Consider the following 114,863-nt stretch of genomic DNA (forward strand, 5'->3'; position numbering starts at 1 on the left):
GGATCAGGCAAAGCTTCAAAACAAGCGGCAAATCTACTCATCGCAACCTCCCGGGACGGAGAACTCATGAATCGATTTGCCTCAGTAAAACAACCCCTTATTCGACATACGCGATTCCCCTGCCCCTCGTGGGGAGGGGAGCGGAGAGGCCCTGCCACAGATCAGGCGCATCGCCGCGGGCAGTGTCCGAACCTGATCTGAATCCGATAGCCCATTGAGGCGGCAGACGAGGTATCTGACTATCCGTTTATGAGAGAGATGGTACTGTGCTGAGACGCTGCTCTCCCCCTCTGTCTGCTGACGCAGACATCTCCCTCTCAAATGGGGAGAGGGACGCAGCGGCAAAACAAAAGCCCGATCCTCTTCCTTTCGACTGATGTAAACACATCCCCCGGTGAAAGGACCGCCGCATGGAACTTGCCCTCTTCACCGCGCTGTTCGTCACGTGTTTTGCGATGTTCTTCGGCGTATTCTACCTCATGATCAAAAGCCGTCTCGACCGGGCCAAGGCTGCAAGGATCACGCAGGAGAACGGCAGTTATATCATTCCACTGGTGGCCGGGTTCTCGGGGCGCAAATATGTGCCGTGGCTGGCGCGTTCGACCAATTCGATCAATCCCAGGCTGGTGTTTCATCCTGACCACGTGGAATGCAAGGTCATCCGTACCCGCACCGAGCCCTACGGCAATATCTCCCGGGTGGACTACCGGCACAGCATCGGCACGCAGAACATCTGCATCGAGTTTGCCAACTCCTCCACCACCTTCACCGGCAACACCGCCAACAAGGCGCTGACGCGGGAGGCCATCGCCCTGCTGAAAGATCGCGGCTGCCCGCTTTCCCCGCGCGCCGAGGCGCTCTTAAGTGAGCCTCTAAATCGTCATCCCGGACGCAGCGAAGCGGAGATCCGGGACCGGTGAGCCAAGGCCTATCTATTCCAGCACCTGCGGGCAGTCAACTTGCACCTCGGCTCACCGGTCCCGGATCGCGCAGAGCGCGTCCGGGATGACGATCGAGAGACCCTGCAGTTTGCGAGAACTGAAGTTTTCTCACTTGGCCGCCCCTGCCAAAGCTGCAATATGACGGCCTGCCCTTCCGGCTTGCGGAGACAGCCATGGACCCGGTTTCAGCCATCATCGCCTTTTCGATTGCAGCCGCCCTCGTCACCCTGACACCGGGACTGGACACGGCGCTGGTGCTGCGCACGGCGACCGTGGAAGGCCCGAAACAGGCCTTTGCTGCGGGGCTTGGCATTTCCGCTGGCGTCATCACCTGGGGTTTTGCCGCCTCCGTGGGACTGGGGGCACTGCTGGCTGTTTCCGAGGCGGCCTACCGGGTGATGCAGTTTGCCGGGGCGGCCTATCTCATCTGGCTGGGCTTCAAGATGCTCCGCGCCGCCCTGCGCCCTGCCGATCCGGCGCAGCTGGAAAAGGCCGCCGCTGAAGTTGCCGCAGGCCAGAGCGCCAGCCGGGGCTGGTTCTGGCGCGGGCTGATGACCAATCTGCTGAACCCCAAGGTCGGCGTCTTCTATGTCAGCTTCCTGCCGCAGTTCATTCCGGCGGATGTGCCCGTCACCGCCTTCAGCACCGGGCTTGCCGCCATCCATGGGCTGATGGGCACGCTCTGGTTTGCCGTGATCATTCTGGCGACCCGGCCCATTGCCGGACTGCTGCGCCGCCCGTCCTTCACGCGCGGCATCGACGGGCTCACCGGCTCCGTCCTGGTCGCCTTCGGCCTCAAGCTGGCTCTTGAACGGCGCAGTTGAACGCCAAAGACGAGGAACGGGATCAGGAACACGCGGGATAGGCCGCTGGAGTTGATGCGCATCAACTACAGCGCCGGTTGCGCTGCCTATGGTGCCGGGCAACGCGACAGACGGAGCCCCTGCATGATGTCCTCAGGCCCCAATACCAGCCCAGGTACCAGCCCTGACACCCCCTCTGGCGCTGGCCAGCCCCCGTCCATTCCCGAAATGCCGCCGTTTCTGGCTCTCGGCCTGCGCCTTGCCCCCGCTGCGCCTGCGGCATTCGTGCTGACGGGCGCGGCGCGGCAGATCGTGGCGCGCCATCCCGGCCTGATGACCCGGCTCGGCGCCTACCGCCACAGCCGCTTCGCGCTGACGGCCAGCGACGTGCCGCTGACCTTCCTGATGGACCTGTCGCAGGAGCCGCTGACCATCACCCTGCATGCCACCCCGCCCGCCGCCGATGCGCGCATCACCGGAAAGCTGGCGGCGCTTGTCGGACTGGTGCATGGGGTCTGGGACGGGGATGCGCTGTTCTTCTCCCGCGATCTCACCATTGAGGGCGACACTTCGGCAGCCCTTGCCCTGCGCAATGCCATTGATGATGCGGAGCTGGATCTGGGCGCGGAAATCGCCCGCCTCACCGGCCCGCTCGCAGGAGCCGCCAACCGGGTGATTGCCCTGCTACAGTCGATGACCGGCGTGCCGCTGAGCCGCCCGGCATCCATGGAGGCTTTCCGGTGATGGAACTCGTCTGCCCTGCCGGAACGCCTGCGGCCCTGAGAGCTGCCACCGACGCCGGTGCCCATGCCATCTATTGCGGATTTGCCGATGACACCAACGCCCGCAACTTCCCCGGCCTCAACTTCTCCCGCGAGGAACTGGCGGCGGGCGTCGCCTATGCCCATGCACGCGGGGCAAAGGTGCTGGTGGCGATCAACACCTTCCCACGCGCCGGAAACGAGGACCTGTGGCACCGCGCCGTCGCCGATGCGGAACAGGCGGGAGCCGATGCTGTGATCCTGGCCGATCTCGGCCTCATCGCCTATGCGGCGGAGCGGCATCCCAGCCTGCGGCGGCATCTGTCCGTGCAGGCGGCAGCGGCAAACCCCGATGTCATCAACTTCTATGCAGAGACCTTCGATGTGAAGCGGGTGGTGCTGCCGCGCGTGCTGAGCGTCGAGGAGATCGCCGCCATCAACCGCGAGATCAGCGTCGAGACGGAGGTGTTCATCTTCGGCGGGCTCTGCGTCATGGCGGAAGGACGCTGCTCCCTGTCGTCCTACATCACCGGCCGTTCGCCCAACATGAACGGCGTCTGCTCGCCCGCAAGCCATGTGGAATATGCTGAAGAGGGCCAGGATCTGGCTGCACGGCTGGGCGGCTACACCATTCACCGCTCGGCCAAGGGGGAAGCGGCCCCCTACCCCACCCTGTGCAAAGGCTGTTTCAAGGTGGGTGCCCGCACGGGTTACGTCTTCGAAGACCCGGCAAGCCTTGATGCCTCCGAACTGCTGCCCGCGCTGGCGCGGGCCGGGGTGTCGGCGCTGAAGATCGAGGGCCGCCAGCGGTCGCGGGCCTATGTGTCGCAGGTGGTGCGCAACTTCCGCGCCGCCGTGGAGGCGCTGGAAGCAGGCCGCCCCGTGCCCGCTGGCATGCTGGCGCAGCTGACCGAGGGTCAAAGCTCCACCGCCGGGGCCTATAACAAGATCTGGAGATGACAGGATGGAGCTGACGGTTGGCCCAGTGATGGGCTTCTGGGACGCCGGAGCGTGGAGTGATTTCTATGCAAGGCTGGCCGAAACACCGGGCGTGAAGCGCGTCGTCATCGGCGAACTGGTCTGTTCCAAGCGCCTGCCCTTCTATCAGATGCGCCTACCGGAAGCAGTCGAGCGGCTGCAGGCGGGCGGCAAGGAGGTGGCGGTGACAAGCCTTGCGCTGGTCACCCTGAAGCGCGAACGCAAGCAGACCGCCGAACTGGCGGACATGGGCCTTGAAGTGGAGGTAAATGACATCACCGCCCTCGCGCATCTGCCGAAAGGCGCCGCCTTTTCGGCGGGTCCCCTGATCAACGTCTACAACGAGGGAACCGTGTCCTTCCTGAAGGCACGCGGTGCCGTGCGTTTCTGCCTGCCGCCGGAACTGCCCATGGCATCGGTGGAGCAGCTGGCTGCGGCCGCAGGCCCTGTGCCGGTGGAGGTCTGGGGCTGGGGCCGCCTGCCGCTGGCGATTTCCGGCCGCTGCTATCACGCCCGCTATCACGACCGGGCCAAGGACCAGTGCCAGTTCGTCTGCGCCGATGATCCGGACGGGCTGGCGGTGGATACGCTGGACGGGCAGGAGTTTCTGGCCATCAACGGCGTGCAGACGCTCTCGGCCCAATGCGCCAACATGGCCCACACCCTGCCGCGCCTGAAGAACGCTGGTGTGCGTGGTCTCAGGCTCTCGCCGCAGACGCAAGGCTTCTTCGAGGTGGTCAGCCTGTTCGATGATCTGGTGCAAGGGCGCATCGGCGCAGAGGAGATGAGCGCCAAAGCCCTCCCCCATGCGCCGGGCGGCGCTTTCTGCGACGGCTTTCTGGAAGGGGCCGCCGGTGTTTCATGGTCCGGCAATCCCCTGCATGCGCAGGTCTGATACCAACTCTCGATAAGCTGGACTCATCGAGAGTTGGTCAAGCCCGGCGGAGCAATTGCAGCAGGCTGAACATGACGGCGACACAGACTGTCAGCATATAGCCTTCGATCATCACCGGCAGCTCAGCAAACACATTGAGGAGCTTGGAACCGGCGAAAATGAAGACCTGCACCGCGAGCACCGGAACGGCAAGCATGGCAGGGTGGAGCGCCGGCTTGCCGTCTGCACCGGTGCCCTTGCCGTAAATGCGGCAATAGCCAAAGACGAAGGCTGCCATGAGCGGCACCAGAAGGACCACCTCAATGAGCGTCCACGCCGCAGGGTCATACTGGTGCGTCTCAGGCAGGAACACCATCACCAACGGCCCCAGATACACCAGAAGACCATTGGCGAGAACCGGCGGCCAGAGCAGCATCCTGAGGGCATCGGGCCGCCTCGAACCGGCAGACAGCAGCAAGCAGGCACCGGCCGCGAGCACGATTACCGACAGAACAAAGGCCGAGAGCAACAGATAATCCGTAAGGGGAATGCCATAGCGGAGCATTTCGAACGCCTGAGGCAGCCAGCTGAACAGGGTGGCGAAAGCAGGAATAGCTAGAAGAACCCAGATGCCGCTGTCCAGCCCTGGCAGCCTGATCATCCCTTCAAACCAGAGCAGGAGCAGCGAGACACCGGCAAAACTGGCAAGGCCTACGAACAGAGCCAAAGGCCTGTCCTGCGTGTAACCCATGGCCATGAAGGCCTGAAGAATGCCACTCCCCTGCAGCACCGTGACGGCAATCACCAGGAGGCCAATGACGGCGCCATAAAACCGCGTCGTCTCGCATCGGGCCATCAAGGACGGAGCAAGGACCCGGAGGATCTCTGCAAAGCCCAGCACAGTCACCAGCGAGATGGCGCCAAGCGCCATCAGTGACAAGTGCTCTGAGCCGTCACGGCCCGACAAAACCCCTTCGGCCATCATCTCCGGAAGGCCGGGAACGGGCGCTCGTGAGAAAAGAAGGTAAAAGACACAGGCGAGCAGCACAGGAAACAGCATCCGCCACCGCCGGGCGGAAGCCGTTCCGGAAATCAGTTCATTCATTCAACACTTTCCGGGACTTCGGCAAAACTGACATACAGGCGCACTACAATCGCTGGAAAGTGGCGAAAGTTCCACCGCTGATGGAATGATGCTGGATAACCGGCAAACCGGCCTCCTCTTCTCCTGCCTTCGCCGCCGCAAAGACCTGTCCTATGCCGATCAGCACCGGGGCGTCGCCGAAGGCTGCCATGGCGGTGCTGGTGAGGTCTGCAAGGCGGCCGGTCCAGATCTTCTCCTCCGGGCGGCTGACGGAGCCATGGGCCACCACGGGCAAGTCGGGGGAGACGCCCTCCGACAGAAGGCGCTGGCGCAGGCTGTCGGCCATGCGGCGGCCCATGTAGAACACCGTGGTGGCATCCGACGTAGCCCGGCCTGACAGGTCCAGCGTATCCGGCAGGCCGCCGTGGCGGGAATGGGCGGTCATCAGGCGCAGGCTCTGGGCATGGTCACGGTGGGTGAGCGACACTTTGAGACGCGCCGCCATGGCCGAGGCCGCCGTGATGCCCGGCACCACGGAAACGGGGATGCCTTCAGCTTCGAGGCGGGCGATTTCCTCCCCTGCCCGGCCGAAGACCATCGGATCGCCGGATTTCAGCCGCACCACCTTGCGCCCCTGCCGGGCGAGTGAAACCATCATGTCGTTGATGTCCTCCTGCGCGCAGCTCTCCCGCCCGCCGCGCTTGCCGACGAGCATGCGTTTCGCCTCGCGGCGGGCAAGCTCCAGCACTTCGGCGCTGACGAGATCGTCAAACAGGATCACATCCGCCGACTGCAGCGCCCGCATGGCGCCAAGCGTCAGATGGGCGGCATCGCCGGGGCCTGCCCCCACCAGAACCACCTCGCCGGTGGCAGGGACCTCTTCCGCCAAGTGATCGATAAGGGCGCCGAAATCCTCCTCGACTTTCGGCGCCCCGCGCGCAAAGGCGGCCTCGCTGAACTGCCGCCAGAAGCGCCGCCGCAAGGCCACGCTTTCCAGCCGTTCACTCACCGCCGCGCGAATACGGGCAGCAAGCTGCGCCCAGCGGGAGAGGCCGGGCGGCAGCAGGGTTTCGATCTTCTGGCGCACCGTCTGGCCCAGAACGGGGGCCGCGCCATCGGTGGAGATGCCGACGACCAGCGGCGAGCGGTTGACGATGCCGCCGAACTGGAACTGGCAGAAGGCCGGCCGGTCGATGACATTCACCGGCACACCCGCCGCACGGGCCGCCGCGAAGAAGGCTGCAGCATCCTCGTCATCTTCGGCATCAGCAATGGCAAGGGCAGCGCCGGTGAGATCTTCCGGCTGCCAGATCCGGCAAGCATGATGGATGCGCGGGCTCAGCGCCGGATCCGCCAGCAGCGCCGCCAGATCCTCGCAAGGGTTGTCCGTGAAGAGGTACAATTCCACCCCTGCGGCCAGCAGCAGCTCGGCTTTCCAGGCGGCAGGCTCCCCGCCCCCGGCCAGCACCGCCTTGCGGCCCGTAAGCGGCAGGAACACCGGCAGCACGGCCAGAGGCTCCATCCGGGCAGGACGCTGCGGGCGGGCGCAACGAGGCGAAAGGCCAGAGGTTTCAGGCTGAACGTGCAGCATGGTCATGCGCCTCCTCATGAGGTTTGCACTCCGCCAGCAGGCGGGCGATTTCCGGGCGGCAGGAGCCGCAGTTGCTGCCAGCGCCCAGGCAGGCACCAATGGCAGCCACCGTGCCAGAGCCCTCAGCGGCGGCGCGGCGGATTTCATTAGCCCCAATTTGGAAGCAGGTGCAGACCACCGGCCCCTTGTCCGGCACATCCGCTGCCGGGCGCCCGGCGAGCAGGCGCCAGCGGGTGGCGGGGCCATCGTCGCGCGTGCCGGGCAGGCTGCTGGCCCAGCTGCGGGAAACGGCAACCGGCGTGCGGGCGAGGAATACGGCACCCGCCAGCACCCCGTCCTGCCAGACCATGCAGCGGTAAAGCCCGTCAGAGGCCGCATGGAAGGACATCTGCTCCGGCTTGCCTACCCCGCCGATGGTGCAGCGGCGCAGGAGATCTGCCGCGATCTCTTCCGGCACGTCCTCTTCCAGCGTGGCAAACTCGATCTTCACCGCTTCGCTGGCGCCGGTATCAGCCAGCGGGGCAAGGGCCCAATAGGCGAAGGGCAGATGCTCCGGCGCGCGGGAGAGCACCGCAAAGCCGTGCCAGCAGGCCGCGACGGACGAGATGCGCACCGCATTGCGCTTGAGACCCGGCTGGCCGGAATGCGGATCGCGCTGGCGCCCGGCCAGAACATCGATGCGGGCGCGGGCGGCGAATTGCCCGGTCCAGTGCATCGGCACGAAAACCTCGCCCCGGCGCACCCGGTCCGTCACCACGGTACGGACGAGAACGCTGCCTTGAGCATTCGAAATCTCCACCAGATCCGCCGCCGCGATACCGTGCACAGCGGCATCATCGGGATGAATTTCGGCGAAGGGCTCGGCGATATGGGTCAGCAGCCGCGCTGCCCGGCCAGTTCTCGTCATGGTGTGCCACTGGTCGCGGATGCGGCCGGTGTTGAGCGTCAGCAGGCCCTCCTCTTCCGGCCCGGTTGCAGCGGGCACCACCGGCACCATCCGCGCCTTGCGGTCGGGCGTGAAGAACCCGCCTTGCGCAAAGAAGCGGCCATCTTCCGGGCCTTTCCCGTCAGCGGGCGCAGGCCAGAGGAAGGGCTCCAGCGCGTCATAATCCGGCTGGCTGATCCCCGCATGGGCGCTGATATCGAAATCACGGCTGCCGTTGTTGGCAATGCCGGACAGGGCGGCATGTTCGGCGAAGATGTCCGCCGGGCTGGTGTAGCCGAAAGCCTCACCATGCCCCATGCGCCGCGCCACGGCGGAGATGATGGCCCAGTCGGGCAGAACTTCGCCCGGCAGCGGCAGGAAGGCGCGCTGGCGGGAAATGCGCCGCTCGGAATTGGTCACCGTGCCGTCCTTCTCGCCCCAGGCGGCGGCGGGCAGCAGCACATGGGCGTGGCGGATGGTGTCCGTATCACGCAGCACATCGGAGACCACGACGAAGGGGCAGCGGCCCAAGGCCTCGCGCACCCGGTCCGCATCCGGCAGGCTGTCCACCGGGTTGGTGGCCATGATCCAGACCGCCTTGATGCGGCCCTCGTGCATGGCATCGAACAGTTCCACCGCCTTCAGGCCGGGTTTGGCCGCCAGCTTCGGTGCATTCCAGAAGCCCTGCACGATGTCCCGGTGCGCCGGATTGTCGAGATCCATATGGGCGGCGAGCATGTTGGCAAGGCCGCCCACCTCGCGCCCACCCATGGCATTGGGCTGGCCGGTGACGGAAAACGGCCCCATGCCGGGCTCGCCGATGCGGCCCGTGGCAAGATGCACGTTGAGAATAGCGTTGACCTTGTCCGTGCCGGAGACGGACTGGTTGACGCCCTGGCTGTAGACCGTCACCACCTTCTGCGTGCGGGCGAAAAGCTCGAAGAAGGCACCGGTTTCAGCCGGAGAAAGCCCCGTTGCCGCAGCCACGGCGCTCACCGGCCACTGGCGGGCAATGGCCAGCGCTTCCTCAAGCCCGTTCACATGCTGGCGCACATAAGCCCGGTCGATGCGCCCGCCCTCGTCAAGATAGGCCAGCAGCCCTGCAAACAGCGCCGTGTCCCCATCCGGGCGGATGGAGAGATGCAGATCCGCCAGTTCGCTGGTGGCCGTGCGGCGCGGATCGATGGTGACAACCCGCAGGGACGGTCGCGCCGCCTTGGCTGCCTCCAGCCGCTGAAACAGCACCGGATGGCACCAGGCAAGATTGGAGCCCACCAGCACCACAAGGTCTGCCTCTTCCAGATCCTCATAGCTGCCCGGCACCGTATCAGACCCGAAGGCCCGCCGGTGGCCAGCCACGGAAGAGGCCATGCACAGGCGGGAGTTGGTGTCGATGTTGGCCGAACCGATGAAGCCCTTCATCAGCTTGTTGGCGGCGTAATAGTCCTCTGTCAGCAGCTGGCCGGAGCCGTAGATGGCCACGCTGTCCGGCCCATGCTCGCGGATGGCCTCGTTGAACCGGCGGGCGACGAGATCGAGCGCCATGTCCCAGGAGGCCCGGCGGCCGCCGATTTCCGGATGGAGCAGGCGGCCCTCCAGCGCCAGCGTGTCCGCCAGCGCCGAGCCCTTGGAACAGAGCCGTCCGAAGTTGGAGGGATGCTCCGGATCGCCCTTCACGGTGACGGAGCCATCGTCATGCCGGGTGGCCAGCACGCCGCAGCCGACACCGCAATAGGGGCAGGCGGTGCGGGTGGTTTCAGCCATCCAGCTTCTCCCCTTGCGCGGTCCGGCCATGCAGGGTCAGCGCGGCGCGGGTGAGGAACACTCTCCCGCCTTCGACACGGGCAGGCGTCGTCGCCACAGCCCCCTCATCCGCCCCTTGAGCCAGACCCGTTGCAAGGTCAAACACCCAGTTGTGCAGCGGACAGGTGACATGCCGCCCATGGACGATGCCCTCGCTCAATGGGCCGCCCTTGTGGGGGCAGCGGTCGTCCAGCGCATAGACTTCATCCGCCTCGGTGCGGAACAGGGCGATACAGCCCGCGGGTGTCTTGACGACACGGGCGCCCGAGCGGGGAATGTCGGACAGGCTGCCGATCTCGATCCAGTCTGGTGTCATCGCGTTCATTCCGCCGCCTCCAGTCCCAGCACGGCCATGGGCCGGAATTCATGCTTGTCCTTGCCCGAGACACGCTCGGACCAGGGGTCGGTCTGCGCGAATTTCTGCGAATAGACGAAGCGCTCGAAATAGGCGCGGCGGCGGTCGCCATCTTCCATGATCTGGCGGCGCACCTCGTCGTGGCCGATGCGCTTGGCCCACTTGTAGATGCGCTCCAGATAATGGCCCTGCTCGCGGTACATCTGGATCAGCGCCGTGATGTGCTCCAGCGCCTCATCCTCGGTATGGACAAGGCCCAGAACATCCGTGCCCTTGATGTCGAGCCCGGCAGCCCCTGCGAAATGGATCTCGTAGCCGCTGTCGACGCAGATGACGCCCACGTCCTTGCAGGTGGCCTCGGCGCAGTTGCGCGGGCAGCCGGAGACGGCCAGCTTCACCTTGGCCGGCGTCCAGGAGCCCCAGAGGAACTTCTCCAGCCGCACACCCAGACCGGTGGAATCCTGCGTGCCGAAGCGGCACCAGTCCGAGCCGACACAGGTCTTCACCGTGCGCAGCCCCTTGGCATAGGCGTGGCCGGAGACGAAGCCGGCCTTGCCGAGATCCTCCCAGACGGCGGGCAAGTCTTCCTTCTTCACCCCCAGCATGTCGATGCGCTGGCCGCCGGTGACCTTGACGGCGGGAATGGCGAATTTGTCCACCACATCGGCGATGGCTCTCAGTTCCGAGGCCGAGGTCATGCCGCCCCACATGCGTGGCACCACGGAATAGGTACCGTCCTTCTGGATGTTGGCGTGGACGCGCTCGTTGATGAAGCGCGACTGGCTGTCATCCTCATATTCGCCCGGCCAATCGGCCATCAGATAGTAATTGAGCGCAGGCCGGCACTTGGCGCAGCCGCCGGAGGTGGACCAGTTCAGCTCCTGCATCACCGCCGGAATGGATTTCAGCTTCTTCGCCTTGATCAGGCGGCGCACCTCGTCGTGGCTATGCGTGGTGCAGCCGCACATGGGCTTCACCGCCTGCGCCTGGAACTTGTCGCCAAGCGTCAACTGCATCACCTTTTCCACCAGCCCCGTGCAATTGCCGCAGGAGGCGGATGCCTTGGTGTGGGCGCGGACCTCCTCAAGGCTGGTCAGGCCCTTGGCCGTGATGGCCGAGACGATGGTTCCCTTGCATACGCCGTTGCAGCCGCAGATTTCCGCATCATCCGCCAACGCCGCAACGGCCGCCGTAGGGTCCAGTGCGCCCCCTCCCTGGAAGGCCTGCCCGAAGATCAGCGTCTCGCGCAGATCCGAAATATCCGTGCCCTTCTTCTTCAGATCCGCAAACCATGCGGCATCGCCGGTCTCGCCGAAGAGAACCGAACCGATGATGCGGTTGTCCTTGAGGATCAGCCGCTTGTAGACGCCCGCGCTGGCATCGCGCAGGACGATTTCCTCGCGGTCCTCGCTTTCGGCAAAGTCGCCCAGCGAGAACAGGTCAATGCCCGTCACCTTCAGCTTGGTGGGCGTGTCCTGATGGACGAAGCCTTTGACATCAGCGCCCGTTACCGGCTTTGCCAGCTCGCCCGCCAGCACCCGCGCCATCTCATAAAGCGGCGCGACGAGGCCATAGACCTGCCCGCCCACTTCGGCGCATTCGCCGAGGGAGAAGATATCCGGATCGCTGGTGCGCATGTGGTCATCGACGAGGATGCCCCGGTTCACCTCAAGACCTGCCTCGCGGGCAAGGCCTGCGTTGGGGCGGATGCCCGCCGCCATGACGACGAGCGTCGCGGGAACCTCCGTGCCATCCTGAAGCGCCACCGCACGGACCTTGCCGGTGTCATCGGCCAGCAGCGCCTGCGTGTTGGCGCGGGTCATCACCTTGATGCCGCGCCCTTCCAGCGAGCACTGCAGCAGATAGCCTGCCGCCGGATCAAGCTGACGCTCCATCAGCGTCGGCATCACGTGCAGCACGGTGACATCCATGCCGCGCGCCTTCAGCCCGGCAGCCGCTTCCAGCCCCAGCAGACCGCCGCCGATGACCACCGCCGTCTCGCGGGCCTGCGCGGCCAGCAGCATGGCGTCCACGTCATCCAGATCGCGGTAGGTGATGACGCCTCTCAGGTCCTTGCCCGGCACGGGCAAGATGAAGGGCACCGAGCCGGTGGCGATCACCAGCTTGTCGTAGGCTGCAATCTCGCCCTGATCGGAGGTGACCGTCTTTGCCTCACGGTCGATGGTGGTGATGCGATGGCCTTTGTAGAGGGTGATGCCGTTGCGGATATACCAGCCATCGCCGTGGATGATGATGTCCTCGAAGGCCTTTTCGCCCGAAAGAACCGGCGACAGCATGATGCGGTCGTAGTTCACGCGCGGTTCGGCATTGAAGATGGTGATGTCGTAAAGGTCCGGCGCCTGCTCCAGCAGATGCTCCAGCATCCGCCCCGGAGCCATGCCATTGCCGGCGATAACGAGTTTCTGGCGCATGGGTGTCACTCCGCCGCTTCCACGAAGCGGTGACGCTCGTAGAGGAATTTCAGGACAGCCTCGCGGCACTTCAGATAGGTGCGGTCGGAGGCCAGTTCGATGCGGTTGCGCGGGCGCGCGATCGGCACCTCCAGCACCTCGCCGATGCAGGCGGCCGGGCCGTTGGTCATCATCACGATGCGGTCCGACAGGAGCACGGCCTCGTCCACGTCATGGGTGATCATGATCATGGTGTTGCCGAGCCTTGCGTGGATCTCCATCACCGCATCCTGCAGATGGGCGCGGGTCAGCGCATCCAGCGCGCCGAAGGGCTCGTCCAGCAGCAGCACCTTGGGCTCCATGGACAGCGCCCGGGCGATGCCGACGCGCTGCTTCATGCCGCCGGAAATTTCCGCCGGGCGCTTGCTGCCGGCATGGGCCATCTGCACCAGATCGAGATTGTGCATCACCCAGTCGTGCCGCTCGGCCTTGCTCTTGCGGCCGCGGAACACCTTGGAGACAGCCAGATCGACATTCTCGTAGACGGTCAGCCAGGGCAGCAGGCTGTGGTTCTGGAAGACAACCGCCCGCTCCGGGCCAGGGGCATCCACCACCTGCCCTTCCAGAAACACGACGCCCGTCGTCGCCGGGGTCAGCCCCGCGATGATGTTGAGCACCGTGGACTTGCCGCAGCCGGAGTGTCCGATGATGGAGATGAACTCGCCCTTGTCCGCATTGAGGGAAACCTCACGCAGCACTTCAGATTTGAGGCCCGCCCGCTCGTAGGTCTTGGAGACGAGCTGCAGGGAAAGATAGGACTGTGCCATGCCGGTTCTCCTGTTCAGGCGTTCGCAGTGCCGCGGGTGACGAGGCGGCCAGCAAAGGCGATGAGACGGTCAAGGAAGAAGCCGACGACCCCGACATAGACGAGGGCGACGATGATGTCGCTGATCAGCGACGAGTTCCACGCATCCCAGATGAAGAAGCCGATGCCAACGCCGCCGATGAGCATCTCAGCCGCCACGATGGCGAGCCAGGACAGGCCGATGCCGATGCGCAGGCCCGTGAAAATGTAGGGCGCGGCAGCCGGCAGCATGATCTTGGCGAAATACTCGAAGCCGTTCAGCCGCAGCACCCTGGCAACATTCTGATAGTCCTGCGGAATGTTGCGGATGCCGACCGCCGTGTTGATGATGATCGGCCAGACGGCAGTGATGAAGATGACGAAGATGGCCGACGGGCTGCCATCCTGAAAGGCGGCCAGCGACAGGGGCAGCCAGGCCAGCGGCGGCACGGTGCGCAGCACCTGGAAGATCGGATCGAGCCCGCGCATCGCCCACTGGCTGGAGCCGACGAGCACCCCAAGGCCGATACCCACCACCACGGAGAGGGCATAACCGACAGCCACTCGCTGCAGGCTGGCAAGGATCTGCCAGAACATGCCCTGATCGATGCCCTGCCCTTCATAGAACGGATGGACGATGATATCCCAGCTCTCCGACAGCACCTTGGAAGGAGCAGGCAGGCTGGAAGTGGGCGAGGAGCACAGCATCTGCCAGATGGCCAGAAGCACGGCGAGAGTGATCACGGGCGGCAGCAGCGTTTCAGACGCACTGCGGGCAAGCGCCTGAGCGCGGGTGAAATGGCTGCTTGTCTTCATGGGGCGGGTAAAGGCGATGACGCTGGCCGTGGCCTTGCGTATCGCGGCGTCCTTCATCTTCAGCTGGGTCTGGGGCATCGGGTTCTCCCTCGGGTCTTCGTCTGTCCCGGAGCGGTGCGTCCCCGCTCCGGAACCTCTCATGCTGCCTTCAGGCGATCCGCGTAATCGCAAGGCTCTTCAGGTAGGCTTCGGGGTTTTCCGGATCGAAGACCTTGCCGTCGAAGAAGGTTTCCACCCCGCGTGAGGTGGATGCCGGAATATCGGAGACGCCCAGCGCCTTGGCCGCCTCGCGCCACAGGTCTTCACGGTTGACCTTTGCGATCATGGCCTTGATGTCAGTGCCATGCTCGAACTTACCCCAGCGGATGTCTTCGGTGAGGAACCAGGCATCGTGGCTCTGGAACGGATAGGAGGCGTGGTCGCGCCAGAACTTCATGAAATGCGGGCTGTCCTCGACAAGCTTGCCGTTGCCGTAGTCATATTCGCCCTTCAGACGGTCAACGATGTCCTTGGCCGGAACGTTGAACCAGGCGCGCTTGCCGACGATTTCGGCCAGTTCTTCCTTGTTGGCCATGTCATCGCACCACTGGGCTGCTTCCATGACGGCCATCAGCAGAGCCTGCGCGGCGCGCGGGTTCTTCTCCACCCAGTCGGCGCGCATGCCCAGCGACTTCTCGGGGTGCTTGTTCCACAGCTCCGCCGTGTTGACGGCGGTGAAGCCGATGCCCTGATTGACCAGCTGCTCGTTCCAGGGCTCACCCACGCAGAAGCAGTCCATGGTGCCAACCTTCATGTTGGCAACCATCTGCGGCGGCGGCACCACGATGGTTTCGACGTCCGTGTCCGGATCAATGCCGCCGGCCGCCAGCCAGTAGCGGATCCACAGGTCATGGGTGCCACCAGGGAAGGTCATCGCTGCCTTGGCCGGATTGCCGGCTGCCTTGCGGGCGGCAAAGACCTCGCGCAGCACGCTGGAATCAAGCCCCACCTGCAGGTCCTTGTAGGCCGAGCCCACAGAAATGCCCTGCGCATCCAGATTGAGGCGGGCGAGGATGACCATCGGCAGCGGCACGTTGTTCTGCGTCACCTTGCCGGCCGAGATCAGATAGGGCATCGGCGTCAGGATATGCGCGCCATCGATGCCGTTGCCTTGCGAGCCCAGCACCAGATTGTCACGCGTGGTACCCCAGGAGGCCTGCTTCACCACTTCCACATCCGGCATGCCGTATTTGGCGAAGAGCCCCTTCTCCTTGGCCACGATCAGCGGCGCGGAATCGGTGAGCGCGATGAAGCCGAGAACGGCGCGGGTTGTCTCTGGCCCAGCCCCTTGTGCAAAGGCGCCGGAGGGAAAGGCCGACTTCACAGCCCCGGCAAGGGCGGCGGCGGCGGTGGACTTCAACAAGGTGCGGCGGCTGAGGCCGGCTGTGGTGATGCTCATCGTGTCTGTCCCCTTCTTTGCCCGGGCCCTTCTGTTTTTCCTGGAGCCCAAAACAAAAAACGCCGCCCGGTGACTGCGCGCGGGAAGGGAGGTTCCCGGCTGCAAACCAAGCGACGTCGATGTCTCTCGTGAACGCTGATATGTGCGTTCGATGGTTCCGGTCGCCGTTGACCGGACTGCAATCTTAAAAGCAAGCGCCGTGCCAGATGCGTGCCACTGCGGTAGAATATTGATTTACAAGGGCTTTTGAAGAAGCCAGGCTTTGAACCTCCGGCAGGCGCTTATCAGAACCGCCACCTTTTTATGCACCATCATGCAGTGCAGCAACTTATCTGCACAAATTGAATCCACTCACACTTCAGACAGCGGCACCGGCTCACCGGGTCTGCGGCGCACCGGGAAGCCCTCCACATGGGCCATGATGTCCTGGGGATCGAAGCGTGCGCCATCCATGAAGGCGGCTGCGGCCAGAGCGGCATCCTCCAGATCCGCATCCGCATCTGCTCCAAGGGCCATGCGGTAGAGATCCGGACGGCAGGAGCCTGCGGCCTTCTCTGCCAGCGCCTGTGAAAACCCGGCCTGCCCCCATCGGATCATCTGGCTGTAGATCCACAGCGCCAGCGTGCGGCTCGGCACATTGGAGCTCTGCCCGTGAAAGCGGAAATAACTGTCGATCCGGCGGGTCCGGCCATGGGCATCGAGGCTGAATTCGCCCGCGAGAACGCGGCGCAGAATGTCCTTCGGTGCCCCCAGATAGCGCGGATCGGCCAGGATCGCGGCCAGGTCATCATGGTTCTCCGGCGCCTGACACCAGCGCGCCGCCCGGTCGAGCGCCACGATCAGCCGCATCACCGTGTCCTGATTGGCATCGGCCCATTCGGGGCGCATGGCCAGCACCTTTTCCGGCGCCAGCGGCCAGATGTCCTGCTTGACCGCAACGATGCGCGCGACACCGCGTTCGCAGGCAATCATGTTCCACGGCGCACCGACGCAGAAACCGTCAATGGCGCCTGCTTCCAGCGCATCGGAGGTCATGGGCGGCGGCACGACCACCAGCCGCACATCCGCATCCGGATCAATGCCGCCAGCCGCCAGCCAGTAGCGGAACTCATAGTTATGCGAGGAAAACGGATAGGTGACGCCCAGCGTAAGCGGTGCCATGCCGCCTTCCCGCCGCGCCCGCACCACCAGCGCCAAAGCCCTGGCGCAGCCCAGCGCATCAGCCCGCTCCACCCCTTCGGCAAGTTCCGCCATTTCCTCGAACAGCCGCAGCGCCAGCGTGATGGCATTGCCGCCCTGCCCCAGAAAGAAGGGCGTGACCGCAGGCGACGGGTTGGAGCCAAGGCCAAGCTGCGCCGCCACCGGCATGGGCGAGAGCATATGGGCAATGTCGAACTGCCGGAAGGCGAGCCGGTCGCGCACATTGGCCCAGGAGACATCGCGCACCAGTTCCAGCCGCAGGCCTTCGCGTTCGGCAAAGCCCGCCTCGGCAGCGGCCAGCAGGATCGAGGAGTCAACGAGCGGAATGAAGCCGGCCCTGAGCACGCGCGGCTCCCGGCCCGGCCCCTTGCCGGGCAGGGGAAGATCGGGGGCATGTGCCGGGTGTGCGTTCATCCTGTCCTGCTCCTTCTGCGCGTCCCCCGCGCGGGCCTGCCGCTCACAGCAGCAGCCCGGCTGCGGTCACCACGCTCTGGGCGATGTCCGCAATCTTCTTCTTCTCGTTCATCGCCGTCTGCCGCAGCAGCGTGAAGGCTTCTTCCTCGCTGAGCCCGCGGGATTTCATCAAAATGCCCTTGGCCCGCTCCACCACCTTGCGCTCTTCCAGCGCGTTGCGTGCTTCGGCCAGTTCCTGCTGCAGCCGGGTGAAGGCGTTGAACCGGGCAATGGCCATGTCGAGGATCGGCTTCACCCGCTCCTGCCGCAGCCCATCGACCACATAGGCCGACACGCCAGCCTCCACCGCCGCCGCGACCATGCCGCTTTCCGAGCGGTCGACGAACATGGCAATCGGCCGCTGGGCCGCGCGCGACACCTGAAACAGATGCTCCAGTTGGTCACGGTTGGGGTTTTCCAGGTCGATGACGATCACATCCGGGTCGATCTCGACGATGCGGCGCACCAGCCCGTCCATGCTGGACAGGAGGATCACCCGCTCATGCCCAGCCTCCCGCAATCCGCGCTCGATGATCGAGGCGCGAATGTCGTTCTCATCGATCACGAGTACGGTCAGGGCTGCGTCCATGGCGCGATTATGCCGGGGCTTTTCCGCAGCGCAATATCACCCCCTGCCCGTTTTATAGGCATGCCGCGCAAGAGGACCCGAAAGGCCCGTTGCCCCGCCCTCCCCCTTGTCCGGATTTCCGGACGGGGGCACTGCTCTCTTGTTCGGAAATCCGGATAGAGGAGCAGAACAAAGCATTATAATCGTTGATAATAAAGAGAAAAATCGACTGGCACGCCTCTTGCCAATACAGGGCAAACAGCAAGAGGGATGCAAGCCGTGAGCTTTGAGTGGAGCATAGTTGCCGCACTGGCGGGCGCATTGATTGCGCGGCCAGCCGCATCATTTCTGGGGCGCAATACCGGTTGGGTGATGTGCCTCATCCCCCTGGCCATCTTTGCCTCACTGCTGATGCAGGCCGGACAGGTGGCATCCGGCGGGGCGCTGACGGCGCAACTGGCCTGGGTGCCGTCGCTGGGCGTGGAGCTGTCGTTCCGCCTGGACGGCTTCTCGCTGCTCTTCGGCCTGCTGATCAGCGGCATCGGCACGCTGGTGGTGATCTATGCCGGCGCCTATTTCGCCGAAAAGCCCAGTTCCGAGATTGGCCGCTTCCTCGGCCTCATCCTGCTGTTCATGGCCGCGATGCTCGGCACGGTGCTCTCCGACAACCTGATCGTCATGTTCGTCTTCTGGGAGCTGACGAGCCTTGCCTCGTTCCTGCTCATCGGCTTTGACGGCCACAAGGAAGCGGCGCGCAAGTCTGCCCTGCAGTCGCTGGTCGTCACCGGCGGCGGCGGCCTGGTGCTGTTTGCGGGCATTCTCGTCATCGGCATGACCATGGGCACCTTCTCCTTCACCGAGGTGCTGGCCCGCTCCGGCGAACTTGTTGCCAGCCCCTGGGCCGGGACGATCGCGGTGCTGATCATGATCGGCGCCTTCACCAAGAGCGCGCAGTTCCCCTTCCACTTCTGGCTGCCGAATGCCATGGCCGCGCCGACGCCGGCCTCCGCCTATCTGCATTCCGCCACCATGGTGAAGCTGGGCGTGTTCCTGCTGGCTCGGTTTGACGGCGTCTTTGCCGGGATGCCCGCCTTCGGCCAGACGCTCGTCATCGTCGGCTCGCTGACCATGATCGTCGCCGCCCTGCAGGCCCTGCGCGCCGAAGGTTTCAAGGCCGTGCTGGCCCAGTCCACCGTCGCCTCGCTCGGCATTCTGGTGATGCTGATCGGCCTGACCGGGGAAGTGGCGGCCGTCGCAACAGCCGGGTTCATCCTCGCCCACGCGCTTTACAAGGCGGCGCTGTTCTTCTGTGCAGGCACCGCCATCCATGCCACGGGCGAAGCCAACCTGAACAGGCTCGGCGGCCTTGCCCGCTTCCTGCCGGTCACTGCGGTTGCAGCCGTGCTGGCCAGCCTGTCGATGGCCGGCCTGCCGCCCTTCGTCGGCTTCATCTCCAAGGAGTACCTGTTCGAGGCACAGCTTGCCAGCGACTGGAACTTCCTGCCCGTCGCCGCTGCCGTTCTCGTCAACGCGGTCATGGTGGGCGTGGCCGGTGTGGTGTCGATCCGCCCGTTCTACTTCAAGGCCGAGCGTGTCAGCGAAGTGCATCATGGCGAGACGCCCGGCCTGCTCGTGGGTCCGCTGCTGCTGGCCGCCGGCGGCATCCTGATCGGCCTCGTGCCGGGTCCGGTGGCCCAGTGGCTCATCGCCCCTGCCGCTTCGGCCCTCTACGGCCAGCCGGTGGATGTGTCCTTCAAGCTCTGGCACGGCCTGACGCCGATGCTGATGCTGTCGGCGCTGGTCATCACCATCGGTGCCGTGATCGTGCTGCAGTGGACCCGCATCCACAACACGCTGCGCCACTATGACCGGTTCTATGCCTGGCTGGGTGACCGCTTCTATCACAAGGCGCTCAACGGCCTTCTGGACACGGCGCGCCTGTCGACCCGCGTGCTGCAGAACGGCGACCAGCACCGCTACACCACCATCGTGCTACTGACGGTGATTGCAGGCCTTGCCTTCGCCTTCTTCGCCGCGCCGTCCTGGGACTTCCTGGCCGGTGAAGGCCGCATCCGCATCTCCGTGGTGCTGGTGCTGCTGCTCACGGCTGCAGGCGCCATTGCAACGGTCTTCGTGCGCTCGCTGATCGCCGGGCTCGTGGCAGCGGGCGTCACCGGCTTCGGTTCTGCCGTGGTGTTCATGCTCAACGGTGCCCCGGACCTCGCCCTGACGCAGACGGCTGTTGAAACGCTGATCGTCATCCTGATGACGGCGGTGCTGCTGCGCCTGCCCTCGCGGCGCCGTCATTCGCGCAGCGTCAACGAGCGCCGCCGCGACGGCCTGATCGCCACCGGCTTTGCCGTGATCATGTTCGTCGCGCTTGCCTCCATCGGCGTCACCCCGGTTGATCTGCGCCTGTCCGAATATTTCGGCGAGACCAGCTACCTGGAGGCCTATGGCCGCAACGTCGTCAACGTGATCCTCGTGGATTACCGCGCCATCGACACGCTGGGTGAGATCGCCGTCGTCGCCCTCGCAACCATCGCCGCCTGGGGCTTGCTGCGCGGTGCCCGCAAACCTGCAGGCAAGCCCGCAAGCACGCCCATAAGCGCACCAGCCACCACGAAGGAGTGACAGCCATGTCCATTATCTTCTCAACCATGTCCCGCCTCGTCTTCGTGCTGCTGCTCGTGGTGTCCGTCTACATGCTGTTTCGCGGTCACAACGAACCGGGCGGCGGCTTCATCGGCGGACTGTTCGCAGCCCTCGGCTTCGCGCTGCTGGCGCTGGCAGGCAGCGTGGAGACGGCCCGCCGGGCACTGATGGTTCACCCCGTCGCACTGATGGGCTGCGGCTTGTTCCTGTCCTTCATCAGCGGCCTGCCGGGGCTCTTCTCGGATGGCTCGTTCCTGACCCACTGGTGGGCGGAACTCGGCTCTGCCCATGTGGGCACCGCCACGATCTTCGATATCGGCGTCTTCATGGTCGTCATTGGCGGCGTGCTGTCGCTGGTCTTCCGGTTTTATGAGGGAGTGGAACAGTGAGCCTCATCTACGCTTTCGCCATTTCGGCCCAGATGGGCGCAGGCATCTATCTGCTGCTGTCGCGGCACGTGGTGCGCATCCTCTTCGGCGTCGTGCTGCTGTCGGCGGCTGTGAACCTCCTGATCTTCGTCGCGGGCGGGCTGCAGTTCACCGCCCCGCCGATCATCGAAAAGGGTGCGCAGGTGCTTGGCGCCGAAGCAGCCAACCCGCTGCCGCAGGCGCTGATCCTGACCGCCATCGTCATCGGCTTTGCGCTGGTGGCCTTTGCTGCCGCTCTCGTGCTCAAGGCCTATTCGGCCCTCGGTTCCGTCTTCACCGACGAGCAGAATGCGGCCGAAGAACTCGGCTCGCCCTTTGACAAGGAGGCCACCCGCAATGGCTGACACGCTTCTCCTCTGGCCCGTCATCCTGCCGCTGGCCGCCGCCGCGCTGGCTGCCGCCTTCCATGTCTGGTCGGCCGTGCAGCGCGCCGTGGCCCTTACCGGCATGACCCTTACGCTGGCCGCCTCCGTGCTGGTGCTGCGCGAGACCATGACCGGCACAATCCTGACCAAGGCCTTCGGAGGCTGGGCCCCGCCCTTCGGCATCGTCTTCGCTGCAGACCGCTTCAGCGCGGCAATGGTGGTGATTTCCAGCCTGCTGGCCCTGTGTGCGCTGGTCTTTGCCCTCGCGGACCTGCGCCAGCGTCAGATCCGTTCGGGCTTCTACCCGCTGTTCCTCGGCCTGATGACCGGCGTCAACGGCGCCTTCCTGACCGGCGACATCTTCAACCTCTATGTCTGGTTTGAAGTGATGCTGATCGCAACGCTCGGCCTCATCACGCTGGACCGCACCCGTGCGCAGATCGACGGGGCGATCAAATATGCGGTGCTGAACCTGTTCTCGACCATCCTGTTCCTGATGGCGATCGGGCTGCTCTATGGCGCCACCGGCACGCTGAACATGGCAGACCTCGCCACCGTTCTGCCGCGCACGGAGTCCTCGGCAGCGCTCAGCCTGGCGGCAATGATGTTCCTACTGGCCTTCGGCATCAAGGCAGGCTTCTTCCCGATGTTCTTCTGGCTGCCGGCCTCCTATCACACGGCCTCGATCATCGTTTCGGCGGTGTTTGCGGGCCTTTTGACGAAGGTGGGCGTCTATGCGCTGTTCCGCGTCTTCACCCTGCTCTTCGAGGTGGACAACGGCGGACTGAAGCCGCTGATGGCCCTGTTCGCGGCCGGGACCATGCTGTTCGGCGTCTTTGGCGCGGCGGTGCAGTGGGACGTGCGGCGCATCCTGTCGTTCCACATCATCAGTCAGATCGGCTACATCATGCTGGGCCTTGCCATCGCAACGCCGCTCGCCCTGGCTGGCGCGGTTTTCTACATCATCCACCACATCGTGGTGAAGGCGAACCTGTTCTTCATCGCAGGCGCCATCCACCGGGCGACCGGGTCCTTCGACCTGCGCAAGTCCGGCGGGTTGATGAAGTCCTCGCCGCTGCTCGCGGTGCTTTTCGCGATTCCCGCCCTGTCGCTGGCCGGTATCCCGCCGATGTCGGGCTTCTGGGCCAAGTTCATGGTGGTGGATGCCTCCTTCCAGAATGATGCCGCCTGGCTTGCCGCCGTCGCGCTCTTTGTCGGCCTCCTGACGATCTTCTCCATGAGCAAGATCTGGATCGAGGCCTTCTGGAAGGAGCCGGTCCGCAAGCTCAAGACCCGCCCGGTGCCGCTCGCCATGGTGGCCCCCATCGTGGTGCTGGGCGTCATCACCGTGGCCATCGGTTTCAATCCAGAGCCGCTGATCGCCTTCTCCAACCTCGCCGGCGAGAGCCTCGGCAATCCGTCGGAGTTCATCAGCGCCTTCGATACCGAACTCAAGACCGCAGGAGTGACGCCATGACCCTCGCCATTCGCATCGGCCAGTCCGCAATTCTCGGGCTCGTGTTCCTGAGAGAACTGGTGGCCTCGTCCATCACGGTGGCCCGGCAGGTTCTGGGCAACCGCACGGCACTGCGCCCGGCCATTGTTGCCGTGCCGGTCAACCTGCGCAGCCGCGCCGGGGTCACAGCCCTTGCCAACTGCGTCAGCCTGACACCGGGCACCACTTCGCTGCATGTGAGCGAGGACCTCAGCACCCTCTATGTGCATGTCCTCAATGCCCCGGACCCGGATGTGGTCGCAGCCAACATCAAGGGCACGTTCGAAAAGCGCATCAAGGAGATTGAAGGATGATCGAGTTTCTGGACAGCTACCTGACCCTCTTCGCCGCCATCCTGATCGCAATCCTGATGGTGCCCCTGACGCTTGCCGCCATCCGCATGGTCACCGGCCCCGGCTATGCCGACCGTTTCGTCGCGCTGGACATGCTGACCGGCATCGCCGTCGCCATTGCCGCGCTGACCATGATCGGCACCGGGCGCCGCGAGTTTCTGGACATCGCCTTCGGTATCGCACTGATCGGCTTCCTGGCCACCTGCTCGCTGTCGGCGCTGCTTGAGAAGAAGAAGGAGGACAAGTGATGCTTCTGCTGCTTTCCGTCCTGTTGAAGCTGGCCGGTGTCGGCTTCCTGTGCATCGCCGCCCTCGGGGTCATGAAGCTGCCCGATCCGTTCCAGCGCATGCATGCCGCCACCAAGGCGGGCACCCTTGGCGCAGGCCTCGTGCTCCTCGGCAGCATCATCGCCCATGGTGACATGGAAGCGGTGGTGCTGGGCCTGCTGACCCTGCTATTCCTGCTGCTGACCGTGCCTGTCGCCGGTCATCTTCTGGGCCGGGCCGCCTATGTTTCCGGTGCCCGTCTGGCGCTCGCCGGAGGGGACGCGCTGGAGGGCGTGCTGCGCCGGGCACCCCAGCCGCTGGACGAGCGCACCCAATGGCCGACCGGCTGGCCGGCCGGGGAGGCTGTGCTTGAGCCGGACGAGCGCCCTGCCGAAGCCCCGTTCCGCCATCTCGTGGAGCCGCGCGGTGCCCTGAAGCCGTTTCTGGCGCTGGAAGCTGTCCGCTTCGCGGTGATCGACGGTGAAGTGCAGCCGCCGGCCGACCGGGCCTGTGCCATCGCCAAAGGCAATGGTGCCAGTCTGACGGCCTATGTGCTGATCGACACCCACGCCATTGCCGCATCCAGTGATCACGCGCAGATGCGCCGGCGGATCCGCGACAAGGCCAGCGCCGCGCTGCGGGCCCTGAAGACCTGCACATCCCGGGCCTCGTCCGAGCCGGTCCTCGTCTATGACGAAGGCGATCCGGAGCAGCTGCTCCTGTGTGCGGACGAGCCGGGCCGGACCCTGCTTGTGCTGCCCTGCAAGGGCTGGTTCCACCATCAGGCCGAAGGCCGGCGGGACCTGACCACCTGGGATCCGGACGGGCTGCTGCGGCTGCCGTCGAGCCACCGCGGCCCGGTCCTGTTCACCTCCGGCAAAACACTGCCGGAAAGCGCCCGCACGCTCGTGGTGCGCGATTGCGGCGAAGAGCACCTGCCCGCCCTGACCGAATGGGCCCTGCTCAGCGGCTTGTGGGACGTGACGAAGCTTGTCCATGTCACCAACCAGCCGGACAGCCCCTCGCATCTTGCTGGCGTTGCCCGCCGCTTCGGCTGTGACTACGTGCAGCTGGCCGCAGAAGGTGACGACAGCTCCATCCCGGCAGGGGCGGAAGGCGTGCGCGCCGTCATACTCGGCCACACACCCCGGCCGCTGCGCACCAGCTGGTACGGCACGCCCTGGCGGGAGCGCATCGCACCGGGACTGGAAAGCGACGTGCTGATCATGGAGCCACAGACCGGCAATCCGGCATAAAGCTCTGGCACGCCGGCTTGTGGTTGGGCTATTGCAATTGGACATGACGACACCTTTGCGATCAAAGCTGCCTCTGTCCGTAACCCTGCCCCTGTTTGTGGCCATCGCCATGTTCGTCGTGGCGGTGGGCACGACCCAGATTGGCGTCATGGTGCTGCGCTCCAGCAATGAAACCGGCCTCAGGGATCAGGCCCTTGTGTTTCTGGATGCGGTGGCCGGACATATCGCCGCTGAAATCAAGGAAAAGGATGCGGAGGAAACTGTCGGCGCCCAGCTGGCGGCGTCCCTCACCTTCCGCACCGCACTGCTTGAACAGGGCATGGCAGCCCGGTGGACCGACAGGACCGGCACCATCCGCACGGCGGTGTTGACGGAAACAGACGCGGATCTCCTGAACCAGGCGCTCAGCGAGGCGCAAACGCTCGGGCCGGAAGGTGTCAGCCTCACCAGCGTGCCGGACCGGCCGGTGCTGCTGATTGCCCGCAGCTACCCTCTCGAGGACCGGCGCCTTTATCTTGCCGCCACCTTTGACACCACGCCCCTTGAAGACGCAGCCAGCATGGTCACAAGCGTGGCGCTGGGGATCGACATCCTTGTCGCCATCATCGCAGCGCTTGCCACCTATGCGGTGACGCACCGGGCCCTCATGCCGCTCGACCGGTTCATCGAACGCCTTGCCGATCAGGAAACCGGCGCTGCCGGGGCTGCCAGATGGCGGCGCGGCGATGAACTGCGCCAGCTGGAAGCAGCTCTTGCCCTGCGGGAACAGTCCGAGGCCCAGCGGGTGAGCATGCTGGAGCAGATGGCCCAGCAGGAGCGGGACGGGCTGCTGGCGCGCATGGCCGCCAGCATCGCCCATGAGGTGCGCAATCCCCTCGCCGGGCTGAAGAACGGCATTTCCACCCTGCGCCGGTTTGGCGAGCGTGAAGAGGTGCGCAAGGAGACCCTCGACTTTCTGGAGAACGGGCTCGACAGCATCGGCCGCGTCGTCGATGTCACCCTGTCCACATACCGCCGGCGTTCGGGCGCAAAGCTCCTGAGCGCCCGCGACATTCAGGATCTTGAACTGCTGATTGCACCGGAGGCCCGGCGCGCCGGAGCCATCCTCGCCTGGGAGCTGGATGAAACGGCCGAGGTGATGACCGATGCGGACGCCCTGCGCCAGATCCTCATCAACCTGATGCTCAACGCCGTGCGCGCCTCCCCGCCCGGCGGCACCGTTACCGTCGGCCTGTCGCAGGATGAAGCCGCGCATACGGTTGTACTGAGGGTCAGCGACGAAGGCCCCGGCATGCCGCCGGAACTGGTGGCAGCCATCATCTCCGGCCAGGTCGATGATGTGCCGGTGGAACGCAGCATCGGCATCTGGGTGGTGTCCAATCTGGTGGCGCGGATCGGCGCGGACCTGTCGATCCGCAGCAAGGAAGGCGCAGGCACCACCGTGCAGCTGACCCTCACCAGTGAACCTGAAAACGGGAGCGCAGCCAAATGACGGCAAGCCGCATCCTCGTGGTCGAGGACGACGCGACCCTCGGCGCCTCTCTGCGCCAGCGGCTGGAGCTGGAAGGCTTCAAGGTCCGCTGGGCCCGCTCGGCCAGCGAGGCCCGCGCCGCGCTGGACGGGGATGCGCCGGACATCATCCTCTCCGACATCCGCCTGCCGGACGGGGATGGCGAAAGCGTCATGCGGCAGCATTTCGCGCGGTCCGGCATGGTGCCCGTGATCTTCATGACCGCCTATGGCGACATCGACCAGGCCGTGCGGCTGGTGCGCGACGGGGCGCTTGACTACGTCAGCAAGCCCTTCGATCTCGATGCCCTTGTCGACACGCTGCAGGTGATCGCCAGCCGCCGCCGCAGTCCGGCAGGCAGCACCGCAGATCCCTTCTCAGACAGCCCTGCCATGGAAAAGACCGGCAGCACCTTGCGCCGCGCGGCGGCCATCGATCTGCCCGTCCTGCTGCTTGGGGAAACCGGCACGGGCAAGGAAGTGGCCGCCCGCTATGTGCATGAGGCAGGACCACGCAAGGGCAGGCCCTTCGTGCCGGTCAACTGCGGCGCGCTGCCGGCGGACCTCGCCGATTCCCTGCTCTTCGGGCACGAGCGCGGGGCTTTCACGGGAGCAGCCGCAGCCCATCGCGGTTTCTTCGAGGAAGCAGAAGACGGCACGCTGTTTCTCGACGAAATCGGCGATCTGCCGCCTGCCTTGCAGGTGAAGCTGCTGCGCGTGCTGGAAACGCGCGAATTCCGGCGCCTCGGCGCCAGCCAGAGCCGGCGTTTCGAGGCGCGGGTCGTCTGCGCCACCAACAAGGATCTGGAGGCCATGGCCACGAGCGGCGCCTTCCGCGAAGACCTGTGGTTCCGCATCAATGTCATCACCTGCAAGCTGCCGCCCCTGCGCGAGCGGCAGGACGAGATCCCGGCCCTGCTGGAACGGCTTGCGGCGGAAGCGTCCGCCCGCATGGGCCTTGGCGCGCCGCCGCTGAGCGAGACCGCGAAAGAGGCGGCAAAGCAGCACCCATGGCCGGGCAACTTCCGTGAGCTGATCAACCGCGTGGAACGGGCCGTCGCGCTTGGCAGCGGCAGCGCATTGACGGAGGCCGATCTCTTTCCCGAAGGCTTCAGCAGGGCGCAAGATGCGGCTGCGCCTCAAGCCTCTGCAGCCGCGCCGGAGACACCCCTTGCCGATGTGCGTGATGCGGCTGAAAAGGCCCATATCACCGCCGCGCTCACCCGGTTTCAGGGCTCCACCAGCGCCGCCGCTACCAGCCTCGGCATCTCCCGCAGCACCTTGTGGGAAAAAATGCGCCGCCTCGGCATCAGCCGGGGAGAGGACGAACATTGAACCTTCCGGCGGACGGCGCATGAGCTCAGCGGAACCAGCCCCGCAGCATGCAAGGCTCAGTCTTCGTCATAAATCTCGTCTTCTTCCTCAAGATGGTCCCTCTCCCCAGCCTTGCCTGTAATCTGGGTCCGGATCCAGGAGAGAAAGTTGAGAAGCGGCTTGGACGGGGTGCGGCCCTTCGGCCAGGTCAGATAATAGCTTTCGCCGGTACGGCACCCATGCTCAAACGGCGCCACCAGCGTTCCGGCGTTCAACTGGCGCTGGACAAAATGCCGGTTCGCGATGGCAATGCCGAGATCCATCAGCGCCCCCTCGCACGCCAGGGAGCTGTTTTCAAAAACCATCTTGTTTTTGGGCTCAAAAGAGGCATTCGCGGACTTGAGCCAGCTTGGCCAGTCATGGGGCCGGGCTGCCGAACACAGCAGTTTCATTTTCTCAAGCTGATCAACCTGCGTCATCGGGTGATCCTGGAAGAACGCCGGCGAACACACTGGGATGAGTTCCATGTCGGCCAGCTTCTCGGCATGCAGGTCAGGCCAGGAGCCATCCCCGCCGCGAATGGCTGCGTCCAGATTGCCGGTCTCGAAATCGGCCGGTTCCGGTGACGACGACAAGCGGACCTCGATCCGGGGATATCTGTGATGGAAATCATGCAGACGCGGCATCAGCCAGCGGTGTGAAAAAGTCACATAGGACTGGATCGCCAGAATATTCCTCTGCCCCCTGCGGGACACGCGCCGGGTGGCAGCTTCGATGTCCTGAAAGCCCCTCTCGATGCCTTCAAACAGCAAGGCGCCTTCACGCGTCAGCTCGATCCCCCTGTTCTGGCGGCGGAACAGGATCACGCCCAGATAGTCCTCCAGAACCCGGACCTGCCGGCTGACGGCGACCTGACTGACATTCAATTCATCAGCTGCAACCGTCAAGCTCTTGTGCCGCGCCGCAGCCTCGAATGCCTTCAGCGGGTTCAACGGAGGAAGCGTGCGGGTTGGCGTGGCAATCATTCATCATTCCTGAGTGCAGGTGCCGGACCGGCATGAAACAGGACATGTCAGCGTCAGCCGGGCAGCGCAATCATGATACACAGACCGGTGCTGGCAGCACATCATTTGTATATGCCGGCACCGGCATGCCCCTGTAGCGCATGTGCCAGGCCTTTCCCCATGGCATCAGGCAGGCCGCACGCCGGATCCACGGGACTTTGTCCAAGGAACGGAATGCCGCCGCACAAAGCCTCGACGAGCGCCACCTGCATCGGCAGAACCGGGCTGTAGGCATTGATGTAGGTGGGGCAATCCGGCATGTGATACAGCAGGAACGGAGAGCCCAGCGAGACATAAAGCGACGGCAGTTCCTGCCACATGCGCTGCATGGTCAGCGGAAACGGGCCATGCAGCCGCTCCCAGTTCGGACCCAGAGACTCTTTTCCGGACAGCCCCTCCTCCGCCGAAAGATAGAGGCCGATATCCTGTCCCCGTGAGTTGAGAGGCTCTCCTGGAACCACTCGTGTGATTTCAAAACCCCTCGCCTCGAGCAACTGCGCAATCTGCAGATCCGGCAGGGCCGACGACGGGCTGCGCCGCTCGCGCACCTCGGCCAGAAGAATGCGGCGATGCCTGTCGGGAGACAAGGGAAGCAGGGACTGGCTGTCCTTGACCAGCGTGACCGCCTGCCGGCAGGTTGCCTCCGCCCAAAGCCTGTGCTCATCCGTTGCCAGCATCTGGCTGCGGCAGCTTTCCGGCACCAGCACGGGGGCAACGTGCAGACCCATCGAAGCCTTGAGGGCCAGAATGCGGAGCACCGCCTCATCCAGCCGCCGCCGGCTGAGAGCGCCACGTGCCAGCCCCCTGCGCAGATGCTCCAGATCCGCCTCAATCCCTTGAGGGAACAGGAGAATGTCGCAGCCGCTTTCGATGCATTGGGGCACGATATCGGCCCGGCTTCCGCAGGATGTGAAACCGGCCATGCCGGTTGCGTCCGAAACAATCACTCCGTTGTAGCCGAGCTCTGTGCGCAGCAATCCCTGCAACAGATCCCGGCTCAGCGAGGCAGGAGCATAGGGAGCGCTCAAGGCCTCCCCGCCCCGCTCCCCGGCATAATGCGGCAAGGAAATGTGGCCAGCCATAATCAGGCGCACGCCCTTGCCGATGGCTGTCTGATAGATCCGGCCGAAGCTTTCCCGCCACACCTCCATGGGCATAGAATTGCAGCTCGTCACAAAATGCTGGTCGCGCTCATCCACCCCATCACCGGGGAAGTGCTTGACGCAACTGACGAGGCCATTGTCATGCATCCCGTCCATGTAGGATGACAAGAGGCGGACCGTTTGCTCCAGCCCGGCAGAAAACGCCCGGGTGTTGACCGCATTGGCCCGGAAATTCAACGCAAGATCAGCCACCGGCGTCCAGCTGACGCCAAAGCCCAGATACCGGGCCTCCCGCGCGGCAATTGCACCCATCCGGTAGGCATTCCGGCTCGATCCGGTCGCCGCGACGGCCATCTGATTGGGATGGCTGGTACCGGACTTCACGCTCGCCTTCTCCGACATTTCAATATCGGCGGTCAGCAGCGGGGGAATGGGGGATGCCGACAGCACACGCTCCGCAGAGCTGCGCAGTTCGGCCTCCGGATAGCTGGGGAAACGGTGAATGCCGCCCACACCTTGTGCCGCAAGGGCGTCCATCGCCTGATCCGAAAGGTCCCGGCTCATGGGAAGAAGCAATTGCGTAAGCTTCTCCTCGTCCGCCATTTTGCGGAACGTTGCCTTCACCCATTCAAGCCCCGCGGCATCAACATTGAACGGGGCCCCACGGATCTGCTCGTCGGTCATTGCCATGCTGGCCGTCATTGGCGGCGCTCCTCACCATCTCAGAAGGCAAATGTGACAGACAGGCTACATAAGCATGGCGGGATGGTCTGCACATAATCACTCAGTTCAGCCCTAACTTCTTGGGGCCGCCCGCCGCGTTGATTGTTTGGATGACCTGACCTGAAATGGAGCGAACCAGGTTGCCCGCAGCTTGCAAGACCCGTCCGGGCCAGGCCAACACTCCACTCGATCAGCGGAACAGGAAATGAAAAAGGCGTTTGAAGGCTACAGGATAATCGACACGACACATGTCCTGGCCGGACCGTTTGCAGCGTTTCAGCTCGCGACCCTCGGCGCAGAAGTCATCAAGGTTGAGGACCCCAACGAGCCCGATCAAGCCCGCGCCCAAGGCCCGGACAGGCAGATGAACAGCCGGGGCATGGGAACCGCCTATCTGGCCCAAGGCTCCAACAAATCCTGCATTGCCCTCGACCTGAAAACACCCGAAGGCCGTGAGGCCATGATGCGCCTTCTGGCCACCGCCGACGTGTTCATCGAAAATTACAGGCCCGGAGCATTTGAGGCACTGGGCCTGGGATATGACGATCTGAAAAAGCACAATCCCGGCCTGATCTACTGCTCCCTCTCCGCCTTTGGCGCAACCGGCCCGCGCCGCGAGCTGCGCGGCTATGACAACATCATTCAGGCGTTTTCGGGCTTCATGGCGATGACGGGTGACGACCCGGCCAAACCCTTCAAATGCGGCGCGCCCATCATGGACTATGCCGCCGGGACAACGACCGCGTATGCAATCGCCGCAGCCCTTCTGGCGCGCGAACGCAACGCAGGAGCCGGTGTCGCCATCGACGTCTCGATGCTCGATGTCGCCATGATGTTCGCGACATCGCATGCGGCAGCCTATTTCTGGAGCGGCAAAGCGCCGGGGATGAAGGGCAACACCTATCCGTTTGCAACGATCGGAATGTATCACGCCAGCGATGCTCCCATGATGGTCTCAGCCTCCAATCTGCGGCAGCAGAAGCGCCTCTGGGCCTTTCTGGGACGGCCGGACATGATCAAGCCTGGCAACAACGAACGGCTTGACGGCTATGACGAGGAGGCGGCGGTGCTGCGCACGGCATTCCTTGGCAAACCGGCCGATTACTGGGAAAAAGCCTTGCAGGATCAAGGCATTCCCTGCGCCCGGATCCGCAGGTTCGATGAGGCTGTCAATGATCCGCATCTGGCGAGCCGGGGCGTCTTCCACCGCTTTGACGGAGAGCCGGGAACCGTCGCCGGCATGGCTACGACACTGGCAGGTTTCACGATGTCACAAGCCGGGCCTTCGCTGCACACGCCGCCGCAGCCGGTTGGTGCCCAGACGGACCAGATCCTGACAAGCCTCGGCTATCAGGCGAGCGAAATCACCGGCCTGCGCGCCAGAGGCATCATCGCCTGAAAGCCGGAAGCGGCAGCCACCCGGTACAAAATGTTAGACGGGACCCAATTTGGGCGCCGTTGACGCAGCGGCGGCCATTCCTGAGGATCAATACGTAAATTCGGTTCTGGCGCTGGGAGGCAAAAGGACTGTGAACAGCGCCGCTCCGGCGCGCAGTCATCCAGAGACGGGGGATCTCCGACATGAAAATGAAGCTTACGGTACTCGGCGCCACACTGGCCGGTCTTTGTCAGCCGGCATATTCCGCAAGCCTGGAAGTAACGCATTGGTGGACCTCCGGTGCCGAAGCCGCAGCCATCAAGGTCATCGCGGATGCGTTCTCGAAGAGCGGCCACACCTGGGTGGACGGCGCCATTGCCGGCGCCGGCGGTGTTGCGCGCCCGCTGATCACCAGCCGTATCACCGGCGGTGATCCCATGGGCGCAACCCAGTTCACGCACAGCGCCGCCATGGGCGAGCTGATCGAGGCCGGCTTCATGCGCGACGTAACGGAGCTTGCAGAGGCCAATGGCTGGAAAGACAAGATCTTTCCCCCGTCCATGCTCAAGAGCTGCACGTTTGACGGCCGCCTCTATTGCGTGCCCTCCAACATCCACTCTCAGCAGTGGCTGTGGCTGAACAATTCGGTCTTCACCAAGAATGGTCTTGCCGTTCCGCGGAACTGGGAGGAATTCGTCGCCGCCGCTCCGGAACTGCGCAAGCACGGCATTACTCCTCTCGTTCAGGGGCGGCAGGCCTGGCAGCTGCAGCTGACCTTCAATGTTCTCATGGTGTCCATCGGCGGCCCGGACCTGTTCCTGCGCGTCTATCAGGACCGGGATGAAGACTTCGCCGCCGGACCGGAAGTCGCCAGGGTTTTCGCAGCCGCTGCCGAAGCACGTGCGATGATGGAAGGGATCAACGTCCAGGAATGGAACATGGCGGCACGGACGGTCATCGACGGCAGCGCCGCAGGCCAGATCATGGGCGATTGGGTACAGGGTGAGTTTACCCAGGCCGGCATGACCGAGCAGGACTACACCTGCCTGCCCGGGCTTGGCGAGCATCAATACATCACCGCCGCCGGTGATGCCTTCTACTTCCCCAAGGTCACGAACCCGGAGATCATCGCCGCCCAGGACGTTCTGGCCAACGTGATTGTGTCACCTGAAGTCCAGGTGGCCTTTACAGCCGCCAAGGGAGCCCTGCCTGTGCGCGGCGACATCGAACTGACCGATGCGACCGCATGCATGAAGAAGGGCATGGAGATCCTGCAAAAGGGACATGTCATCGAAAGCGTCAACACGCTGGTTTCCCCGGACACTGTGGCGCGCGTCACCGATCTGGTGGTGGAGTTCTTTGCAGATCCAAACTTTGACCCGGCCCGTGCCCAGGCTGAGTTTGCCGCGATCATCGCGACCGCCGATTGATGGCCGCATCGGGCGCAGCGCCCGGGCATTTCAAAGACCTGGAACATGCGATCCGGTTGATGCGCGGAGCCTGGAGTTCCGCGCAGACCAGACCTATCAACAACAGAGGGGCCGCAAACATGTCACCGCATGGCAAGCCGGCAGGATTGCTCAAAAACCTCAGCGCCAAGATAGCTGCGATCCCGATGGTCGTGACTGCTCTGGTCGTGTTCATCGGCTTCTCGGCCTGGACCATCACCTATTCGTTCACGAACTCACGGTTGCTGCCAAGGGCCGACTGGGTGGGCCTTGCACAATATGAAAGACTGTGGAGCACCCGCAGGTGGGTCATCTCCATCGAGAACCTGGCCGTCTATGGCAGCCTGATGCTCATTATGTCCCTGGTGCTCGGCTTTCTCCTCGCCGTCCTCATCGATCAGAAGATCCGCTTTGAAGACAGCTTTCGGACCATTTTCCTTTATCCCTACGCGCTCAGCTTCATCGTCACCGGCCTTGTCTGGCAATGGCTGCTGGATGCCGAGTTCGGCATCCAGGCCGCCGTGCGCAGCATGGGCTTCGAGAGCTTCACCTTTGATCCGCTCTACAACGCTGACCTTGTGCTTTACGGCGTACTGATTGCTGGGCTCTGGCATGGCAGCGGGCTTGTCATGTGCCTGATGCTCGCAGGTCTGCGCGGCATCGACGAGGACATCTGGAAAGCCACGAAGATCGACGGCATCCCCACGTGGAAGACCTATCTGTTCGTGGTGATCCCGATGATGCGTCCCGTCTTCATCACCACGCTGGTCCTCGTCACCTCCGGCATCATCAAGCTCTATGACCTGATCATTGCCCAGACGGGCGGCGGCCCCGGCCTGGCATCCGAAGTGCCGGCCAAGTTCGTCTTTGACGCCATGTTCGTCTCACAGAACCTCGCACAAGGATTTGCGGCATCCACCATGATGCTGGTCGCGGTGATTTTCGTGATCATTCCCTGGGCCTATCTCGAATTCGGAGGCAAGAAGCATGGCTGACGCAAAGCTGGCCCAGTTGCCCGCAGGCATTGCCGGCGCCCGTGGCCCGAGGCCCCGCCCGGCGCTCACCCGCCGCAACATCGTCCTGTACGGAACGCTCCTGTTGCTGGCGTTCTACTACCTGCTGCCCATCTACGTCATGGTCATGACCTCGCTGAAGGGCATGCCGGAGGTGCGGCTGGGCAGCATCTTTGCCCCGCCGCTGGAGATCACCTTCGAGCCCTGGGTCAAGGCATGGGCGAGCGTTTGCACCGGCCTGAACTGTGACGGCCTGTCGCGTGGCTTCTTCAATTCGGTGAAGATCACCGTTCCCTCGGTCATCCTGTCCATCGCGGTGGCCTCGGTGAACGGCTATGCCCTGGTGATGTGGCGTTTCAAGGGAGCGAACGTCTTCTTCACGATCCTGATCATCGGCGCCTTCATTCCCTATCAGGTGATGATCTATCCGATGGTGATCCTGCTGCGCGAGATCGGCCTTTATGGCAGCATCTGGGGCCTGGTTCTGGTTCACACCATCTTCGGCATGCCGATCCTGACCCTCCTCTTCCGCAACTATTTCTCATCCGTGCCGGAAGAACTTTTCAAGGCCGCCCGCGTGGACGGGGCCGGCTTCTGGAAGATCTATCTCAAGATCATGATGCCAATGGCACTGCCAATGTTCGTCGTTGCGGTCATCCTGCAAACAACCGCCATCTGGAACGACTTTCTTTTCGGCGTCATCTTCACGCGGCCGGAGAGCTACCCCATGACGGTCCAGCTGAACAACATCGTCAACTCGGTAACCGGCGTCAAAGAGTACAACGTCAACATGGCGGCCACGCTTCTATCCGGCATTGTACCCCTCACCATCTACCTCATTTCGGGCAAACTCTTTGTGCGCGGCATTGCGGCCGGCGCGGTGAAAGGATGACCATGCAACCGAGTGTTTCCATCAAGGATCTCAAGCTCGACTTTGGCTCAGTCTCAGTCTTGCGCAACCTTAACCTCGACATCGGCAATGGCGAGTTCCTCGTGCTGCTTGGCTCCTCCGGCTGTGGCAAATCCACATTGCTCAACTGCATCGCCGGACTGCTCGAACCAACGGACGGCAGCATCTTCATCAACGGGCAGAACGTCACCTGGACCGAGCCGTCCAAGCGCGGCATCGGCATGGTGTTTCAGTCCTATGCGCTCTATCCGCAGATGACCGTGGAAGGAAACCTGAGCTTCGGACTGACGAATGCCAAGATTCCCAAAGACGAGATCAAGCGCCGCATCGCCCGCGCAGCAGGCATCCTGCAGATCGAACCGCTGCTGAAGCGCAAGCCATCCGCCCTGTCGGGCGGCCAGCGCCAGCGCGTCGCCATCGGCCGGGCCCTGGTGCGCGATGTCGATGTCTTTCTGTTCGACGAGCCGCTTTCCAACCTCGACGCCAAGCTGCGCGCAGACCTGAGAGTGGAAATCAAGCGGCTGCACCAGTCGCTGAAGAACACCATGATCTATGTGACGCATGATCAGGTCGAGGCGATGACACTTGCCGACCGGATCGCCATCATGAAGGGCGGCGTCATCATGCAGCTTTCCAGCCCCGATGAAATCTACAACCGTCCAATCAACAAGTACGTGGCGGACTTCATCGGCTCTCCGTCCATGAACTTCCTGCAAGGGGTGCTGAAGCGGGATCCGGCTCCACGCCTCCGCCTGGGTGCAATGAACATTCCGCTGGACGGCTACGGCTTCACACGTCCCGAGGCAGAGGGCGAGGTCTGGTTCGGCATCCGCCCCGAACATGTGCTGTTTGCCGAAGCGGCCCGCAACGCGCCGGTTTCGGCTGAGGTCAAGGCGGAACTGGTGGAGCCGATGGGCGGGTTGACGCTGGTCTGGACCTCGCTGGAGGGCATGCCCTTCCGCCTGCTGATCGATGGGCAGGCCAAGGTCGCCGTCGGGGACAGCATGCTCATCGGCTTTGACCCTGCCCGCGCGTCGATCTTCGACACCCAGGAGGAACTGCGCATCTGACGCAGTCAGGGGAAACGGAAAAGGGGGCCCAGAGCCCCCTTTAAAACGTCTGCAGTCCCTTGAATTCAGGAAAGAAGCCTGCGGCGGTCCAGCCATCCGGAAATGGCCTCCGTCACTTTCTGCGGCTGCTCAAAAGGCAGCAGGTGGCCGGCGCCCTCAATGACAATGGACTCGGCATCCTGAAGCAGCGCAGCGATCTGCCCATGCGTCTCTTCCGTCGACAGATGATCCTCACTGCCGGTCATGAGCAGAACCGGAAAGTCAAAATCAGCCAGATACAGGGAAGCGTCAGGCCGGGCGAGCAAGGCGCGGTTCTGGCGCTCGTGAACTTCGGCCGGGCATTCCTCAACCATCTGGACAATCTGCTGCAGCAGGGCCGGGTTCTGGGCGTTCCCGCTGGAGAGGACTTTGGGTGCCCAGTTCCGGGCATAGGCGCCCATGCCCGCATTGCCTTCCGCGATACGGGCCAGCCGCTTGGGCTCCTCATCTTCCGAAGGGCCGTCATGGCCGGTGCTGGACAGCACCATGGCGATGATCCGTTCGGGCGCGAGCCGGCCCATTTCCATGGCAACGCGGCCGCCCATGGAATGGGCGAAAATCACCAGTCCGCCGGTCGTGGCCTCAAGCGCCCTGCTGGCCATGCCGGTCAGCATGTTGTCCTGCGTGGTATCAGCCACGTGGACAGCGTTGAAGCGGTGGCTGACGGCCTTGGCAATGGGCGCCCAGGTTCGGTCGTCCGACATGATGCCAGGAATTGTCACGAGTGTCGTCATACGGCAGTCTCCTTAATCGCTGCAGCGCGTCCGCAAAACATACCGCAAACACCCGGTCAAAAATGGACCGAAAAGTTTCGTCCAGCCTAACCGCCAGGCAGGGTCACAAGCCGGTTTTTCATGCATCGCCCGGCACATTCCAAGACGAAGCGTCAATGGGATTGAGCGCCCGCGTGGCATAATCTGCTGCCCGCAAGGACAACGGCCAGAATGCGGGAAGCATCCTGGCCGTCAGAGGCATCAGACCGGAAGGCTCCCGGTCACTTGAGCCAGCTCTTCACCAGCTCGTCGTAGTTGACGGTGATGGGCTGCTCCTTCTCGTTTTCGATGGGCAGCTGCGGGGCGAGATTGCCCTTCTTCACCGCATCCTCATGCCAGTACTGAAGGTCATGCTCTTCGGCCAGTTTCGGGCCGAGATCGCCCTGCACCCCGGCGCGCTCCAGACGGGAGAGCACCTTTTCCTGTTCGGCGCAAAGCGCATCCATTGCTTCCTGCGGGGTCTTCGTGCCCGCCGCCGCATCACCGACGGCCTGCCACCAGAGCTGGGCAAGCTTGGGGTAATCCGGCACGTTGGTTCCGGTCGGTGACCACTGCAGGCGGGCGGGCGAGCGGTAGAACTCGACAAGGCCGCCCAGTTCCGGCGCACGCTCCGTGAAACTCGGATGGTCGAGCGTGGACTGGCGCACGAAGCTGATCGCCGTGTGGCTCTTCTTCAGATCCACCGTCTTTGACGTGACGAACTGGGCATAGAGCCAGGCCGCCTTGGCACGGTCATCCGGGGTGGATTTCAGGATCGTCCAGGCCCCCACGTCCTGATAGCCGAGCTTCATGCCCTCCTTCCAGTAGACCCCGTGCGGGGACGGTGCCATGCGCCACTTCGGCGTGCCGTCCTCGTTCACCACCGCAAGGCCCGGCTTGACCATGTCGGCCGTGAACACGGTGTACCAGAAGATCTGCTGGGCCACGTCACCCTGCGCCGGGATGGGACCGGCTTCCGAGAAGGTCATGGACTGCGCCTGCGGTGGAGCGTATTTCTTCAGCCATTCCAGATATTTGGCAACAGAGTAGACCGCCGCCGGGCCGTTGGTGTCCCCGCCTCGGGCCACGCAGGAGCCGACCGGACGGGAGTTCTCGTCAACCTTGATGCCCCACTCATCCACCGGCTTGCCGTTGGGAATGCCCCTGTCACCATTTCCGGCCATGGAGAGCCAGGCATCGGTGAAGCGCCAGCCAAGTGACGGGTCCTTCTTGCCATAATCCATATGGCCGAAGACCTGCTTGCCGTTGATCTCGCGCCCGGTGAAGAACTCGGCGATATCCTCATAGGCCGACCAGTTCACCGGCACGCCCAGGTCATAGCCATACTTGGCCCTGAAATCGGCCTTGTTCTTCTCGTCGCTGAACCAGTCGTACCGGAACCAGTAGAGGTTCGCGAACTGCTGGTCCGGCAGCTGGTAGAGATCGCCATCCGGAGCGGTGGTGAAGGAGGTGCCGATGAAGTCCGCAAGGTCCAGCCCGGGGTTGGTCACGTCCTTGGCATCGCCCGCCATCCACTTGGTCAGGTTGCGGGCCTGCTGGTAGCGCCAATGGGTGCCGATCAGGTCGGAGTCATTGACATAGGCATCATAGATGTTGTCACCCGACTGCATCTGCGTCTGCAGCTTCTCGATCACGTCCCCCTCGCCGATCAGATCATGGCTGACCTTGATGCCCGTGATCCGCTCGAACGCCGGTGCCAGCACCTTGGATTCATAGTCGTGGGCGGTGATCGTTTCGGAGACGACGCGCAGCGACAGGCCCTGGAACGGCTTGGCGGCATCCACGAACCATTGCATTTCCGCTTCCTGCGCTGTCCGGTCGAGGACGGACATGTCCTTGATTTCGCTGTCAAGGAATGCCTTCGCCTCGTCCATGCCCGCCTGGGCCTGACTGACACCCAGCACGAGTGCAAGCAGGCTTGCCGATGTCATCATGTGCTTCCGCATGTTTTCCTCCCATAGCGTATGCACCATCACTCCCCCCGGCAGAGAGCTCCGCCGGGTACCTACTCGCTAAACGAAGCGGAATACGCCGATGGCGTAGACGGCCGAGAGTGCGAGAGCCCACCACAGATCCGGGCCGCCGAAGCCAAGCCAGGCTATGTTGATGAAAGCGCTGCCAAGCAGCGAAATGAACAGCCGGTCTCCGCGCGTGGTCGTCATGCGCAGGATGCCGTAGCGCGGGTTGCCGCCGGGCGAGACATATTCCCAGATGCCCATGCCGGCGAGCAGCAGCCCGATCAGGACGAAGAACGAGGCCGTCTGCCAGGTCCAGGCCATCCAGCTGAGATCGATCATGATTACACCCTCCCCAGTGCAAAGCCCTTGGCGATATGTTTGCGGACGAACCAGATCACCAGCGCGCCCGGAATGATTGTCAGCACCCCGGCCGCCGCGAGCACCCCGTAGTCGAAGCCCGTGGCTGAGCTGGTGCGGGTCATCGCGGCGGCAATCGGCTTGGCATCGGTTGTCGTGAGGGTCCGGGCGATCAGCAGCTCGACCCAGGAGAACATGAAGCAGAAGAAGGCCGTGACACCGATGCCGGACGCGATCAGCGGCATGAAGATCTTCCCGAAGAAGCGCGGGAAGGAGTAGCCGTCGACATAGGCCGTCTCATCAATCTCCTTCGGCACGCCGGACATGAAGCCCTCGAGGATCCAGACGGCCAGCGGCACGTTGAACAGGCAGTGCGCCAGCGCCACGGCAATGTGCGTGTCGATGAGGCCAAAGGCCGAATAGAGCTGGAAGAAGGGCAGGATGAACACCGCGGGCGGCGCCATGCGGTTGGTCAGCAGCCAGAAGAACAGATGCTTGTCGCCCAGGAACCGGTAGCGCGAGAAGGCATAGGCGGCAGGCAGCGCAACGGCGATGCAGATCACCGTGTTCATGACCACATAGGTCATGGAGTTGAAATAGGTTTCGTACCAGGCCGGGTCCGTGAAGATGACCGTGTAGTTGCGCAGCGTCGGCTGCTGCGGCCACAGCGAGAGCCCGCTCAGGATCTCGTTGGTCGTCTTGAAGGACAGATTGACCAGCCAGTAGATCGGGATGATCAGAAACAATATGTAGAAGGCCGGGATCAGCCAGCGCAGCGAGCGCGGGCGGCGGCTTGCACCGATGCTGTGTGCCTTGATCATGGCATCGACCGGATAGTCCGGAGCCGTCCGGCTTTCCCGTGTCGTCTGGGTGTCCTGTGTCATGGGGGGCTCCTCAGGTCCGGTCTTCATCGGGCTGGGTGGTGACGGTGTAGAACACCCAGGACACCAGCAGCACGATCAGGAAGTAGATGATCGACATGGCCGAGGCCGGACCGAGATCGAACTGGCCGACAGCAATCTTCACGAGGTCGATGGACAGGAATGTCGTGACGCTGCCCGGTCCGCCGCCGGTGACGACGAAGGGCTCGGTGTAGATCATGAAACTGTCCATGAAGCGCAGCAGGATGGCGATCTGGAGCACCCGGTTGAGCTTGGGCAGCTGGATGAAACGGAACACGCTCCAGCGCGAGGCGCCGTCGATTTTCGCGGCCTGATAATAGGCATCGGGGATCGACATGAGCCCGGCGTAGCACAGCAGCACCACGAGGCTGGTCCAGTGCCACACATCCATGATGACGATGGTGAACCAGGCATCCAGCGTGTCACGGCCATAGTTGTAGTCGAAGCCGAGCGAGGTCATCACGGAGCCGAACAGGCCGATATCCGTGCGGGCGAACAGCTGCCAGATCGTCCCCACCACATTCCACGGGATGAGCAGCGGCAGGGACATGAACACCAGGCAGATGGGCACACCTATGCCGCGCTTGGGCATGTTGAGGGCGATGAGGATGCCGAGCGGGATCTCGACCAGGAGAACAATGGCCGAGAACAGAAGATTGCGGGCCATGGATTGCCAGAAGCGGTTAGAGGCCAGCACCTCCTTGAACCATTCCGTCCCGGCCCAGAAGAACTCGTTGTTGCCGAAAGTGTCCTGAACCGAATAATTGACCACCGTCATCAGCGGGATGACCGCCGAGAAGGCGACCAGAAGAAGCACTGGCAGCACGAGGAACCAGGCCTTGTTGTTCCAGGTTTTTTCCATGGGTTAGGCTCCCAGCTCGACACGCCAGGAATTGGCGTAGAGATTGATGCCGCCCGGTACGAACTGCACATGGGGCGAGGCAGGCAGGGGTTCATGCTCATGCGCAACGGCTGCAATCTCGCGGCCATCCAGCACCGCACGCACGATGCGGCGGCGGCCCACGTCCTCCACCTTGCGGATTTGCACCGGAATGCCCTGATCCGAGATGCGGGTATATTCCGGCCGCACGCCGAGATCGGTCCTGCCCGGCGGCAGTCCTTGCGCGCCGTGGGGAAGCTCGATCTGATGCGCGCCGATGCGGGCGGTGCGCCCCTCCACGGCCACGGGCAGGAGGTTCATGCCCGGCGAGCCGATGAAATAGCCGACGAAGGTGTGCATGGGCCGCTCGAACAGCTCCGCCGGCGTGCCGATCTGCACCACCTGCCCTTCGTACATGACCACCACTTCATCCGCGAAGGTCAGCGCCTCGGTCTGGTCATGGGTGACATAGACCATGGTGTAACCGAAGCGGCGGTGGAGCTTCTTGAGCTGCGAGCGCAGCTCCCATTTCATGTGCGGGTCGATGACCGTCAGCGGCTCGTCGAAGAGGATCGCATTCACGTCCGCCCGCACGAGCCCGCGCCCGAGCGAGATCTTCTGCTTTTCGTCCGCCGTCAGCCGCCGCGCCTTGCGGTGCGCCCGGCCGGACAGGCCGACCATCTCCAGCGTCTCGCGCACCTTGGCATCGATCAGCCCCGGTTCGACCCTGCGGTTGCGCAGGGGGAAAGCGAGGTTGTCGTAAACGCTCATGGTGTCGTAGACGACGGGAAACTGGAACACCTGCGCAATGTTGCGATCCTGGGTGGACAGGTCCGTCACGTCACGCCCGCCGAACCTGAGCCGCCCATGCGAGGGATGCAGCAGGCCGGAGATGATGTTGAGCAATGTCGTCTTGCCACAGCCGGACGGCCCCAGCAGGGCATAGGCCCCGCCATCGCGGAAGGCATGATTGATTTCGCGCAAGGCGAAGTCTTCAGGCTTTTCCGGGTTTGGGCGGTAGGCGTGGCGGATGCGGTCGAAGCTGATTTCTGCCATGTCCTGTCCTCCCTTATGCGGCCCTTGCGGCCCTGTGCTCGACGGCAAGGCCATCCGCATCGAAGATCATCAGGTCGGAAGCCTCGAACCCGACCTGGATGATTTCCTCCGGATCGTGCTCCTGAACGCCCTCCGTCAGGATCACCCAGTCCTGACCGGCAAAGGTCACGTGGATGAAGCTTTCCGAGCCGGTGATTTCCGTCACCAGAACCTGCGCCTCGATGAGATGGCAGGCGGGCGTCTTGCGCCCCAGGCTGAGGTGGTGCGGCTGCAGGCCGGCGGTGTAGGCGCCATCGGGAATGTGCGAAAGCGAGCCCGGCACAGGCACCGACAGCCCGCAGGGATGGGTCAGATGACCGCCGCTCTTTTCCATCACCAGCGTGTTGAGCGGCGGGTCCGCGAAGGTCCGTGCCGAGCGCAGGTTTACCGGAGAGCGGAAGACATCGATCGTCCGGCCAAACTGGGCGACACGGCCTTCATGCAGCACCGCCGTGTTGCCTCCCAGCAGCAGCGCCTCCTGCGGTTCGGTCGTCGCATAGACGAAGATCGTGCCCGTTTCAGCGAAGATGCGGGGCAGTTCCTCGCGCAGCTCCTCGCGCAGCTTGTAGTCGAGGTTGGCCAGCGGCTCGTCCAGCAGCACCAGGCTCGCGTTCTTGACGATGGCGCGGGCGAGCGCCGTGCGCTGCTGCTGTCCGCCGGACAGGTTCAGCGGCGTGCGGTCCAGATAGGGCGTCAGCCGCATCAGCTCCGCCGCCCAGCGCACGGAGCGGTCAATCTCCGCCTTGTCCCTCTTCTGCACCCGGAGGGGCGAGGCAATGTTCTCGTAAACCGTCAGGGACGGGTAGTTGATGAATTGCTGATAGACCATCGCCACATTGCGGTGCTGCACCGGCACACCGGTCACATCCTTCCCGCCCATGTGGATGGAGCCGGATGTGGGCACATCAAGCCCGGCCATCAGCCGCATCAGGGATGTCTTCCCCGCCAGCGTCGGCCCCAGCAGCACATTCAGCGAGCCGCTTTCGAGTGTCAGCGAGATATCGGTGATATATTCGGTCGCACCGGCGCTCCTGCAGACATTGCGCAGTTCAAGCATGCCGTCCTCCTCCCAAAGGTGCTGGTGATGCCAGCGGCAGGCATGGGGTCCCTCTCCCTCCAGAAAGGGACCCGCATCCATCAAAGCTCCGGTGAAATCTTCCAGTCTCTCAGCTTGTAGACGGTGCCCGGACGCGGACGGATCTGGCCGCCTTCCTTCAGCCGCCGCTTGAAGCTGTGTATCGGCGTGGCCAGATCGTTGATGCGGAACTCCACGACCGAGGGACCGTCATAGGCAAAGGCCTGATCCAGGGCGGCCTCGATCTGATCGGGCGTCTCGACATAGATCCCGAGCAGCCCCAGACCCGCGCTGGCCGCAGCAAAGCCCGGCCGGGCACTCTGCGTTTCCAGCAAGGCCGACTGGACATTGCCGAAGTAGAGCTGCTGCCAGAGCTGGATCCAGCCGAGGCGCCCGTTGTTCAGCACAATGTTGACCACGCGCTGGTTCTGCTGCAGCTGCGTCGCAAGTTCGCCGATGGTGTAGGAGAAGGCGCCGTCGCCGGACACCGTGACCACCCGGGCTTCGGGCCGTGTCGCTGCCGCGCCAATGGCCCCCGGCACGGAATAGCCAAGCCCGCCCTGACCACGGGCATAGAGGAAGTTGCGCCCCGGCTTGCGCGCCGGAATGTATCCGCCGATCCAGCCGGCAGAGAAGCTCGCGTCGGAGACGACGATATCATCCTCGCCAAGACGCCGGCCGACAGCCTCCATGATGCGCGGCGGCGACAGCGGGATCTCCTCGGAGGCGATTTCCACCTGCTTGGCGGCCTCGCCTTCCGCCTTCACCGCTGCAATCCGCGCCTTCCACTCCGCGTTCTCACCCGGGCGAAGGCCGGCTGCGAGAAGCTTGATGGTTTCGCGCACGTCGCCGAAGAGAGAGACCGTCGGGCGGAAGGTGCGGCCATGCTCCAGCGGATCGGAATCGATGACGATCGTGGCCTGTTCCGGCAGCGGCAGCGTCCAGTTCATTGCGGTGTTCTGGCTGGCCTTGGAGCCGCACCAGATGACGAGATCGGCTTCCTTGATCAGCTCGATGGCCGCCCAGGACCCGAGCGGATTGAGGATGCCGGCCGCATAGTCCTTCGTCTCCGGCACCGAGCCCTTGCCGGACAGGGAAGTCACGACAAGACCGTTGAACCGGTCGGCAAAGGCCGTCACGTCTTCTGCGGCATCAGACCCATGCACGCCGCCGCCGCAGACCAGCGCCGGGCGCTTGGCCCTGGCGATCAGATCCAGTGCCTTGTCAATCTCGGTGGCCACCGGCACGGAGCGCAGGTAGGGAATATGGATGGAGCGCTTGTCCACCACGGGCTTCAGCACGTCCTCGTCCCATTCGGCATCAAAAATATCATGCGGGATGATGATGGCGACCGGCCCCGGCCGGGGCGCCACGGCGGTGCGGAATGCCGTGCGGATGATCTCCGGCAGGGCCGTTACCGACGGCACGAGCCAGGCATTCTTGGAGATGGACTGGAAGAACTTGAGCTGATCAAAGCCCTGACTGGCAATGCCTTTTTCCTTCAGCGTCAGCCAGTCGAGCGGCAACTCACCGATAATGCCGACCATCGGGATTGACGCATTCAGCGCCTCCAGAAAGCCGGCCGACAACAGGTTGGCGCCGGGGCCGACCGTTACGTCACAGACACCGGGCTTGCCGGTCAGCCGGGCATAGGCATCCGCCGCATAGGCGGCATTGCGCTCATCACGCATCAGCACGTGGCGGATGCGATCCGTCCGGCGGGAGATGCCGTCATGCAGTGCCGTTGTCTGGCCGCCGGGCATGCCGAACACCAGTTCGACCCCGTATTGTGCCAGCATTTCAGATATCAAGTCGCCAATATGCGCCATTGTCCGGTCCATTCATCAGAGAAGACGGGTGGGATGAGGCGGCGTCAGTGAAGCGCCGCAAGATTTTCGACGACGGACCTGTAGACCGTCATTTTCCGGGCCAGCGCCTGGCTCCGGTCCGGCTGCGGATCGTAGCTGCGCGAGACGCGCACCATCCTTTGCGCTGCCGTGCCAAGATCCGTATGGTGCCCAAGGGCCACAGCGGCGCAGATGGCGCCTGCCTTGGCACCGAACTCGGAGCCATCGGCCACCTCGACGCGCATGTTCAGCGCGTCGGCAAACATCTGGCACCACTGCGCCGATTTGGACGCGCCCCCTGCCATGCGGGCAACTTTCGGCCGCAGCGCTGCGTCCTGCGGCAGCAGGCGGTCGATGTCCGTCTTGTGGGCAAAAACCACGCCCTCGAAGGCCGCGCGCAGCACGTCGCCCAGAGTGTGGCGGGCGCAAAGCCCGATGATGCCGCCCGGCACATGCGAGGGACCGCCATAGAGGAAGGGCAGGAAAAGTATGTCATTGTCCCGCTCCATCGCCTCGGCGACGAGCTTGTTGCCCACCTCATAGATGGACGAGCCCATGGCCTTGGCTCGCGCCCCTTCGGCTTCCAGCAGGGTGGAGAAGATCCACTCCACATTGCTGGCCGACGTCGCTGCCCCTTCCGTGGCAATGAAGCGGTTGCCAACAGGGAAGGACGACTGGATGAACGGCGGCGGCGTCAGCAGCGGCTGGTCCAGAATGATGGAATTGATGCTGAAAGTGCCCGCAACCACCGAAATCAGGTCCGGGCTGGTGACACCGGAGGCAAGCGCCGAGCCGGTCACATCCACCACACCCCGTATCACCGGCGTGCCTTCCTTGAGGCCCGTCTGACGGGCAGCTTCCGCCGTCACATGGCCAGCCACATCGATGGACGGGCCGACCTCGGGCAGCTTGTCCAGCCAGCGCGGCACACCGCCGGCGGCAAAGGCATCCGTGGCATAGCGGTTGGCGGCGAGATCAAAGATACCGGCAATGCCGCCATCGGTGGGGTCTGTCGAGACCTGCCCGGTCAGGCGGGCACGGATGAAGTCCTTGCAGAAGACCAGTTTCCAGGTGCGGTCATAGAGATCGGGCTCATGCAGGTCGAACCAGCGCAGCAGTGGAATGGCATGGGTGGCAAACATTCTTGCGCCCACCAGCCGGTCAACCTCGGCCATTTCGCCCGTGCCGCGCATTTCCTCGATCATGGGAAGCGTGCGCGTGTCGGTGGAGACCAGTCCCGGGCGAACCGGCCTCAGGTCCCGGTCAATGAAATAGGCTCCCGCGCCATAGCCCGAGGGCGTCACGCCAACCACATCTTCAGGGGGTGTGCCGGTGATGTCCAGCAGGTCACGAATGGCGGTGCAGGCGGCCTGCCACATGGCATCGGGGTCCCGTTCTGTCCAGCCCGGCTTGGGGAACTGCATCCTGTTGGGGCTGCTGCGGCAGGCAATCTCGTTTCCGTCCAGGTCGAACATGGCCGCTTTGGTCATAGTTCCACCGGCGTCGATGCCGATCAGGCGCTCGCGCATGGTAGTCTCCTCCCGTGCGCCGGGGAGGCTCCTCTTCCGCCCCCGGCAATCCCTCCGCACGGCCATTTGAGGCCGTTTGCGCCCTTGCTTGAAGCAAGGTTGTTATAATAAGTTGAGGCTAGGCGAGTTGATCAGACCTGTCAATACGCCTTCGCATCACTTGTTCCGGGAGGACGGGCAAGGGACAGCGCAGCGGCAAACCGGGAGGACAGAGCATGAGACAAAGGCATGAGGCGCTGCAGGCGCTGGAACGCGGGGAGAGTGGCGATATCCTCATCATCGGCGGCGGCATCAACGGCGTTGGCGTGTTCCGCGATCTCGCCGCACAGGGCATCGGGGCAACGCTTGTCGAGATGGGTGATTTCTGCAGCGGCACATCCGCCGCGCCCTCGCGGCTGATCCATGGCGGGCTGCGCTATCTGGAGCAGGGCGAATTCAAGCTGGTGCGCGAGTCCGTGGAAGAGCGCGACAGCCTGCTGCTGAATGCCCCGCATCAGGTGAGCCCGATCCGCGTCTGGGTGCCTGCCCGGTCCTGGGCCGGGGGAACCGTGCAGGCGGGCCTGCGCTTCCTGCGCCTCATGAAGGACCCCGGGCCCAAGGGCGCGCTGATCCTGAAGCTCGGCCTCACCATCTTCGACAGTTTCAGCAACCGCAACCGCTCCATGCCAAAGCACAGGCTGGTCAGGCGGAGGAGCGCGCTGGAAACGGTTCCCGGCCTTGCCGCCAACATCAAGATCGTCGCCGAATATTTCGACGCGCGGATCACCAGCCCCGAGCGGCTGACGCTGGAGCTGGCGGCAGATGCGGAGAAAGACTGCGCGGGCAGCCTCGCGCTTCCCTATGTCAGGCTGGCGGGGATCGAGGGGGAAACGGCCCTGCTGGAGGACGTGCTCACGGGCCGGATCTACCGCAAGACCTGCCGCTTTATCATCAACTGCGCCGGGGCCTGGATCGACGAGGTGGATGCAAACCTTGGCGTTGCCGAACGGCTGACCGGCGGGACGCGCGGCTCGCATCTGGTGCTGAAGCGTCCGGATCTGGCGGCGGGCCTTGGTGACGTGATGCTCTATTTCGAGACGCCGGATCACCGGGCCTGCCTAATCTACCGGCTGGACAGCGAGCATGTGCTTCTGGGCACCACCGACATCCGCACCGAAGACCCCGGCGACAAGGACACCTCGGAGGCGGAGATCGACTACCTTTTCGAGGTTCTGGCCACCGTGCTGCCCAAGGCACGTGCCCGGCGGCAGGACATCGCCTTCGCCTATTCCGGGGTGCGCCCCCTGCCCCGGCAGACCGGCGGCGCAGCAGGCTCGATCAGCCGCGACCACACCTTCCGCATCTTCGAGCCTGCGGGCGGGCGCAAGGTGCCGCTGCTGACCCTGATCGGCGGCAAATGGACAACCTACCGGGCCTGCGCCGAACAGATCGCCGATCTGGTTCTGCCCCGCATTGGCGGGACGCGCCGCACTTCCACCGCAGACCTGCCGATTGGCGGCGGCAAGGAGTTTCCGAAGACCGCGCAGGGCCTGAAGGCACTGGCGGCCGGGATATCAGCATCCGCCGGTCTCAGCCAGGCACGGGCAATGCTGCTGATCAAGCGTTACGGCACGGCGGCAAAGCAGATTGCGCAGGAACTACAGCCGGATACGCCGCTTGAGAGTGCACCTTGCTATTCAAGGGAAGAAATTCTATGGATCACTCGTAATGAGCGCGTCACACGTCTGGAAGACATGATCCTCCGGCGCACGCTGATGGCATTCGAGGGAGTGGCCAGCGACGCCTGTATTGGCGAAGTTGCCGGCATCATGGCCTCCGCCCTGTCATGGACAGGCGAGCGGATGAACCAGGAAGCGGAAGCCACACTCCGGCTGCTGAAAACGAGGCACCGGGTGCAGCTGCAGCAGGGAAAAGCGGCGGGCCCGGCAGGATGAAGGAAATGCACCCGTGTCCGATCAGCCCCTGGATATGCCGGCCCTGCAAGGCCGCTCTTCCAGAATTCCGCTCTGGCTGCAGCTGAAGACTGCCATTGCGGACATGATCGTGCAGCGGGGCCTTCAGCCCGACGACAAGCTGCCCAGCGAGACCGACCTGTGCAACCAGTTTGGGGTGTCGCGCATCGTCGTGCGCCAGGCCATGAGCCAGCTGGTGACAGAAGGGCTCGTCTACCGTCAGCAGGGCCGCGGCGCCTTCGTGGCCCAGCAGTCGGAAGACAGCGATTTCGTCGGCCGGATCATCGGCTTCTCGGGCGATATCCGCAGCCGCAATCATCAGGTTTCACGCACCATTCTTGCCGCCGACATCCGCGAGCCGGATGCCAAGGCCGCCAAGGCATTGGGTCTGGGGCCGGACGACAAGGTGGTGTACCTGCGGCGCATCATGAGCGTCGACGGTGTGCCGCGCATTCTGGTGCACAGCGTCCTGCCCGAGGCGCTGGTGCCGGGCCTGCTGGATCATCCGCTGGAAGACCGTTCGCTCTATGCCCTGCTGCTGGAGCTTTACGGCATCGCGTTCGAAGGTGCGGAACGCTGGGTCGAGGCGGTGAATGCCAGTGCCGAGGAAGCCGCGCATCTGCAGATCAAAAAGGGCACGGCACTGATCAAGATCGAATCCCGTTCGACGATCCGGAACGGCAAATACGCGGAATATTTCTCCGCCCTCTACCGGACAGACGCAGCCCGCCTGCACTTCACCATCCGGCCTGACCACACCGCCTGAGCGGGAAGCCACTATTCATCGCCCGGCACACCGTAGGACGGGGCCGCGGCGGGATTGAGCGCCCGCGTGACGTAATCTGCCGCCTGCGGCTTGTAGATGCCCCAGGCCTTCGCAACGGCGGCCACCGGGCAACCTTCGTCCAGCCAGTCGATCCGCAGCTCCGCAAAGGGCCAGGACTGTTTGTCCACGATCAACAGCCCCGCCGAATGCACAGGGCCAGCCTCGCCGCCCGACGCAACGGCAGCGCTCAAAGCCGCGATCAGCCGATCGCCGAGTTCCCCTGATGCGGCCTCGAATGCCGCCACCATCGCTGCCGGCACGCCGTCATGGGCCAGAAGATTGCCCGCCGCCACACACTGGCGTCCTTCGGCTGAAGTCCAGATGCCCAGCGCCTTGGGACCGGAATGGATGGCCGTCCGCCCTTCCCCATCCACCGCCAGAAGCTGGCGGTAGTCCGGGAAGCCGTCGCTATCCCGTGCCGCCGCAACCGCTTCCGCTGCGCTGGTGCCTTTCGCCAGTTCCTCCAGCATCCTCGGGCCCAGTGCGGGGTCGGTGACATTCTGCGTCGCCACCGCGCCGGCTCCTGCCTGCGCCCAGGCACAGCGGGCGGCGACGGCAGGCGAGGAGGACGAGATGGCAACGCCGAACTGGCCGGTCTTTTCGCAGCGGGCGACGATGGAGAAGGTCATGGATGTTCCTTTCCGCAGGTTTCAGGCGCTCTGGCTCAATCTGGAATGACGGCGGTGGCGTCGATCTCGACCAGCCATTCGGGCCGCGCCAGCGCCACGACGACAAGGCCGGTGCAGACCGGGAACACGCCCTTGATATATTCCCCCATCGTCCGGTAGACGGCCTCGCGGTGGCGCACGTCGGTGAGATAAACCACCAGCTTGGTGACATGCTCCATGCGGCCACCGGCTTCCTCAACCAGCTGACGGATGTTCTGCATCACCTTGTGGGTCTGCTCCACCGGGTCGTGGCTGCCGATATTCTTCGCCGTATCCAGATCCTGCGGGCACTGGCCGCGCAGGAAGATCATCGTGCCCCGTGCCACCACCGCCTGACAGAGATCATTGTCGAGCTTCTGCTCCGGATAGGTGTCCCGCGTGTTGAACTTGCGGATGCGTGTATGCGCCATTGCTGTGTCCCCTCGAGTGTCAGATGCCGCAAGCCCGCTCAGGGCTGCGGCCTGTAGGCAAGGTAGTTGTCCTGGATGCGGATATGGTCCGCCACATAGCCCGCGTCATGCCAGACGCCCCAGATGAAGCTGGAGCCGCGCCCCGACAGCCAGGGCAACCCGAGAAAATAGATGCCCTTTTCGGCTGATACGCCACGCTGATGCTTGGGCCGGCCAGCCTCATCAAAGGCGTTGACCTCAAGCCAGCTGTAGTCTGAGACGAAGCCCGTGGCCCAGATGATGGTGGAGACGCCTGATGCCTCCAGATCCAGCTCCCGCAAAGGATGGCTGACGCAGTCCACCTGCGGCCCGAGGATGCGCGCCTCTGGCTCTTCCGGCAGGTCAAGGCCGTTGCGGGCGACGAAGGCATCCGCCTCCTCCAGCACGGCCAGATAGTTCCGGTCGCCCCGCTCGATGTTGCGGGCAAGGTCATCGGCGAAGGTCAGGGTGCCATCGCGGTAAGTGCCGGTCATGCCGGTAAGCACCATACCCTGTGCCGCAAGACGGCGGAAATCGATGGTCTTGCCGCCATGGGCACCACTGACGGCAATGGTGACATGCTCAGCGCCGGGGGCCTGCGCCTGCGCATCCCATTTGCCCAGCACGCCCAGCCACCAGACGAAATCCCGGCCCCGATAGGAGCGCGGCGGACGGTCATGCGGGCCAACGGAAAGATAGACCTTGCGGCCAGACAGCATCAGCTCCTCGGCGATCTGCACGCCGGAAGAGCCGGAGCCGACCACGAGCACGGCGCCCTCCGCTAGCTGGGCGGGATTGCGGTATTCGCTGGAATGAATCTGCGCCACATCAGCCTCTGCCGGCACGATCGGCGGAATGCTGGGCTTCTGGAAGGGGCCTGTCGCAGCCACCACATTCAGCGCCTCGATGACGCCATCGGATGTTTCCACCCGGAAACCGGGGCGCCCCTCCAGCCGCGCGACCCGGCTGACCTCGACGCCGCAGCGGATGGGGGCCTTCACAATATCCGCATAGGCCACAAAGTAATCCGCCACACCTTCCTTGCCCACGAAGGCATCCGGGTTGCCGGAGAATTCCAGCCCCGGAAAGCGATCGTGCCAGGCAGGGCCGTTGGCAACAAGGGAATCCCAGCGCACCGACCGCCACCGTTCGGCAATGCGGCCGCGCTCCAGCACGACATGGGCAATGCCGTTGCGGCTGAGGTGCTCGCTCATGGCCACACCTGCCTGCCCTGCCCCAACGACCAGCGTGTGGATCGTTTCGACTGCCATGCGCCCGCCCCTCTGCAGCTTGTCCCGGCTGCCCCTCTGCACCGGTCTCCTCAGGTCTAGCGGGTGGATTGAATCTGGAAAAATACGAAATCTTGCAGCATTGATTAGGAAAATCCGAAGCAGGCCATCAGGGCGCGGACAGGGAAAGCGGACGGGGAGACAGGAATGCGGATCACGCTGCGCCAGCTTGAGTATTTCATCGCGGCGGCGGAGGCTGGCAGCATCGCGCTCGCGTCTGCCCGCATCCGCGTGTCGCCGCCCTCAATCTCCACCGCCATCTCGCAGCTGGAGACCGAGCTTGGCGCCCAGCTTTTCCTGCGCCGCCATGCTCAAGGGCTGTCACTGACGCCGGCGGGGCAGAAGCTGCTGGTCGAGGCCAAGGCCGTGATCGGGCAGGCGCAGAACCTCTACACCGCCGCCTCGGAAGCCACCGGGCAGGTCAGCGGCGCGCTGTCGCTTGGCTGCCTGCTCACCTTCGCGTCCATGGTGCTGCCGGAAGTCAGTCAGAGCTTTCAGGCCGCCTATCCGGGTGTCACCATCCGCCCCACGGTCAGCGATCATCAGACGCTGCTGGCACGGCTGGAGCGGGCGGAGCTGGACATCGCCCTGTCCTATGACCTGCTGGTGCCGGAGGGGTTTGAGTTCACCCCGCTCGCCGGACTGCCGCCGCATGTGCAGGTGGCCGAAACCGATCCGCTGGCGGCGCTCACGGCCATCTCGCTGGCGGAACTGGCGGACCAGCCGTTCATCCTGCTCGATCTGCCCCTGTCGCGGGACTATTTCCTCGCCCTTTTTGCAGCCGCCGCAGTCACCCCGAACATCATTGCGCAGATCCAGCATCTCGACGTCATCCGCACCATGGTCGCCAGCCGCTATGGCTATACGCTGGCCAATGTGCGCCCGCGCAACAAGGCCGCACTCGACGGGCGCCGCCTCGTCAGCCTGCGCCTCGCCGGAGACCACAGACCGATGCGGCTCGGCCTTCTGAGCGCCGGACAGCGTGTGCCCACCCGGCTGGTGCAGGCCTTCGAGGCCCATTGCCGCCAGCTGATTTCCAGCAGCTACGTACCCGGCATGGATGCCCCGGTGCTCATGCCAAGGCGGAGGGACGTGACAAACTGAGCACGGCCGCGCTCACAGCCTAGCAGCACTCGGCACGCCGGCCACCAGATCCTCGATGAACTGGAGGGTCTGCGGGTTCAGATCGGCCGACTTGCGGGTGATCACCTCGTAAGGCTCGCTCTTGGAGCGCAGATGCATGGGCAGGACGCTGGCCATGCCGAAATTCACGAAGAACGCCGCAACATCGCTGGAGAGCAGCGCCACCGTGTTGGGCTCCGCCTGCATCAGCGACATGGTGGTCAGCGCCGAGCGGGTTTCCAGCAGGGCACGTGGCATCTCAAGCCCCGCCTGCCGGAACTCCTGCTCCAGTGACAGCCGCATGGGCATGGACGCCGTGTAGACGATCCAGCGCGCATCCACGAGGTCCTTCAGCCCCACCTTCTTGCGGCCGATCAGCGGATGGGCCGGGTTGGCCACGACGGCCAAGAGCTCGTCATGGAAGGCGGTGACATTGTAGAGCTGCGGCGTGGTGCTCATGGAACTGCGGCCGATGACGAGGTCCAGCAGCCCCCGGTCCAGCTGGCGCAGCAGTTCCACACTGGTGTCTTCCAGAATTTCCACCGAGGTGCGGGGAAAGCGCCGCAGGAAGGCGCTGATGGTTTCCGTCACATAGGGCACGGCGCCCATGATGGTGCCGATGCGCAAGCGGCCCCACTCCCCGTCAGACGCACTGTGGATTTCCTGGGCCATGGCCGACAGCTGCGACAGCATGGTCTTGGCATGGCGGATCATGCATTCCCCGGCGGGCGTTGCGATGAGCCCCCGGTTGGTGCGGTTGAACAGCTTCGTCCCCGTCAGATCCTCCGCCTCCTGCAGCGCCTTGGTGGCGCGCGGCTGGCTCATGCCGATCAGTTCGGACGCCCGTTTCAGGGAGCCATTGTCATCGATGGCGGAAATCAGCAGCATCTGCCGCATGGAAAGGCGGATCAGCGGCATGGAATGGGTGCGCGGCATCGGCTTTTGAGTTTCTATTTTGTTATATCAGTATCCGAGAATAGCGTATTTACAGCTCCGGCGCTGCCTTTATCCTGCCAGCCCAACAGGAATGCCCGGGCGAGGAACGATGTTCCACACCCTTGGGTTACCAAATGGGAATAGCCAAGCAGGGGGACGTATGAGCCTGATCAATTACGTAACGCGGGTCCAGTTCGGATACGGCGAAATCGCAACGCTTAAGGCGGAACTGGCGCTGGCCGGAATCACCCGTCCGGTCATCGTCACCGACAAGGGCGTGCGTGCACTGGGCATGCTGGAGCGCATCGAAGCGGCAACCGGCGTCACCCCCGCCGCCGTTTTCGACGAAACCCCCGGCAACCCCACGGAAGCTGCCGCCGTCAAGGCCACCGCCGTTTTCCGTGAGGCAGGTGGCGACGGCATCATCGCCATCGGTGGCGGCTCGGCGCTGGATCTGGCCAAGGCCGTTGCCATCATGGCCGCACATGAAGGCCCGCTGAAGACCTATGCCGTTGTTGAAGGCGGGCTGGAAAAAATCACCTCCCGCACCTTCCCGACCATCGCCGTGCCCACCACCGCCGGAACGGGCAGCGAAGTCGGCCGCGCCGCCATCATCATTCTGGAAGATGGCCGCAAGGTCGGGCTGTTGTCGCCCTATCTCATCCCGAAAGCCGCCATCGTCGATCCGGAGCTGACGCTCAGCCTGCCGCCCATGCTCACCGCCGCCACGGGCATGGACGCCATCTCCCACTGCATCGAAACCTATCTCGCCCCGTCCTTCAACCCGCCGGCCGATGGCATTGCGCTGGAAGGCCTGCGCCGGGGCTGGGCCAACATCCGCCTTGCCGTGGAAGAGCCGGACAACCGCGACGCCCGCGCCAACATGGCCATCGTGGCGACCATGGGCGCCATGGCGTTCCAGAAGGGCCTCGGCTGCGTGCACAGCCTCAGCCACTCGCTGGGCGGCATCAATCCGAAGCTGCATCACGGCACGCTAAATGCCATCTTCATGCCGCCGGTGCTGGCCTTCAACCGCGATGCCAAGACCTCGGTGGAGGAGAACAAATACGCCCGCCTTGCCGATGCCATGGGCCTTGCCGCTGACGCGGACATTGGCGCTGCCATCGAAGACATGACCCGCGCCATCGGCCTGCCCACCCGCCTTTCGGAACTGGGCGTGACCGCAGACTTGTTCGACAAGGTGGTCAAGGGCGCATTGGCCGACCACAGCCACCGCACCAACCCGCGTGACGCCACCGCCGAAGACTACCACGCCATGCTGCAGGCTGCGCTCTGAGCGCAAGCCTCCCCGGGGAGTGACAAGATGACTTATACGCCGCACGGCAATCACCTGATTGCCGGCGAATGGGTGGCGACGCCCGATCGCTTTTACAACGAGCCCGTTTCCGGTGAGCCCGCTGCCTTCTCGGTGGGCACTGTGGATCTGGTGAACCGCGCTGCGGAAGCCGCCGAAAACGCCTTCTGGTCCTACGGCTATTCGTCTGCCGCAGAGCGCGCCGCCCTGCTGCGCGCCATTGCCGATGAGATCGAGGCACGCGGGGCCGCCATCACCGAGGTTGGCTGCCAGGAAACCGGCCTGCCCGCGGCCCGGCTTGAAGGCGAGCGCGGCCGCACCGCCGGTCAGCTGCGGCTTTTTGCCAGCCACATCGAGAAGGGCGACTATCTCGACCGCCGTTTCGATCCGGCCCTGCCGGACCGCCAGCCCGCACCGCGCCCGGAAATCCGCCTGATGCAGCGCCCGGTGGGACCGGTCGCCGTGTTCGGCGCCTCCAACTTCCCCCTCGCCTTCTCCACAGCGGGCGGTGATACGGCCGCAGCCCTTGCCGCCGGTTGCCCGGTGGTGGTGAAGGGCCACTCCGCCCATCCCGGCACGAGTGAGATTGTTGCAGAAGCCATCCATGCCGCCATTGGCAAGCTCGGGATTGATCCGGGCGTCTTCAGCCTGGTGCAGGGCGGCAACCGGGACGTGGGCAGCGCCCTCGTCACCCACCCGCTGATCAAGGCCGTCGGCTTCACTGGGTCGCTGGCGGGCGGGCGTGCGCTGTTTGACCTGTGCGCCAGCCGCCCGGAACCCATCCCCTTCTTCGGGGAACTGGGCAGTGTCAACCCGATGTTCGTTCTGCCGGAAGCCGTGAAGGCCCGCGCCGCCGCACTTGGTGCAGGCTGGGCCGCCTCGCTGACGATGGGCGCAGGCCAGTTCTGCACCAATCCGGGGATTGCCGTTGTGGTGGCAGGTAGCGATGCGGACAGCTTCGTGGCCGCCGCCAAGGAAGCCCTGGCCAAGACCGGTCCGCAGGTGATGCTGACCGCAGGCATTGCCCGCGCCTATCAGTCCGGTCAGGCCCGTCTGCAGAACCGCGAGACGGTGCAGCCGGTGCATGAAACCGCGTCGGAAGGGCGCAGCGCCAACCCGAACCTCTATGAGACGACGGCGAGCCAGTTCCTTGCCGATCACGCGCTGTCGGAAGAAGTATTCGGCCCGCTCGGCCTCGTCGTCCGCGTGGACACGGCGGAAGAGATGCACCGCATTGCCCTGAGTTTCCAGGGCCAGCTGACGGCCACCCTGCACATGGATGACGGCGACCTGCCGCTGGCAAAGACGCTGCTGCCCGTGCTGGAGCGCAAGGCCGGACGCGTGCTCGTCAATGGCTTCCCGACCGGCGTGGAGGTGGTCGATGCCATGGTGCATGGCGGCCCCTACCCGGCCTCGACCAACTTCGGCGCCACCAGTGTCGGCACCATGGCGATCCGGCGCTTCCTGCGCCCGGTCAGCTATCAGAATTTCCCGGCAGGACTGCTGCCGGAAGGCGTGCTCTAGCACCCGAACACGGCATGCCCCGCCGGGGCATGCCTTCTACCTGGAGGAGGAAACACATGAAACTCGCACATACCACGAAAACAGCCGTTCTCGCCGGCATGGTTCTGGCCGGTGGCATCCTGACCGCTTCGGCCCAGACCACCCTGACCGTCACCCATTCCTCGCCGGCAGACAGCCATTTCGGCCTCGCCGCTGCCGCCTTCAAGACGGTGGCAGAAGAGAAGTCCGGCGGCACGCTGAATGTCGTGATCCAGCGCATGGACAACGAGCGCGAGGCGCTGGAAAGCGTGCAGTTCGGCTCGCAGGAATGCGCCATGGGCTCGGCCGGTCCGCTTGGCAACTTCGTGCCCGAGACGCGCGTCCTGGACGTGCCGTTCCTGTTCGACAGCTATGACCATGCCCGCGGCGTTCTGGACTCGGATGTCGGACAGGAGCTTCTGGCGCTGTTCCCGGCACGCGGCCTTTATGGCGTAGCCTGGCTGGAAAACGGCTTCCGCAACCTGACCACCGGCAGCAAGGCCGTCAACTCGCCGGAAGATCTGCGGGGCATGAAGATCCGCACCATGGAAAACCAGGTGCACATGCAGGCCTGGCAGGCAGCCGGTGTTCTGCCGACGCCGATGGCCTTCTCCGAACTGCCTTCGGCCCTGCAGCAGGGCACGGTTGATGGCCAGGAAAACCCGATCCCGGTGATCCTGTCGAACAACCTCGACATGATGCAGAAGCACCTCTACCTGACCCGCCACGTTTATTCGCCGGGCATCTTCGTATGCAACCCGGACTTCATCGCCGGTCTGACGGAAGAGCAGAAGGCAGCCGTGGAAGAGGGTGGCAAGGCTGCATCGGCTGCCAACCGCGCAAGGGTGGAGCAGGACGAGACCGCCGGTATCGAGACCCTGCGCACACGCGGCATCGAGGTCGTCGAAGTCGCTGACCGCGACGCCTACCGTCAGGCCATGGCTTCCGCCAATGCCGGGTTCGAAACCCAGTTCGGAGCTGACCTCATCAAGCGCATCCGGGACTGGAAAGCTCAATGAGCTCAGTGGCGGCACTGATCCGTCGCGCTGACGGACTTGTTGCAGGGGGGGGGGCGGCTGCCGCCTCCCTTGCACTGGCCATCGCCGTGGCCTCCAGCTTCTGGCAGGTTCTGGGCCGGTTTCTGTTCCATACACCTGCCAGCTGGTCGGAAGCGCTCACACGGCTTGCTCTCGTGTGGATGGTGCTGCTCGGCATTTCCGTTGCCCTGCGCAAGGGCGCACTGGTTGCCATCGATCTGGCGCGGGAGGCCACCACGGGCGGGCTGCGCCGCAGCATCGAGGCCGTCACGCTCATCTCCTGCCTGATCATGTTCGCCACCCTCTTCTGGTTCGGCATCGCCACCGCCCAACGCGTGCAGATGCAGGAAATGGCCGGTCTGGAAATTTCCATGGCCTGGGGCTATGCCGCCATTCCAGTTGGATCGCTCTTCGCCGCCCTTGGCGCCATCGTGCATTTCCTCCAGTCCGGCAAGGAGACCGCGCAATGACCGGTGCAATCGTCTCCGCGATGCTGGTGCTCTTCGCCATTTCGGTGCCCATCGCCATTTCCATCGGCCTCGCCTCGATGATCGGGCTCTTCGGCTTCACCACGCTGCCTGCCATCGTCGTGCCGCAGCAGATCTACATCGCCCTCGACAAGTTTCCGCTGGCCGCAATCCCCTTCTTCATCCTCGCCGGCAACCTGATGGAAGTTGGCGGCCTGTCGCGCCGTCTTGTGGAATTTGCCCGCGCCTTCGTCGGCCAGATCCAGGGCGGGCTTGCTGCCACCTGCGTGCTGACCTGCATGCTGTTCTCCGCCATTTCCGGCTCCAGCGTCGCCACCACATTTGCCGTCGGTGTCGTGCTCATTCCGGCCATGCGCCAGTATGGTTATCCGGTCGGCTTCGTCGCGGCCCTCATGGCCACCTCGGCGGAACTGGGCGTCATCATCCCGCCGTCGATCCCGATGATCCTTTACGGCGTTGCCACCCAGACCTCGATCCCGCAGTTGTTCCTCGCAGGCATCCTGCCCGGCCTGATGATCGCGGGCGCCCTGCTGCTGACGGCTCTCGTCTGGTGCCGGATCAGGGGCTGGGGCAAACGCGACGGCGAAGGCAGCCTGCCGCGCCTGACCGCCACGCGGCGTGCCGTCTGGGCCCTGCTGATGCCGGTGCTGATCATGGGCGGTATATATGGCGGCGTCACCACGCCGACCGAGGCCAGTGTCATCGCCGTCATCTACGCCATGGTGGTGGGCCTGTTCCTTCACCGGGAGATGACGTGGACGGACCTGATCAACGCCTTCCGCAAGTCGGTCGTCACCTCTGCCGTCATCATGTTCATCATCGGCACCGCCAGCCTGATGGGCTACCTGCTCAACCGGCAGGGCGTGCCCGATGCTGCGGCCCTGTGGCTGACGAACACCTTTGACGGCCCGGTGTCGCTGATGCTGGCAGTCAACGCGATGCTCTTCGTCATCGGCATGTTCATCGAGACGGGTGCAAGCATCATCGTTCTGGCGCCGATCCTTCAGGACGCCGCCGCCCGTGTCGGCATTGCACCGGTCCACTTCGGCACCGTGATGGTGGTGAACCTCGCCCTCGGCATGATCACGCCGCCGCTCGGGGTCAATCTCTTCGCCGCCGCGCAGATCGCCGGGTGTTCGGTGACGCAGATGCTGAAGCCCTTGATGGTGTTCGTCGGTGTCGTCGTGCTCTGCCTGCTGGTGATCTCCTTCGTCCCTGCGGTCAGTATGACGCTGCCGTCCCTGATCGGGCGCTGAACACCCCCAAACACGCCTGCCCCGCTCACGGGGCAGGCCGGATTGCTCACATCTGGAAGAGTTTGCCCACATGACCGGCTCCCTGATCCAACAGCTGCAGGATATCGTTGGCCGCCGCTATGTTCACACCGGTGCCCGGGGCACCCGGCGCTTCCGCCGGGGCTACCGCTATGGCGACGGCGAGGTTCTGGCAGCTGTCGAGCCCGGCACGCTGGTGGAACAGTGGCGCGTGCTGGAAGCCTGTGTCGCGGCAGACGTTGCCATCATCTTCCAGGCGGCAAACACGGGGCTGACCGGAGGCTCCACGCCTTTCGGGGATGGCTATGACCGGCCCATCGTCATTGTCTCCACCCTGCGCAACAGGCGCATTGACCTTCTCGACCACGGGCGGCAGGTGCTGTGCATGCCCGGCGCCACCCTCGACCAGCTGGAACGGCAGCTGAAGCCGCTGGGCCGCGAGCCCCATTCCGTCATCGGCTCCAGCTGCATCGGCGCATCGGTGACAGGTGGCATCTGCAACAATTCCGGCGGCTCTCTGGTGCAGCGCGGCCCGGCCTACACCCAGCTGTCGCTGTTTGCGCAGGTGGATGCGGAAGGCCGTCTGCATCTCGTCAATCACCTCGGCATCCGCCTTGGCGGCCAGCCGCTGGACATCCTCTCCCGGCTGGATGCGGGCAGTTACACCGAGGCGGACGTGGACTTCCCGCAAGGTGCGCAGGCGTCCGACATCGAGTACAAGGACCATGTGCGCGACATTGCCGCCCGCACCCCGGCCCGCTTCAACGCCGACCCGCGCCGACACTATGAGGCATCAGGCTCGGCCGGCAAGATCGGCGTCTTTGCCGTGCGGCTTGATACCTTCGCGGTGGCTGAAGAGGAAAAGGTCTTCTACATCGGCACCCGCGACCCGGCCGAGCTGCAGGCCATCCGGCGGCATATTCTGGCAAACTTCAAGAACCTGCCCATTGCCGGGGAATACATGCATGCGGACGCCTTCCGCGCAGCGCAGGTCTGGGGCAAGGATCTCTACCTCTTCATCCGCACCTTCGGCACCGTCAATGTTCCCCGCGCCTTTGCGGCAAAGAGCTGGTTCGACGGCCTGACGGAGCGCTTCGGCCTCGGCAAGGCCGTGTCCGATCACCTGCTGCAATTCGCCAGCCGCTTCCTGCCCGAGCAAATGCCAAAGCGGCTGATCGAATGCCGCGACACCTATCCGCATCACCTGATGATCCGGGCCGGTGACGTCTGCATCGCCGAGACGCGGGACTATCTCACCTCCATCTTCCCGAGCGGGGCCGGCAACTTCATCGAATGCACGGAAGCCGAAGGCAAGGCCGCCTTCCTCAACCGCTTCACCGTGGGCAGCGCCGTGGTGCGCTACCGGGCGGTGCATGGCCGCACGGTGGAGGATATCGTCGCCCTCGATGTTGCCCTGCCGCGCGACACGATCGACTGGTTCGAGACCCTGCCGGATGAGATTTCCGACAAGATGGCGCTGAAGATCTATGTCGGCCACTTCCTCTGCCACGTCATGCATCAGGAGTATCTGGTGAAGAAGGGCGTGGACTGCGAGGCGCTGGAGCACGAGATCTGCGCCCTGCTGGACGCACGCGGCGCGGAATATCCGGCCGAGCACAATGTCGGCCATCTCTATGAGGCAAAGCCCGCGCTGCGGGACTTCTACCGCAGCCTCGACCCCACCAACACCTTCAACCCCGGCATCGGCAAAACCTCAAAATGCCGCCACTGGCACTAAGCCCCGATTGAATGCGGCAGGGCGGCCACCCGCCCGCCGGATATTTGGCTGAATGGCCTTAATCAGCATTTTCTGCCTCCTCTGCGATGCAACACTGCGCCCAAACAGGCCAGACCGCCTTCTGCTGCAGGAGCGCGGTCTTCGGCAAGGCTGGTTGCTCCGGGCAGGACCGCGTGATGAAGACACTGCTGCTTACGAAGGAAGACGTCAAAGGCCTGATCTCCATGGCGGAGGTCATCGGCACCGTGGAAGAGGCCTACAAGGCCTTCAACAGCGGCCTCGTGCAGCAGCCCGGCTACATGGGCCTGCATCTGCCTGCCCCGCGCGGAGAGATCGATTTCAAGGCAGGATACAATCAGGCCAATGAAACCATCACGCTGAAAGCCTCCTCTGGCGGCTTCCCGCATAACCCGGCGGAGCACGGCGTGCCCAGCGGCATGGGAACCGTTCTCCTGTTTGATGCCAGAAGCTGCGCGCTGGCCTGCGTCATGGATGGCAGTCTTCTCACGGGCCTCAGGACGGGCGCATCGGGCGCCGTCTCCGTGAAGGCACTGGCGCGCAAAGATGCCCGGACGGTGGCGGTGATCGGCACCGGCAATCAGGCCCGGATGCAGATCCGCGCCATCCGCGAAGTGATGACGATTGGCGAAATCCACGCCTGGTGCCGGACACCGGAGAAGCTCGCCGCCTTCAAGGACGAGATCGAGCAGGCGTTCGGCATCCCCGTCACCGCAGCCTCCTGCGCCAAAGACGCCGTGGCAGCGGCCGACATCCTGATCACGGCGACCCGGGGCACGGGGCCGGTGGTGGAAGCGGGCTGGGTGAAGCCCGGAACCCACATCATCGCCATCGGCACGGATCAGCACGGCAAGCAGGAATTCGAGCCTGAGATTTTCCGCGGCGCCCGCATCGTTGTGGACTCCCTCTCCCAGTGCATCAGCAAGGGCGAAACCTGGCATCCGCTGAATGCGGGAATCATCACGCAGGAGCAGATCCACGGCGAGATCGGCGAAATCCTGCTGGGGCACAAGCCGGGCCGCGAGAGGGAGGACGAGATCACCATTTTTGATTCCACCGGCATGGCCATTCAGGACAATACGGCCGCCCGGAAGATCTATGACAATGCCGTCGCGCGCAACGCCGGCACCTGGTTCAGCTTCTTCCAGTAATCCATATTCCCCGCCCTCCGGACTTTCAGAAGGCCAACACCAGCATGCGAAACTACCCGACGCTCCAGGATATTCACGACGCAAGAGAGCGGGTGAAGCCGCATATCCGCCACACCCCGCTGCTGCGGGCGGACAAGATCGAGAAGAAGCTGGGCTGCGAGCTTTACCTCAAGCCGGAAACCCTGCAGGTCACAGGTGCCTTCAAGATCCGGGGCGCCCTGAACAAGGTTCTGTCGCTGCCGCGGGAGGAAACCGCCAAGGGCCTCATCTCCAGTTCGTCGGGCAACCATGCCCAGGCGCTGGCCTATGTGGCAAAGATGCTGGGCGTGAAGGTGGTGCTGGTTCTGCCCGTGACCACTCCCAAGCTGAAGATCACCAACACTGAGGCTCTGGGCGCTGAAGTCATCCTGTTTGACGGGGACAACGCCTCCCGCTGGAAGCAGGTCTACGACATCGCGGAGCGCAACAATTACACTGTCGTCCACGGCTTCGAGGATCCGCTGGTGATGGCCGGCCAGGGGACGATGGCCTGCGAGATCCTTGAGGATCTGCCCGATGTCAGCACGGTCATTGTGCCGGTGGGCGGCGGCGGTCTCATCTCGGGCGTGGCGACCGCATTGAAGGAACTCAAGCCTTCGGTGCGCGTCATCGGCGCCGAGCCCGCCCTGACCCCGAAATATTACCACAGCCGTCTGAACGGTGAGCCCACCTCCCTGCCGCTTCTGGACACCATCGCAGACGGCCTGCGGATCAGCGTTCCGGGCCGCAACCCCTATCCCATCATCGAGAAATACGTCGACGAGATCGTCCTCGTCGAAGACGCGCACATCGTCGAGGGCATGCAGGTGCTGGCAAGGGATGCAAAACTGATTGCAGAACCCGCTGCCTCCATCGGCATCGGCGCCCTGCTCGCCGGTTCTCTCAGCCTGGCGCCGGGTGAGAAGGTCTGCGCCATTCTCACCGGTGGCAACTGGGATCTGAGCAGCCTCGCGGACGTCTACAACAGGCTCTGAAACCAAAGCATGATGGACCAGACCTGCTGAAATCAGATCCCGCTGAGACCATCTCAGCGGGATCTGCCTATGGCCTCACATCCCGCGGGCCGCCCCTTCACACCGGCAGCGCAACGGACCCCATGGCGGCCCATCGGAGTGCAGTCCATCCGGCCACAGAGACAGCTGCCCGATCTTTTCCTCTGATAGACCCATGTTCAAACCAGGCCTATGATCTGCCACAGGTCCAGGCAGACTTGGCAAGACCCGCGTGGCGCGAGAGCAAATTCAAGGCATGCTGCGTCAGTGCCGAAAGGCCCGGTATTGTAAAGTCCTTCCAGAGGAAGCTCTGAATGACGAAAACAACAAGCGCCAGAATTATCGAAGCCGCCGAAGTGCTGTTCTATGAGCACGGCCTGCGCAGCGTGAGCGTTGACGCGATCGCAGAAGCCGCCGGCGTCACGAAGCGTACGCTATACTACCACTTTGAAAGCAAGGACGCGCTGATCGCCGCCTATCTGGAAGCACGGGATACCCCGACGGTGGAACGGTACCGCGGCTGGATGGGAAACCCTGCTCTGCCGGTGGCCGAACGGGTGTCCCGGATCTTTGCCTGTCTGGCCGAACACGCCCGGAAGCCCAAATGGCGCGGCTGCGGATTTACCCGCGCGGCCGTGGAACTGGCCGGGCTGCCGGGGCATCCCGCCGTGCTGATGGCGGCAAAACACAAACGGCGTTTCGAGGCCTGGCTGGAACAGGAATTGCGGGACGGGGGCGTAAACTCCCCGCAAAAACTGGCCCGGCAGATCGTGCTGCTGATCGAAGGGACGATTTCTCAGATCCTCATTCATGGCGATGTTTCCTGCGCCCTGACCGCCGGGGAGGCGGCGGCAGCCCTTGTCTTGCTGGACCTCAAGGACCAGCCGGGACAGGAGCGGAAACAGCCGGCACTGGCAGAAACCGGCATGTATACCGGCTAGTGAGTTTCCTATTTCCGGCCCGGCCTTACCGTCAGCGTTCTCTCAAAGGGGAGCGCCAGAATGCAGAAGACCGCCAGCGGGCCATGGACACCGGCCCTTGTGATTTCACTCATTGCCGCAGGGCTGATCCTGTCATTGTCCATGGGGCTGCGCCAAAGCCTGGGCCTGTTCATGGAGCCCATGGTACGCACCACCGGCATCACGGCCGCCGCCTTCGGCTTCGCGATGGCCGCGCAAAACCTTGCCTGGGGCATCGGCCAGCCATTCATGGGCGCAATCTGCGACCGGTTCGGCGGGCGTCTGGTCGTGGCGCTTGCCGCCGTTCTCTATTGTGCCGGCCTTTACATGACCGCCACCGGAGGTCCGGCCGGCCTTTATCTTGGCGGCGGCCTGCTGGTCGGGCTGGCGGTTGCGGCAACTTCGCATGGTGTCCTCGTCGGCATCATCTCGCGCCTCGCCACGCCTGCCATCCGGGCAACGGCCGTTTCCATCCTTGCTGCGGCCGGTTCACTCGGCACCTTTATTGTTGCCCCGGCGGCTCAGGCGATGATCAGCCAGTGGAACTGGCAGGCCGCGCTCGGCGGCCTTGCCCTGCTGGCCGCCACCATGGCTGGCCTTGCCCTGCTGTTCCGGCGCGGCGCGGCGCAAACACAGAGGCATCCGGCACAGGGGCATCAGGCACAGGGGCGTCAGGCACAGGGGCATCAGGATCCGCAAAAGCCCAATGCGCGCCGGGCCATTGCCGATGCTCTGGCCAACCGCAGCTTCGTCATCACCACGGCCGCCTTCTTTGCCTGCGGTTTCCAGCTGATCTTCATTGCGACCCATCTGCCGAATTTCATCGCGATCTGCGGGCTGCCGCCGTCCGTGAGTGCCACGGCGATCGCCCTGATCGGGATCTGCAATGCCATAGGCACACTTGCCGCCGGCTATCTTTGCCAGCGCTGGGGAAATGTTCTTGTGCTGGCGCTGATATACCTGCTGCGCACCTTGGCCATTGCGGCGTTTTTCGCCTTCCCTGTCAGTGTGGAAAGCGCGTTGCTCTTTGCTGCGGCGATGGGGTTCCTCTGGTTGAGCGTCGTTCCGCCCGTCAGCGGGCTCATCAACGGCCTGTTCGGCCCGGCGAATTTCGGCACTCTTTTTGGCGTGATGTTCCTCAGCCACCAGGTGGGTGCATTTCTCGGCGCCTGGCTCGGAGGCCTAAGCTACCAGCTCAGCGGCAGCTACTCGATCAGCTGGCTGTCCCTGATCATTGTCGGCCTGCTCGCCGCCCTCCTGCAGTTCACCGCGCGCGGAGAAAGAGCCACTCCTCTGCAAGCACAGTAAGCTTCGTGGCCGGGGCACGAACGCCCTCCCCGGCCGCTCCCCACTCATGACAGGACAAGACCTGCGCCGCCTGCCGCCGTCTCCCCGGCCGGGCGGATATGCCGTAGTTACAAATGGATATGCGAATGGTGTTGAAGTAATCTTGGTATCCCTGCGATGTTATTCTCCATCGCGGCGCCTGCAGCCCAAGGGGGCCCGGACAACACCTGCGATTGGCAACATGACGCAACAACTTCCACCTCTGAACCCACTCAAGGCTTTTGAAGCTGCGGCGCGCCTCAGCAGCCTCACACTTGCGGCAGAAGAACTGAACGTCAGCCAGGTGGCGGTGAGCCGCCAGGTCCGCGTGCTGGAAGAATATCTGGACGTGGCACTGTTCCGCCGCCTGCACCGCGGCATCGAAATCACCCGCGAGGGCCAGCAATTGTATGAAGGGGTGACCCAGGCCTTTCAGGATATTGCGGGGGCAGCAAGGCTCGTATCCCGGCGCGGACGGCGCGATCTGCTGTCCATCCAGTCCTACACAACCTTCTCCCAGCGCTGGCTGATCCCCCGCCTTGGCCATTTTCATGACACCCACCCGCGGATTGAGGTGCGCCTGTCCTCTTCCACCGCCCCTGTCGATTTCAACGCCCAGAATCTGGACGCGGCCATTCGCTCCGGACGGGGGGATTGGCCGCACCTGCATTCGGAAAAGCTCGTCGATATCGAGCTCATTCCGGTCTGCTCGCCGGTGCTTTATGCCAACGTGAAACTGGCAGCTCCCAAGGATCTGTCAAAGGTGCGGCTGCTGCATTCAATGGCCCGCCCGAATGACTGGGCCTCATGGCTCGCCGCAGCCTCTGCAACAGGCGTCGCCGCCTCCTCCGGTCTGCGGTTCGAAAACTCGGCCCTGGCCTATGAGGCCGCCCTGCTCGACATCGGCGCGGCCATTGCCATCAAGCCTTTTGTGCAGAGACAGCTGCAGAGTGGGGCCCTGATCGCGCCCTTCGACGTGACCTGCAAGACAGGGGAAGCCTATTACTTCACCTGGCCCAAGAACGTGTCGCCCTCAGCTCCCCTGATCAAGTTCCTGGACTGGATCAAGGCGCAGATGGCCTCGGCCGGGCAAACATGACCGTCGCCCCGGCACGCTGATACATCGCGCGTTGCCTACCGGACAGCCGTCCGGCGGACGGGTAGAACACCAGACCCCGGTGTGCCAGGCACACCGGGGTCTGGTTTGAGCCCATAAGGGCTTGTGCACCTCAAAGCCTTGGGACGGCGTCATCCGGCCTGAGGGTCACGAGAGGACCACCAGACCATCCGCAGCACGAACCCCCTGACCGGCCGGCAGCACGAAGACGGGATTGATCTCGGCTTCCGCCAGCCGGCCATCCAGCGCTCCAGCCATGCAGGCAAAGGCGAGGACGGTATCGGTGAGGGCTTCGATATCACCGGCAGGCTTGCCGCGGAATCCGGTCAGCAGCGCCGAGCACTTCAGGCTGTCGATCATCTCGCGGGCCGTCGTCCGGTCCAGCGGCAGCAGTCTTAAAGCAACGTCCTGATACAGTTCGGTGGTCACGCCCCCCGCCCCCAGAAGCACGTAAGCGCCAAGCTGCGGATCCCGGTTGTAGCCCAGGATCATCTCGACACCGCCTGAGATCAGTTCCTGGATCAGGAAACCATCGATCCTGGCCCCGGTCCTGGAGCGCACCCGCTCCAGCATCTGCAGGCAGGCCGTTTCCACATCCTCCGGCATCACGCCCACGGCGACGCCGCCGACCTCGGTCTTGTGCAGGATCTCGTTCGACAGGATCTTGATCACGACCGGTCCGCCGAAGTCCGCCGCAACTTTGGCAGCGTCAGCGGGCGAGGCCGCTGTGGCCTCCCGCGTCACCGGCACGCCGAAACGCTGGAAGAGCATCTTCGCATCCGCTTCGTTGAGCGCTCCGGTGGGCAGATCCTGTGCGTCCTGCACCGGCGGCTGAACCGCCACCGGAACCTTGGCCTTCACGGGCAGCAGCGCCAGCAGGGCCGAAGCACAGCTCTCCGGCGCCTGATAAGCTGCAATGCCGTTGCGGTTCAGGTGGCGCACGATCCCCGGCGCTTCGGGCGAAACATAGGAAATCAGCGGCTTGCCGGTCAGCGCCATCGCCTCCAGCACAGGTCCGGCGACCAGTTCAGGCTGTCCGATCGAAGACGAGCCCACCACCACCACGATGGCATCATAGCTGGGGCTTTCGGCAAGGATCTTCAGGATCGACCGGAACAGATCCGGGCGCAGGCCCGCCAGCGTCACATCAATCGGGTTCCGGTCAAGCACCGCCTCCTGAAGATCCAGCGCCAGCAGTTTGGCCGCCGTCTCCGCGTCGGGAGCCGGCATCTCCAGCCCCGAAAGGCCGAGATTGTCCGCCACAACAGTTGCCGCGCCGCCTGTCGACGTGACGATGGCGACCCGCTTGCCTGTCATGCTCCGTCCAGCGGCCAGCGCGGCCGGGATGTCCAGCAGATCGGCGAAGGTCTGGGCCCGGATGATCCCGAGCTGCGCAAAGAGGGCGTCATAGACCTCATCGGCACCGGCAAGAGCCCCCGTGTGCGAAACCGCCGACTGGGCACCGGATTCCGACCGGCCAACCTTATAGGCAACGATGCGCTTGCCCGCTGCCCGCACCTTCTCGGCCGCCTTGCGGAAGGCGCTGACATTGCGGATCGTCTCCAGATACATCGCGATGACCGTTGTTGCCGGATCATCAGCCAAGGCCTCGAGAAAGTCGGAGACCTCCAGATCGCACTCGTTGCCCGTGGCCACCAGCTTCGAGAAGCCGATCCCGCGCCCGGCGGCCCGGGACAGAAGCGAGCCCATGATGCCGCCGCTCTGCGACAGAAGCGCAATCGGGCCGTCCGTGAACTCTTCGCTTTCCATTGCGCCGGATGCGGTGAGCATGATCCGGTCCGTCAGGTTGACCAGGCCGATGGTGTTCGGCCCGAGGATCCGCATGCTGCCGGCGGCAGCTCTCAGTTCTGCCTGGCGGGCACGGCCTTCTTCACCTGCCTCACCGAAGCCCGAGGCCAGAATGACCGCTGCCTTGGTGCCTGCTTCGGCCAGCTGGCGGACCGCTTCGATCACCCGGTTGGCTCCCAGCAGGATCAGCGCCAGATCCGGAGCTTCCGGAAGGTCGCGCGGGTGGGCATAGGCCTTCAGTCCGGCGACCATGTCCGACTTCGGATTGATCGGATAGATCCTGCCGGAAAAGCCATGGCGCTGCAGATAAGCAATCGGACGGCCTGTCAGCTTGGCCGGATCGTTCGAAGCGCCGACGACAGCAACGCTCTTTGGGTTCAGAATGTCATTGATGACGGACATGACGGGCCTCACTTGCCGGACTTGTTGAGGAAGTCTTCAACCGACTTGCGGTGCTCGGCGGTGGTGTAGCAGATCGCCTGCGCCTCACGGCCCAGGGCGAAGACCTGCTCATCCGTGCTTTCAAATGTCTTGTCGATAATCGCCTTGGTCAGCGCGATGGCAGCCGGCGAACCGATGGTCAGCTCTTCGGCCCAGGCCTGCGCCTCATCCAGCAGCGCATCGGGAGCGGCCACACGGTCGATCATGCCGATGCGCAGCGCCTCATCGGTTTCAAGCACCCGCGCAGTCAGGATCAGTTCCTTGGCCTTGGACAGGCCGACACGGCGCGGCAGGAAATACATGCCGCCGCCATCGGAGACGAGCCCGCGCTTGACGAAGCTCATCGACATCTTCGCCCCTTCCGCCGCGATGATGAAGTCGCAAGCCAGCGCCATGTCGAGCCCGAGGCCGAATGCCGCCCCATTCAGTGCCGCAATGACCGGTTTGGACAGGCCATGGATTGCCGCCACACCCCGGTGAGTGCTCTGCTGGCGCTTCCAGCCGTTAAACGCGACTTCGCCGGCCGGCGCATCCAGACGCGCCCGCATGCCGCCAATGTCTCCGCCCGAGCAGAAGCCTTTGCCTGCTCCCGTGAGAATGACCCCGCGCACGGACTTGTCCGCCCCCGCCGCCTCAAAGGCCGCGATCAGTTCGGCGCGCATCTGGTCATTGATGGCATTGCGCACGTCGGGCCGGTTCAGAGTGATCCGGGCGATACCATTTTGATGGGAAACAGTGATGAATTCTGCTGCGCTCATGGCGGCTCCTCTCCTGAAATATTTAGCTGGCCGCAGATGCGCTTCGGCGGCGGTCCCGGCTGTGACACTCAGATGAAGAATGCCGTTCCGCGCCGCAACCGATCATCAGGCGACCTATGACTAACAAAATGTCAGCCTCGCTTTAGCCTCGCCTGACCCGGCAGGACGTCCCCCTGCAGGATCGCAGTGCGAAGGGCTGCGGCCTCCTCCGGCAGCATCACAGCCGCCGTCAGTTCATCGAACTTGGCAACGAGCTCTGCCTGGGTAAGCGGATCTTCCGGGTCGCCTTTCCGGGTCTGCTGGAAATGCTCCAGCACCCGCCCGTCCGTCAGCGTCACGCGCAACCGCGCCATGCGCTGGCGGGGATAGGCCGCGGCCAGTTCCACGTCGATTTCGACCGAGATCTTCGGCATCAGGCGGCGCAGGCGCGTATCGGCAAGCGCCTCTGGCGAGAAGGCCGCCAGCCGCACGCCGCCCAGGACCATGTCGGCGGCAAGGCAGTGCTGCAGACTGAAGCGCGCCTGCTGCGCCGTCGTCGGATCAGGGTTGTCGCACAGGGTCTTGGTGCCGCCGTAGCCGCGCACGTCAATCGCGGCAATATCGTCCGGACCAAAGCCATACTGAGCGCGCATTGCACGCATGCCGTCGAGCGAAGGAAAGATATGCCCGCAGCATCCGTGGTTCTTCACGGTCATCCGGGTGATGGGCGTCCAGTCTCCGACGCCCTCGAGTGCGGCATCCCAGTTGCCTGTGCCATCACTTGTGGCCGCCGCATAGCCCACGGCCCCGGACAGCGCCTCCGGCGAGGCAGTGGCCCCGCCCGCCGCCGCATAGGCCGCCAGCATGCCCGCCTCGGCGGCATGGCCCGGGTGCATAGCCTTGACCATGCCTTCCCCCTGCATGTTCTGCTGATGCCCGCCAGCAAAACTGGACGCAATGGCAACGGCCGCCGCGATCTTCGCCTCGTCACATCCCAGCAGCATCGCAGCCGCGGCAGCTGCTCCCATCGTGCCTATGGTCGCGGTGGTATGCCAATAACGGTAATGGCTGGGCTGAACGGCCAGCGACAGGCGGCAGCCAAGCTCATACCCTCCGATGACTGCGCGCAGGAACGGCTCCATCCCAACGTTGCGGTGCTGGGCGAGTGCCAGCGCAGCAGCAATCGTCGGACTGCCGGGGTGGTAGCCGCCATCGCGGAAGATATCGTCAAACTCGACGATATGACTGGCCGTGCCATTGATCAGCGCAGCCGTCCTCGGGGCCATTGTCCCGCCCGTCACATAGCAAAGCGCCCGGCCATGCCCCCCTTCGGCTTCAAACGCTTTGGCGAGGATCGTTGCGGGCGGATGGACGCAACCGGCCAGCATCGTCGCAAACCAGTCCAGCACCGCATTGCGCGCTGCCTGCTGCAGGTCAGGCGTCAGCGGGCGCTCATGCCATTGAGCTGCGGAATAGGCGAGATGTTTCAGCGGAGAAACAGCAGTCATAAGCGGTTCCTTTCAGTGCCCGGTCCGGCCGGACCTGACATCGTCATGCTTGGGGCAAACCGTCAGCCGGCCGGAGGCTGCATCACAAGGGGTGAACGGCAGGCCACACACAGATCAGACACAGATCGGGCACTGGCCGTTCACGAGCTTTGAAGCGCTTGCAGGCGATCACATTGCTTCCCGTCTCCAGCGGCGGCGCAGAGCTCCAAATGCCGGCAGAACAAAGGTCAGAACGGCAATGGACAGCAGGATCACGGTCAGCGGATGGGTGTAGAAGATGTCGTAGCTGCCACGGGAGATCACCAGGGCACGGCGGAAATTGGTCTCGATCATCTCACCGAGGACCAGGCCGAGGATGATGGGCGCCAATGGAATGCCAACCTTGCGCAGCCCGTACCCCACAATGCCGAATGCTGTCATCACATAGACCGGGTACATGGAGTTCTGGGACGCATAAGCGCCGATCAACGAAATCGAAGCAACGATGGCGGCGATGGCCGGACGGGGAATATTGGCAACCTGTGCCCAGAGCTTGGCCCCGGCAAGACCGATCAGAACCATCAGCGGCACGCCGATGAACAGGGAGGCAAAGATCGAATAGGGGATCTCCGGGTTCTTGGTGAAAAGCAGCGGCCCGGGCTGGATGCCCTGGATCATGAGCGCGCCGATGAGAACTGCGGTGGTCGCCGAACCGGGGATGCCCAGAGCCAGCAGCGGGGCCATCGCACCCGATACAGCGGCATTGTTTGCCGTCTCGGAGGCCGCCACGCCTTCGATGCTGCCCTTGCCGAATTTCTCCGGCGTCTTTGAGGTCTTCTTCGCGACGGCATAGGAGACAAAGGAGGCGATCGAAGCCCCGGCTCCCGGGATGACACCGATGATGTAGCCGAGAACCGAGCTACGCAGGATGTGCCACTTCAATGTGTAATAGGTGCTCAGCGGAACAGCCATGATGCCATTGATCTTGCTGTTCTTCACCTTTTGCGCCGCTCCCTGCTCTATCATGAACAGAACTTCGGAGAGGGCATAGAGTCCGAGCAGAACCGGCACGAGCGGCAGGCCTTCAAAAAACTCCGGGCTGTAGGTGAAGCGCGGCACCCCGGTCTGTGTGTCCAGCCCCACCGTTGCAAAGGCAAGCCCCAGGCCCATGGCGATGAGCCCCTTCAACGGAGAGCCGTCAGACAGGCCGGAAACGAGGCTGAGACCAACCAGAGCCAGCGCGAAATACTCGCCCGGCCCGAAACGCAGGGCCAGTTCCGACAAGGGGATTGCGGTCAGCACCAGCAAGGTGGCCGACACCAGGATGCCGATACCCGACCCGATGATCGAAACATTCAAGGCAACGCCCGCCTTGCCCTGCTGCGTCAGCGGATAGCCGTCCCAGGCAGTCGCTACGGCAGCAGCCGTGCCCGGGGTGTTGATCAGAACCGCCGTGATCGCTCCGCCGTACTCGGCAGCAACATACAGGCCGACCAGCATGACGATCGCCACAACCGGGTCCATGCCATAGGTGAACGGGATCATCAGGGCCACACCCAGGCTGGGCCCAAGGCCGGGAATGGCGCCGATGAGATATCCAGCAAGGGCCCCGAAGATCAGCCCCAGCCAGACATATGGATCCGAGAAGGTGCTAAAACCGAACAAAAGTGCATCAATCATGTCTGGCCTCAGGGAAGCTGGATGCCAAGGGCATAGGTGAAGAGGCTGTAGATCACGGCCGTCAGAGCCACCGGCGTGAGGATCAGGTGAAGGGGCCGGCGCTCACCGCATGTCAGCATGATGAGGCACGAGAAGATCAGGATGACCGGGATCGACCCCGCAGCTTCAAACAGCTTGGCCTGCGCGATCAACAGGATAAGGCAGACGAGAACCCAGAGAGGCCTGCCGATGACGACCGGCGCACGCACCTCGCCGCGAATGTGCCGGATCACTCCGGCCAGCAGCATCACCGCAGAGGCTACGAAAACAAGCCCCCCGGCGATCGACGGAAAACGCCCCGCTCCGACGTCAGCGCGGTTGAGCGATGCAGGCAGTGACAGAGCTTCAGACCAGTAGAAGCCTGCAGCAGCCAGCAGGATCAAACCGGCAGCGATTTCCGCCCACAGAATGGGGAACTGAGTATTGTTTGCAAGCGCCGGACCGGCCTTCGCCGCGTTTCCTGCGTGGCTCATGATCATCCTCCTCGAGGGCAACACCGTGGGGAGGGTACCGCCAGCCCGATGAGCTTGCGGTACCCTTGCGCCTTACTGCACCAGTCCGGCGTCCTTCAGCGTTTCAGCGGCAACCTCGTTCATCTGCTTGATGTATTCGCGGTACTCGGCAGGCCCTGCAGTCGAAGAGACGACGCCGCTTTGCGTTTCAAAGTTGCGGAACTCCTCCGTCGCCTGCGCCTTGTGGAACGCAGCCGCAATCTTCTCCTGCAGGTCCTCCGGGATACCCGGAGGGCCGAAAAGACCGCGGAGCTGCTGCCAGTCGGGGCTCACGGCAAAGCCCTGTTCGGCAAAGGTCTGCACCTCGGGCAGCGATTCCAGACGGCCATGCCCCAGAATGCCGAGACCAACCACCCGGTCTGCCTCGAAGAACGGCAGCGCCGGCCCGGGATTTGCGATAGCTGCATCCACATAGCCACCCAGCAAACCGGTGATGACCTCAGGCGTGCTGTTGAAGCCAACCCAGTTCACGCTGAACCCGGCCTCCTTCGCCAGCATCGACACGGCGAGGTGCTGTACTGAGCCAGCCGAACCGAAACCGCCAATTGTCACCTGCCCGTCCGGCGAAGCCTTTGCTTTTTCCACCAGGTCCGAAAGCGAGGTCATGCCCGACTGCGGATTGGCCATCAGCACGTGCGGATCAAACTGAAAGATCGCAATCCAGCTGAAATCCTCCGGCGCAAAGGTACCTTTCAGATTGGTCTGCATGGCCGTGAAGTGGCTCATCGTGTTGACGCCGAGGGTCAGGCCATCGGCCGCCGCCGCACGGATGACAGCCATTTGCTTGGCGCCTGCCGCGCCTTGTGCATTGTGAATGACGAGCGGCTGGCCGATGACAGGCTCCAGAGACCGCGCCAGCGTGCGGGCGAAGATATCGGAAGCTCCCCCTGGGCCGGTGTGAAGAACCAGTGTGACCGGGCCCGCAGGCTTCCACTCTCCCCCGTCCTGCGCCAGGGCAGGCGCTGACAGGGCCAGTGCGGCCAGCCCGCATGCGAACGCAGAATATCTTATCCATGCCGAAGACATGTGCTTTCCTCCCGAAACAAGTCTGTTTGGATATGCGCCCCTCAGGCGGGGCCACCGGCTGGCCGGGCCGTCAAAACGGCCGCCGGCCTTACTGGGACAGCGCGCCGGTTGCTTCCAGTCCCTTGCGGGCCAGCTCAATCATGGAGTTGACGCGTTCGGCGTATTCCTGCGGGCCAAAGCGCGTGCCCGTAATGGCCGACTGTTCCTGATACCGCTGGAACTCTTCGCTCTGCATCGCCTCGATCAGCCCGTCGGCAAGCTTCTGCTTGATCCCGTCCGGAATGCCGGCCGGGCCATAGATGCCGCGGATCTGCTGCCATTCAGGATCTGCGTCATAGCCCTGTTCGGCGAAGGTCTGCACTTCGGGGAAGGTCGGCGACCGCTCTTCTGCCAGCACCCCAAGAATGCGCACGCGCCCGGCCTCCGCGAATTCAGCCACCACACCCGGATTGGCAACGGCCAGCTCGATATGCCCGCCGAGAAGACCGGTGATTGCTTCGGTGGAAGCGTCGTAGCTGACCCAGTCCATTTCCACGCCGGCTGAATCGATGACCAGCTTCGTGGCGATGTTGGCAATGGACCCGACGGCACCATAGCCGCCAGCCGTCACGGGCTTGCCGCCGGTCTTGGTGGCCTCGATGAACTGGGCGAATGTCTCATGAGGACTGTCGGCACGCACGAACAGCACATGCGCATCCTGCTGAACCATTGCAATCCAGCTGAAGTCCTCCGGCGAGAACACGCCCTTCAGATTGGTCTGCATCGCCGTGAAGTGGCTTAAGGTATTGACCCCGATCGTATAACCGTCCGGCGCCGAGGCCTTGACGGCGGCCATTTGCGCGGCGCCCCCGCCGCCTGCCCGGTTGACCACAACGAGTGGCTGTCCGAAGACCTTTTCGGCAGAGCGGGCCAGCGTGCGGGCGAAAATGTCGGATGCGCCGCCGGGGGCATTCTGCACCACGATTTCGATCGGCTTCGCCGGAAAATTGGCCGCGTCCTGCGCCGATGCCGGCAAAGCCAGCAGCATGGCAGACACAAGTGCCCCGGTAACTCTCTTCATTGAAAATCCTCCCAGTCCTGCGCCAGTTCCCCTCCCGGGACCGGCGTCTGAACAAAGTAAGGATTATGCGGCGGCGTTGACCTGACGAAATGTTGGGCAAGCCAAAACATTGCAGGCGGGCAGGCTTGTAATTCAACCTGTTTTCACGATCCGCCCGGATTTGTGGGGCGTGCCCCAACAAATCATCAGGCAGCACGGAACCACTCCCGGCGTCAGGTAAACCGCCGCATTCGTCATGGGACGGTCAAGCCGGCTTGCGCAGAGTTGAAAACTCCGGCGGCTCATTCACCTGTTCGAGCAGCCAGTCGATGAAGGCCCGCGTCTTGGGCGCGACGGAAAGGGTGGTCGGCCAGACGATGTGAAAGGCCGCGCCCGTAGGGACCGGGCTGCGAAGCGGCTGGATCAGCCTTCCTGCAGCGAGTTCCTTCTCCAGCAGTCCCATCTGGCCGATGGCAAACCCCAGCCCTCTTTGAGCCGCGCTGTAGGTCAGCAATGAGCTGTCGAACTCCACACCTTCCCGGAACGGCAGATCGACCCCTGTTGCTTCCGCCCAGTCCTGCCAGGCGCGGCGGCGGTAACGCGAGTGCAGGAGTTCGGCTCCGATCAGATCCGCCGGCCTGGAGACCGGATGCTGCACCAAGTGCTCAGGGCTGCAGACCACGTCGATTTCCTCATCAAACAGGCGGCGGCTGCGCGCTTCACGCCAGGTTCCGGTGCCGAGCTGGATGGCGGCATCAAGATAGGTGCCACGGAAGTCCAGCGGCTCGACAACCGTATCCATGCGCACCCGCAGGCCGGGATGGCGGGCCTGAAAATCGGGAAGGCGCGGCATCAGCCAGAAATGCGCAATGCTGGGATAGAGCCGCAAATGGATCGTGCGCTCCGTCTCATGGCTCAGCATCCGCTGGGTACAGCGCTCAAGCTCATCGAAAATCGTTGCGATCTCCGCCCCGAAAGCCCGGCCGACTTCGGTCAGCCGGGCCGAGCGTGAGCCCCGTTCAAACAGCCGGACATTGAGGTAGTCCTCAAGGATCGCAATCTGGCGGCTGATCGCGACCTGACTGACGCCCATTTCCTGAGCCGCGGCGGTGAAGGTCTTGTGGCGCGCTGCGACAGAGAAGGCCCGCAACGGATTGAGCGGAAGATTCAGACGGCGATTATCCATAACTTCTAGTTTTCCTTATGTGAGAAAACATCAGTTTTTCAGAGTCGAGAGCAGCATAAACTAAGCCAACCGCGAACCCAAGGATTGAAAATGGACTTCACCCTTAGCAGCGAACAGCATCTGTTCCAGGAGACCGTGAGGCGCTTTGCGGCGAACGAACTGGCCGCAGGCGCGGCGGTGCGGGCCCGCAACCCGGCCTATCCCTGGGATGTGGCCCGCAGGATGGCTGCGATGGGGCTGATGGGCATTGCCCTGCCGGAGGAAGATGGCGGCATGGGCGGCACGCTGCTGGACTCCATCCTGGCCATCCAGGCGGTAGCGGAAATATGCCCGCGCAGCGCCGATACGATCCAGGCCGGGAACTTCGGCCCCGTCCGCACCTTCGCTGAATTCGCCACACGGGAACAGAAGGCAAGGTATCTCGGCCCGATCCTGCGCGGCGAGACGGTGATTTCCCTTGGGATGACCGAGCCCGAAGCCGGCTCGGCTGTGACGGACTTGCAGACCTCCGCGACACCCGATGGCGAAGGCTTTCGCGTCAATGGCACCAAAGTCTTCGGAACCCACAGCACCGAGGCTCAGGTGTTCCTGGTCTACGTGCGGTTTGGCCCGGGTCTGGATGGCATCGGTTCGGTGCTGATCGAAAAAGGCGCACCCGGTTTCACCATCGGCCAGCCCTCCGCCTTCATGAACGGCGAGACATGGGCACAGCTCTATTTCGACGATGTCCATGTTGCCCCGCAGGACGTGCTGATCGGGCCCGGAGGTTTCCGCAAGCAGATCTCAGGCTTCAATGTGGAACGGCTCGGAAATGCGGCACGCGCCGTGGCTGCGGGGCGCCATGCGTTCAACATTGCCCGTGACCACGCCCTGCACCGCAGGCAATTCGGCCGGCCGCTCTGCGAGTTTCAAGGCATTCAGTGGAAATTCGCCGAGATGGCCATGAAGCTGGAAGCGGCACAGCTTCTGCTGATGCGGGCAGCGGTCAACGCGGGGCCGGGGCTGCCAAACGCCAATGAAACGGCACTTGCCAAACTCGCCTGCAACGAGGCTGGCTTTTTCGCCGCAAACGAGGCCTTGCAGGTGATGGGCGCAATGGGCTTCAGCGAAGACAGCACCGTGCAATATTGCCTGCGCCGCACCCGCGGCTGGATGATTGCCGGCGGTTCGGCCGAGATCCTGAAGAACCGTGTGGCCGAAGACATCTTCGGGCGCAGCTTCCCGCAGCGCCCTCCCCGTTCCTGAAAAGGCTCCCTAACCGGCGGCTTGCAGCCACGGCCATCATGCGAAAACGGGCAAGAGCGCGCCGGTCAGGTGCGGGCGAGGAACATCGGCCCGCCCTTGTGCCTTGGAAAGCCGTAGCCGGCGGTCATCACCACGTCGATGTCCGCCTCGCTTTCGGCAATCCCCTCATCCAGGATTGCCTGACCTTCGGCCTGCATGACGCGCAAAATACGGCCCATGATTTCGGCTTCGCCGAAAGTCCGGCGCTCAAACCCTGCCCTGGCGCTTTCTTCTTCAATGATTTTCGTCACTTCGGCATCGATCTGCGGCGTGTTACCGGTGTAGTCATACCAGCCCTTGCCAGTCTTGCGCCCCAGACGGCCTGCCTCGCACAATCTGTCTGCAATGCGTGAATAACGCTCGCCTGCAGGACGGTGCCCGGCTCTCGCCTTCCGCTGGGCCCAGGCGATGTCCAGCCCGCTCATGTCCTGCACCTTGTAAAGGCCCATGGCAAAACCGAAGGCCTCCATGGCGGCATCGATCTGATGGGGCAGCGCCCCCTCTTCCAGCATGAACTCACAATCCCGCCGGTAGGCACTCATGATGCGGTTTCCGATGAAGCCGTCACAGACGCCCGAAACGACGGCAATCTTCTTGAGATGCCGGGCCAATGCTCCGGCCGTTGCCAGGGCCGTCGAACCGGTGTTCCGGCCGCGCACCACTTCCAGAAGTTTCATCACATGGGCCGGAGAGAAGAAATGCAGGCCCAGCACACGGGCAGGATGGGCGGCTGCATCTGCCAGGACATTCACGTCCAGGTATGAGGTGTTGGTGGCCAGAACAGCCCCGGCGGGCATCACCCTGTCCAGTTCCGCAAACACTTCGCGCTTCACGGCCATGTCCTCAAACACCGCTTCAATCACGAGGGGGCAGTCCGCCAGAACAGCATAGTCAGATGCCGTGGCCAGCCGTGCCAGCGCTGCGGTCTGCTCCCCGGCCGGAATTGCCCCCCGGGCGGCACTGGCCGCCAGCGTGCTGGCAATGCGTTCCCGCGCCTTTTCCGCCGCCTCTGCGTCCCGCTCGATCAGCCGGACGCTTGAGCCCGCCAGCAGCAGCGCCGTGGCAATGCCGGCCCCCATTGTGCCGCCACCAATCACACCGGCCTGGTCAAGGCTGACGGGAGTGGCCTCCGTATCGCGCAGACTGCGACCCGCATTCCGTTCGGCGAAGAAGACATGGCGCAGCGCCCTGGACTGATCGCTGAGGGACAGGCGCAGGAAACGCTCGCGCTCAGCGGCCAGAGCCTCAGCCGCCGGCAGCCGCGCGGCAGCACGCAGCGCCGCCAGCGCCTCCAGCGGCGCTTCGGCTCCCCGGCTCTTGCGGGCCAGAGCCCGTTCTTCCACGTCCCAGTCAATGGCCTCTGCGCCGCGCACCGGCCTCTCCAGCAAGGGCAGGCCCGGGACGAAGGTCCGTGCCATGGCTTCGGCCGCTTCGATCAGATCGCCCTCCGCCAGCTGGTCCACAAGCCCGGCCTGCAGCGCCTCAGCCACATCGACGGGTTTGCCGCCGGTGATCATCCGGATCGCAAGATCCATCGGCACAAGACGGGGCAAGCGCACCGTGCCGCCGGACCCAGGCAGGATGCCAAGGTTCACTTCGGGCAGGCCCAGGCGGGTTTGCGGCTGGGCAATCCGGCCGTGACAGGCCATGGCCAGTTCCAGGCCGCCGCCCAGCACGGTTCCCTTCAACGCAGCGATCCAGGGCACGCGCGAGGTTGCAATGGCCCTCAGCACCTCCGGCAGAAAAGGCTCAAGCGGATTGCCAAGCTCGTTGATATCGGCGCCGGACACGAAGGTCTGGCCCACGCAGGAAAGCACCACGCCGGTGATGACAGCATCGCGCTCGACCTGCTCTGCCGCAGCCGCCAGCTCTTGGCGCACAGCCTGATTGAGTGCATTCACCGGCGGATTGCCGATGACGATGTGGGCAATGCTGCCGTGAACGGTCAAGGTGACGGGGTGCATGTATCCTCCGGTGACAGGTCTGGACGGGCGCAGGGACAGGCCGGCGTGAAAGCCGCAAATGGCACATGCTGAAAGACCGCAAGCATGCTTTCTTGCTCTGCTGCACGGCAGCACGCCCCGGCTGAACGCCCCCGTCCACAAAAGAAAGAATGCTGCGCGGGACCCTGCCCCACGCTGCCGGACTGTATATAAAAGGCGGGTCCGAAAGCTGTAACATAACCATTCGTCAGGCTAAGCCATGCCTAAAGACAGTTGATCATGCCGGGGGAACGGCCGAACCTCGGCAGCAGGGAGAGGCTCAATGACTGACCTTCATTTCGAAGCGGACCCTGCAGGGCATCCGCCTTTGCTGCTGGTGCATGGCTTCCTGTCCAGCAGAAACCACTGGCTTGCGAATGCAAATCTCTCCAGACACTTCCGTCTGATCCGGGTTGATCTGCCCGCCCATGGCAAGAGCCCGGCACCATCCGATGACCTGGCCTATACACCTGAGGCAATGACCCTCGCACTGGACCGGCTGCGCCAGCACCTCGGCATTGAGCGATGGTTCATGTGCGGCCAGAGTTTCGGTGCCGGACTGACGTTGCGCTACGCACTGGACCATCCCGAAAGGGTGATCGCCCAGGCCTTCACCAATGCAAATGCGGCCCTGCGCGGCGCGTGGGATGACGCGCGTCTGGCCGCACATCAGGCGAGAATTGACGATCTGCGCGAAAACGGGCGGCCCGCACTGCGCCGCTTCGCCTTCCATCCCTGTCATGCCCGCCGGTTTCCGGAAGAGATCCGCAAACAGCTCGCCTCGGATGCGGACAACTGCGATGTTGAAGGGATCATCCGGATCATGCGCATGGGCACGCCCCGCCTGTCCGTCATCGGCCGTCTTTCGGAAACGCAGGTTCCCTCGCTTCTGATCAACGGCCTGCGCGAGCGGGCCTTTCAGCCGGTCCGGGATCTGGCGCTGGCCACCTTGCCCGGCCTTCAGGTCATCGATCTGGACGGCGGGCACTCCATCAACATCGAACAGTCCGAAGGCTTTGACAGCGCGGTAACCCGCTTTTTCACCGCCTGTCTGGCTGGAGCTGACCCATTCCATGCCCGTTAGATCGCTTGCAACCTTGCCGCTCATATATCTGGCAGCGGCCTGTGGCGGCTGGGTGATGACACGCATCGGCGCGCCGCTGCCCTGGATGATCGGGCCGCTGATTGTCACCGCTCTCCTTTATGTCAGCGGTCTTGCCACGCTGGTCATTCCCGTGAAGACACGCCCAGCCGGGCAGATCATCGTCGCGGCACAAGTGGGCCTCTTCTTCTCACCAGCCGCCTTCGGCAAGCTGATCGAGTTGTCGCCCCTTCTGGTCGGCATGGCCCTGGCCACCGCCGTTTGCGCCTGCCTGACGGCCTATGTTCTGGCCCGGCTGTCGGGCATGGGCATGGTTCCGGCCTTCCTCTCCACCATTCCCACCAGTCCGGTTGAAGCTGCCGTCATTGCCGAGAAGCTCGGCCTGCCGCATGGACCGGTGATCTTTGCCCAGACCCTGCGCATCGCCTCCATTGTCGTGCTGGTGCCGGTGGCACTCTACGCCGTGGACGGCTGGCCCGACCGGAGCAGCGCAGGCGCAGCCGCACCTGTCAGGCCGTTTGAGACGCTTGCTCTTTTTGCCGCGGCGGCTGCAACCGCTCTGGTTTTCCGCAAGCTGCGGATCTCCAATCCCTTTTTCCTCGGGGCGCTTGCCGCATCTGCGGCAATCACCGCAGCTGGCGTGACGCTGGCTCCTTTTCCGCCTGTGGTCCTGTCCATGGCCCAGATCCTGCTCGGCACCTGGCTGGGTTCGACATTCCGCCGGTCGCTCTTCACTTCGGCGGGACGCCTGGTTGGATCGATCGCCCTGTCAACGCTGCTGTTTGTCCTGCTCAGCACCGCATGCGGCCTAATTGCAGCAAGCCTGCTGGGGATGGGATGGGAGAACCTGGTCCTTGGTGCGGCTCCCGGCGGCGTAACGGAGATGGCTTTGACGGCCAAGTTCCTCGAACTGGACGTCGCCCTGATAACCGCATTTCACCTTGTCCGCATATTCCTGATCGTGCCCTTCATCCCTGCGCTCAGCAGGCTGATGCACCGTCTGGAGCAGCGGGCTCCGGACCGCTGACCGCCAACGAGGGCACAGCTATGACAGACTGGCCGCCGCAGCGCCTGAACGCCCCGGATCCATCAACCTACACAGCGCGGCAGCAGGAGATTCACCACACGATCGCCTCCGGCCCGCGCGGCGGGGTTCGCGGACCGCTTGCCGTGTGGTTGCACCGCCCCGAACTTGCCGCTCTCGCCCAGGATCTCGGGCGCTACTGCCGCTATGACAGCACGCTGGACCCGTGCCTGTCTGAACTGGCGATCCTGGTCACAGGCCGCATCTTCGGGTCGGAGTATGAATGGCAGGTCCACAAGGAACACGCTCTCAAGGCCGGTCTTTCCCCGGACATCATTGAGGCAGTCCGGCTGAACCAGCGCCCCGCCTTCGCCAATGAAAAGCAGGAGGTGGTTCACGACGTGGCCCGTGCGGCACATGAGACACGGACCGTGGATGATGCGCTTTATAGAAGGGCTGTGGCTGTTCTGGGCGCGCAGCGCATGGTCGATCTGACCGGGCTGCTTGGCTACTACACCCTGATTTCCCTGACGATCAACATTTTCCGGATCCCGCCTTTGGGCAACACGCCTCCGGATCTGCCGGGCACCTGACCACAAGGAAACAAGGGAGGAGACTGACATGGCAAGACGTCTGGAGAACAAGGTCGCGATCATCACGGGCGCAGGCTGCGTTGGCCCTGGCTGGGGCAATGGGCGTGCGGCATGTGTGCGCTTTGCCGAAGAAGGTGCGAAGATCTTCGCCGCCGATCTGAAGCCGGAAACGATGGAGGAAACGCTCGCCCGCACCCGTGAGGCTGGCGACGAGATCGAGCCCTATCTTTGCGATGTTACCAGCCAGAGCGCAGTGCTCGACATGGTCGAAGCCTGCATCGACCGTTTCGGCCGGGTGGACATTCTGGTGAACAATGTCGGCGGCTCCGCCAAGGGAGGAGCGGTAGAACTGGACGAAGCCACCTGGCACCGTCAGCTGGATGTGAACCTGAAATCGGTCTTCCTCACCTGCAAGGCCGTTCTGCCGCATATGGTGGCGCAAGGGTCCGGCTCGATCATCAACACATCCTCCACCTCAGGGATACGTTACACGGGCTCCCCGCAGGCCGCTTACGCCGCTGCCAAGGCTGCGATCATCCAGTTTTCACGCGTCACCGCCGTCGAATTCGCGCCAAAGGGTATCCGTGTCAACACGGTCGTGCCCGGACAGTTGCACACGCCGATGGTCGAGACACGGCTGGCAGGACAGCGCATGGGGGGCGATGTCGATGCGCTGCTGCAATCGCGCCTCAAAAGGATCCCCATGGGCTGGATGGGCGACGGGCGCGACACCGCAAATGCGGCGCTCTTCCTCGCCTCGGACGAAGCGCGCTTTATCACCGGCACAGAGATCATCGTCGACGGCGGCATGAGTGTCCGCTGCGACTGAATACCAAGACGTGATGCAACGGCCCCGAAAACCCTGATAGAATTGTGGCTGGCCCGGGCTTCGAGCGCCGCATTTTTTGAAGGATCTTCATGGCATTGGCTGGCAAGGAGACAGAGGCAGCCAGGAGCGGCTGGACGAAGCCGAAGCGGTTCGACCGCAACCTGATCGTGATTGGCGCAGGGGCCGCCGGGCTGGTGTCATCCTATATTGCGGCAGCGGCAAAGGCGAAGGTCACGCTTGTCGAGGCGCACAAGATGGGGGGCGATTGCCTCAATTTCGGCTGCGTGCCCTCGAAGGCGCTGATCCGGAGCGCAAAAGCCGCGCATCAGATGCGCCACGCAGACCGCTACGGCCTTGAAGCGGTGGAGCCCAAGGTCCCCTTTGCCCGTGTGATGGAACGCGTGCATCAGGTGATTGCCGCGATTGAGCCCCATGACAGCATCGAGCGCTACACCAGCCTTGGCGTCGAGGTGCTGCAAGGCTATGCAAGGCTTGTCGATCCGTGGACGGTAGAGATCGCCCTGAACGGCGGCGGAACACAACGGCTGACCACGCGCGCCATCATCCTTGCCACCGGCGCACAGCCCTTCGTGCCGCCCATCCCCGGCCTCGACACAACCGGTTATCTGACGTCCGACACTTTGTGGGAGAAGCTGCGCGGCAGGGCTGAGGCACCAAAGCGCCTTGCCGTGCTTGGCGGCGGGCCCATCGGCTGCGAGTTGGCACAGAGCTTTGCCCGGCTCGGTTCTGCCGTGACGCAGATCGAGATGGCGCCCCGCCTGATGATGCGCGAGGACGAGGATGCAAGCGCCCTCGTCACGGCATCGCTGCAAGCCGATGGCGTAACGATTCTGACCGGCCACAGGGCAGCTGCCTGCGGCGTGGCGGACACCGGGGAGAAGTGGATCGAGGTGGAGCACGCAGGCGGCACAAGGCGCATCATCTTTGATGAGCTGATCGTCGCCGTGGGCCGCGCCCCGCGTCTCAAGGGTTTCGGGCTGGAGGAGCTCGGCATCCGGGCGGAGCGGGTGGTGGAGACCAATGAATATCTCCAGACACTCCACCCCAGCATTCTGGCGGCAGGCGACGTGGCTGGCCCCTATCAGCTTACCCATGTGGCCGCACATCAGGCCTGGTTTGCGGCCATCAATGCCCTGTTTGGGGACTTCAAGCGCCTCAAGGCCGATTACAGCATCATCCCCCGGGCGACCTTCACCGACCCGGAAGTCGCACGCGTGGGTCTGTCCGAGGCCGAGGCAAAGGCGCAGAACATTCCCTATGAGGTGACGCGCTACGGGCTTGATGACCTCGACCGCGCCATTGCCGACGGCTCGGCCCATGGCTTCGTCAAGGTGCTGACGGTGCCCGGCAAGGACAGGATCCTTGGCGTCACCATTGCCGGGGAACATGCCGGTGATCTGCTGGCGGAATTCGTCTTTGCGATGAAGCACGGGCATGGCCTCGGCAAGATCCTCGGCACGATCCATATCTATCCAACGCTGGCAGAGGCCGGGAAGATGGCGGCGGGCCAGTGGCGGCGCAACCATATCAACGGCTTCCTGCTGTCCCTTCTGGAACGCTTCCACCGCTGGAGACGCGGATGATCGATGCCCGGCTGCTGCCGCTGCAACGCGCTGCCCTACAGCCTCTGGCCAGAATTCTCGCCCGCCGGGGCGTCAGCGCAGACAGGCTCAGCATCACCGGTTTCCTCGCCGGGCTAGCCGCCTTTGCCGCACTCTGCTTCGGCCAGTGGCTGCCAGCGCTGCTGCTCATCCTGCTGAACCGCCTGCTCGACGGGCTGGACGGGGCCGTGGCGCGCATTCACGGCCCCACGGACCGGGGCGCCTATCTCGATATTGCGCTGGATATGGTCTTCTATGCGCTGATCCCGCTCGGCTTTGCCATTCAGGCACCGCAGGACCATGCCCTGCCCGCTGCGGTGCTGATTGTGTCCTTCGTCGGAACCGGCTCGTCTTTTCTGGCCTTCTCGGCTGTTGCGGCAAAGCGCGGGCGCAAGGCGCCGGAGTTCCCCACCAAAGGCATCTACTATGCCGGGGGCCTTGCCGAGGGCTTCGAGACAATCGCCGTCTTTGCCGCCATGTGCCTGTTTCCCGGCCATTTTGCTGTGATCGCCTATGGCTTTGCCGCCCTCTGCGGCCTCACCACGCTCATTCGCTGGCGGCAGGGCTGGGTTGCCTTCTCTCAACCCGGACAATGATGCGAAGAGCTTCCGCCGGGGGCTGGCGGACGGCGCCGATCAAGCCATAGTGACCACACGGACGGATGGCTTTGCGCAATATGGCAGGGCAAAGATACCCGCACAGACAGGGAACCATGAGCGAACCCCGCACAGACACGCAGCCGCCGCCCGCGCAGCGCAGCCCATGGCGCTTCGCACCTGCCGTGCTGGTCGTGGCGGGCCTCGTGACCGGCTATGCGCTCGGGCTGCAAGACTATCTGAGCCTTGACTATCTTGCCGGGCAGCGGGAGGCACTCAGGGCCTATGTGGAGGCCCATATGCTGTGGTCTGCCGCCCTGTTCCTGACGGTCTATATTCTCGCCGTCGCCTTTTCCTTTCCAGCAGCATCGATCCTGACCGTGTTCGGCGGCTTTCTTTTTGGCTGGCTGGCGGGGGGCGCGCTGGTCGCCGCCGGCGCAACGATTGGCGCCTCGCTTCTCTTCCTCGCAACACGTTCGGCCTTCGGCGGCTTCCTGCGCCACAGGGTCAAAGGCGTCCTGAAGACGCTGGCAGACGGTTTCCGGGAGAATGCCTTCGGCTACCTCTTCGCCATCCGCCTTGCCCCGGTCTTCCCGTTCTTCATGGTCAACATAGCCGCCGCCCTTTTCGACATCAGCCTTGGCCGGTTCGTGGCGGCGACGTTCTTCGGGATTTTGCCCGGCACCTTCGCCTATGCCTATTTGGGTCAGGGCGTGGACAGCGTGCTTGTGGCCGCAAAGGCATCCGGCCGTGAGGCGCAACTCTCCGATCTAGTGACGCGCGAGATCACCCTCGCGTTTTTCCTGCTGGCCGCATTTGCCCTTCTTCCCACACTGGTGAAGCTGATCCGCAAGCACGGGGCGGGCCGAGGCTGAGCTGAAAATGAAGGGTCTGACCGCCTTGGCCACACGGGAGCCCTGGATGCCTGACGCAGCACCCGAACCCGCCCCGATTGTGCTTCTCGGCGGCGGCCACGCCCATGTGGAGGTTGTCCGCCATCTGGGCGGCATGCGCCTGCCCCGCAAGGTCACGCTCGTGTCTCCGGCCCGCCACACGCCCTATTCCGGCATGCTGCCGGGCTATGCCGCCGGAGAGTACCGCTTCGAGGATTTCCATATCGATCTGGCGAACCTGTGCGGGCGCTGCGGTGCAACGTTCCTTGAAACCGCAGCCACCGGCATCGATCCCGCAGCAAAGACGGTGACGCTTGCGGACGGAGGCACCCTTGAGTACAGCCTCCTGTCCATCGACACAGGCTCAACACCCCAGCTCCCGCAAGGCCTGTCCGGCGGCATACCGGTGAAGCCGATTTCAAGCTTCACGCAGGCACTGGCGCAGCTGGACGCACTGGCCGCGAGCGCTGAACCGCCGCTGCGGATCGCGTTGGTTGGCCAGGGGGTGGCAGGTGTTGAACTGGCCTTTTCCCTGCAGCAGCGCTTCGGGCATCGCGGGGTGCAGATCGCACTGGCCGGGCGCTCGCACCGCCCTTTGCCGGAGCGCAGCAAACTTGCACAGCGGATGGTGGAACGAGAGCTGCACAGGGCCGGGATCAGCCATCATCCGGATTTTGATGCCATTGCCTTTTCAGATGGCCGGCTGACGGCGCGCGACGGCAGGCAGCTCGCGGCCGATGAGGTGGTCTGGGCCACCTCCAGCGGAGCACCTGGCTGGCTGCAGGGCAGCGGACTTGCCCTCGATGCGGCCGGCTTCATCCGGGTGGACGCCACGCTGCGCTCTGTCTCGCATCCCGATGTCTTCGCTGCCGGAGATGCCGCCTCACTGCCCTGCCCGAGGCCGAAGGCCGGGGTGTTTGCCGTCCGGCAGGGGCCGGTACTGGCGCAGAACATCCACCACAGTCTCACAGGCGCAGCGCTGAAGCCCTACCGCCCCCAGCGCGCCTGGCTCGCACTCATCTCCCTGCCGGGCGGGCGGGCGATTGCCGACAAATGGGGGTTTGCCGTATCTGGCCGCTGGGTGCGGCTCTGGAAGCATCACACCGACACGCGCTTCCTCCGGCGCTATCAAACGCCCCGGACTGAATAGACGCTTGCAAGCCAGCGGACCGGCGCAAGCGTCAGAAACACGAACATTCAGAAACATGAAAGAATCAATTCGATTGATTTTTTCAAATCTGATTGACGAGAATCAAAGAACTCTCGAGCCCGGTTGACCTAACTCGGGCTATGAACACCCGTGTCCCCCGGCCCGTCTTTTCCGTTCTGCTCGCCTGCCTGCTGGTGGCCGTGGCAGTGCTGACGGGCTTTGGCATGGGCGCAAAGGCCGGGGTGCCCCATACGGGCCAAAGTGCCAAGGTCATCGAATTCGTCATCTGCACCGACGATGGCATGCGCATCGTCAGGATGGATGAGCACGGGCAGGTGCTGGACGAAGACGCGAGAACCAGCCACCCGGCGCCCTGCTGCGACGGCCAATGCCTCGGCTGCACCCTGTGTTCTTCTTCGGCAGGAAACACGCCTGCGGTCTTCTCCCTTCCCGCCCCCGCCTCCAGCCAGCCCGCGCCCGCATGGGCCGCCGCGTTTGCACCCGGTTCGGTGCTGACACGCGCCTCCCAGCGCGCACCGCCAAGGACAGGCCGATGACAGACTTGCGCTTCCGCACCTCCCCTGCGGCCCCTCCCTCATTCGTCCGCACTCTGCTCGCCGGACTTCTGACCGCCTTCCTGCTCCTGATCACACCGGCCGGGCCGGTGATGGCTCAACAGATCAAGGACAGCTCACAGCTTTCCCATTTCCTGCCGCAGGTCACCCCGGCCTCGCTGGTGGAAGGGGCAGATGCCTTTGGCCCTGTCCGGCCGGATCTTGCCGCCGCGCCCGTGCTGCGCGGGGGACAAACGATCGCCTATGCTTTCGTCACCTCCGACTTTGCCGGCACCACAGGCTATTCCGGCAAGCCCATCCACGTGATGGTGGCCATCGGCACCGATGGGCTGCTGAAGGGCGTGAAGCTTCTCAAGCATTCCGAGCCCATCGTCCTGGTCGGCATTCCCGAAGCGCGGATGGTGGAGCTGATCGAGGGCTACAAGGGCCTCGACATCGCAAAGGAAGCCGCATCCGGCGGCTCCAGCCACGATCTCAAGATCATTTCCGGCGCCACGGTCACGGTGATGGTGATCGACGATTCCGTCGTGCGCGCCAGCATCAAGGTGGCCCGCAGCCTCGGCCTCGGCGGACTTTCCACGGAGGCCCCCGCCGCAGGCCCGCTGCGTGTCATCGATCCGGAGGTGAAAGCCGCTGACGACTGGCTGACGCAAACAGGAGACGGCACCCTCCGCCGCCTGTCGCTGGACGTGGGGCAGGTCAATGCCGCCTTTGCCGCCCTGCCCGACCAGCGCGCTGCAGAGCGCCCGGAGGAAGGCCCGGCGGATGCCACCTTCATCGACCTCTATGCCACGCTCGTCAGCATTCCCGGCATTGGCGAAAGCCTGCTGGAGCCGGGCGAAAAGGCCGCCATCGACGCCTGGCTGAAGCCGGGGGACAGCGCGCTGCTGCTGACCGCCAGAGGCCGTTATTCCTTCAAAGGCTCGGGCTATGTACGCGGCGGCATCTTCGACCGGGTGCATCTGATCCAGGGCGACATGTCCGTCCGTTTCCGCGACAGGGACCACAAGCGTGCAGGCCCGCTGGCTCTTGCCGGGGCGCCGGAGCTGAGCGAACGCGACATCTTCCGCATTCCGGCAGACTCCGGCTTCAACCCGGCCGAGCCCTTCCGCATCCAGCTTCTGGTCCAGCGCAATGTGGGGCCGATCGAGAAGCTGTTCACCACCTTCGATCTCGGCTGGCAGCCCCCAGCGGCCTTCGTCAAGACGCTGAGCCCCGCACCTGCGGAAGCCCCGGAAGCGTCAACGCCCGTAGCCGCAGATACGCCGCTGGCAGGCCTTGATGACGAAGCCAGCGCCAAGGCGCAGCTGTGGCAGCGCATCTGGCGCGGCAAGACGCTGGAAATCGCCGGTGTCACCATCATGCTGGCGGTGCTGACCTTTGCCTTCTTCTTCCAGACCTTCCTCACCCGGTCGGCGCGGGTGACGCACTGGTTCCGGATGAGCTTCCTCACCGTGACGCTGGTGTTCCTCGGCTGGTACGCCAATGCGCAGCTGTCGGTGGTCAACATCTTCGCGCTGGCCGCCTCGGTGAAGTCCGGCTTCACCTGGGAAGCGTTCCTGCTCGATCCGCTGACCTTCATCCTGTGGTTCTCGGTCGCTGCTGCGCTGATCTTCTGGGGCCGGGGCGCCTATTGCGGCTGGCTGTGCCCCTTCGGCGCGCTGCAGGAGCTGACCAACCGCATTGCCCGTGCCTTCCGCGTGCCGCAGATCACCCTGCCCTGGGGCCTGCACGAGCGGCTGTGGGCGGTGAAATACATCGTCTTCCTCGGCCTTTTCGGCGTCTCCCTCGCCTCGCTGGAGCAGGCCGAGCATCTGGCGGAAATCGAGCCGTTCAAGACCGCCATCGTGCTGAAATTCGCGCGCGGCTGGCCCTTCGTCCTTTATGCCGGCACGCTGCTGGTGGCCGGGCTGTTCGTCGAGCGTTTCTACTGCCGCTACCTGTGCCCGCTGGGCGCCGCCCTCGCCATTCCGGCCCGTGTCCGGATGTTCGACTGGCTGAAGCGCTACCACGAGTGCGGCAACCCCTGCCAGACCTGCGCCAACACCTGCCCGGTGCAGGCCATTCATCCGACCGGTGAGATCAACCCCAATGAATGCGTCAACTGCATGAATTGCCAGGTGCTCTACCAGTCCGAAACGAGATGCCCCGTCGTCATGCGCAAGCTGAAGCGGCGGGCAGCGGCCGGCACGGGCGAACGCCCGGCCCCGTCCGAGGGCCACAAGCCCGTGATCAACACGCCAAGCCAGCAAAAAGGACAAGCACATGTCTGATACGAATGAAACCGGCGGCCTCACACGCCGCCAGCTGATGGGCGCCACCGCCGCGGGCGGCGCGGCCCTGGGATCCGTGGCGGTAGGGGGCATTGCCCTGACGGCCGGCGGCACCGGCGCGCTGCTGACCAGCACCGGCGAAGCGGCAGCCGCCGCCACCGGAAGCAGCAGCGGCGCTGCCTCCGGCCATGTCGCGCCGGGTGAGCTCGACGAATATTACGGCTTCTGGTCCTCCGGCCAGACGGGCGAGCTGCGCATCCTGGGCATTCCGTCCATGCGCGAGCTGATCCGCGTGCCGGTGTTCAACCGCTGCTCGGCCACCGGCTGGGGCCAGACGAACGAGTCGCTCAAGGTCCTGACCGAGAACATGACCGAGAAGACGAAGAAGTTCCTCGCCGCCAACGGCAAGAAGATCCATGACAACGGCGACCTGCACCACGTCCACATGTCCTTCACCGAGGGCAAGTATGACGGCCGCTTCCTGTTCATGAACGACAAGGCCAACACCCGCGTCGCCCGCGTGCGCTGCGACGTGATGCGGGCCGACAAGATCATCGAAATCCCCAATGCCAAGGCCATCCACGGCCTGCGCCCGCAGAAGTGGCCGCGCACCAACTATGTCTTCTGCAATGGCGAAGACGAGGGCCCGATGGTCAACGATGGCAAGATCCTCGATGATCCGTCCCAGTACGTGAACTTCTATACCGCCATCAATGCGGACGACATGACCATCGCCTGGCAGGTGATGGTGACCGGCAACCTCGACAACACCGATGCCGATTATGACGGCAAATACGCCTTCTCGACCTCCTACAACTCCGAAATGGGCACCACTCTGGCGGAAATGACCGCCTCCGACCGCGACCATGTGGTGGTGTTCAATCTGGCCGAGATCGAAAAGGGCATCGCTGCCGGCGACTATACCGAGCTGAACGGCGTCAAGGTCATCGACGGCCGCGAGGGCAAGAACAAGAAGTACACCCGCTACATCCCGATCCCGAACAATCCGCATGGCTGCAACATGGCCCCGGACAAGATCCACCTGTGCATCGGCGGCAAGCTGTCTCCGACCGTCTCGGTGATCGATGTGCGCAAGCTGGACGCCCTGTTCGAGACGGATGCCGATCCGCGCTCGGCGGTGGTGGCCGAACCGGAACTGGGCCTCGGGCCGCTCCACACCGCCTTCGACGGCAAGGGCAACGCCTATACGACGCTCTTCCTCGACAGCCAGGTGGTCTACTGGAACATCGAAAAGGCCGTGCGTGCCTTTGCCGGCGAGAAGGTTGACCCGATCATCTCCAAGACGGATGTGCACTACCAGCCGGGCCACAACTCCACCACCATGGGCGAGACCCTGGAGGCGGACGGCAAGTACTTCATGTCGATGAACAAGTTCTCCAAGGACCGCTACATCAACGTGGGGCCGCTGAAGCCTGAGAACGAGCAGCTCTTTGCCATCGATGGTGACAAGCTGACGCTGCTTCATGACGGGCCGACCTTCGCCGAGCCGCATGACTCCATCGTCGTGCACCGCTCCGTGGTGAACCCCGTGCATGTCTGGGACCGCAACGACCCCTTCTGGGAAGATGCCCGCAAGCAGGCCGAGGCCGATGGCGTGGACATCGACTACGCCGCCGACGTGATCCGCGACGGCAACAAGGTGCGCGTCTACATGCACTCGGTTGCCCCGGCCTTCAGCCTGGAAAGCTTCACCGTGAAGGAAGGCGATGAGGTCACCGTCTATGTGACCAACATGGACGACATCGAGGATCTGACCCACGGTTTCTGCCTGGGTGACCACGGTATCGCCATGGAAGTGGCGCCGCAGGCGACCGCATCGGTGACCTTCACGGCCGCCAAGCCGGGTGTCTACTGGTACTACTGCCAGTGGTTCTGCCATGCGCTGCACATGGAAATGCGCGGCCGCATGTTCGTCGAACCGAAGGAAGCCTGAGATGCAGCGCGTCCCGGTACTCCTCCTGCTGGCGTTCTGTCTCGCTGCCGCCCTTCCGGCGGCAGCGGAAACGCGGCAGGTTGCGCCTGTGCCGGGCGCGCTGGCGCAGGCAATCGCCGGGGCCAGCCCCGGCGATATCCTCGTGCTGGAGCCGGGAGACCATCCCGGCCCCGTCACCCTGGACTTCCCCCTGACGCTGCAAGGCAAGCCAGGCGCCCGCCTGACCGGCGACGGCACCGGCAACACGGTCACCATCACCGGCCCGGATGTGACGGTCAAAGGCCTTGCCATCAGCGGCTCGGGCGATGATGCCACGGCAATCAGCAGCGGCATTTTCGTGGCCAGAACCGCCAGCAACGCCCGGATCGCGAACAATCATCTGACGGGCAATCTGCACGGCATCACCCTGCATGGCGCGGCGGACAGCCTTGTCACCGGCAACCGGATCGACGGACGGCAGAGCGGGCGCGTCAATGACCGGGGTAACGGCATCTATGTCTGGAATGCACCGGGCACCGTCGTGGAAGGCAATGACATCCGCTGGGGGCGGGACGGCATCTTCGCCAATGCCTCGAAGCAGAACGTCTTCCGCAACAACCGCATGCGGGACCTGCGCTTTGCGGTCCACTACATGTACACCAACAACAGCGAAATCTCGGGCAATGTCTCCATCGGCAACACGCTCGGCTTTGCGCTGATGTTCTCCAACAGGATCACCGTGACGGACAACCAGTCGCTGGCCGACAGGCGCCACGGGCTGATGCTGAACTATGCCAACAATGCGGTGGTCTCCGGCAATCTGGTGCGCGGCGGACGGGCCGAGAAATGCACCTTCATCTACAACGCCCACAAGAACCGCATTTCCGGCAACCGCTTCGAGGGCTGCGAGACAGGCATCCACTTCACCGCCGGATCGGAGCGCAACGTCATCACCGGCAATGCCTTCATCGGCAACCGCAATCAGGTGAAATATGTCGGCACGCGGCATGTGGAGTGGAGCGAGGCGGGACGGGGCAACTACTGGTCCGACCACACTGCCTTTGACCTCAACGGCGACGGCATCGCCGACAGCGTGTTCCGCCCCAATGACCTGATGGATCATATCCTCTGGTCCCAGCCGGCCGCCAAGCTGCTGCTCGGCTCCCCGGCGGTGCAGCTGGTGCGCTGGAGCCAGGAATCCTTCCCCGCCATCCTGCCCGGCGGTGTCACCGACAGTGCGCCGCTGACCCGGCCCTTTTCCATTCCCGTGAGCGCAGAAAACGCCGCGCTCGAACAGCGCGCGCTTGAAGCCGCAAGCCAGAGACAGCAAGCCGATGACGATCCTAAAGATCTCGCAGCTCACTAAGACCTTCGGGTCCTTGACCGCCCTTGCCGCCGCCAATCTCGGCGTGGCGCGGGGCGAGCGGGTGGCCCTGATCGGCCACAATGGCGCGGGCAAATCGACCCTGATGAAGATCGTGCTCGGGCTGCTGCCTGCAGACAGCGGCACGGTGACGGTCAATGACCACCGCCCCGGCAGCCAGGAGGCGCGGGAGGTGACGGCCTATCTGCCGGAGAACGCCGCCTTTCATCCGGCGCTGACCGGGCGCGAGCAGATCGGCCTCTATCTGCGCCTGCGCGGCGAGCCGGCCGCCAAGGCCCCTGCCCTGCTGGAGCGGGTGGGGCTGGCGCAGGCGATGAACCGGCGCATCGGCACCTATTCCAAGGGCATGCGCCAGCGTGTCGGTCTGGCACAGGCGCTGATCGGGCGGCCGCAGCTGATGGTGCTGGACGAGCCGACCAGCGGGCTTGACCCGCTGTCACGGCAGGAGTTCTACGCCATTCTGGACGAGCTGGCACGGGAAGGCACGGCCATCCTCCATTCCTCCCACGCCCTGACCGAAGTCGAAGCGCGGACGGACCGGATCGCCATCCTCTCGCAAGGGCGGCTGATGGCCCATGACACGCTGTCGGCCCTGCGGCTCTCCGCCCGCCTGCCGGTGCGCTTCCACCTCACCCTTGCGCCCGGCCAGCGGGACGCAGCGAGCGCTGCGCTGGCTGCAAGGCTGGCGGATGGGGAGATGGCCGCCGCAGCCGTGACCGGCGGCCCGCGGATTGATCTGGCCTGCGCACCGGAGCGCAAGCTCGCCGTGCTGCGGGCGGTGACGGAACTGGGCGCGCTTGTCGAGGATGTCGAGATCATCCCGCCCAGCCTTGAGGATATCTACACCCATTTCAGCAAGAGGAGCGAAGGATGAGCCGCCTTCTCGCCGCCGCTTCGGCGGAATTCCGCATCGCCCTGCGCAACCGCTGGGTCGCGGTCGCCATGGCCATCATGGTGCTCTTTGCCGCTGTTCTCTCGGCGGCTGGCTCCGCACCGATGGGAGAGCTGGGCGCGAACAGGCTCAGCGTCACCGTCGCCAGCCTCACCTCGCTCGGCGTCTATCTGGTGCCGCTGATCGCCCTGCTCATGTCCTTTGATGCCATTGCCGGAGAGGTGGAGCGCGGCACGCTGGCCCTGGTGCTCGCCTATCCGGTCAAGCGCTGGCAGCTGGTGGCAGGCAAGTTCGCCGCCCATCTCGTCATCCTCGCCCTCGCCGTCGTTGCGGGCTACGGCATCGCCGCCGCCATGGCCTTTTCCGGCGGAGCGGACGCCGTGCGGGGCCTTCCCGCCCTGTGGCGGCTGACATGGACATCGCTGCTGCTGGGCGCAGTGTTCCTCGGCGCCGGTTACACAGTGTCCGCACTGGCCCGGCGGCCCGGCACGGCGGCCTCGCTGGTCATTGCCCTGTGGCTCGTCATGATCGTGCTCTACGACCTGGCACTGCTGGCCGGTGTTGCCGCAGATGGCGGCGGCTATTTCACCACCCGCATCTTCCCGCTGGCACTGCTGGCCAACCCCGCCGACGCCTTCCGGCTGTTCAACCTCGCAGCATCCGAGGCCACCGCCGCCGCCTCCGGCATCAGCGGTGCCGCGGACGCCATTCCCCCGGCCCAGCCGCTTCTCTCCCTCGTGCTCTGGGCCTTCGCCGCCTTTGCCGCGGCCATCGCCGCCTTCCGGAGGATCACCCCATGACCCGCCAGACATGTTCCCGCCCGCGCCTGCAGTTTGCCCTTCTGCCGCTTGCCCTGCTTCTGGCGGCCTGCCAGCCGGAAGCCGCCACCCAGCGGCCGGAGCCGGTGGCGATGACGGCCGCCTCGCTCGGCCATTATTGCCAGATGAACCTGCTGGAGCACCCCGGCCCCAAGGCGCAGGTGCATCTGGCGGGCATGGACGGCAAGCCGCTGTTCTTCAGCCAGGTGCGCGATGCCATCGCCTATCAGCGCATGCCCGAGCAGAGCGGCGTCATCACCGTCATCTATGTGAGCGACATGGGCAAGGCCGAAAGCTGGGACGAGCCGGGCGCGGACAACTGGATCGCCGCGGATGCCGCCTTCTATGTCACCGGCGCCACGGTGCAGGGCGGCATGGGCGCGCCGGAACTGGTGCCCTTTTCCAGCCGCGAGAAGGCCCAAGCCTTTGCGGCCGGGCATGGCGGTCAGCTGGTGACGCTCAAGGATATCCCGGACGAAGAAATTCTGGCGCCGGTGGAATTTGCAACGGACGCGGACGGCAACTTCCTGCCGCCGGAAAATGCAACGCTGAACTGAAGGAGACGGGATCATGACCGCCCTGTCACGCCGCCGCTTTCTCACCATCTCCGCCAGCGCTGTGTCCGCTGCCACCCTTGCGGCAAACCCGGCGCTGGCCGCAGCCTCGCCCATGCCGGTCAGCACCTGGCGCGGCACGGCCATCGGCAGCGCCGCCCGCATCACGCTGGCCCATCCGCAGGCAGACAGCCTCTTCGCGGACATCGAGGCGGAACTGAACCGGCTGGAGAACATCTTCAGCCTCTACCGGTCCGGCAGCGCCCTTTCCCGCCTCAACCGCGACGGCGAACTGGCAGACCCGGCGCCGGAACTGCTGGAATGCCTGAGCATTGCTGGTGCGGTTTGTCGGGCAACGGAGGGCGCCTTCGACCCCACGGTGCAGCCGCTCTGGGCCGCCTATGCGCAGGCCTCGGTTGAAGGCAGAACACCGGATGCAGACGAACTGGCAGAGCGCCTTGCCCTCACCGGCTGGCCGCTGGTGGAGCTGGAGGCAGATGCCATCCGCCTGCCCCGCAAGGGCGCGGGCCTCACCCTCAACGGCATCGCCCAGGGCTATATCGCCGACCGGATAGCAGCATGGCTGAGCGCTGCAGGCCTCACGGACATTCTGATCGACACCGGCGAAATCCGCGCACTCGGCGGACAGCCCGGCGGCGGGGACTGGGACGTGACGCTGGCAGGCGGGCGGGGATCGCACAGGCTGCGCGACCGGGCGCTCGCCACATCCGCACCGCTTGGCACCACCTTCGATCAGGCAGGCACCACGGGGCATATCCTTGATCCGCGCAGCGGCCTGCCCGCCCAGCAGGGCTGGACGCAGGTCAGCGTCACCGCCCCAACCGCAGCTCTGGCCGATGCGCTCTCCACCGCCTTCTGCCTGATGACACGGCAGGAGATTGATGCCGCACTGGCGGCCGTGCCGCAGGCAGACCTCGTCAACCTGAGCTGACGCGGCTGAGCTGCGCTTCGCGAGAGGCGGAGAGAACCCAGCTCACCACCGCCTCCACCTCGCAGGGCAGCCGCGTGGCGAGGCCTTCGGCGAAGGCCTCAAAGGCGGGCAGGTTGAGCCCGTTGATGCCGGTGACGACCGGCCGCCCGGCCGCCAGATGCCCGGCGATGAGATCCCGGAAGCCCCTGCCCTCGCCCTCCTGCCTGCCGAACTTGTTGAGCAGGAAGGCCCCGGCTGGCTCTTCGGCACAGGAAAGCTGCACCTGCATCACCGCCTCTTCCAGCGCTGCCGGGTCAAGCCGGCAACCGCGAGAGTGGCGGCCCAACTTCTGCGAGATGCAGATCTGCGGCCCATCGGGCAGCACCAGCAGGTCGGTTTCGCACGGATGACCAGCCTCCGCAGCGGACGGCAGGGCCACCGTTCCGGCAAGCCTCACCCCTGCCGCTTTGAGGCGGGCAGAGGCTTCCAGCAGGACCGGATCAACGGACCCGGCTTCCTCTGCGAGGATATAGGCGAGCGGAAAATCCATCACGGCCTCCTTCATGGCGACACCTCGTGTGCTGCGGCCTGCATGGCAACCTGCTGCGGACGGGCCATGGAGCAGTGAAGATCGCGCAAGAGCCCGTCCGACAGATCATAGATCAGGCCATGGATGGCGATATCCTCGCCCCGGGCCCAGGCCCGCTGCAGGATCGGCGTTTCGGCAATGCGGCGCACACCTTCGATAACGTTATATTCCGCCAGCCGGTCGCGCCGGGCAGCCAGATCCGGCTCGCAGGCAAGATCCAGCGCATGCAGCCGCTCCAGCCGCCGGACTGGCTCCAGCCAGTGATCGGCCAGCCCATGCGGCAGATCCTCTGTCGCCGCCCGCACCCCGCCGCAGCCATAATGGCCGCAGATGATGATCTGGCGGATCGACAGGGCTTCCACGGCAAATTCCAGCGTGCTCAGGAGGTTCATGTCGGAGGAGTGAACCACATTGGCGACGTTGCGGTGGACGAAAACCTCGCCCGGATCAAGCCCTGCCACCACATTGGCCGGAACGCGGCTGTCGGAACAGCCGATCCAGAAGAACTCGGGCGCCTGATGGCTGGCGAGGCGGGCAAAATAGCCCGGCTCCGCCGCCTGCCGCTGGGCCGACCAGACCCGGTTGCGCGCCATCAGCGCATCCAGCGCCACGGCCGGAGGGTGAGCTGACCCGCCGCAGCAGCCGCAGCCATTCCCATGACTGCCGGCAGGCGGGAGGGGTTCGGACTGGCCCATCAGCTTTCCTCCATGGCAATGCCTTCGATCCGCGCCGCGCTGACAAGCTGCGCAACGAGATCGCGCGAGGCCCGTGCCCAGGCCGCCCGCTCCAGCGCTTCTGCGATGACAGGCCGGACCGTGGCAAAGGGCAGAGGCTGGCCAGGCGCATGGGCATGCACCTTGATGATGTGAAAGCCGAAACGGCTCGCCACCGGCTCACTCGACAGACCGCCCTCGGGCACAGCAGCAAGCGCCGCCTCGAACTCCGGCACCATCTGGCCGGTGGCGATCTGACCCAGGGCGCCACCCGCCTCACACGAACCGCAATCGCTTTCGCTCCGCGCCAGCACAGCGAAGGCCTCCGGCTCGCGCTCCAGCCGGGCGAGGATCTGCCCGGCCCGGTCTTCCGCCGCCGCCCGTGCCTTGGCATCGGAGGGAGCGGCGGCACACAGGATATGCGAGGCATCCCAGAGATCCGGCGAGCGGTAGCGTTCCGGATGTGCCTGCCATTCGGCCATCACTTCGGCTTCGGTGGGCGGGGCCACATCCAGCGCCACGTCGAGAAGGGCACGGATGCGGGCCTCTTCCTCCGTTTCGCGGCGGGCGCCGCCAAGGTCCTCCGGCTCGGCGGCAACGCCGCGCCGGAGGGCTTCGTCCAGCAGCAGCTGGCGGATGGCGAGCGCCCTTGCGGCGGCGCGCCAGGCATCTCCCGGACGCCCTGAGGCGGCCGGATGGTTCTGCGCTTCAGCCGCAATGCGGCTGGCGGGAATGACGGTTCCGTTGACCGTGATGACGGGGGCGGCAACGCTGGCCATGGTCACTCTCCCGGCACATGGGGCAACTGGCGGCGCGAGCGCACCACCTGATAACCCGGCCGCCACAGGTAGCGCACCGGCGCGGACAGCATGTGCACCAGACGGGTGAAGGGGAAGAGCAGGAAGATGGTCAGCCCCAGGGCCAGATGCAGCTTGAAGATCCAGTTCACATCAGAAATATGCGCCGCCGCATTCGCCTCGAAGGTGAAGATGCCCTGCGCCCAGGCCATGAACTTCGTCATCTCGTGCCCGTCCAGATGCTGCAGCGAGACGAAGATGGTGCCAAGCCCCAGCAGCAGCTGGGCCATGAGCAGGATCAGGATGCCCGTGTCGGCAAAGCTGGAATTGGCGGCGATGCGCGGGTCCATCAGCCGCCGGTGCAGCAGCATCAAACCGCCCACAAGCGCCATGACACCAGCCACACCACCGGCCACCACGGCCAGGATCTGCTTGGCACCGTGGCTGATGCCGAGCGCATCAAAGATCCAGATCGGCGTCAGCAGGCCGAAGAGATGGCCGAAGAAGATGACCAGCACACCTACATGGAACAGCACCGAGCCGATGACCAGCTGCCTGCGGCGCAGAAGCTGGCTGGACGAGCTTTTCCAGGTGAAGGGATCGCGCTCATAGCGGGCGATGCAGCCGATGGCGAGCACCGACAGGGCGATATAGGGATAGATTCCGAAGACAAAATTGTGCATGTGAGCCTCCATCATCCGGCAGCGCCAGCCGCCGCGAGCCGGGCCGGTTGATCCATACGGGAGAGCATGTCGCGGACCTGCGGACAGCCTGCATTGGGGTCCGGGCCGAAAGTGACCTGCGTTTCCTCCCAGACCGCATCAAGGGCTGCGAGATCCTGCGGGTCATCCTCGGGCGCCGCCATCAGCGCCTCGACGGTTTCAGCTGCCGCGGCCGTGCCGGACAGGGCCTCAAGCGCGGCAAAGACGGCGGCATAGGGGCTTTCGCGGCCCGACAGGCGGCGCTGCAGCACCGCCAGGATCGGGGCGGCATCGGCAAGGATAGCGCGTGCTTCTGCCGGAGGCTGGGCTGCCAGGAATTCCAGCAGCACCGGCAGGTGATCAGGAAGTTCGCCCGTCACCGGCTCGAAGCCGCCAGCCCGGTAGGTCTCCAGCAGATCCACCATGGCGCTGCCCCGGTCGCGGCTTTCGCCGTGCACATGCTCGAACAGGTTCAGCGACAGGCTGCGGCTGCGGTCGAAGAGCCCGACATAGATCTCCTGCAGATCGTAGATGTCACCCTCTGCCAGTCCGCCGCACAGGGCGGCGAGCTGGCGCCGGGCCAAGGCGGTGAGGCGGCTGTCTGCCACCAGCACCGCTGTAATCTCGGGCATCGCGGCCTGAAGCTCCGTGGAGGGATAGGTCAGGAGCAGCGAGAGGGCTTTCAGGGAACGGTCCATCATTGCACCTCCTCCGGCATGCGCAAGGGGCGCTTGGACGCGCCGAAGAGCGAGGTTTTGGAGATACCCGTCGAGCAGCCGTTGCCATCGGTGAAGCCGCAGCCGCTCTTGAGGTCATAGGCCTCTTCCACCTGTTCGCGGTGCGTGGTGGGGATGACGAAACGGTCCTCGTAGTCGGCGATGGCCATGATCTTGTACATGTCCTCGATCATGGCGGCGGAGAGGCCCACCTTTTCCGCGATGCCCTCATCGATGATGCCGTCGATGGTCTTGGCCCGCATGTAGGCGCGCATGGCCAGCATCCGCTCCAGTGCCTGCACCACCGGCGCTTCGTCGCCGGCCGTCAGCATGTTGGCGAGGTAACGCACGGGGATGCGCAGGGAGCGCACGTCCGGCATTTCGCCATCCTTGCCGATCTTGCCGGCCTGCGCGGCGTTCTGGATCGGCGAGAGCGGCGGGATGTACCAGACCATCGGCAGGGTGCGGTATTCCGGGTGGAGCGGGAAGGCCACCTTCCAGTCCATCGCCATCTTCCACACCGGGCTTTCCTGCGCAGCCTTGATCCAGTCCTCCGGAATGCCGGCCTTGCGCGCTTCGGCGATCACCGCCGGGTCATTGGGATCAAGGAAGACGCCGAGCTGGGCATCATAGAGATCCTGCTCGTTCTCCACGGAAGCTGCTTCAAGAATGCGGTCAGCGTCATAGAGCATCACGCCGATATACCGGATGCGGCCGACGCAGGTTTCCGAGCAGATGGTCGGATTGCCGCTTTCGATGCGCGGATAGCACAGGGTGCACTTCTCCGACTTGCCGGTAGACCAGTTGTAATAGACCTTCTTATAGGGGCAGCCGGAGACGCACATGCGCCAGCCGCGGCACTTTTCCTGATCGATCAGGACGATGCCGTCTTCCTCGCGCTTGTAGATCGCGCCGGACGGACAGGACGCCGCGCAAGCCGGATTGAGGCAATGCTCGCACAGGCGCGGCAGGTACATCATGAAGGTGTTCTCGTACTCGCCGTAGATATCCTTCTGCACGCCCTCGAAATTGTAGTCCTTGCTGCGCTTGGAGAATTCGCCGCCGAGGATTTCCTCCCAGTTCGGCCCCTTCTCGATCTTCTCCATCCGCTCGCCGGTGATCTTCGAGCGCGGGCGGGCGGTGGGGAAGGCCTTCATTTCCGGCGCAGACTTCAGGTGGTCGTAGTCGAAATCGAAGGGCTCGTAATAGTCATCGATCTCCGGCAGGTCCGGGTTGGCGAAGATATTGGCGAGGATGCGCCACTTCGCCCCCTGCTTGGGCTGCAGCTTGCCGGAGCGGCTGCGGGTCCAGCCGCCGTTCCAGCGCTTCTGGTTTTCCCAGTCGGTCGGATAACCGGTGCCGGGCTTGGTTTCCACGTTGTTGAACCAGGCGTATTCGACGCCGTCGCGGGTGGTCCAGACGTTCTTGCAGGTGACGGAACAGGTGTGGCACCCGATGCACTTGTCGAGGTTCAGCACCATGCCGATTTGAGCGCGAATCTTCATTCCGCAGCCTCCTTGTGGATGGCGGTTGCGCTGGCGGGTTCGTCAAGCCAGTCGACCTTGTTCATCTTGCGGACGATGACGAACTCGTCCCGGTTCGAGCCGACGGTGCCGTAGTAGTTGAAGCCGTAGCTCTGCTGGGCGTAGCCGCCGATCATGTGGGTGGGCTTGAGCGTGGCGCGGGTGACCGAGTTATGGATGCCGCCGCGCAGGCCGGTCTTCTCCGAGCCCGGCGTGTTCACGATCTTCTCCTGGGCGTGATACATGAAGAGCGTGCCGTCCTTCATGCGCTGGGAGACAACCGCACGGGCCGTCAGCGCACCGTTCGAGTTGTAGACCTCGACCCAGTCATTGTCGGCGATGCCCGCCTTCTTCGCATCGCGCTCCGACAGCCAGACCACCGGGCCGCCGCGGTTCAGCGTCAGCATCAGGAGGTTGTCGGAATAGGTGGAGTGGATGCCCCACTTCTGATGCGGCGTGATGAAGTTCAGCACGATATGCGGCCGGCCATCGCGGGCGCTGTCATTCACCTCCGGGGTGATGGTCTTCAGGTCCACCGGCGGCCGGTACTGGCAGAAGCCCTCGCCGAAGGCGCGCATCCACAGGTGATCCTGATAGAGCTGCTGACGGCCGGTCAGCGTGCGCCAGGGGATCAGCTCATGCACGTTGGTATAGCCGGCGTTGTAGCAGACCTCCTCGCTCTCGATGCCCGACCAGGTGGGCGAGGAGATGATCTTGCGCGGCTGGGCGGCGATGTCGCGGAAGCGGATCTTCTCGTCTTCCTTCTTCGCCGCCAGATGCGCATGCTCGCGGCCCGTGGCCTTGGACAGGGCGTCCCAGGCCTTCACGGCCACTTCGCCATTGGTCTCCGGCGCCAGCATCAGGATCACCTCGCAGGCGTCGATGGCGGTGTCGATGCGGGCAAGGCCCTTGGCCGTGCCGTCCCGGTGCTCGCCGTTCAGCGCCTTGAGGTGATGCACCTCGTGCTTCGTATCCCAGGCGATGCCCTTGCCGCCGTTGCCCACCTTCTCCATGAGGGGGCCAAGGGCGGTGAAGCGGTCGTGGATGGCGGTGTAGTCACGTTCCACAGCGATATAGGCCGGAGCCGTCCTGCCGGGGATGAGGTCACATTCGCCCTTCTTCCAGTCCCGCACATCGGTCTGGGCAAGTTCCGCCGCCGTGTCATGCAGCAGCGGCAGGGCCACCACATCGGTTTCCTTGCCAAGAACCTCCGGCGCGACCTCCTGGAATTTCTTCGCGATGGACTTGAAGATTTCCCAGTCGGAACGGCTTTCATAGGCCGGATCCACCGCCGCCTGCAGCGGATGGATGAAGGGGTGCATGTCCGAGGTGTTCAGATCGTCCTTCTCGTACCAGGAGGCCGTCGGCAGCACGATGTCGGAATAGACCGCCGTCGTCGACATGCGGAAGTCGATGCAGACCAGAAGGTCGAGCTTGCCCTTTGGCGCCTCGCCGTGCCAGACGGCTTCCACCGGCTTGACGCCGCCTTCCTCGCCCAGATCCTTGCCGAGCACGCCGTGATCGGTGCCCAGAAGGTGCTTGAGGAAATATTCGTGCCCCTTGCCGCTGGAACCCAGCAGGTTCGAGCGCCAGACGAAGAGGTTGCGCGGCCAGTTTTCCGGGGCATCCGGGTCCTCGCAGGACATCTGCAGCGAGCCGTCCTTGAGACCGCGCGCCACATAGTCCTTTGCTTCCATGCCTTCCGCCCTGGCAGCACGGCCCACCTCGAGCGGGTTCTGCTTCAGCTGCGGGGCGGATGGCAGCCAGCCCATCCGCTCGGCGCGGATGTTGTAGTCGATGAGGCTGACGTTCCAGTCACCCTCAGGTGCCGTGGGCGAGAGGATTTCGGAGGCGGTCACCGTCTCGTAGCGCCACTGGTCCGTATGGGCATACCAGGCGGAAGTGGAGTTCATGTGGCGCGGCGGGCGGGCCCAGTCGAGCGCGAAGGCAAGCGGTGCCCAGCCGGTCTGCGGACGCAGCTTCTCCTGCCCCACATAATGCGACCAGCCGCCGCCGGACTGGCCGACGCAGCCGCACATCACCAGCATGTTGATGATGCCCCGGTAGTTCATGTCCATGTGGTACCAGTGATTGAGACCGGCCCCGAGAATGACCATGGACTTGCCACGGGTCTTCTCCGCGTTGCGGGCAAACTCCCGCGCCACATGGATGATCTTGTCGCGCGGCACACCGGTGATGCGCTCGGCCCAGGCCGGGGTGCAGGGCATATCCTCGTCATAGGAGGAAGTTGCCCAGCTGCCGCCAAGGCCACGGTCGAGGCTGTAGTTGGCGCAGAACAGGTCGAACACCGTCGCCACCAGCGCCTCGCCATCCGCCAGCTTCAGCCGCTTCACCGGAATCGCGCGGGTCAGCACATCCGGATGCTGGCAGACCTCGAAAGGCCCGCTGGCCTTGCCGCCGAAGTAAGGGAAATCGACGCTGACCACATCATCCTGATCCTCTTCCAGCACGAAGGACAGGCGCAGGTCCGTGTCTTCGCCCCGGGCCCGTTCCTCGAGGTTCCAGACGCCCGTTTCGCCCCAGCGGAAGCCGATGGAGCCATTCGGCACGACCATCCGGCCGGACTTGCGGTCATAGGCGACCGTCTTCCAGTCCGGATTGTTGGTCTCGCCCAGCTTGCCGTCGAAATCATCGGCGCGCAGGAACCGGCCGGGGATCAGCCGCCCGTCCTTTTCCTCCAGCCGCACCAGCATCGGCATGTCGGTGTATTTGCGGGCATAATCCTCGAAATACTCCGCCTGCCGGTCCAGATGGAACTCGCGCAGGATGACGTGGCCCATGGCCATGGCGAGCGCAGAATCCGTGCCCTGCTTGGGCGCAAGCCACACGTCACCGAACTTGGCCGCTTCCGAATAGTCCGGGCAGATGACCGCAGACTTGGCACCGCGGTAGCGGGCTTCCGTGTAGAAGTGCGCATCCGGCGTGCGGGTCTGCGGCACGTTGGAGCCCCACAGCAGCAGGAAGCCGGCATTGTACCAGTCGGCCGATTCCGGCACGTCCGTCTGCTCGCCCCAGGTCATGGGGCTGGCGGGCGGCAGGTCGCAGTACCAGTCGTAGAAGGACATGCAGGTGCCGCCCAAAAGGCTCAGGTAGCGCGAGCCGGCGGCATAGCTGACCATGGACATGGCCGGGATCGGCGAGAAGCCGAAGATCCGGTCCGGGCCCCAGGTCTTTGCGGTATAGGCATTGGCGGCGGCGATGATCTCCGTCGCCTCGTCCCAGGAGGCCCGCACGAAGCCGCCCTTGCCGCGCGTGGTGACATAGCTTGCCCGCAGCACCGGGTCCTGCTGCAGCTTCGTCCAGGCTGCAACGGGGCTCATCGTCTTGCGCAGCTCCCGCCAGGCGCGCATCAGGCGGCCCCGGATCAGCGGGTTCTTCACCCGGTTGGCCGAGTAGAGATACCAGCTGTAGGAGGCGCCGCGCGCACAGCCGCGCGGCTCATGGTTCGGCAGATCCGGCCGGGTGCGGGGATAGTCGGTCTGCTGGGTTTCCCAGGTGACGATCCCGGACTTGACGTAGATCTTCCACGAGCAGGAGCCCGTGCAGTTGACCCCGTGGGTGGAGCGCACGACCTTGTCGTGGCGCCAGCGGTTCCGGTAGGTCTCTTCCCAGCCGCGGTCTTCGCGCGTCGTCTGGCCGTGGCCTTCCGAGAAGGTGTCCAGCTGTCTGGACTGGAAGAAGTTCAATCGGTCGAGCAGATGGCTCATCTGGCTTTCCTTTCAGGACCGGTCATGCAGGGTGGGCGGCACGGGGCGCCGCACGGCGGGTTTCGATGGCGTGCAGCAGCCCGCCGGGCCGGGTGTAGGCGGCCCAGGTGATGACGAGGCAGATCACGTAGAAGGCGAGGAAGCCCCAGAGCGCGGCCACCGGGCCGCCGGTCATCTCGATGGAGGTGCCGTAGGCCTTGGGGATGAAGAAGGCGCCATAGGCCGCAACCGCACTGGTGAAGGCGATGATGGCAGCGCTTTCGCGTTCCACCTGACGGCGGCGGCTCGCCTCATCCAGTTCCGGCATCAGCCGGGGGATTTCCGAGGCCATGATGGCCGGGATCATCTGGAAGGTGGAGGCATTGCCGACACCGGTGAGGAAGAACAGCGCCATGAAGCAGGCGAAGAAGCCTGTGAAGCTGCCGCCTTCACCACCCTGCGGCAGGAAGCTGATCACCCCGAAGACGGCGATGATCATGCCCGCGAAGGTCCACAGCGTCACCCGCCCGCCACCGAAGCGGTCGCTGATCCAGCCCGTACCGGCGCGGCTGAGTGCACCGACGAGCGGCCCGAGGAAGACGAACTGCAGCGCATTCACCTCCGGGAACTGCAGCTTGGTCAGCAGCGGGAAGCCCGCCGAATAGCCGATGAAGCTGCCGAAGGTGCCGGTATAGAGGATGCACATCAGCCAATTTTGCTTGCGCGAGAAGATGATGGCCTGTTCGCGGAAGCTGGCCTTGGCATCGGCGATATCATTCATGCCAAGCCAGGCCAGGGCGGTGGCCGCCAGAATGAAGGGCACCCAGATGAAACCGGCGTTCTGCATGAACAGCTGCGTGCCGTCGCTCAGGGTCTGCGGCGCCCCGCCAAGGACACCGAAGACACCCGTGGTGATAACGGCCGGCACCAGGAACTGCATGACCGAGACACCGAGGTTACCGAGCCCGGCATTCAGGGCCAGCGCGTTGCCCTTCTCCGCCTTGGGGAAGAAGAAGGCGATGTTGGCCATGGAGGAGGCGAAGTTGCCGCCGCCGAAGCCGCACAGCAGCGCCAGCACCAGGAAGATCAGGTAAGGCGTCGAGGGGTCCTGCACCGCGTAACCGATGCCCATGGCAGGCAGCAGCAGCGAAGCGGTGGACAAGGCCGTCCACAGCCGCCCGCCGAAGATCGGCACCATGAAGCTGTAGAAGATGCGCAGCGTTGCCCCCGAGAGGCCCGGCAGGGCCGCCAGCCAGAACAGCTGCGAGGGCGTGAAGTTGAAGCCGATGGCCGGAAGCCGGGCGACCACGACGGACCACACCATCCAGACCGAGAAGGCCAGCAGCAGCGCGGGGATCGAGATCCACAGGTTGCGGCGGGCAATCGCGCGGCCCTTTTCCTGCCAGAACTGCGGGTCCTCCGGCCGCCAGTCATCCAGCACCTTCTTCATGACGGTGCGGTCCGGCTGGTGGATTTCCTGCATTTCCGGCAGGGCGGGCAGCTTGTCGAGTTCCGCGCCATGGGCTGCGCGCTCCATCCGGCGGATCGACATGTGCATCCAGCCAAGCGACACGGCCACAAGCAGGAAGAGAAGGGCAAAGCAGCTGGTGTAGATGCCCGTGACATCCAGCAGCGCGCCGAAGATGATCGGCAGGATGAAGCCGCCGAGGCCGCCGATCATGCCGACCAGGCCGCCGACCGCGCCCACATGCTGCGGATAATAGACCGGGATGTGCTTAAACACCGCCGCCTTGCCGAGGCTCATGAAGAAGCCGAGGACAAACATGGTGATGACGAAGGGCCACAGGTCCATCTGGGTGGAGAAGGTGATCAGCCCGTCCTTGCCGCGAATGACGTAGTCCGTTGGCGGATAGGACAGCATGAACAGGAGGACCAGCGAGAAGCCGAAGGTCCAGTACATGACCGACCGTGCGCCGAAGCGGTCCGACAGGTGCCCGCCATAGGCGCGGAACAGGGAGGCGGACAGGGAGAAAGCCGCAGCCGCCATGCCGGCCGTCTTCACATCCACGCCATAGACGGAGATGAGATAATGCGGCATCCACAGGGCCAGCGCGACAAAGGCGCCGAAGACGAAGAAGTAATAGAGCGAGAAGCGCCAGACCTGCAGGTTCTTCAGAGGCGCAAACTGCTCGGCAAGGGACGGTGCCTTCACACCGGACTTGCGGCGCGCCACCAGCTGCGGGTCATCTTCCGCCAGCAGATAGAAGGCGATGCCCATGAGCGCCAGACCTGCCGCCCACACATGGGCAACACCCTGCCAGCCATAGGCCACCATGACGAAGGGCGCGATGAACTTGGTGACCGCCGCCCCCACGTTGCCCGCGCCAAAGATGCCGAGCGCCGTGCCCTGATGGCCCGCATCATACCAGCGCGAGACATAGGCAACGCCGATGATGAAGGAGCCGCCGGCAAGGCCGATGCCGAGCGCGGCCAGCAGATACATCGGATAGGTGCTGGCGAAGGTCAGGATCCAGGTGGCCGCTGCCGTCAGCAGCATCTGGGCGGAAAACACCAGCCGCCCGCCGAATCTCTCGGTCCAGACGCCGAGGAACAGGCGCGTCACCGAGCCGGTGAGGATCGGCGTCGCCACGAGCAGGCCGAACTGGAACTCGGAGAGACCCAGCTCGGTCTTGATGGCCACACCGATGATGGAAAAGATCGTCCAGACCGCAAAGCAGGCCGTGAAGGCGATGGTACTGAGTGCAAGCGCACGATTCTGCGCCCCACCCGTTACGGAGGGGGATGTAATCACAGGAAACTCTCCCGGTTCCGGCATCTATTCGCGTCGTGATGCCGAGGGGAGACTGCCAATGACTGCAGATCATAAACTTGACCTGCATCAAAACACTTCACAAGAAGGCCAAAATAAACGAGAAACAAAAACTATTAATACATGTAATTGACGATTTAATACAGACCAATAATTTTAGTTTGACATTGTGATTGACAATTATCAATCAACGAGACACTATTTGCGAAGAAAATTGAGGCGCGACATGAAAACAGCCTATCTGGACGAAATCCGGCAACTCGACCTGTTCCACAGCATGCAGGACGAAAATTTCGAAGCCGTCATGCGTGGCGCCTATGTACAGTCCTTCCCGCCTCTGGTGGATCTGATCCATGAAGGCGACAGCAGCGATTTTCTGCATGTCATCATTGACGGCAGCGTCGAGCTTTACGCCACATGGTCCGGCAAGGAGACGACAATCAGCATCGTGCGGCCGGTCTCAACCTTCATCCTGGCAGCCACCATCCGCAACGCGCCTTATCTGATGTCGGCGAAAACCCTTGAGCGCTCACGCATCGTCATGCTGCCTTCCGAGGACGTGCGCCGCATATTTGATGCCGACAGCGGTTTCGCCCGTGCGGTCGTGCGTGAGCTTGCAACCTGCTACCGGGCCTCGATCAAGCACACCAAGACGCTGAAACTGCGAACCTCGCTGGAGCGGCTTGCCAATTACATTCTGCAGGAAAGTGCCGCCCGCAACGGTGCCGATGCCTATGTGCTTGACCTGGAAAAGCGGAAGCTTGCGTCTCTCCTCGGCATGACGCCGGAGAACATGTCCCGCGCCATCAAGGCCCTGTCACCCTATGGCGTGCATATCGACGGCAGCCGCGTGGTGATCGAAAAGCGCGCAGAGCTGGAGCGCTTTGCAAGGCCCGCGCCCCTCATCGACGATCCATCGTCCTGAGGCAGCCGTGGACTGCAGCCTCGTTTACCCCAGAAAATAGGCATGCAGCGGATCAACGCCGAACAGGACCGGATGCAGCAGCAGCATCAGGTAAAGCAGCACGGCGGCCACACAGCCTCTCAGCACCGTTTCCCGCAGCGGCAGAAGGCAAGCCAGCAACGGCCTTGCGGCAACGGCTGAATCAAGATCCAGCCAGCGCGCGCCCATCTGCCGCTGTTTGCGCCGGTTCAGCATGCGCATGCCCAGAAACGAGAACGCAAGAAAACTGCCGAACATCAGCACATGGGCGGCATTGCCCTTGACCACGAGATGCGCAAGCGACCAGAGCGCCAGCGCCACCAGCAGCGGATGGCGCGTCAAACGCACAATGCCCGGCCGGGCGGGATCAAACAGCCCGTTGTTCATGCCCCCGAAGGAAAACGGATTTGGGCGCCCGAGCGCCAGAGACGCAATCAGGAACGCGGCCAGCATCAGGGCGAGCGCGAAATGGGCGAGAGCTGGAACCGTATCCCAGAGATGCACGTAAGGCGCACGCCCGGCCGCACCAATCACCCAGGCCAGCAGCAGTAGGGAAAGTGCCGAATAAGCCAGGGTGAAGCCGCGCGGCCCAAATGTTGCAACACATGTTGAGCGGACCACCGGAATGGTTGGTATCCGGTGTGCGAGCAGGAACACCATGAAGGCAAGAATGAACTCTCCGGCGCCAAGAACAGCACTCATTCCTCAGTCCTCCGCAGACCGCCAGCGCCAGCGGCCCTGACCTCGTCATGTGTAGGCCGCGTCTCTCCCCCCGTCCACGCCGCCGCACGCGGCGGGCCGAGGCGCAGGAGATCGATGGCGCGGGCGGCAATCTGGGCGGTCACCTCGTCAAGGCTTGCCGGGCGCAGATAGAAGGCCGGAACCGGCGGCAGGATGATGCCGCCCATTTCGGTGATCAGCGTCATGTTGCGCAGATGGGCAAGCGTGAGCGGGGCTTCGCGCGCCAGCAGCACCAGCGGGCGGCGCTCCTTCAGTTGCACCGAGGCCGCACGCACCAGCAGATTGTCATCCAGCCCATGGGCAATGGCCGCCAGGCTGCGCATGGAACAGGGCGCCACGATCATGCCGTCCACGGGGAAGGAACCGGAGGCAATGCGCGCGCCCACATCATCAGCCGAATGGCGGCAGGCAGCCAGAGCTGAGAGGCTTTCCAATGCCCCTGCCCCGCATTCCAGCGCCAGCGTGCGCTCCGCTGCCGGGCTCGTCACCAGATCGATGCGGATGGACCGGGCCACAAGCTCCCGCGCCGCCGCCAGAGCCAATGCCGCGCCCGATGCCCCCGACACGCCCAGAACCACGTGGCTCATGACAGGCCCTCCGCCGCCAGAATGCGCTGAGCGGCAGCCTCGGCCGCAGCGCTCAGCTTCATCACCTTACCAAAGGGGCGCTGGGTTTCAGAGCCGGTCTTCACCGTGGCATCGAGGCCGATCTTGCCCGCCAGCCCATCGAGGGGCGAGGCGAAGTCGAGGTAATCCATCGGCGTACGGTCGAGGATCATGCTGTCGCGGGCGGGGTCATAGCGGGTGGCGAGCGCCCAGGCGATGTCATCCCAATTGCGCGGATCGATATCCTCATCCACCACCACGACCATCTTGGTGTAGCTGAACTGCGGCAGCATGCCCCACAGGGCCATCATCACCCGCCGCGCCTGCCCCGGATAGCGCTTGGCGATGCTGACCACGGCCATGCGGTAGGAGCAGGCAGCCGGCGGCAGCCACAGATCGCGCACCTCCGGGATCTGCTGGCGGATGACCGTCAGGGCCAGATCATTGAAGACCTCGCCGATGACCGAGGGCTCATCCGGCGGGCGCCCCGTCCAGGTGGAGAGATACAGCGGATCGCGCCGGTGCGTGATGGCGCTGACGGTCAGAACGGGGAAAGGCTCGACCGAATTGTAGTAACCCGTGTGATCGCCGAAGGGGCCTTCGGGCGCCGTATCGCCCGGCTGCACCCAGCCTTCGATGATGATCTCCGCATCCGCCGGAACCAGCATGGGAATGGTGCGGGCAGGCACGAGACGGGTGCGCGCCCCGCGCAGCACACCGGAAAAGGCAAGTTCCGAAACGGTTTCCGGCAGGGGCAAGGCAGCCCCCAGCAACAGCGCGGGATCGGCGCCCAGCACGACCGCCACCGGCATCGGCTTGCCGCGCCCGGCATCGGCCTGCATGTAGTTGCGGTGATGGGCGGCCCCGCCGCGATGGGCGAGCCAGCGCAGGATCATCCTGCCGCTGTCCAGCACCTGCGCCCGGTAGACCCCTGCGTTATAGGCGGCCGTATCCGTCAGCGCAGAACCTTCCGGCCGGGTCAAAACCACCGGCCAGGTCACCAGCGGCCCGCCGTCTTCCGGCCAGCAGGTCTGCACGGGAAGAAGCGAGAGATCGGGCTCTTTCATCACCTCGTCCTGCACCGGCGCCCGGCTGGTCAGCCTCGGCCGGTTGCGCAGGGCAGCGGCCAGTTGCGGCCAGCGCGAGAGCGCGTCCCGCACCCCGTCCGGCGGCACCGGATTGCGCAGGGCCGCCAGAAACTGGCCCAGCGCCGGAATATCCGTAAGCCCCACGCCCAGCCCCGCCGCCACCCGCTCCCGCGTGCCGAAGAGATTGGCGACAACCGGCACCGGACTGATCCGCCCGTTTGCATGCACCGGCTGGTCAAACTGCAGCACCGGCCCGCCCTTCAGCAGCACCTGCCGGTGCACCGCCGTCATTTCCTCGGCCAGAGCGACAGGCGAGGCAATGCGCCGGAACGTGCCTTCCCCGGCACACCAGCCAAGGAAGGAGCGGAGATCGGGAAAGGGAGGAAGCGTGCGCATGAGGGCCCGGGCAAAAGACTGCAAAAGACTGCAAAAGACCGGCAAGGCTTAGCAGCCCTTCTGCCCCCGAAGGTTGATGCGCATCAATCTGGCGGACGGGAAGTTCACGCCCCCTTCGGACGGAAGGCCGCGACCACATCCGGGTTGGTTTCGATGCGGGCCGCACCGATGAGGTCGAGGCAATAGGGAACGGCGGCAAAGATGGCATTGAGTGAGGTGGCGATGGCCGCAGGCTTGCCCGGTAGGGTGATGATGAGGCTGGCGCCGCGCGTCACGGCCTCCTGACGGGAGAGAATCGCCGTCGGCACTTCGGCAAGATTGGCCCGGCGCATGGTCTCGCCGAAGCCCGGCAGATGCCGTTCGGCAATGAGGCTGACGCCTTCCGGCGTCTGGTCGCGCGGTGCTGGGCCTGTTCCGCCCGTCACGAGAATGAGACTGCAGCGCTCGACATCGCACAGCGCCTGCAGCGTTGCCGCAACGCTGTCCGCACCATCCGGAATGAGCCGGCACACCACTTCAAACGGCGGCAGCACCGCTTCCTTCAGCCAGTCGAAGATGGCCGGTCCGCTGAGGTCCTGATAGGTGCCCGCACTCGCCCGGTCGGAGACGGTGACAATGGCAATCTTGGGCAGGGGCATGGGGTCTGTCCCTCTTGAAAATCATCTGCGGGATAAGGCTTAGCATTGCGGGCGAGTGGCCAGTTTGCGTCCGCGCAAAGTGATATGCAACCTGCAAGGACGCTGAAGTTTGTTCCGCAACAACGTCCCCCGCCCCCGAAGACCTTAGCTGTGAGCCCACCGCTGGCAATCGCCAATAACGGGAGACCACAGCATGTCATCACCTCATGAACCGCACCGGCCGCCTGCCGGGCGTTTCACGAAATCGGCCGCACGCAACATCTTCTACGGCGGGTCGATCTTCTTCTTCCTTGTCTTCGTCGGGCTCACCGCCCAAAGCCACTGGCACATCGTCACCAAGTCCACGGACGAGGCAACACTGACCGAGGGCGTCATCCGCGGCAAACACGTGTGGGAAAAGCACGCCTGCGTCAACTGCCACTCGATCCTCGGTGAGGGCGCCTATTTCGCGCCTGAAGTCGGCAACGTCTGGGTCCGCTATGGCGGCAAGGACGATCCGCAGGCCGCCCGCGAGGGGCTGATTGCCTGGATGCAGGCCCAGCCTTCCGGCATCGAGGGCCGCCGCCAGATGCCGCAGTTTCACCTGACCGACCAGGAACTGAACGACCTCGTCGATTTCCTCGAATGGACCAGCCGCATCGACACCCAGGGCTGGCCGCCCAATGACGCGGGCTGAGGAGGGACAACCATGAAATACGCTTCCCAAAGAGTGGCCTACTGGTACTTCGTCTGTGCCATGATCCTGTTCGGCGTGCAGATCGCCGCGGGCGCTCTCGCCGGCACGGTCTATGTGCTGCCGAACACCCTGTCCGAACTGATGCCCTTCAACATCATCCGCATGATCCACACCAACGCGCTGATCGTGTGGCTGCTGATGGGCTTCTTCGGCTGCGCCTATTATCTGGTGCCGGAAGAGGCAGAGCGGGACATCGAGAGCCCGCTTCTGGCCTATATCCAGCTTGGCCTGCTGATGTTCGGCGCGCTTGCCGCCGTCATCGGCTATACGCAGGGCATCCATGAGGGGCGCGAGTTCCTGGAGCAGCCGCTCTGGATCAAGATCGCCATCGTCGTGGTGGCGCTGATCTTCCTCTACAACGTCTCCATGACCGTGCTGAAGGGCCGCCGCACCGCCGTCACCAGCGTGCTGCTGCTGGGCCTTTGGGGCATCGCCGTCTTCTGGCTCTTTGCCTTCTATGCGCCGGACAATCTGTCGCTGGACAAGGTCTACTGGTGGTACATCGTCCATCTGTGGGTGGAAGGCGTGTGGGAACTGGTGATGGCTTCGGTCCTTGCCTTCCTGCTGATCAAGATGACCGGCGTCGACCGGGAAGTGATCGAGAAGTGGCTCTATTCCATCGTCGGCCTTGCCCTGTTCTCGGGGCTGCTGGGCACCGGTCACCACTACTACTGGATCGGCGCGCCGGGCTACTGGCAGTGGGTGGGATCGATCTTCTCCGCCCTTGAGATTGCCCCCTTCTTCGCCATGGTCATCTTCGCCTTCTCCATGGTGTTCAAGGGCCGCAAGGACCATCCGAACCGGGCGGCCATGCTGTGGTCGCTGGGCTGCACGGTGGGCGCCTTCTTCGGGGCGGGCGTCTGGGGCTTCCTGCACACCCTGTCTTTCGTGAACTACTACACCCACGGCACGCAGGTGACG

At 64.2% G+C, this 114,863-nt stretch carries 99 protein-coding genes (1 of these 99 running past the window's edge); 53 read left to right on the forward strand and 46 right to left on the reverse strand.

Going from position 1 to position 114,863, the window contains the following annotated elements; genetic code table 11:
- Positions 1 to 410: 410 nt before the first annotated feature.
- From IF10I1_RS09720 to IF10I1_RS09740, 5 genes are all read left to right on the forward strand, one after another.
- Positions 411 to 920, forward strand: coding sequence for a hypothetical protein (locus IF10I1_RS09720; RefSeq protein WP_208977253.1), 510 nt, complete (start codon positions 411 to 413; stop codon positions 918 to 920).
- Between the two features lie 194 nt (positions 921 to 1,114).
- Complete coding sequence (locus tag IF10I1_RS09725) at positions 1,115 to 1,765, forward strand: LysE family translocator (RefSeq protein ID WP_186392609.1); 651 nt, start codon at positions 1,115 to 1,117, stop codon at positions 1,763 to 1,765.
- A gap of 123 nt (positions 1,766 to 1,888) precedes the next feature.
- Positions 1,889 to 2,488 (forward strand): SCP2 domain-containing protein, encoded by a 600-nt coding sequence (locus IF10I1_RS09730; RefSeq protein WP_208977254.1) that lies wholly within the window; start codon positions 1,889 to 1,891, stop codon positions 2,486 to 2,488.
- On the forward strand, positions 2,488 to 3,465 hold the full coding sequence (locus IF10I1_RS09735) for a peptidase U32 family protein (RefSeq protein WP_186392610.1): 978 nt from the start codon (positions 2,488 to 2,490) through the stop codon (positions 3,463 to 3,465). Before IF10I1_RS09730 ends, IF10I1_RS09735 begins: the two co-directional genes overlap by 1 nt.
- A 4-nt stretch (positions 3,466 to 3,469) precedes the next feature.
- Positions 3,470 to 4,378, forward strand: coding sequence for a U32 family peptidase (locus IF10I1_RS09740; protein ID WP_186392611.1), 909 nt, complete (start codon positions 3,470 to 3,472; stop codon positions 4,376 to 4,378).
- Positions 4,379 to 4,415: 37 nt separating this feature from the next.
- On the opposite strand, the gene IF10I1_RS09745 is transcribed toward IF10I1_RS09740, so the two are convergent.
- The 10 genes from IF10I1_RS09745 to IF10I1_RS09790 form a co-directional block, all read right to left on the reverse strand.
- Positions 4,416 to 5,462 carry a hypothetical protein gene (locus tag IF10I1_RS09745; protein ID WP_186392612.1) on the reverse strand — a complete coding sequence of 349 codons (1,047 nt, stop codon included), beginning with the start codon at positions 5,460 to 5,462 and terminating at the stop codon, positions 4,416 to 4,418.
- Between the two features lie 43 nt (positions 5,463 to 5,505).
- A complete protein-coding gene (gene cysG, locus IF10I1_RS09750; protein ID WP_244293709.1) occupies positions 5,506 to 7,038 on the reverse strand; it encodes a siroheme synthase CysG in 1,533 nt (510 codons plus the stop codon).
- Positions 7,013 to 9,721, reverse strand: a complete 2,709-nt coding sequence (locus IF10I1_RS09755; RefSeq protein WP_186424467.1) for a nitrate reductase — start codon at positions 9,719 to 9,721, stop codon at positions 7,013 to 7,015. Before IF10I1_RS09755 ends, cysG begins: the two co-directional genes overlap by 26 nt.
- Complete coding sequence (gene nirD / locus IF10I1_RS09760) at positions 9,714 to 10,076, reverse strand: nitrite reductase small subunit NirD (RefSeq protein WP_050473144.1); 363 nt, start codon at positions 10,074 to 10,076, stop codon at positions 9,714 to 9,716. Before nirD ends, IF10I1_RS09755 begins: the two co-directional genes overlap by 8 nt.
- Before the next feature lie 5 nt (positions 10,077 to 10,081).
- The gene (gene nirB, locus IF10I1_RS09765) at positions 10,082 to 12,547 is read right to left on the reverse strand and encodes a nitrite reductase large subunit NirB (protein ID WP_186424468.1); all 2,466 of its coding nucleotides are present in this window, start codon (positions 12,545 to 12,547) and stop codon (positions 10,082 to 10,084) included.
- Positions 12,548 to 12,552: 5 nt separating this feature from the next.
- Positions 12,553 to 13,353, reverse strand: a complete 801-nt coding sequence (locus IF10I1_RS09770; RefSeq protein WP_055454259.1) for an ABC transporter ATP-binding protein — start codon at positions 13,351 to 13,353, stop codon at positions 12,553 to 12,555.
- A gap of 14 nt (positions 13,354 to 13,367) precedes the next feature.
- On the reverse strand, positions 13,368 to 14,264 hold the full coding sequence (ntrB, locus tag IF10I1_RS09775) for a nitrate ABC transporter permease (protein WP_186424469.1): 897 nt from the start codon (positions 14,262 to 14,264) through the stop codon (positions 13,368 to 13,370).
- Between the two features lie 70 nt (positions 14,265 to 14,334).
- The gene (locus IF10I1_RS09780) at positions 14,335 to 15,624 is read right to left on the reverse strand and encodes a CmpA/NrtA family ABC transporter substrate-binding protein (RefSeq protein ID WP_186424470.1); all 1,290 of its coding nucleotides are present in this window, start codon (positions 15,622 to 15,624) and stop codon (positions 14,335 to 14,337) included.
- 351 nt (positions 15,625 to 15,975) lie between these two features.
- A complete protein-coding gene (locus tag IF10I1_RS09785; RefSeq protein ID WP_186392618.1) occupies positions 15,976 to 17,238 on the reverse strand; it encodes a CmpA/NrtA family ABC transporter substrate-binding protein in 1,263 nt (420 codons plus the stop codon).
- Positions 17,239 to 17,281: 43 nt separating this feature from the next.
- Positions 17,282 to 17,866 (reverse strand): ANTAR domain-containing response regulator, encoded by a 585-nt coding sequence (locus tag IF10I1_RS09790; RefSeq protein WP_050473100.1) that lies wholly within the window; start codon positions 17,864 to 17,866, stop codon positions 17,282 to 17,284.
- Positions 17,867 to 18,115: 249 nt separating this feature from the next.
- Between IF10I1_RS09790 and mbhE the strand changes: the two genes are divergently transcribed.
- The 9 genes from mbhE to IF10I1_RS09835 are packed head-to-tail and all read left to right on the forward strand — an operon-like array spanning position 18,116 to position 27,507.
- Positions 18,116 to 20,479 (forward strand): hydrogen gas-evolving membrane-bound hydrogenase subunit E, encoded by a 2,364-nt coding sequence (gene mbhE / locus IF10I1_RS09795; protein WP_058899053.1) that lies wholly within the window; start codon positions 18,116 to 18,118, stop codon positions 20,477 to 20,479.
- Between the two features lie 5 nt (positions 20,480 to 20,484).
- Positions 20,485 to 20,889, forward strand: coding sequence for an MnhB domain-containing protein (locus IF10I1_RS09800; RefSeq protein ID WP_122520768.1), 405 nt, complete (start codon positions 20,485 to 20,487; stop codon positions 20,887 to 20,889).
- A complete protein-coding gene (locus IF10I1_RS09805; protein WP_094463027.1) occupies positions 20,886 to 21,272 on the forward strand; it encodes an NADH-quinone oxidoreductase subunit K in 387 nt (128 codons plus the stop codon). The genes IF10I1_RS09800 and IF10I1_RS09805 overlap by 4 nt, the downstream gene beginning before the upstream one ends.
- Complete coding sequence (locus tag IF10I1_RS09810) at positions 21,265 to 22,770, forward strand: Na+/H+ antiporter subunit D (protein WP_186392619.1); 1,506 nt, start codon at positions 21,265 to 21,267, stop codon at positions 22,768 to 22,770. The genes IF10I1_RS09805 and IF10I1_RS09810 overlap by 8 nt, the downstream gene beginning before the upstream one ends.
- Entirely contained in the window at positions 22,767 to 23,102 is a 336-nt protein-coding gene (locus IF10I1_RS09815) for a Na+/H+ antiporter subunit E (protein ID WP_058899050.1), read from the forward strand. Before IF10I1_RS09810 ends, IF10I1_RS09815 begins: the two co-directional genes overlap by 4 nt.
- Positions 23,099 to 23,389 carry a monovalent cation/H+ antiporter complex subunit F gene (locus tag IF10I1_RS09820; protein WP_050473094.1) on the forward strand — a complete coding sequence of 97 codons (291 nt, stop codon included), beginning with the start codon at positions 23,099 to 23,101 and terminating at the stop codon, positions 23,387 to 23,389. The genes IF10I1_RS09815 and IF10I1_RS09820 overlap by 4 nt, the downstream gene beginning before the upstream one ends.
- A complete protein-coding gene (gene mnhG / locus IF10I1_RS09825; RefSeq protein ID WP_186392620.1) occupies positions 23,389 to 24,663 on the forward strand; it encodes a monovalent cation/H(+) antiporter subunit G in 1,275 nt (424 codons plus the stop codon). Before IF10I1_RS09820 ends, mnhG begins: the two co-directional genes overlap by 1 nt.
- Before the next feature lie 43 nt (positions 24,664 to 24,706).
- Entirely contained in the window at positions 24,707 to 26,155 is a 1,449-nt protein-coding gene (locus IF10I1_RS09830) for a HAMP domain-containing sensor histidine kinase (protein WP_208977256.1), read from the forward strand.
- Entirely contained in the window at positions 26,152 to 27,507 is a 1,356-nt protein-coding gene (locus IF10I1_RS09835) for a sigma-54 dependent transcriptional regulator (protein WP_186392621.1), read from the forward strand. The genes IF10I1_RS09830 and IF10I1_RS09835 overlap by 4 nt, the downstream gene beginning before the upstream one ends.
- A gap of 56 nt (positions 27,508 to 27,563) precedes the next feature.
- On the opposite strand, the gene gcvA (IF10I1_RS09840) is transcribed toward IF10I1_RS09835, so the two are convergent.
- On the reverse strand, positions 27,564 to 28,511 hold the full coding sequence (gene gcvA / locus IF10I1_RS09840) for a transcriptional regulator GcvA (protein WP_186392622.1): 948 nt from the start codon (positions 28,509 to 28,511) through the stop codon (positions 27,564 to 27,566).
- 101 nt (positions 28,512 to 28,612) lie between these two features.
- The gene (locus IF10I1_RS09845; RefSeq protein WP_244284688.1) at positions 28,613 to 30,355 is read right to left on the reverse strand and encodes a glycoside hydrolase family 3 protein; all 1,743 of its coding nucleotides are present in this window, start codon (positions 30,353 to 30,355) and stop codon (positions 28,613 to 28,615) included.
- A 226-nt stretch (positions 30,356 to 30,581) separates the two neighbouring features.
- Here IF10I1_RS09845 and IF10I1_RS09850 point away from each other — a divergent pair, with 226 nt between their 5' ends.
- From IF10I1_RS09850 to IF10I1_RS09870, 5 genes are all read left to right on the forward strand, one after another.
- Positions 30,582 to 31,775: a CaiB/BaiF CoA-transferase family protein gene (locus tag IF10I1_RS09850; protein ID WP_186392623.1), complete on the forward strand. Its 1,194-nt coding sequence runs from the start codon at positions 30,582 to 30,584 to the stop codon at positions 31,773 to 31,775.
- A 188-nt stretch (positions 31,776 to 31,963) separates the two neighbouring features.
- Positions 31,964 to 33,184, forward strand: a complete 1,221-nt coding sequence (locus IF10I1_RS09855; protein WP_186392738.1) for an ABC transporter substrate-binding protein — start codon at positions 31,964 to 31,966, stop codon at positions 33,182 to 33,184.
- Between the two features lie 119 nt (positions 33,185 to 33,303).
- Entirely contained in the window at positions 33,304 to 34,197 is an 894-nt protein-coding gene (locus tag IF10I1_RS09860; protein ID WP_050473088.1) for a carbohydrate ABC transporter permease, read from the forward strand.
- Positions 34,190 to 35,107 (forward strand): carbohydrate ABC transporter permease, encoded by a 918-nt coding sequence (locus IF10I1_RS09865; protein WP_050473087.1) that lies wholly within the window; start codon positions 34,190 to 34,192, stop codon positions 35,105 to 35,107. Before IF10I1_RS09860 ends, IF10I1_RS09865 begins: the two co-directional genes overlap by 8 nt.
- A gap of 2 nt (positions 35,108 to 35,109) precedes the next feature.
- Positions 35,110 to 36,195: an ABC transporter ATP-binding protein gene (locus tag IF10I1_RS09870; RefSeq protein ID WP_050473086.1), complete on the forward strand. Its 1,086-nt coding sequence runs from the start codon at positions 35,110 to 35,112 to the stop codon at positions 36,193 to 36,195.
- A gap of 65 nt (positions 36,196 to 36,260) precedes the next feature.
- Here IF10I1_RS09870 and IF10I1_RS09875 read toward each other — a convergent pair whose 3' ends face one another.
- From IF10I1_RS09875 to IF10I1_RS09915, 9 genes are all read right to left on the reverse strand, one after another.
- A complete protein-coding gene (locus IF10I1_RS09875) occupies positions 36,261 to 36,968 on the reverse strand; it encodes an alpha/beta fold hydrolase (protein ID WP_208977624.1) in 708 nt (235 codons plus the stop codon).
- A gap of 260 nt (positions 36,969 to 37,228) precedes the next feature.
- Entirely contained in the window at positions 37,229 to 38,953 is a 1,725-nt protein-coding gene (locus IF10I1_RS09880) for an ABC transporter substrate-binding protein (protein WP_186392624.1), read from the reverse strand.
- A gap of 66 nt (positions 38,954 to 39,019) precedes the next feature.
- Positions 39,020 to 39,304 (reverse strand): DUF2160 domain-containing protein, encoded by a 285-nt coding sequence (locus IF10I1_RS09885; protein ID WP_186392625.1) that lies wholly within the window; start codon positions 39,302 to 39,304, stop codon positions 39,020 to 39,022.
- Positions 39,305 to 39,306: 2 nt separating this feature from the next.
- On the reverse strand, positions 39,307 to 40,143 hold the full coding sequence (locus IF10I1_RS09890) for a carbohydrate ABC transporter permease (protein WP_208977629.1): 837 nt from the start codon (positions 40,141 to 40,143) through the stop codon (positions 39,307 to 39,309).
- Between the two features lie 73 nt (positions 40,144 to 40,216).
- On the reverse strand, positions 40,217 to 41,086 hold the full coding sequence (locus IF10I1_RS09895) for a carbohydrate ABC transporter permease (RefSeq protein ID WP_050473084.1): 870 nt from the start codon (positions 41,084 to 41,086) through the stop codon (positions 40,217 to 40,219).
- Positions 41,087 to 41,089: 3 nt separating this feature from the next.
- Entirely contained in the window at positions 41,090 to 42,160 is a 1,071-nt protein-coding gene (locus IF10I1_RS09900) for an ABC transporter ATP-binding protein (protein WP_186424471.1), read from the reverse strand.
- Between the two features lie 13 nt (positions 42,161 to 42,173).
- The gene (locus IF10I1_RS09905) at positions 42,174 to 43,256 is read right to left on the reverse strand and encodes an ABC transporter ATP-binding protein (RefSeq protein WP_186392627.1); all 1,083 of its coding nucleotides are present in this window, start codon (positions 43,254 to 43,256) and stop codon (positions 42,174 to 42,176) included.
- A gap of 80 nt (positions 43,257 to 43,336) precedes the next feature.
- Complete coding sequence (locus IF10I1_RS09910) at positions 43,337 to 45,103, reverse strand: thiamine pyrophosphate-binding protein (RefSeq protein WP_186415120.1); 1,767 nt, start codon at positions 45,101 to 45,103, stop codon at positions 43,337 to 43,339.
- 44 nt (positions 45,104 to 45,147) lie between these two features.
- Positions 45,148 to 46,650 carry an FGGY-family carbohydrate kinase gene (locus IF10I1_RS09915; protein ID WP_186415121.1) on the reverse strand — a complete coding sequence of 501 codons (1,503 nt, stop codon included), beginning with the start codon at positions 46,648 to 46,650 and terminating at the stop codon, positions 45,148 to 45,150.
- Between the two features lie 215 nt (positions 46,651 to 46,865).
- Between IF10I1_RS09915 and IF10I1_RS09920 the strand changes: the two genes are divergently transcribed.
- Together IF10I1_RS09920 and IF10I1_RS09925 are read left to right on the forward strand one after the other, a co-directional pair.
- Positions 46,866 to 48,584: a glycerol-3-phosphate dehydrogenase/oxidase gene (locus IF10I1_RS09920; RefSeq protein WP_186392630.1), complete on the forward strand. Its 1,719-nt coding sequence runs from the start codon at positions 46,866 to 46,868 to the stop codon at positions 48,582 to 48,584.
- 13 nt (positions 48,585 to 48,597) lie between these two features.
- The gene (locus tag IF10I1_RS09925) at positions 48,598 to 49,368 is read left to right on the forward strand and encodes a GntR family transcriptional regulator (protein WP_186392631.1); all 771 of its coding nucleotides are present in this window, start codon (positions 48,598 to 48,600) and stop codon (positions 49,366 to 49,368) included.
- An 11-nt stretch (positions 49,369 to 49,379) separates the two neighbouring features.
- Here IF10I1_RS09925 and IF10I1_RS09930 read toward each other — a convergent pair whose 3' ends face one another.
- The 3 genes from IF10I1_RS09930 to IF10I1_RS09940 are packed head-to-tail and all read right to left on the reverse strand — an operon-like array spanning position 49,380 to position 51,795.
- Complete coding sequence (locus IF10I1_RS09930; RefSeq protein ID WP_186392632.1) at positions 49,380 to 50,057, reverse strand: DUF1028 domain-containing protein; 678 nt, start codon at positions 50,055 to 50,057, stop codon at positions 49,380 to 49,382.
- Between the two features lie 35 nt (positions 50,058 to 50,092).
- Positions 50,093 to 50,506 (reverse strand): RidA family protein, encoded by a 414-nt coding sequence (locus IF10I1_RS09935; protein WP_050473077.1) that lies wholly within the window; start codon positions 50,504 to 50,506, stop codon positions 50,093 to 50,095.
- Between the two features lie 38 nt (positions 50,507 to 50,544).
- Complete coding sequence (locus tag IF10I1_RS09940) at positions 50,545 to 51,795, reverse strand: NAD(P)/FAD-dependent oxidoreductase (RefSeq protein ID WP_186392633.1); 1,251 nt, start codon at positions 51,793 to 51,795, stop codon at positions 50,545 to 50,547.
- Positions 51,796 to 51,960: 165 nt separating this feature from the next.
- Here IF10I1_RS09940 and IF10I1_RS09945 point away from each other — a divergent pair, with 165 nt between their 5' ends.
- Positions 51,961 to 52,917, forward strand: a complete 957-nt coding sequence (locus tag IF10I1_RS09945) for a LysR family transcriptional regulator (RefSeq protein ID WP_186424472.1) — start codon at positions 51,961 to 51,963, stop codon at positions 52,915 to 52,917.
- 12 nt (positions 52,918 to 52,929) lie between these two features.
- Here the strand turns inward: IF10I1_RS09945 and IF10I1_RS09950 are convergent, their stop codons facing one another.
- The gene (locus IF10I1_RS09950) at positions 52,930 to 53,871 is read right to left on the reverse strand and encodes a LysR family transcriptional regulator (protein ID WP_019965885.1); all 942 of its coding nucleotides are present in this window, start codon (positions 53,869 to 53,871) and stop codon (positions 52,930 to 52,932) included.
- 160 nt (positions 53,872 to 54,031) lie between these two features.
- On the opposite strand from IF10I1_RS09950, the gene IF10I1_RS09955 reads away from it, so the two are divergent.
- The 11 genes from IF10I1_RS09955 to gcvA (IF10I1_RS10005) all read left to right on the forward strand — a co-directional run bounded on the left by IF10I1_RS09955 (position 54,032) and on the right by gcvA (IF10I1_RS10005) (position 66,849).
- Entirely contained in the window at positions 54,032 to 55,168 is a 1,137-nt protein-coding gene (locus IF10I1_RS09955) for an iron-containing alcohol dehydrogenase (RefSeq protein ID WP_094463041.1), read from the forward strand.
- 27 nt (positions 55,169 to 55,195) lie between these two features.
- Positions 55,196 to 56,710 carry an aldehyde dehydrogenase (NADP(+)) gene (locus IF10I1_RS09960; RefSeq protein ID WP_186424473.1) on the forward strand — a complete coding sequence of 505 codons (1,515 nt, stop codon included), beginning with the start codon at positions 55,196 to 55,198 and terminating at the stop codon, positions 56,708 to 56,710.
- A gap of 56 nt (positions 56,711 to 56,766) precedes the next feature.
- Complete coding sequence (gene dctP, locus IF10I1_RS09965) at positions 56,767 to 57,747, forward strand: TRAP transporter substrate-binding protein DctP (protein ID WP_186424474.1); 981 nt, start codon at positions 56,767 to 56,769, stop codon at positions 57,745 to 57,747.
- Positions 57,744 to 58,235, forward strand: coding sequence for a TRAP transporter small permease (locus tag IF10I1_RS09970; RefSeq protein ID WP_186424475.1), 492 nt, complete (start codon positions 57,744 to 57,746; stop codon positions 58,233 to 58,235). The genes dctP and IF10I1_RS09970 overlap by 4 nt, the downstream gene beginning before the upstream one ends.
- Positions 58,232 to 59,509 carry a TRAP transporter large permease gene (locus tag IF10I1_RS09975; RefSeq protein ID WP_186424476.1) on the forward strand — a complete coding sequence of 426 codons (1,278 nt, stop codon included), beginning with the start codon at positions 58,232 to 58,234 and terminating at the stop codon, positions 59,507 to 59,509. Before IF10I1_RS09970 ends, IF10I1_RS09975 begins: the two co-directional genes overlap by 4 nt.
- A gap of 70 nt (positions 59,510 to 59,579) precedes the next feature.
- Positions 59,580 to 61,265: a D-lactate dehydrogenase gene (gene dld / locus IF10I1_RS09980; protein ID WP_186424477.1), complete on the forward strand. Its 1,686-nt coding sequence runs from the start codon at positions 59,580 to 59,582 to the stop codon at positions 61,263 to 61,265.
- A gap of 176 nt (positions 61,266 to 61,441) precedes the next feature.
- Positions 61,442 to 62,434, forward strand: coding sequence for an ornithine cyclodeaminase family protein (locus tag IF10I1_RS09985; protein WP_186392640.1), 993 nt, complete (start codon positions 61,442 to 61,444; stop codon positions 62,432 to 62,434).
- Between the two features lie 44 nt (positions 62,435 to 62,478).
- Entirely contained in the window at positions 62,479 to 63,447 is a 969-nt protein-coding gene (locus tag IF10I1_RS09990; protein ID WP_186392641.1) for a threonine/serine dehydratase, read from the forward strand.
- Positions 63,448 to 63,779: 332 nt separating this feature from the next.
- Positions 63,780 to 64,406, forward strand: coding sequence for a TetR/AcrR family transcriptional regulator (locus IF10I1_RS09995; protein WP_186392642.1), 627 nt, complete (start codon positions 63,780 to 63,782; stop codon positions 64,404 to 64,406).
- Between the two features lie 60 nt (positions 64,407 to 64,466).
- Positions 64,467 to 65,732, forward strand: coding sequence for an MFS transporter (locus IF10I1_RS10000; RefSeq protein ID WP_186392643.1), 1,266 nt, complete (start codon positions 64,467 to 64,469; stop codon positions 65,730 to 65,732).
- A 220-nt stretch (positions 65,733 to 65,952) separates the two neighbouring features.
- Complete coding sequence (gcvA, locus tag IF10I1_RS10005) at positions 65,953 to 66,849, forward strand: transcriptional regulator GcvA (RefSeq protein ID WP_186392644.1); 897 nt, start codon at positions 65,953 to 65,955, stop codon at positions 66,847 to 66,849.
- Positions 66,850 to 67,014: 165 nt separating this feature from the next.
- Here gcvA (IF10I1_RS10005) and IF10I1_RS10010 read toward each other — a convergent pair whose 3' ends face one another.
- From IF10I1_RS10010 to IF10I1_RS10045, 8 genes are all read right to left on the reverse strand, one after another.
- Positions 67,015 to 69,078 (reverse strand): acetate--CoA ligase family protein, encoded by a 2,064-nt coding sequence (locus tag IF10I1_RS10010; protein ID WP_186415129.1) that lies wholly within the window; start codon positions 69,076 to 69,078, stop codon positions 67,015 to 67,017.
- 8 nt (positions 69,079 to 69,086) lie between these two features.
- Entirely contained in the window at positions 69,087 to 69,875 is a 789-nt protein-coding gene (locus tag IF10I1_RS10015; RefSeq protein WP_050473062.1) for an enoyl-CoA hydratase/isomerase family protein, read from the reverse strand.
- Positions 69,876 to 70,006: 131 nt separating this feature from the next.
- Positions 70,007 to 71,362: an MmgE/PrpD family protein gene (locus tag IF10I1_RS10020; protein WP_186392646.1), complete on the reverse strand. Its 1,356-nt coding sequence runs from the start codon at positions 71,360 to 71,362 to the stop codon at positions 70,007 to 70,009.
- Positions 71,363 to 71,530: 168 nt separating this feature from the next.
- Positions 71,531 to 73,021: a tripartite tricarboxylate transporter permease gene (locus IF10I1_RS10025; RefSeq protein ID WP_050473060.1), complete on the reverse strand. Its 1,491-nt coding sequence runs from the start codon at positions 73,019 to 73,021 to the stop codon at positions 71,531 to 71,533.
- Between the two features lie 8 nt (positions 73,022 to 73,029).
- The gene (locus IF10I1_RS10030; RefSeq protein ID WP_186392647.1) at positions 73,030 to 73,533 is read right to left on the reverse strand and encodes a tripartite tricarboxylate transporter TctB family protein; all 504 of its coding nucleotides are present in this window, start codon (positions 73,531 to 73,533) and stop codon (positions 73,030 to 73,032) included.
- Between the two features lie 72 nt (positions 73,534 to 73,605).
- Positions 73,606 to 74,598 (reverse strand): tripartite tricarboxylate transporter substrate binding protein, encoded by a 993-nt coding sequence (locus IF10I1_RS10035; protein WP_050473058.1) that lies wholly within the window; start codon positions 74,596 to 74,598, stop codon positions 73,606 to 73,608.
- Positions 74,599 to 74,686: 88 nt separating this feature from the next.
- Complete coding sequence (locus tag IF10I1_RS10040; protein WP_082205950.1) at positions 74,687 to 75,658, reverse strand: tripartite tricarboxylate transporter substrate binding protein; 972 nt, start codon at positions 75,656 to 75,658, stop codon at positions 74,687 to 74,689.
- Between the two features lie 244 nt (positions 75,659 to 75,902).
- Complete coding sequence (locus tag IF10I1_RS10045; protein WP_050473056.1) at positions 75,903 to 76,823, reverse strand: LysR substrate-binding domain-containing protein; 921 nt, start codon at positions 76,821 to 76,823, stop codon at positions 75,903 to 75,905.
- Positions 76,824 to 76,913: 90 nt separating this feature from the next.
- Between IF10I1_RS10045 and IF10I1_RS10050 the strand changes: the two genes are divergently transcribed.
- The gene (locus tag IF10I1_RS10050; RefSeq protein ID WP_186424478.1) at positions 76,914 to 78,068 is read left to right on the forward strand and encodes an acyl-CoA dehydrogenase family protein; all 1,155 of its coding nucleotides are present in this window, start codon (positions 76,914 to 76,916) and stop codon (positions 78,066 to 78,068) included.
- A 65-nt stretch (positions 78,069 to 78,133) separates the two neighbouring features.
- Here IF10I1_RS10050 and IF10I1_RS10055 read toward each other — a convergent pair whose 3' ends face one another.
- Entirely contained in the window at positions 78,134 to 80,071 is a 1,938-nt protein-coding gene (locus IF10I1_RS10055) for a 3-hydroxyacyl-CoA dehydrogenase NAD-binding domain-containing protein (RefSeq protein ID WP_186392649.1), read from the reverse strand.
- Positions 80,072 to 80,372: 301 nt separating this feature from the next.
- Here IF10I1_RS10055 and IF10I1_RS10060 point away from each other — a divergent pair, with 301 nt between their 5' ends.
- The 16 genes from IF10I1_RS10060 (at position 80,373) to IF10I1_RS10135 (ending at position 97,279) form a co-directional block, all read left to right on the forward strand.
- A complete protein-coding gene (locus tag IF10I1_RS10060; protein ID WP_186392650.1) occupies positions 80,373 to 81,173 on the forward strand; it encodes an alpha/beta fold hydrolase in 801 nt (266 codons plus the stop codon).
- Positions 81,163 to 82,218: an AbrB family transcriptional regulator gene (locus IF10I1_RS10065; RefSeq protein WP_186392651.1), complete on the forward strand. Its 1,056-nt coding sequence runs from the start codon at positions 81,163 to 81,165 to the stop codon at positions 82,216 to 82,218. Before IF10I1_RS10060 ends, IF10I1_RS10065 begins: the two co-directional genes overlap by 11 nt.
- 20 nt (positions 82,219 to 82,238) lie before the next feature.
- The gene (locus IF10I1_RS10070; protein ID WP_186392652.1) at positions 82,239 to 82,808 is read left to right on the forward strand and encodes a carboxymuconolactone decarboxylase family protein; all 570 of its coding nucleotides are present in this window, start codon (positions 82,239 to 82,241) and stop codon (positions 82,806 to 82,808) included.
- Positions 82,809 to 82,836: 28 nt separating this feature from the next.
- Positions 82,837 to 83,637: an SDR family NAD(P)-dependent oxidoreductase gene (locus IF10I1_RS10075; protein WP_186392653.1), complete on the forward strand. Its 801-nt coding sequence runs from the start codon at positions 82,837 to 82,839 to the stop codon at positions 83,635 to 83,637.
- A gap of 89 nt (positions 83,638 to 83,726) precedes the next feature.
- A complete protein-coding gene (locus IF10I1_RS10080) occupies positions 83,727 to 85,241 on the forward strand; it encodes an NAD(P)/FAD-dependent oxidoreductase (protein WP_186392654.1) in 1,515 nt (504 codons plus the stop codon).
- Entirely contained in the window at positions 85,238 to 85,855 is a 618-nt protein-coding gene (locus IF10I1_RS10085; RefSeq protein WP_186392655.1) for a CDP-alcohol phosphatidyltransferase family protein, read from the forward strand. Before IF10I1_RS10080 ends, IF10I1_RS10085 begins: the two co-directional genes overlap by 4 nt.
- Positions 85,856 to 85,971: 116 nt before the next feature.
- Positions 85,972 to 86,730 carry a TVP38/TMEM64 family protein gene (locus tag IF10I1_RS10090; protein ID WP_186392656.1) on the forward strand — a complete coding sequence of 253 codons (759 nt, stop codon included), beginning with the start codon at positions 85,972 to 85,974 and terminating at the stop codon, positions 86,728 to 86,730.
- A gap of 46 nt (positions 86,731 to 86,776) precedes the next feature.
- Positions 86,777 to 87,898: an FAD-dependent oxidoreductase gene (locus IF10I1_RS10095; RefSeq protein ID WP_208977626.1), complete on the forward strand. Its 1,122-nt coding sequence runs from the start codon at positions 86,777 to 86,779 to the stop codon at positions 87,896 to 87,898.
- A gap of 140 nt (positions 87,899 to 88,038) precedes the next feature.
- Entirely contained in the window at positions 88,039 to 88,455 is a 417-nt protein-coding gene (locus IF10I1_RS10100) for a DUF2946 family protein (protein ID WP_186392658.1), read from the forward strand.
- Positions 88,452 to 90,746: a NosR/NirI family protein gene (locus tag IF10I1_RS10105; RefSeq protein WP_244284690.1), complete on the forward strand. Its 2,295-nt coding sequence runs from the start codon at positions 88,452 to 88,454 to the stop codon at positions 90,744 to 90,746. The genes IF10I1_RS10100 and IF10I1_RS10105 overlap by 4 nt, the downstream gene beginning before the upstream one ends.
- The gene (gene nosZ, locus IF10I1_RS10110; RefSeq protein WP_186392660.1) at positions 90,739 to 92,700 is read left to right on the forward strand and encodes a TAT-dependent nitrous-oxide reductase; all 1,962 of its coding nucleotides are present in this window, start codon (positions 90,739 to 90,741) and stop codon (positions 92,698 to 92,700) included. The genes IF10I1_RS10105 and nosZ overlap by 8 nt, the downstream gene beginning before the upstream one ends.
- Position 92,701: 1 nt before the next feature.
- Entirely contained in the window at positions 92,702 to 94,045 is a 1,344-nt protein-coding gene (locus IF10I1_RS10115) for a nitrous oxide reductase family maturation protein NosD (RefSeq protein ID WP_186392661.1), read from the forward strand.
- Positions 94,014 to 94,937: an ABC transporter ATP-binding protein gene (locus IF10I1_RS10120; protein ID WP_186392662.1), complete on the forward strand. Its 924-nt coding sequence runs from the start codon at positions 94,014 to 94,016 to the stop codon at positions 94,935 to 94,937. The genes IF10I1_RS10115 and IF10I1_RS10120 overlap by 32 nt, the downstream gene beginning before the upstream one ends.
- On the forward strand, positions 94,934 to 95,755 hold the full coding sequence (locus IF10I1_RS10125; RefSeq protein ID WP_186392663.1) for an ABC transporter permease: 822 nt from the start codon (positions 94,934 to 94,936) through the stop codon (positions 95,753 to 95,755). The genes IF10I1_RS10120 and IF10I1_RS10125 overlap by 4 nt, the downstream gene beginning before the upstream one ends.
- Complete coding sequence (locus IF10I1_RS10130; protein WP_186392664.1) at positions 95,752 to 96,330, forward strand: nitrous oxide reductase accessory protein NosL; 579 nt, start codon at positions 95,752 to 95,754, stop codon at positions 96,328 to 96,330. Before IF10I1_RS10125 ends, IF10I1_RS10130 begins: the two co-directional genes overlap by 4 nt.
- Positions 96,331 to 96,343: 13 nt before the next feature.
- Positions 96,344 to 97,279, forward strand: a complete 936-nt coding sequence (locus IF10I1_RS10135) for an FAD:protein FMN transferase (protein ID WP_186392665.1) — start codon at positions 96,344 to 96,346, stop codon at positions 97,277 to 97,279.
- Here the strand turns inward: IF10I1_RS10135 and IF10I1_RS10140 are convergent.
- From IF10I1_RS10140 to IF10I1_RS10175, 8 genes are all read right to left on the reverse strand, one after another.
- Positions 97,266 to 97,808: a DUF2478 domain-containing protein gene (locus IF10I1_RS10140; RefSeq protein ID WP_186392666.1), complete on the reverse strand. Its 543-nt coding sequence runs from the start codon at positions 97,806 to 97,808 to the stop codon at positions 97,266 to 97,268. The genes IF10I1_RS10135 and IF10I1_RS10140 overlap by 14 nt on opposite strands.
- Positions 97,809 to 97,819: 11 nt before the next feature.
- Complete coding sequence (locus IF10I1_RS10145) at positions 97,820 to 98,440, reverse strand: carbonic anhydrase (protein WP_186392739.1); 621 nt, start codon at positions 98,438 to 98,440, stop codon at positions 97,820 to 97,822.
- Between the two features lie 101 nt (positions 98,441 to 98,541).
- Positions 98,542 to 99,339 (reverse strand): peptidylprolyl isomerase, encoded by a 798-nt coding sequence (locus IF10I1_RS10150; protein WP_186392667.1) that lies wholly within the window; start codon positions 99,337 to 99,339, stop codon positions 98,542 to 98,544.
- A gap of 2 nt (positions 99,340 to 99,341) precedes the next feature.
- Positions 99,342 to 100,040, reverse strand: a complete 699-nt coding sequence (narI, locus tag IF10I1_RS10155; RefSeq protein ID WP_186392668.1) for a respiratory nitrate reductase subunit gamma — start codon at positions 100,038 to 100,040, stop codon at positions 99,342 to 99,344.
- An 11-nt stretch (positions 100,041 to 100,051) separates the two neighbouring features.
- Entirely contained in the window at positions 100,052 to 100,759 is a 708-nt protein-coding gene (gene narJ / locus IF10I1_RS10160) for a nitrate reductase molybdenum cofactor assembly chaperone (protein WP_186392669.1), read from the reverse strand.
- Positions 100,756 to 102,279 (reverse strand): nitrate reductase subunit beta, encoded by a 1,524-nt coding sequence (narH, locus tag IF10I1_RS10165; protein WP_186392670.1) that lies wholly within the window; start codon positions 102,277 to 102,279, stop codon positions 100,756 to 100,758. The genes narJ and narH overlap by 4 nt, the downstream gene beginning before the upstream one ends.
- Positions 102,276 to 106,025 carry a nitrate reductase subunit alpha gene (locus IF10I1_RS10170; RefSeq protein WP_186392671.1) on the reverse strand — a complete coding sequence of 1,250 codons (3,750 nt, stop codon included), beginning with the start codon at positions 106,023 to 106,025 and terminating at the stop codon, positions 102,276 to 102,278. The genes narH and IF10I1_RS10170 overlap by 4 nt, the downstream gene beginning before the upstream one ends.
- Before the next feature lie 22 nt (positions 106,026 to 106,047).
- Positions 106,048 to 108,801, reverse strand: a complete 2,754-nt coding sequence (locus IF10I1_RS10175) for an MFS transporter (RefSeq protein WP_094463056.1) — start codon at positions 108,799 to 108,801, stop codon at positions 106,048 to 106,050.
- A 220-nt stretch (positions 108,802 to 109,021) separates the two neighbouring features.
- Between IF10I1_RS10175 and IF10I1_RS10180 the strand changes: the two genes are divergently transcribed.
- A complete protein-coding gene (locus IF10I1_RS10180) occupies positions 109,022 to 109,720 on the forward strand; it encodes a cyclic nucleotide-binding domain-containing protein (RefSeq protein WP_019965913.1) in 699 nt (232 codons plus the stop codon).
- A 24-nt stretch (positions 109,721 to 109,744) separates the two neighbouring features.
- Here the strand turns inward: IF10I1_RS10180 and IF10I1_RS10185 are convergent, their stop codons facing one another.
- The 4 genes from IF10I1_RS10185 to mog all read right to left on the reverse strand — a co-directional run bounded on the left by IF10I1_RS10185 (position 109,745) and on the right by mog (position 113,206).
- A complete protein-coding gene (locus IF10I1_RS10185) occupies positions 109,745 to 110,440 on the reverse strand; it encodes an NnrU family protein (RefSeq protein WP_186392672.1) in 696 nt (231 codons plus the stop codon).
- Complete coding sequence (locus tag IF10I1_RS10190) at positions 110,437 to 111,066, reverse strand: UbiX family flavin prenyltransferase (protein ID WP_186392673.1); 630 nt, start codon at positions 111,064 to 111,066, stop codon at positions 110,437 to 110,439. Before IF10I1_RS10190 ends, IF10I1_RS10185 begins: the two co-directional genes overlap by 4 nt.
- Complete coding sequence (locus IF10I1_RS10195; protein WP_186392674.1) at positions 111,063 to 112,568, reverse strand: UbiD family decarboxylase; 1,506 nt, start codon at positions 112,566 to 112,568, stop codon at positions 111,063 to 111,065. The genes IF10I1_RS10190 and IF10I1_RS10195 overlap by 4 nt, the downstream gene beginning before the upstream one ends.
- A gap of 104 nt (positions 112,569 to 112,672) precedes the next feature.
- Positions 112,673 to 113,206, reverse strand: a complete 534-nt coding sequence (gene mog / locus IF10I1_RS10200) for a molybdopterin adenylyltransferase (protein WP_122520804.1) — start codon at positions 113,204 to 113,206, stop codon at positions 112,673 to 112,675.
- A gap of 193 nt (positions 113,207 to 113,399) precedes the next feature.
- Here mog and IF10I1_RS10205 point away from each other — a divergent pair, with 193 nt between their 5' ends.
- On the forward strand, positions 113,400 to 113,882 hold the full coding sequence (locus IF10I1_RS10205; RefSeq protein WP_050473032.1) for a cytochrome c: 483 nt from the start codon (positions 113,400 to 113,402) through the stop codon (positions 113,880 to 113,882).
- Positions 113,883 to 113,894: 12 nt separating this feature from the next.
- On the forward strand, positions 113,895 to 114,863 hold the 5' portion of the coding sequence (locus IF10I1_RS10210; protein ID WP_050473031.1) for a cbb3-type cytochrome c oxidase subunit I. Its footprint extends 390 nt past the window's final position; only the first 969 of its 1,359 coding nucleotides appear in the window; it begins with the start codon at positions 113,895 to 113,897; the stop codon falls past the right edge of the window.

It is taken from the genome of Pannonibacter sp. I15F10I1, from assembly GCF_900185665.1.
GTDB classification, from domain to species: domain Bacteria; phylum Pseudomonadota; class Alphaproteobacteria; order Rhizobiales; family Stappiaceae; genus Pannonibacter; species Pannonibacter indicus.

Bases quoted from the DNA above. Each gene is read 5' to 3' on its own strand.
- IF10I1_RS09990 (WP_186392641.1), top strand. From the start codon at position 62,479: ATGCGAAACTACCCGACGCTCCAGGATATTCACGACGCAAGAGAGCGG.
- IF10I1_RS10010 (WP_186415129.1), bottom strand. From the start codon at position 69,078: ATGTCCGTCATCAATGACATTCTGAACCCAAAGAGCGTTGCTGTCGTC.
- IF10I1_RS09785 (WP_186392618.1), bottom strand. From the start codon at position 17,238: ATGAACGCACACCCGGCACATGCCCCCGATCTTCCCCTGCCCGGCAAG.
- IF10I1_RS09870 (WP_050473086.1), top strand. From the start codon at position 35,110: ATGCAACCGAGTGTTTCCATCAAGGATCTCAAGCTCGACTTTGGCTCA.
- IF10I1_RS10135 (WP_186392665.1), top strand. From the start codon at position 96,344: ATGACCGCCCTGTCACGCCGCCGCTTTCTCACCATCTCCGCCAGCGCT.
- IF10I1_RS10040 (WP_082205950.1), bottom strand. From the start codon at position 75,658: ATGAAGAGAGTTACCGGGGCACTTGTGTCTGCCATGCTGCTGGCTTTG.
- IF10I1_RS09820 (WP_050473094.1), top strand. From the start codon at position 23,099: ATGATCGAGTTTCTGGACAGCTACCTGACCCTCTTCGCCGCCATCCTG.
- IF10I1_RS09860 (WP_050473088.1), top strand. From the start codon at position 33,304: ATGTCACCGCATGGCAAGCCGGCAGGATTGCTCAAAAACCTCAGCGCC.
- IF10I1_RS10030 (WP_186392647.1), bottom strand. From the start codon at position 73,533: ATGAGCCACGCAGGAAACGCGGCGAAGGCCGGTCCGGCGCTTGCAAAC.
- IF10I1_RS10065 (WP_186392651.1), top strand. From the start codon at position 81,163: ATGCCCGTTAGATCGCTTGCAACCTTGCCGCTCATATATCTGGCAGCG.
- IF10I1_RS09720 (WP_208977253.1), top strand. From the start codon at position 411: ATGGAACTTGCCCTCTTCACCGCGCTGTTCGTCACGTGTTTTGCGATG.
- IF10I1_RS09770 (WP_055454259.1), bottom strand. From the start codon at position 13,353: ATGGCACAGTCCTATCTTTCCCTGCAGCTCGTCTCCAAGACCTACGAG.
- IF10I1_RS10150 (WP_186392667.1), bottom strand. From the start codon at position 99,339: ATGGCCAGCGTTGCCGCCCCCGTCATCACGGTCAACGGAACCGTCATT.
- IF10I1_RS10105 (WP_244284690.1), top strand. From the start codon at position 88,452: ATGACAGACTTGCGCTTCCGCACCTCCCCTGCGGCCCCTCCCTCATTC.
- IF10I1_RS09960 (WP_186424473.1), top strand. From the start codon at position 55,196: ATGACTTATACGCCGCACGGCAATCACCTGATTGCCGGCGAATGGGTG.
- IF10I1_RS10060 (WP_186392650.1), top strand. From the start codon at position 80,373: ATGACTGACCTTCATTTCGAAGCGGACCCTGCAGGGCATCCGCCTTTG.
- IF10I1_RS09810 (WP_186392619.1), top strand. From the start codon at position 21,265: ATGGCTGACACGCTTCTCCTCTGGCCCGTCATCCTGCCGCTGGCCGCC.
- IF10I1_RS10045 (WP_050473056.1), bottom strand. From the start codon at position 76,823: ATGGATAATCGCCGTCTGAATCTTCCGCTCAATCCGTTGCGGGCCTTC.
- gcvA (WP_186392644.1), top strand. From the start codon at position 65,953: ATGACGCAACAACTTCCACCTCTGAACCCACTCAAGGCTTTTGAAGCT.
- IF10I1_RS09730 (WP_208977254.1), top strand. From the start codon at position 1,889: ATGATGTCCTCAGGCCCCAATACCAGCCCAGGTACCAGCCCTGACACC.
- nirB (WP_186424468.1), bottom strand. From the start codon at position 12,547: ATGCGCCAGAAACTCGTTATCGCCGGCAATGGCATGGCTCCGGGGCGG.
- IF10I1_RS09855 (WP_186392738.1), top strand. From the start codon at position 31,964: ATGAAGCTTACGGTACTCGGCGCCACACTGGCCGGTCTTTGTCAGCCG.
- IF10I1_RS10020 (WP_186392646.1), bottom strand. From the start codon at position 71,362: ATGACTGCTGTTTCTCCGCTGAAACATCTCGCCTATTCCGCAGCTCAA.
- IF10I1_RS10180 (WP_019965913.1), top strand. From the start codon at position 109,022: ATGAAAACAGCCTATCTGGACGAAATCCGGCAACTCGACCTGTTCCAC.
- IF10I1_RS10085 (WP_186392655.1), top strand. From the start codon at position 85,238: ATGATCGATGCCCGGCTGCTGCCGCTGCAACGCGCTGCCCTACAGCCT.
- IF10I1_RS09915 (WP_186415121.1), bottom strand. From the start codon at position 46,650: ATGCGCGAGCGCCTGATCGGCATCGACGCCGGTGGAACTATGACCAAA.
- IF10I1_RS09735 (WP_186392610.1), top strand. From the start codon at position 2,488: ATGGAACTCGTCTGCCCTGCCGGAACGCCTGCGGCCCTGAGAGCTGCC.
- mnhG (WP_186392620.1), top strand. From the start codon at position 23,389: ATGCTTCTGCTGCTTTCCGTCCTGTTGAAGCTGGCCGGTGTCGGCTTC.
- IF10I1_RS10015 (WP_050473062.1), bottom strand. From the start codon at position 69,875: ATGAGCGCAGCAGAATTCATCACTGTTTCCCATCAAAATGGTATCGCC.
- narJ (WP_186392669.1), bottom strand. From the start codon at position 100,759: ATGATGGACCGTTCCCTGAAAGCCCTCTCGCTGCTCCTGACCTATCCC.
- cysG (WP_244293709.1), bottom strand. From the start codon at position 7,038: ATGACCATGCTGCACGTTCAGCCTGAAACCTCTGGCCTTTCGCCTCGT.
- IF10I1_RS09970 (WP_186424475.1), top strand. From the start codon at position 57,744: ATGAGCTCAGTGGCGGCACTGATCCGTCGCGCTGACGGACTTGTTGCA.
- IF10I1_RS09895 (WP_050473084.1), bottom strand. From the start codon at position 41,086: ATGGAAAAAACCTGGAACAACAAGGCCTGGTTCCTCGTGCTGCCAGTG.
- IF10I1_RS10125 (WP_186392663.1), top strand. From the start codon at position 94,934: ATGAGCCGCCTTCTCGCCGCCGCTTCGGCGGAATTCCGCATCGCCCTG.
- ntrB (WP_186424469.1), bottom strand. From the start codon at position 14,264: ATGCCCCAGACCCAGCTGAAGATGAAGGACGCCGCGATACGCAAGGCC.
- gcvA (WP_186392622.1), bottom strand. From the start codon at position 28,511: ATGATTGCCACGCCAACCCGCACGCTTCCTCCGTTGAACCCGCTGAAG.
- IF10I1_RS09800 (WP_122520768.1), top strand. From the start codon at position 20,485: ATGTCCATTATCTTCTCAACCATGTCCCGCCTCGTCTTCGTGCTGCTG.
- IF10I1_RS10115 (WP_186392661.1), top strand. From the start codon at position 92,702: ATGCAGCGCGTCCCGGTACTCCTCCTGCTGGCGTTCTGTCTCGCTGCC.
- IF10I1_RS10195 (WP_186392674.1), bottom strand. From the start codon at position 112,568: ATGCGCACGCTTCCTCCCTTTCCCGATCTCCGCTCCTTCCTTGGCTGG.
- IF10I1_RS09790 (WP_050473100.1), bottom strand. From the start codon at position 17,866: ATGGACGCAGCCCTGACCGTACTCGTGATCGATGAGAACGACATTCGC.
- IF10I1_RS09850 (WP_186392623.1), top strand. From the start codon at position 30,582: ATGAAAAAGGCGTTTGAAGGCTACAGGATAATCGACACGACACATGTC.
- IF10I1_RS10050 (WP_186424478.1), top strand. From the start codon at position 76,914: ATGGACTTCACCCTTAGCAGCGAACAGCATCTGTTCCAGGAGACCGTG.
- IF10I1_RS09740 (WP_186392611.1), top strand. From the start codon at position 3,470: ATGGAGCTGACGGTTGGCCCAGTGATGGGCTTCTGGGACGCCGGAGCG.
- IF10I1_RS09995 (WP_186392642.1), top strand. From the start codon at position 63,780: ATGACGAAAACAACAAGCGCCAGAATTATCGAAGCCGCCGAAGTGCTG.
- IF10I1_RS09935 (WP_050473077.1), bottom strand. From the start codon at position 50,506: ATGGCGCATACACGCATCCGCAAGTTCAACACGCGGGACACCTATCCG.
- narI (WP_186392668.1), bottom strand. From the start codon at position 100,040: ATGCACAATTTTGTCTTCGGAATCTATCCCTATATCGCCCTGTCGGTG.
- IF10I1_RS09845 (WP_244284688.1), bottom strand. From the start codon at position 30,355: ATGACGGCCAGCATGGCAATGACCGACGAGCAGATCCGTGGGGCCCCG.
- IF10I1_RS09910 (WP_186415120.1), bottom strand. From the start codon at position 45,103: ATGGCGCATATTGGCGACTTGATATCTGAAATGCTGGCACAATACGGG.
- IF10I1_RS09830 (WP_208977256.1), top strand. From the start codon at position 24,707: ATGACGACACCTTTGCGATCAAAGCTGCCTCTGTCCGTAACCCTGCCC.
- mbhE (WP_058899053.1), top strand. From the start codon at position 18,116: ATGCAAGCCGTGAGCTTTGAGTGGAGCATAGTTGCCGCACTGGCGGGC.
- IF10I1_RS09955 (WP_094463041.1), top strand. From the start codon at position 54,032: ATGAGCCTGATCAATTACGTAACGCGGGTCCAGTTCGGATACGGCGAA.
- IF10I1_RS09725 (WP_186392609.1), top strand. From the start codon at position 1,115: ATGGACCCGGTTTCAGCCATCATCGCCTTTTCGATTGCAGCCGCCCTC.
- IF10I1_RS09815 (WP_058899050.1), top strand. From the start codon at position 22,767: ATGACCCTCGCCATTCGCATCGGCCAGTCCGCAATTCTCGGGCTCGTG.
- IF10I1_RS09885 (WP_186392625.1), bottom strand. From the start codon at position 39,304: ATGATCGATCTCAGCTGGATGGCCTGGACCTGGCAGACGGCCTCGTTC.
- IF10I1_RS10075 (WP_186392653.1), top strand. From the start codon at position 82,837: ATGGCAAGACGTCTGGAGAACAAGGTCGCGATCATCACGGGCGCAGGC.
- IF10I1_RS09985 (WP_186392640.1), top strand. From the start codon at position 61,442: ATGAAGACACTGCTGCTTACGAAGGAAGACGTCAAAGGCCTGATCTCC.
- IF10I1_RS10025 (WP_050473060.1), bottom strand. From the start codon at position 73,021: ATGATTGATGCACTTTTGTTCGGTTTTAGCACCTTCTCGGATCCATAT.
- IF10I1_RS09755 (WP_186424467.1), bottom strand. From the start codon at position 9,721: ATGGCTGAAACCACCCGCACCGCCTGCCCCTATTGCGGTGTCGGCTGC.
- IF10I1_RS10190 (WP_186392673.1), bottom strand. From the start codon at position 111,066: ATGAGCCACGTGGTTCTGGGCGTGTCGGGGGCATCGGGCGCGGCATTG.
- IF10I1_RS10095 (WP_208977626.1), top strand. From the start codon at position 86,777: ATGCCTGACGCAGCACCCGAACCCGCCCCGATTGTGCTTCTCGGCGGC.
- IF10I1_RS09975 (WP_186424476.1), top strand. From the start codon at position 58,232: ATGACCGGTGCAATCGTCTCCGCGATGCTGGTGCTCTTCGCCATTTCG.
- IF10I1_RS10205 (WP_050473032.1), top strand. From the start codon at position 113,400: ATGTCATCACCTCATGAACCGCACCGGCCGCCTGCCGGGCGTTTCACG.
- IF10I1_RS10170 (WP_186392671.1), bottom strand. From the start codon at position 106,025: ATGAGCCATCTGCTCGACCGATTGAACTTCTTCCAGTCCAGACAGCTG.
- dctP (WP_186424474.1), top strand. From the start codon at position 56,767: ATGAAACTCGCACATACCACGAAAACAGCCGTTCTCGCCGGCATGGTT.
- IF10I1_RS10185 (WP_186392672.1), bottom strand. From the start codon at position 110,440: ATGAGTGCTGTTCTTGGCGCCGGAGAGTTCATTCTTGCCTTCATGGTG.
- IF10I1_RS09875 (WP_208977624.1), bottom strand. From the start codon at position 36,968: ATGACGACACTCGTGACAATTCCTGGCATCATGTCGGACGACCGAACC.
- IF10I1_RS09890 (WP_208977629.1), bottom strand. From the start codon at position 40,143: ATGATCAAGGCACACAGCATCGGTGCAAGCCGCCGCCCGCGCTCGCTG.
- IF10I1_RS09900 (WP_186424471.1), bottom strand. From the start codon at position 42,160: ATGGCAGAAATCAGCTTCGACCGCATCCGCCACGCCTACCGCCCAAAC.
- narH (WP_186392670.1), bottom strand. From the start codon at position 102,279: ATGAAGATTCGCGCTCAAATCGGCATGGTGCTGAACCTCGACAAGTGC.
- IF10I1_RS10035 (WP_050473058.1), bottom strand. From the start codon at position 74,598: ATGTCTTCGGCATGGATAAGATATTCTGCGTTCGCATGCGGGCTGGCC.
- IF10I1_RS09945 (WP_186424472.1), top strand. From the start codon at position 51,961: ATGCGGATCACGCTGCGCCAGCTTGAGTATTTCATCGCGGCGGCGGAG.
- IF10I1_RS09920 (WP_186392630.1), top strand. From the start codon at position 46,866: ATGAGACAAAGGCATGAGGCGCTGCAGGCGCTGGAACGCGGGGAGAGT.
- IF10I1_RS10000 (WP_186392643.1), top strand. From the start codon at position 64,467: ATGCAGAAGACCGCCAGCGGGCCATGGACACCGGCCCTTGTGATTTCA.
- IF10I1_RS10120 (WP_186392662.1), top strand. From the start codon at position 94,014: ATGACGATCCTAAAGATCTCGCAGCTCACTAAGACCTTCGGGTCCTTG.
- IF10I1_RS10080 (WP_186392654.1), top strand. From the start codon at position 83,727: ATGGCATTGGCTGGCAAGGAGACAGAGGCAGCCAGGAGCGGCTGGACG.
- IF10I1_RS09880 (WP_186392624.1), bottom strand. From the start codon at position 38,953: ATGCGGAAGCACATGATGACATCGGCAAGCCTGCTTGCACTCGTGCTG.
- IF10I1_RS09950 (WP_019965885.1), bottom strand. From the start codon at position 53,871: ATGCCGCGCACCCATTCCATGCCGCTGATCCGCCTTTCCATGCGGCAG.
- dld (WP_186424477.1), top strand. From the start codon at position 59,580: ATGACCGGCTCCCTGATCCAACAGCTGCAGGATATCGTTGGCCGCCGC.
- IF10I1_RS10070 (WP_186392652.1), top strand. From the start codon at position 82,239: ATGACAGACTGGCCGCCGCAGCGCCTGAACGCCCCGGATCCATCAACC.
- IF10I1_RS10175 (WP_094463056.1), bottom strand. From the start codon at position 108,801: ATGCCGGAACCGGGAGAGTTTCCTGTGATTACATCCCCCTCCGTAACG.
- IF10I1_RS10140 (WP_186392666.1), bottom strand. From the start codon at position 97,808: ATGGATTTTCCGCTCGCCTATATCCTCGCAGAGGAAGCCGGGTCCGTT.
- IF10I1_RS09745 (WP_186392612.1), bottom strand. From the start codon at position 5,462: ATGAATGAACTGATTTCCGGAACGGCTTCCGCCCGGCGGTGGCGGATG.
- mog (WP_122520804.1), bottom strand. From the start codon at position 113,206: ATGCCCCTGCCCAAGATTGCCATTGTCACCGTCTCCGACCGGGCGAGT.
- IF10I1_RS10130 (WP_186392664.1), top strand. From the start codon at position 95,752: ATGACCCGCCAGACATGTTCCCGCCCGCGCCTGCAGTTTGCCCTTCTG.
- IF10I1_RS09865 (WP_050473087.1), top strand. From the start codon at position 34,190: ATGGCTGACGCAAAGCTGGCCCAGTTGCCCGCAGGCATTGCCGGCGCC.
- IF10I1_RS09930 (WP_186392632.1), bottom strand. From the start codon at position 50,057: ATGACCTTCTCCATCGTCGCCCGCTGCGAAAAGACCGGCCAGTTCGGC.
- IF10I1_RS10100 (WP_186392658.1), top strand. From the start codon at position 88,039: ATGAACACCCGTGTCCCCCGGCCCGTCTTTTCCGTTCTGCTCGCCTGC.
- IF10I1_RS10055 (WP_186392649.1), bottom strand. From the start codon at position 80,071: ATGCACCCCGTCACCTTGACCGTTCACGGCAGCATTGCCCACATCGTC.
- IF10I1_RS10145 (WP_186392739.1), bottom strand. From the start codon at position 98,440: ATGGCGCGCAACCGGGTCTGGTCGGCCCAGCGGCAGGCGGCGGAGCCG.
- nirD (WP_050473144.1), bottom strand. From the start codon at position 10,076: ATGACACCAGACTGGATCGAGATCGGCAGCCTGTCCGACATTCCCCGC.
- IF10I1_RS10090 (WP_186392656.1), top strand. From the start codon at position 85,972: ATGAGCGAACCCCGCACAGACACGCAGCCGCCGCCCGCGCAGCGCAGC.
- IF10I1_RS09905 (WP_186392627.1), bottom strand. From the start codon at position 43,256: ATGCTTGAACTGCGCAATGTCTGCAGGAGCGCCGGTGCGACCGAATAT.
- nosZ (WP_186392660.1), top strand. From the start codon at position 90,739: ATGTCTGATACGAATGAAACCGGCGGCCTCACACGCCGCCAGCTGATG.
- IF10I1_RS09940 (WP_186392633.1), bottom strand. From the start codon at position 51,795: ATGGCAGTCGAAACGATCCACACGCTGGTCGTTGGGGCAGGGCAGGCA.
- IF10I1_RS09835 (WP_186392621.1), top strand. From the start codon at position 26,152: ATGACGGCAAGCCGCATCCTCGTGGTCGAGGACGACGCGACCCTCGGC.
- IF10I1_RS09780 (WP_186424470.1), bottom strand. From the start codon at position 15,624: ATGAGCATCACCACAGCCGGCCTCAGCCGCCGCACCTTGTTGAAGTCC.